The following is a 114,707-nucleotide window of genomic DNA, read 5'->3' on the forward strand; positions in this document are numbered from 1 at the left end:
ATTTTTAAACTGTTTATGTTCATACGATTTAAAAATGAAGAGTATTTGGAATTTTTGATGGTTTTGCGACAGCCCCTAGTATTCTAGTGAAAAATAAATCCGAACTGGTTTCCTCAATATTAATCGGATCTGATATTGGCATATGATAAAAGAATCGTTCTCTCACATGATCCAATAACATAAAAAGCATGACTAATCCTCTTAATATATCAATGGAAGAAATTCTTTTTTTGGACGGAGATAATAACTTATTTGTACTCATTTCTGGTTTTAAAAGTGCGATACTATCGCATTAGTAGATTTTTCAAAAGTAGTGAACGCATTTCTTTTAGAAGATAATGAGAGAGATAATAATTTCTAATAATAAATTCAAATTCTCTCCCTCCAATCTCTTTTCTCAATGGATCTAAAGTTTTCCACATCTTTTATTTTCTTGAGGTATAAAGCTACTTTTTGAAGTTCATTATCTTTTTCTTGTCCTAAATAGGGTGTAGGATAAATTGCATTTCCATAATTTTCCTCAGACTTTCTAAATGTATCATCAAGAATTAATATTCTCTCTAAAGAGTACCCTTTTCGTTTTACTTTTTTGAGTGGTTTCACAAAGTAATAATGACTTTTGGGATCTGTATCATAATAGCCATCTTCATCCATTTGTGGAACATATTTTCTTTTACACTTACTTCTTGCCCACACAAACTCTAATTGATTGTCTAAAATTTTCAATTGACTTACAATCTCATTTACATAATCATCTCCGGCAGAAGACCATACGGCCAATCTATAATCATTTTTGACCTTATTGATAAATTCTTCTAAAAATGGTCTGATGTACACAAAATACTTTTCCATTTTAAAATGGGTAGGGTATTCTAACTCTTCTTTCGTGGCAAAAACTAATGTTCATCAATGTCTAAGATAAGGAGAGGTTTTGTGTTCGTTTGCATAAATAGTTTAATTCTTCTTAAAAGGTTAAGCTTCAAATCAGTCCTTCATTTTTTGATAAAATGAAAAGACCCTACAATATTAAAGTTGTTCAATCTCCTCCCTACTCAAACCTGTAGATTTCATGATTACCCCCACATCTACCCCATTAGATTTCAAAGACTTAGCAATTTGATATTTTTCACCTTTTCGAACCTTATCCTCCGCATCCACTTTCATGGTCCACTCCAAGCTTGCTTGATCACTAAGGTATTCCATGTGCTTCATATAGCTTTTGCGGTCTGCAGAAGATAGCCTATCCACGCGCCAAAGTTCCCTTGCCTCTTTCATTCCTTTAGCAGTAAACTCTTCTCGGATTTCATCATTTTTCAAATAATAAATCCATTGATCTAAAGTGTCTTTTGCTACATTATCAAACTGATTTACTTTTATGACATAATATTCGGGAAAAATATCAGCAGGTTCTTTGATTCCTTTTAGTAATTCTTGTTGTTTAGGTGATAAACTCAATATGTCCTTTTGATGTAAACCTTTGAAATCTGTTTTTCCTAAGTAGACATAATCCTCACCCTGACCTAGGTCAAAATAGACAATATTGATAGAGTAGACCTTCTTTACTTCTTTATATCTTTCTCCTAAGTGAAGGTATTCCGTAATCACTTTAGAAGTTCCATAAAGCATTCTTTGAAAATAATCGTACTCTTTTTGATTTTGAATTTCAATGATCACAAATTCACCTTTAGCGTTTTTCACTAAAATATCTACACGATTGTATTTATCAGTTTCTAATGTCTGATTTCCCTCACTCTCTAAAATGTTCTCAATTTTGATTGATTCTTTCAACAACTCTGTCAAAAAACCTTCTAGTACTGTAAAGTCAGCCTTATTTCTAAGGAGTCTTTTAATAGCCCAGTCGAATCGTATATAATTGTTACTCATTGTTTTTCTTCATCTTTTCACAAAGATATGTTATTAATAAATATCACGCTAATAGATGTCAGTTGAGAACTATGTCTTTTGTTATGAAAAAGACACTACTCACAAAGTGCTACAAAACGGAACACTTTGCAATTAATCGAATCATTCCTAATCTACTCAAAACACCTAAAACACAACTCAAATATCTATTAATCAGCACCTTAATTATTTTTGAACACTTTTTTCATAAGTAATAGTGAACTTTGGTACAGTTCGTTTGAGTTTTCTACTCGTGTCAAATTAAAAACTAAAAGTCTACCATCATGATTGAATTAAAAAATATCAGTAAAGTATTTAAAACGGATGCCGTTGAAACTTGGGCGTTAGAGAATATCTCATTGAAGATTGAGAAAGGTGAATTTATTTCTATCATGGGGCCATCAGGTTGTGGTAAGTCAACACTCTTAAGTATTATGGGATTATTGGATTTACCTTCTGATGGAGTAATTGAAATCAACGGTTATAACCCACTACTTCTTTCAGACAAAAAACTAGCTAAATTCAGAAACGAGCATTTAGGTTTTGTATTTCAATCGTTTCACTTGATCAACGATTTGAGTGTAAGAGAAAATGTAGCAATGCCTTTGTTATATAGAAGTATCTCTTCTAAAGAAACAAAGAAAAGAGTGGAAGAGGCATTAGAGCGTGTGGGATTATCGCACCGTATGGATCACAAGCCTACTCAACTTTCTGGTGGTCAACGTCAAAGAGTGGCAATCGCAAGAGCAATCGTTGGAAATCCTTCTCTCATTTTTGCTGATGAACCTACAGGTAACTTAGACTCTGTAATGGGTGAAGAAGTAATGCAAATGTTGATGAAACTCAATAAAGAAGGGGCTACCATCGTGATGGTTACGCACGACGAACAACAAGCTAAAATGACCGATAGAATTGTAAGAATTTTTGATGGTCGTCAGGTATCTGTTCAAGCTAAAAACTCATTTGAAACTGCATAATTATGGTAACATATATAAAACTCGCTTGGTACTCTTTGAAGAGAAATCCGTTCTTCTCATTTATCATCTTATTCGGAATAAGCATGACAATCATGGTAGTGATGTTTATCGGATCTATTCTTGACACCTCTTACGGAGCAAACGGTACTTATAAAGATATTGATAGAATATTGATCGCTTCGAACTTGAAAGTTATCAGAAGTGGAGAAAATGGTTATTCCAACTCTTCTTTTTCTTACAGTGCTTACAAGGATTACTTCTCGAAGATGAAAACTCCTGAAGTCATCTCAGTCAGCGAGAGCCACTGGTTTGCTAATGTGTATTATAAAGAATTAGGAAAGAAGGTTTCAAGGGAAGATATAGATCACAACTTCACTAAAATCTTTCCATTGGAATTTATAAAAGGTCGTGCTTTTACTTTAGAAGACTTAGAACAAAGAAAACAAGTAGCCATTATAACTGATCAGCTTGCTGGTGAATTATTTGGGGATGAAGATCCATTAGGCAAGAAAATCAAGACTAAATCAAGATACTATGAAGTGATTGGTATAGTCAAAAAAGAGAATAAGCTAAGAAGACGAGCATTTGCTGATATTTATACTCCTTATAACATTCATCAAAAACCTGATCAACAATGGCATGTATTCTTGGGGTCTAGTGTGTTTTACATGAAGTTTAAAAACCAAGAAGACTTGGTAAGAGGACAGAATGAATTCCAAGAAATCGTTGCTTCACTTCCAATTGATGCTTCAAAAAATGAGGTGAAAAATGAGGCTAAAGCTTTGACAGAAAAAGCATTATTATTTTGGAATATGCTTGATGTAGATGATGAACGTATGTTTGGGGTTTACCTGAGTCTTATTGCATTCATTTGTATGTTTATCCCTGCTTTGAGTTTGATTAATCTAAATATCACTCGTATCTCAGAAAGAACATCAGAAATGGGAATTAGAAAAGCTTTTGGTGCATCCTCTTCTGATCTTTTAAAACAGCTATTAGTAGAAAATGTATTTACAACGCTCATTGGTGGAGTGATTGGTATGATCATGACGTTCGGAGTCGTGGCCTTATTCAATCATTACAGTTGGATGGGTGAAGACGAACGACTTGAAATTCACTTTATCTTATTAGGATATGGATTTGCCTGTACATTATTCTTCAGTATCCTATCAGGTTTCTACCCTGCCCTTAAAATTTCCAACTTCGGTATTATTTCTTCACTTAAAAACGATAAGCAATAATGATAAAGCATTCACTTCAGATCCTTTGGACTAGAAAAAAGAAAAACGCACTAATGGTAGTTGAGATTGCTTTTTCTTTCATCATCTTATTTTTACTTTTCTCACTGCTTTACAATAAGTTTCAAAACTATGCTCATCCAGTAGGTTTTAAAACTGAAAATGTGATGATTGTGAAACTAGACTTAAGTCAACTACCCGAAGAAAACACTTCTAAAGAGGGACAACATGTACTTTATGATGCCGTAAAGCAGGTCATAAATCAAAATGAAGAGGTAAAAGAAATTGCAGAGATGGATTATGCTCACCCTTACTCAGGTAGTACAAACACAACACTTTGGAAATTAGACAGTGGTGTCACTTTCTGGCCAATTGAACAAAACTTAAAACCTAGTGCGGTGAAGTTTATGGACTTCAATTATATCAAAGGTGGACCTTTTACTTTTGAAGATGCTCAACATGATTATGAGCCTGTTATTGTGACCAACTATTTCTATCAAAAAATCAAACCTTATCTTAATGAAGAAGATATGTTGATCAGCGAAGATGTGAAGATTAAAATCTTTGGTGTGATCGACTATTATAACCGTGACAGTGACTTCAGCGATCAAGAAGACATTGCTATAAGATGTTATGATCATTATGATTGGTTCAAGGATGGTCACCAAAGTAACCTTTTTGTAAAAACTCAAAATGATCCAAGAAAGATCGAAGCGAGTATTGTCAACTCTTTAGAAAGATTAAACCCTGATTTAAAAATTGGTATTGATTACTTTGAAGATCTTCAAGAGGAAAAAAATCAATGGCAAATCCTTCCCCTTTTCTTAATGTCATTCGTAGCCTTTTTCTTGGTGATTAATATCGCATTAGGACTATATGGTGTTCTTTGGTACAACATCAGTAAAAGAAAAAGTGAAATCGGAATCCGCAGAGCTATGGGAGCATCCAAGCAAGATATTTTCTTACAAATGTTTAGTGAAGTAATATTACTCTTTGTCATTGGAATCGCTCTAGGAAGTGTTTTCGCGATACAATTCCCAATACTAGGTGCATTTAACTATAGTAATACAGAATATTTTATGGGAGCTTTATTTTCTTTAGGCTTTGTATTACTTATCACAGTTGCTTGTGGATATTACCCAAGTAAACTAGCCACTAAGGTTACCCCAAATGAGGCTTTACATGAATTATAATCAATAAAAATCAAACTATGAAAACTAAATTAATCTCTATCATCATTGTGGCAGCACTTACTTCATGTGCTACCACAGCTTCTCTTATATCAGGAGCGAACTATAGAAACGTCAAATTAAATCAAACTGATGAGAACTTTGATATGAAATTTAAATCCTTTTCAGGAAAAGATAATTTCAGAATGAATTGTAGTGAGGGTACAAAAGCATTAATGTTGAAATCTTCTCATTCGAAAGGAGAATTTAATATTGTCATCAAAAATGAAAAGGGTCAGGTGATCGAACAAACCGACAATTCCAAATATGTTGAACATAAAATCAACCTGAATGGAACAAAGCAGTTACAAATAGAAATTCAAGGTAAAGAAAGCAGTGGAAATCTAAACTGTTCTTGTATTTAATTCAGCAAAACTAGTGTCGGTGAGGGAAAAGCGTTTCCTCTCAAAACAAGAACTTCATGATAATCTAATTTTATTAACCTACCATTATTTTCTTATGCTTCATTAGTACAATGATGAGCAAATTGATAATAAAATTAAAAAACGATAAATCACATTCTTAATATAGTATAAAAGAAAGATCTACTCTATCTTTAAAGATTAACAAATTTTCAAAATGACCAATTCCTATATACTAATTATTGACGACGACGAAGCTGTTCGTAAATCCATCGGTTTGTTCCTTAAAATGAATGGTTTCAAACCTATCTTGGCACCTCACCCTAAAGAAGCTTATCCATTACTTTCAGAATTCAAGTTTTCTTGTGTTTTGTTGGATATGAACTTCAAAGTGGAAACTACAGGTGATGAAGGACTCGCTGCTTTAAAAAAAATAAAGAAGACTAACTCGAACCTTCCCGTTATCTTATTTACAGGATGGGGAAGTATGCAATTGGCCATTGAAGGAATGAAATTGGGTGCATCCGATTTTATTAATAAACCATGGGATAATGATCATTTATTGAAATGTATAAAGGATGCCGTTGCGGTTGAGAAGAATAAACTGAAAGCTCAGCCGACAGAGAAATCTCCAACTCGCAAAAAGTTAGAAGATCAGTATAACATCTCCAATATTATAGGGCAAGATCCTAAATTGTTGCAGGTATTGGAGACTGTAGGCAGGGTAGCCAAAACCAATGCTCCTATTTTAATTATGGGAGAAAGTGGAACAGGTAAAGAACTGATTGCTGAAGCGGCACACAATAATAGTCCTAGGAATGATAATGAATTTGTAAAGGTCAACTTAGGAGGTATTTCTCAGTCTTTGTTTGAGTCTGAAATGTTTGGGCACAAAAAAGGGTCATTTACCGGAGCATATACAGATCGTGAAGGTCGTTTTGCGGTAGCGGATCAAGGAAGTATCTTTTTGGATGAAATGGGTGAATTGGACCTTTCCTCTCAGGTGAAATTATTAAGAGTTCTGCAGGAAAGAAAGTTTGAACCTTTAGGATCTTCCAAAACACAAACAGCAGATTTCAGAGTGATCTCGGCTACTAATAAGACCTTACCGGAATTGGTAAAAGAAGGGAAATTCAGAGAAGACCTTTTCTTTAGAATTAACTTAATTACGGTAGTGCTTCCACCTTTAAGGGAACGTAAGGGTGATATTCCATTATTAGCACAGCATTTCTTGGATCAATTGGAAACCTCTTATGGTATCACAGGAAAAACCTTTGCTCCTGACACTTTGAAATGGTTACAAAAACAGCCCCTCAAAGGAAATATTAGAGAGTTGAAAAACTGGGTAGAAAGTTCTGTTTTGATGAGTATGAGTGATGTGCTTCAAGTCAGTGATTTTGAAAACAACCCTACCAACATTCATGCCTTCCAAAATGATGAAATCAAAGAAGAGATTGTCCCTAATGGTATGACATTGGAAGAAATGGAGATTTTAATGATTCGAAAAGCACTGGATGAAAATCGTTATAAAATTGCTCCTTCTGCCAAACAACTAGGAATATCACGTAATGCACTTTACAGAAAAATAGAAAAATACGAAATCACGGATGCTCAAGATTGAATATAGTTTATTATCCCTCCTCACTGTAGGTACACTTTTAGGAGTCACATATACCAACAGACTGGAAAGTCCGTTACTTTTTTTAACTGCTGAGGTGGTATCAGTAATTGTCGTATTATGGTTGATCAGGCTTTATTTATATGTGAGCAAACCCCTAAAAGAACTAAATAATGCTTTAAGGTTATTAACCAACAATGATTTTCAATCAAGATTACTTCCTACACCTCACCCTATTGTCAATAAATTGGTGACAGTGTTTAATAAAATGATTGATAGAATACATCAGGAGAGAGTAGAACAAAGAGAGCAAAGTTATTTTTTAGAGCATCTCATTAAAGCCACTCCCCTTGGGATCATCATTTTAGATTACGATCAAAAAATCATCAAATCCAATCCTACTGCATTGAATATGTTAGAAATGGATTTTAACACAATTCAAAGTAAAACACTAAATGAATTGAATGCTCCTCTGCTTGATGCCATTCATCAATTACCTCTTGAAACGGCTCAAGATATACAGTTTTCTGGTGGCAGAAAATACAGGTGTCATAAATCTTCCTTCATTTTCCAAGGCTTCCAACAGCAATTTATCATTATTCAAGACCTCTACTTGGAGGATATCAAAAAAGAGAAACAAGCTTACAGTAAAGTGATTCGAATGATGAGTCATGAGGTAAATAATTCAGTGGGTGCCATTAATTCATTTGTGGATACACTAAAAATGTTTGCTCCTACTGACGATGAACTCAAAGAAGATTACATTGATGCTCTTTCAATTATTAAAGATAGAAATGGGGCAATGGCTTTGTTTATGAAAAATTTTGCTTCAGTGGTAAAAGTACCAGAACCTGATTTTCAAAATATCGACCTCAAGCTTTTACTTGAAAACCTTACTGACCTCTACAAAGCTGATTTTACAAAGCATCAAATTGATGTTGAATTGAATATAGAACAGGAAGTGATTATTTCTGCAGATAAAAGCCTATTAGAACAGTTGTTTATCAATATCCTCAAAAATGCCAAAGAAGCACTTATGGAGGTTAATGATAAAAAAGTCATTCAAATTGGGTATCATCAAAGCAATAAAAAATTAGAGATCTGGAACTCAGGACCAACAATTTCTAAAGAGGTAGAAGAAAAATTATTTACACCGTTTTATAGCAGTAAACCTACCGGTCAGGGAATTGGACTTATGCTTTGTAGAGACATCTTAATAAAACACGGATGGGATTTTGGACTATTCAGTGATGAAAGAGGTGGAGCTACTTTTGTAATAAATCTAAGAAAATAGTACCAAAACACCTCAAAAGGTACTCTTATTAAGATTTCAATATCATTTATTCATTTTTTTAATAAAACTCATTAAACCTACGTAAGTATTACTTTTCTAATATATTAGTGCATTTTACAAGATTATGGATTTGAAAAGAGGTTATTTTTATTTAGCTTTTTAAAAATAACTTGCTGGGAACACTCCAATTCACATCTATAACCCGAAAACTCTATGCACGATATTGATCAGATTTCAAATTTAAAATCAGAACTTACCCACGTTCAAAATCAGCTAAAACAAAAAGAAACAATCATTGATAGTATACTTGAAGGTACCATGGCGGGATTCTGGGACTGGTATATTCAAGATAACTATGAGTATTTAAGCCCCTCTTTCAAAAAAATGTTTGGCTACGAGGATCATGAGATGGAAAATACTCCTGAAGCTTGGATGAAAATTATGCATCCCGATGATCTTAAAATAGTAAAAGAAAATTTCAATCGCTATATAAATTGTAGAGGTCGAGAGCCCTATGCCAGTGAAGTTCGTTTTTATCATAAAAGCGGAGCTATTATTTGGGTACAATGTGAAGGAAAAGTCATAGAATGGGATGACAATTGGAACCCCATACGCATGGTAGGCTATCACATTGACATCACCAAAAGAAAGCGGCTGGAAGTTGAAAAAGCGTATACACTTCAACTTGAAAAGAAAAACAAAGAGCTTGAAAAGTTTGCTTATGTAGCATCTCACGATTTACAAGAACCCATCAATAGTATAAAAAGCTTTGCGGACTTATTAAGTAGTGATAAAGCCAACCAACTTTCTGAAACCTCTAAACAGATGTTGGGATTCATCTCAGAATCAGCCGACAGAATGGGAAAATTGGTCTTGGGACTCCTCGAACACTCCAATATCGGATTGGATAGAAAAGTGGAAGAGGTGGACTGCAACCGTTTAGTACAGGAAGTTTTGAAGGACCTCGACAAAATAATTCATGACAACAGTGCCACTTTCACGATTGAAAATTTACCTAAAAACCTTATTGGAAATGAAACGGAATTAAGAATTCTATTTCAAAACATCATCAGTAACGGCATTAAGTTTCACTCCAACCTCAACGCTCCTCATATTACGATCGGTTGTAGTTGTTTACCTGAACATTACCTTTTCGAAATCATTGACAACGGTATAGGGATTGAAAAAAAGAACTATGACAAAATCTTTGATATTTTCACAAAACTCAACATTTATAAGAAATACGAAGGTACAGGAATTGGCCTTGCTCACTGTAAAAAAATTGTGGATTTACATCATGGAAAAATATGGTTAGAATCTACCCAAGGTGAAGGAACAACTTTTTACTTTAAACTCCCCAAATAATGAAAGACTTAAAGAAAGTAATGCTTATCGATGATGAAGAGATGTCCATTTTCCTTAATAAGTTAATTCTCGAAAAAATGGATATCATTGATAAAAACCTCATTGTTTTTAATGAAGCTAAAAATGCCCTCTTTTATTTAATGAATATCGACAAAGAAGATCAATTACCCGATTTAATTTTACTGGATATCAATATGCCTGATATGAATGGTTGGGAGTTTACAGAAATTTACGAAGCGATTCAATTCAAATTCAAACAACCACAATTGGCCATATTGACAACATCATTGAACCCTAAAGATAAGGAGAAGGCTGAAAACCTTACCATTGTTGACTTTTTTGTCAATAAACCATTAAATCAGGAGAAAGTAATGTCCTTATTTAACGTGGTGGGGTCATAAAACTTTCAAACAAACTAGGGTCATATTGTATTGGCCCTGTTGTTTTCATTAATTACAGTAAGAATTTTCGAAAAAGTGATCCTAAAAAAGGCTTTCATCTTCGCTATGTTATGAATTAATTTTAAAGTTGATAAACTTCATTAAGTTTTACTGTCAAAAAACAACTTAATAAATTCGCTAGAAAGTCTATATTTGTAGCCAATACAATTATTTAATTCATAATATCAAATATAGATATGAGTTTAAAACTACGTCTAACCATAATGAACTTCTTACAGTTCTTTATTTGGGGAGCATGGTTGATTACTATTGGAGGCTACTGGTTCAAAACTAAACAGTGGTCCGGAACCGAATTTGGAGCGATCTTTTCTACCATGGGTATTGCATCCATATTTATGCCTGCCCTTACTGGTATCATAGCTGACAGATATATAAGTGCTGAAAAACTTTTAGGTATTTTTCATATTATTGGAGCTGGAATTTTATGCTATTTACCACAAGTAAATGATCCTTCAACCTTCTTTGTGGTCATGTTAATCAATATGATTTTTTACATGCCTACAATATCATTGTCGATTACAGTAGCTTATTCGGCACTACAAAAAGCAAACTTAGATATTGTGAAAGTCTACCCTCCTATTAGGGTTTGGGGTACAATCGGATTTATTGTTGCAATGTGGATGGTCAGTTTATTGAAAATCGAAACTTCACCAGCCCAATTTTATGTTGCAGCAGCTGCATCAATTGGTTTAGGACTTTATGCATTCACATTACCAAAATGTGATATCAATAAAGGAGAAAGCAATAAAACTTGGATTGAAGCACTTGGGTTAGATGCTTTCAAACTCTTCAAGCAAAGAAAAATGGCATTGTTCTTTATTTTCTCAATGTTATTAGGTGCAGCATTACAATTAACAAATGCATACGGTGATATCTTCCTACATGAGTTTGATAGCAACCCACTTTTCGCAGATAGTATAGCAGTTCAATACCCTGCCATCATCATGTCAATTTCTCAAGTTTCTGAGACCTTATTTATTCTTGCTATTCCATTCTTCTTAAAACGTTTTGGAATTAAGAACGTAATGTTGATGAGTATGTTTGCTTGGGTGTTACGTTTTGGCTTATTCGGAATCGGTGATCCAGGTTCAGGCTTAGTATGGATTATCATCTCTTGTATCGTTTACGGAATGGCTTTTGATTTCTTCAATATCTCAGGTTCATTATATGTAGAATCACAAACAGATCAGACAATCAGAGCATCAGGACAAGGTTTATTTATGATGATGACCAATGGTTTTGGAGCGGTGTTAGGTTCTTCGGTATCAGGTGTAATGATCGATCAGTTCTTTACTAGTGCTGAAGGCGTTCGTGACTGGCCAAATATCTGGTTCGCATTTGCGGCTTATTCATTAGTCGTTGCACTGTTGTTTGCTGTTTCTTTCAAGCACAAGCACGATCCTAAAGAGGTTGAGAACTTTAGTCACTAGGATTAATAATTAACCCATATGCGCACTTATGGGAAATAAAATATACAACAGCTATTGGATCTTATTCGATCTAATAGCTGTTTTTATTTATATAAAAATATAAGAAAAATACAATTGTTGACTACCGAAATAGCTTATTATTCAACATCAATTATACTAAAGAAGGAGTTTACATATACATCTCATTATGAATAGACAGGTATGTTTTAATGGATAAATTGTACTCTCATAACAATCTGAATAAATATTTTTATTCTTTGTATTAAAATTTAAATTTCATTTTTATCTTGGATTAATATCAAAATGATACTACCAAAAATTTACTTTAATACCCACTTAAATAGAATTATCCTTAAACAATTCGATCAAAATAAATTTTTCAATTAATAATTATAAAAAACAAAATCAGTATTTAATCTATTTGTAAAAATGGTATTTCAATCCAAGGTAGAAGATCTAGAAAAACGCCTTTCTTGTATTAACAATGCTCTTCTGAATAAAGAACTCGTTTATGCATGTTTCAATGAAGATCTGTATCTGTTTAGAACCTCAGAAATGTTTTTATATAAGTATAAAAGAAGCTCAGATGATTATTTATACTTATATGATTTATTTCCGATTGAATTGAATCAAGAGTTAGAAACCGCCATTTCCGAAAGGAAAACAAAAGCAATAATTGACTGTAAAATTCTTGCACCCAATAACAACATATATTCCTCCAAAATAGGAATTTCATTTATTAACAATAGAATTCAAATTGCTATTTATGATGACCCACAACTATGAAATCATTCTGGTAGACGATGATGCTATTACTAATCAGATCACAAGGATCAACCTACAAAGATGTGACAACAACATAAGCATTCAAGAGTTTGATAAGAGTGTAAATTTTCTTCACTTTATCAGACAGAATAGGAATGCTAATAATATTTTATTAGATCTAAATATGCCGCTTGTCAGTGGATGGGATATTTTAGATGAAATAGATATTGTTGGTCTCAGTGATACTTATAATGTAATTGTTTTAAGTAATTCAGACCTCATTCAAGATCGTATACGATCTAAGTCTTACCAATCGGTAAAAGCATATATTTCTAAACCCCTTACAAAAGATAAAACACAAAGAATTTTCCAAATATTTGATAGTTGCGAAAATGAGAAGAAGTTCTCAAATCAGAATGCTTCTTAAGGTCTTTTAAATACTCAACAAGTAATTTTCAATTAAAAAATGGTGTTACTTCTATTAAAATTTACGTGAGCTTTTTCTACCAATTTTTGACCGAATTTTCCAATAGTTTCCATTTAGTAAAATAGATATTTGTAACATATCAAAACACTAAAAAAACACTACAATGGAAACTATTACATTGAAATCTGATCTTAAAAAACCAGTTGCTCTTCGTATCATCATGGTTTCGTTTTTACTGAAAGTATTTATTGCCTTTGGTCTTTTTTATGCTATCAACACCGGAAAACTAGAAATACCGAATGCTAATCCAAAGTTTATACTTTATACCGCTATTGTGTATGTCATCAACCTCATCGGGTTGATCGCTACGGCACTCAACGGTAAACTGCAAATTTATAGAGCTATCATCATTTTTGACTTTATAGTCTCTATTCCAGCTAAAGCAATTATTGGTTTTATCGTTGCAGGATATTCATTCGCATTAAGTTTTCATCCAAAAGTGAAAGCGTTTATTTTATCGAAGTCAAAAAGTTAGGAATAGAATTGAATAATGCTGAAATTTATTGTCAACTCAGAGGTACAACTTCTGAGTTTTCTAATTTCAAAAACCATTATTCAATGAAATCAATTTACTTTTTAAGCTTATGCTTCCTCCTTTTTTTTGCTTGTAAAAAAGATACTAAAAACGAGCAAGAAGATATTTATGTCTCTCATCAATTAGTTATTAGACCACTCACTGAACATGTCATATTACATACTTCGTTCTTAGAAACAGAAAGCTATGGGCGAGTTCCATGTAATGGAATTGTAGTCATGGATGATGGAGAAGCGATCATTATTGATTCTCCAACCAATGAAGAAAGTAGTATAGAGCTTTTGGAGTGGCTAGATAAGCAAAATGTTACCGTAAAGGGAGTTGTACCCACTCATTTTCATATAGATTGTTTAGCCGGACTTGATTATTTTCATACCAAAGGAATTACTTCTTACGGTTCACTACACACTGCACAATTAGCAAAGAAAACGAATCACACTCCTCCTCAAAAAACATTTACTGATACATTGACATTGAATGTTGATGATCATCAAATCCTTTTAAAATTTGAAGGAGCTGGTCATACGCATGACAATATCGTTGCCTATATACCTTCTGACAAAGTTTTATTTGGAGGTTGCTTGGTCAAAGCCACAGGCTGGGGCAAAGGAAACCTTGAAGATGCTGACACCACCGAATGGTCTAATTCTGTAATGAAAACAATGTTAGATTTTCCTGAAGTAGAAGTAGTAGTCCCTGGACATGGTGGTGTGGGGAACATTTCACTTCTAGAGAACACCATCAAAATGTTTAAGAATTGATTTTTGCATCTTGAATTTTCTGTTGAATCTGATCAGCAATTGATTTCAACTCTTCAACAGATAACCTTGCTTCAGGAAATATCTTTTTAGGTTTTTCCTCATTTTTCAAAACCACACATAAATGATAATTGTAGTGTAGGCCTTTTGTATTCATCAATAACGTTTTCAATTTATCGATGACACTTATATTCTCCTGAATAAGAGTTAGAGATTTTAAATGAGAGACTTCAAATTCAAAATCCTCCTTATAACCTAAACTTCGATTTTGTACAACTACCTTTTCATGATCAATGAGAACATCAGAATATCCCTTTTTGGCTTTTAATAGATTCCATACAGAAGAGAAGGTAGCAAAAGCACCTAATATTGTCAATAAACTGTAAGAGAATTTTACGTTGACATCCACCTCACCTGAAGTGATAAAAAGGAAAGCAAAGCCCAATGTAAACAGAAGAGATAAACTGAAATATATTCCAAAAGTGATGATATTTTGAGTACCCCACTTGATTGTCAATTTTGAATTCATAAACTAAAAAATATAAATCCCCAATTGATTATGGTAACCAATTGGGGATTGAAAATATGTAAATTGAAAGCTTACCAAGCTTCGATTAAATCAACTAGTCTAAAGTAAACTTCCTTCGATATTGTAGGGAAGTTGGCAATACGAACTTGAGTCGCTTTATTAGGGCCGTAACCTGTACTTACCTCTAAACCTTGTTCAGAGAGATAGGCCATTAAAGCTTTAGCATCACGTCCTTCTTTTACTTCGATTACAATTACTGTTTTAGAGCGAACTCTTTCTTCTTTTACAGCATAATCCAAGTCTTTATGAGCACCAACAGCGGCATAAAGTAATGAAGATTTATAATCTGCTTCGCTTCTGATAATTTTCATTTCTCTACGAATCATATCTTCACATACTTTACCAAGCGTATAAATGGCAATAGCATTTGGTGTGGCAGGTGTCATGTTCTTCGCTGCATTTTTCAACAACGTAAACATATCATGGTAACCTCCCATCAATCTACCGTCCGCTTTCAGAGATTTAGCTCTTTCAACACATTTTTCGTTGAAAATCCAAACTCCTAATCCTGCTGGGCATCCCATTCCTTTTTGAACTGAGAAGTATAAACTATCGATTTTTGTAAAGTCAATATCCAAATATGGAATTGAAGAAACAGCATCAATTGTAATTAAAGCATCAGGGTTTTCCTCTCTGATTTTATAAATATCTTCTACGGGAAATTGAACACCTGTACTCGTCTCATTTTGAGTGATCGAGATCAAGTCTACATCAGCGTCAATGTTAAAATCTGCTTCTGAAAAACCTTCGCCCAAAGGTTTTTCAATTTTTTGTGTTTGATGTCCCCAAGCTTCCGCAAAAGCATGGAAACGTTCTGAAAAGGAGCCATTTACAAAATGAGCACTTTTTTGAGCAATGCAGTCCTGCGCTAGTCTTTCCCATACTTCTGTCGCCGAACCAGTGAAAACTACATGGTAATCTTCCGGTACGCCCAACATTTCTTTCACCTGCTTTACTGTAAAAGCAAAGATCTCTTGAAATGCACCACTACGGTGGGAGATGACAGCAACATTATCTTTTAATGCTTGTTGGATATGCTGCTCTACAGTAAAATACAGCTCACTTGGTCCTGCTGTTAGATGAAACTTCTTCATATTTGTCTGTTTAGTTAGGTTTTAAGTACAAGGACATGTACTTATGCCTCTTTTATTTTCCAATCGGAAATGAGTAATTCATTTGTATCAATATCCATAGAACACTTAAAGTGGCCTCTTGGACATTTTTTATGACCGTGTATACCACAAGGTCTGCAATCAAGATTTTCTTTTACTTCAACTATTCTAGAGTTGGAGGACAATGGTCCAAAACCAAATTCAGGAATTGTTGAACAGAAAATTGCCGTTACAGGTGCATTCATAGAAGAAGCCATATGTTGAGGTGCTGAATCATTGACATAATTCATCACAGCTCCTTTCATTAGTGCTGCTGACTGCAAGAAAGAAAGCTTCCCTGCCCAATTGCACATATTACCTCTATCTACCTTATCTACAATTTCATCACAAAGGTCTCTATCTCCTGGTCCACCAATTAAAATAACGGCAGTATCTTCGGGAATTTTATTGATAAATTCCACCCATTTATCTTTGTGATGTTGCTTTGTATACCATACTGAACTGGGTCCCATTGTTACATATTTTCCTTCAAACTTGGCTTTTTCGTAGTCAATTTCTCTGGGATATAATTTCGGACCCACAAACTCAGCGTCAGTAATATCTTCAATTAGAGAAAGGTAACGACTCACCTCATGATGCTCTCTTTCTCTTCCTAACCCCACTTCATGTTTTTTCTTAATTGAAAAGAATGAACTCAATGGATTTTTATCAAAACCTGCAGTAGATTTTGCTGAAGATAAGAAGGTCATTAAACCTGTAGAAAAAAAGCGTTGAAGATTGATTACTCTATCATATCTGCGACGTCTGATTTCTGCAGAAACCTTTAAAAGGTTTTTATTTTTCTCTACTTTTTTATTCCAAATAATAACCTCGTTGATATGAGGATTGTTTCTCAATAACCCCTCATTTCCGTTTCTTACCACAAAATCAATAGATGCTTCAGGGTAAAACTTAATCAACTTCTCCACAACGGCAGTTGCCATAATGACATCTCCGATAAATGCCGTCTGGATCACTAAGAATTTTTTCATGCCGTAAAAATCTCATTTCATAATGAATATTGCAATAAATGGAGTCTATATCTACAAAATTTATAGCTCCTACAGGCTCGTTCTTAAATCAATTATCACTCTCAACAAGAATAGATTAATTCATACGAGTACAAAACTTCTTTTTTTATCCTTTTTTACTCCCTATCTTCATATTGGATTTAGGTAAAACGTAGGTACCCATTCATGAAGTCATTCGAAGAATTTAAAAATCATTTTAAAGAAAATATTGCCGGTCAGTTAGATCAGATTGAAGACAAAAGATACTATATGCACAACAAGCGTCTTCAATTTGGTGGCTTAACGATGTTGATGATTTCCTTCTCTTTAATGCTTTTATACCTTGATCAAATCAATGAATACGGGGTATACTTCATGTGTATTTTTGCTCCTCTCACTTCCATGAATTATTTCAATAATAATTTTCAGGATGATACCATTGAAGAAGAATACAAAGAGGTGGTAGTAAGAGAAATGATCCGCTTTATGGACAACAGCTTAAGGTATTCTCCTCAAGATTTTATTCCTCTAAAAAAATGGATTGAAAGTGGAGTAAACCCAACCATTCCCGATGATTACGAAGGAGACGACCTCATTGAAGGGTCAATAGATGGCACTTCTCTTCAGATGTCGGAGGTAATGGTGAGTCATCTACGCCCTCCTAATAATAAATGGTATGTCAATAAGAAAAAGAAACAAAAAGAAAAGTATAAAAAAGAGTTTCATGGTTTCTTTATGATTGTTGAATTAGATGATCCACCATCTACCGAAATTTATATTTTTGAAGACCATATTCAGAAAAACTGGGGGCATGTTGGGCGATTAATTGAACAAAAAGATGACCGCTACGGTACTTATGTTCCCATCAAGGACCCTGAGTTCCGAAAATTCTTTAAGGTGTATGCCACGAATAGAGCCGATGCCGAAAAATCTTTAAAAGATGACTTCATAAAGAGGCTTTATAAAATCAAGAAACACTTCAAGGCCAAAGTCAATTGTGTAATGAAAGAGGGAAAACTTTATGTTTTTCTTGATGTGCGTAAAGAGCTTTTCAAAGTAGATACCACCCATTCATTAAAGAGGTCTTTTATTCTGAAAGATCTTTACAGAGATATGGAAATGATCTTAACCGTTGCACATACTCTCAATGACCCTATTCCTGAAGAAGCGCCTCCAACCCAGATTAATAACAACTTTGGGGATTCTACCAAAGATGATCATGTATACGAAAATGCCCCAGTACAAGAAGAAGCCATCGTTCATGACAGTGAATCTTTCCTAGAAGAAGAAGAACAATTTGGAGAAGATCCTGAAGAAGACGAGTTGGATGAATCCTTTGCGGCGTCACAAGAACAGCTTTTTGGTGCTGATGGCAATGGTAAAAATCCTCATTTTGATTTAGACGACTTTGAAAATGAGGATTATTATGAAGAGGAAGATGACTAAACATCATTTAAAGTATGGCATCTCTTATTTTTTTCCGAAATTTGTAACATACGAAAGTATAATTAAGCCTCTCACCCTACTTTCTTAGAAAATGAGGCTGCAAAAAATATATTAGATCATAAGGAAAATGGACAGTAAAAGACAACATAAATTTTCTCGTTTAATCCAAAAAGATCTAGGCGAAATTTTTCAACAGAATTCAGTTTCTATGTTTGGAGGTGCTTTTATCTCTGTAACGCATGTTGAAATTTCTCCTGACTTAGGTTTAGCGAAAGTGTATTTAAGCTTTTTATTAACAAAAGACCCGGAAGGAAAAATTGTTGAGATTGAAGAGCAAAATAAATCAATCCGTAACCTTCTGGCACAACGTATTCGTCATCAAGCAAGAGTAATTCCTGAATTACGTTTTTACTATGACAATACTGCAGAAGAAGCAGAAAAAATTGACAAGTTATTTGAAAACATCGACATCCCTGACGAAAAAGAAGATGACGATGATGACAATATCTACACACGTTAATTTGAAGAGCATGTTTGAGCGACTTCACTGTTCAGACATGCTTTTTTTGTTGTACTATTCGGTTACAACTCCATCCACTTTTTTGAATTTATAGGATATACTTAGCAGAACATGCTGGCATTTTTTAAAATCAACGATCCCTTACGATTAATCATTCTTTTATTCCTTATGATCATCATTCGCCTTCCAATTTGGATTGGTGATATTCCATTGCTTTCTGATGAGATACATTGGTTTACGCTTGGTGATAAACTGGCGGAAGGAAATAGTATGTATGTGGATGTTTGGGATAATATAGCTCCACTTTCAGCGGGTGTGTATTGGGTCATTGCCTCATGGTTTGGCACCTCACAAGCTGTATTTTTTGGTTTTGCTGCATTTCTTACATTAATACAATCTTATCTATTCAACCTAATGATGAATAGAAGTGAAGCCTATAAACAAAAAACATTTATACCAGGCTTGATGTATCTTCTATTTTCCAACATTAGTTATGATTTCATGACACTTTCTCCAACGCTCATTTCACTGACCTTTTTATTGTTTGGTCTTCGAAATTTACTAAGAATGGAGCGAACAGATGTGGAGCAGAGTATCTTGAATACCGGTATATTCTTCGGATTGGCTTCCTTGGCCTATATGCCTTCTTTCTCTTTCCTTTTGATGGGTATTTTCGCATTAGCAACATTTAGAGTCTCTTCATTCAACAGACTTTTCTTGGCTTTTGTAGGGTTTACAATCGTTTGGGGAGGGTATTTGGTGTACCTCTATTATATAGACGGTTTAGAAGAATTTGCCAACTTATGTATACTAGCAATACCTAATCTTGAACACAATTTCCAATTGACTTGGGAACAAATGCTAATGCTTAGCGTTATTCCTGCCTTTATTCTATTGATGGGAATGTTCAAAACATTCAGCTATAATGCCTTTATCAACTCCCAACAAAACATACAGCAATTAATGCTAATTTGGGTCATCACTGCTACCTTAAGCATTGTGTTCTCCTCTTTTACGATTTCTTATCAATTGATCTTATACGTACCCGCTTTAAGCTTTTTCAGTGCTCACCAGTTATTGATCATTCGAAAAAGGCTGATGGCTGAAATCACGTTATGGTCTTATTCCCTCCTTTTCCTAGCACTTATGATCGGTACAGCATTTGATGTTTTACCAAAGAAAATTGAATCTCCTTATCAAAATGCGTGGGCTATTGAAGTTCCTGACTTGAATGAATATGGTGATAAAATGCTGGTTTTCGGATTGGATTATAAGTACTACAAAGATCACAACCTAGCTACGCCCTATCTCAACTACAATGTAAGTCGTCAATTTTTCAAGAAGATTGATAACTATGACGAAATAAGAACGATCTATAATGCTTTTGAAAAGGATATGCCTGATGTAATTGTAGATACAAATGGTGATGGACAAAAGCTTTTAGATTATATTACTATTATTCAGAAACAATATGAAAAAGTGGTATTAGATAATGGATTAGTCATTTTCTCAAAGAGAAAGTAATAATGAGATCTAAAATATTAGGTGTTTTTTAGTTTTATATACTTTTCATTCTGACATCATTTCCACCCCCTTATTAGTACAAAAATAAAATTTTTCACTTTTTTCTTTGCCTGAAAAATTTCATTTGTATATTTGCACTACCAATAAACGTATTTTTTACATTTATATAATAAACCAAACACAACCAATTTAAACACATGAAAAATATCCTTGAGAAGCTTTGGGATCAGTATGTGGAAATTACCCCTTCTGCTGCTAAGATCCAGTCCATTTTTGAGGACAAAGCCGAAACAATCGAAAATGATCATATTGCTATCCGTACTTTTAATCATCCACTAGTAAATGTTGATCGACTTTCAGAACCATTTATTCGTATTGGTTATGAAAAAAAAGGGGAATATGTTTTTGAAGCAAAGAAATTAAAAGCAGCCCATTTCCAGCATCGCACTGATAAAGATGCTCCAAAAATCTTCATTTCAGAATTAAGATTAGAGCTTTGCAGTGAATTTCTACAGGATGTAGCTGATTCTATCATTGCAACTTCTGGTGCTGAGCATATGGATATTGAGCAATTACTTTTGAGTGGTTGTCTTTGGGAAAAGCCTTCTTATAAAATATATGAGAGACTTGTTGAAGAATCTGAATACGCAGCATGGATGTATGTATTTGGTTTTAGAGCCAATCATTTTACTATTCACTGTAACAAGTTAGATCATTTCAACACCCTTGAAGATGTGAATCAGTTTTTGAAAGACAATGGATTCCAAATGAATACTTCGGGTGGTGAAATCAAAGGAAGTAAGGAACAGCTTTTAGAACAATCAAGTATCCTTGCGGATAAAGTTAAAATTCAATTCCAGGAAGGAGAATACGAAGTCCCTTCATGTTATTATGAATTCGCGAAAAGATATGAAGACAGCACTGGGGAACTTTTCGAAGGTTTTATCGCATCATCGGCTGATAAAATATTTGAAAGTACAGACACTGCTCTTTCGAAATAAAACCTCAATCAAAAAAAATGACCATTTCTAAAGTTATACGTTATAGAATACATCGACGATCGAACACCTTTTTCTAACCAATTCAGGATTATCTAGAACTTAATGTAAAAAAAGAAACCCTACAGTTTGTAGGGTTTCTTTTTGTATAATGCTAGAATTTCGAGATGATCATTTTATATAAAGAACATCCCTAAAATGCCGGCCACCATATAGTATTTTATAAAAGAACTGATTTTTCCGTAATCTTTACTTGAAACAGCTTTGATCAGTTTGTAAATCATCATAAATGCCGGAAGCGATAAAATACAGAAATAGTATTGAATATAAGGCTCTTCCATCTCCATCACAATAACAAATGATATAGCTATAAACAAAGCAAATAAAAGGTAAATCAACTTTTTGGTTTTTTGATCTCCCCATATAATAGGCAATGTTCTACAACCAAATTTCACATCTCCTTCTTTATCCTCCAAGTCTTTGATGATTTCACGAATCAGAGAAACGAAAAATGAGAAAATCCCAAATTCATATACAGCCCTGTTGTGCTCAGCAAAATAAATGTTGATCAAAAAGATAGACAATGCGGTAATCGCCGCTACACTTACATTGCCAATAAAGGCTCTTCTTTTTAATTCATTGGAATAAAGCCAAAGCCAAAAAGAGGCAATAAAACACACTATTCCTACTTCGAGCGATAAAGAAAAGCCAATTACAATTCCTATCAAATTAAATACAGTGTGTGTAAAAATGGCAACCCTTCTTCGCATTAACTTACCAATAACCTGCTTGTTTGGGCGATTGACAGCATCAATTTTTATATCATAATAATCATTGATGATGTAGCCCGAGGCAGCAATCAGTAATGTAGAAAGGGTCAATAACCAAAAAGAAACATCTTGCAGAAGATATCTCCAGTCGGCACTTGGTCCTACCAAGAAAATCCTTCCCATCCATTGTGTATACAATATGATGAGAAGATTATTGGCTCTTATTAGACTCAAAAAGTCTTTTAAGTTGATAAAAAAAGTTTGTTCTGTTTGTGGTTTACTCATTGTATTAATGGGCTTCTAACCAATTTATACCTTTACCGACTTCTACTTCTAAAGGAACTCCAATGTCATATGCATTTTCCATCATTTCTTTTATTTTGGAAGTCATTAATTCTAATTCATCATTATGAACATCAAAAATCAATTCATCATGTACCTGAAGGATCATTTTTGATTTCAAATCTTGTGCATTCATCCATTCCTGAATTTCAATCATCGCTTTCTTGATGATATCCGCTGCAGTACCCTGAATTGGTGCATTGATGGCATTTCGTTCTGCCATTCCTCTCACCGTGAAATTACGTGAATTGATATCTCTTAAATATCTTCTTCTTCCCATCAACGTCTCTACATATTCGTTGTCTCTTGCTTTCGCAATCACATCATCCATGTATTTCTTGATGGCAGGAAACTCTACAAAATAATTATCAATCAACTCCTTCGCCTCACTTCTAGCGATATTCAATTGCTGAGAAAGACCAAATGCTGAAACGCCATAAATAATACCGAAGTTGGCCGTTTTTGCTCTTCTTCTCATTTCCGGCTCAACGTCTTTTTCATCTACTTTGAAGACTTTAGCAGCTGTAGCAGTGTGAATGTCTCTCCCATCCTTGAAAGCATTGAGCATTTCTTCATCTTTACTGAACGCTGCCATAATTCTCAATTCTACCTGAGAATAATCCGCCGCAACAAATGTGTAGTTTTCATCTCTAGCAACAAAAGCCTTTCTGATCTCTCTACCTCTTGAAGTCTTAATCGGAATGTTCTGCAAGTTAGGGTCTGTAGAACTTAAACGACCTGTTGCCGCCACTGCCTGATTGTAAGTAGTATGTACTCTTCCATCTGCCTTGATCAACTTCGGAAGGGCATCTACATACGTACTCTTCAACTTCGCTAACTGTCTAAAATCTAAAATCTTTTCAACGATTTCATGTTGCTTCAAACCTTGAAGAATTTCTTCCCCTGTAGCATATTGACCCGTTTTTGTCTTTTTTGGTTTATCGACCAGCTTCATTTTTTCAAAAAGAATCACACCTAATTGTTTAGGAGATGAAATAGTAAACTCTTCACCTGCCAAGGCATAAATATCTTTTTCTAACTGCTCGACTTCTTTACCAATTTGAATAGAATAGAGTTCTAAAGAAGGCACATCTAAATTCACCCCTTCTTTTTCCATATCTTTCAGCGTTTCCAACAATGGCATTTCAAGATTTTCGAATAACTCTTTCAAGCCTTTTTCTTCCAATATTGGTAAGAACTTCTCTTTCAACTGAAGTGTAACATCAGCATCCTCACACGCATATTCATAAATTTCCGAAGCAGGCAAATCTTTCATATTTTTCTGCTTCTTCCCTTTTTTACCTAATACAGTCTCGATCGAAACCGGAATATAATTTAAATATGTTTCAGAAAGGCTGTCCATACCATGACGTTTGTCTGGCTCTATTAAGTAATGCGCCAACATTGTATCAAAGAATGGTCCTTGCACTTTTACACCAGCAGTATCCATCACCTGAAGGTCATATTTCAAGTTTTGGCCAATTTTTAATATTTCTTTATTCTCAAACAATGGTTGAAAGTGAGCTAAAACTTTATCTGCCTCTTCTTTTTCCAATGGAACAGGAACATAGTAAGCCTCATCTTTTTGAGCAGAAAAAGACATTCCAACAATCTGAGCTTCCAAAGCATCTAAAGAAGATGTTTCAGTATCAAAGGCAAATTCCTTTTGTTTAGAAAGGTAATTGATCAATTCAGCATAACGTTCCTCTGAATCAATCATTCTATAATTCTTGTCCAATGAACCAATGGTATCAGGCCCTTGCAACTCCTCTTCTTCTACAACCTCTTCTACTGTCTCAACTTTTGAAGCAGATGAAGTTGGAGCACCGAACAATGAAGCTTGCTCCCCTGCTTTCACTACTTTTTTAGTAGGAGCAGGTTTTGCATCAGGGAATAACCTTCCTAATAAGGTCTTAAATTCAAGATCATTGAAAATCTTAATGATTTCCTCTTTATTAGGTTCTTGCACTAAAAGTTTATCTTCTTCAAATGCAATCGGCACATCTATTTTAATGGTCGCTAATTCTTTAGAAAGAATTGCTTGTTCTTTATTACCTTCTACTCTTTCCTTCAGTTTTCCTTTTAACTCTGAAGAATGCTCAAGAATACCTTCTACAGTGCTGTATTGCTTCAATAATTTTACAGCAGTTTTAGGACCAACACCCGGAATACCTGGAATATTATCAACAGCATCACCTTGCAAACCTAAAAGGTCAATTACTTGGTCGATTCTATCCAAATCAAACTTTTCTAAAACTTCCTTTTCACCTAAAATCTCAATTCCACCCTTCGTAGAAGGTCTGTATAAGAAAGTATTCTCATCCACCAATTGAGCATAATCTTTATCAGGCGTCATCATAAACGTTTGAAAACCTTGTTTTGAAGCTTCTTTTGCCAAAGTACCAATCACATCATCAGCCTCATAGCCTTCCACTTCTAATCTTGGAATATTAAAAGCATCAACGATTTTCTTAACGATTGGAATTGCAATAGAAATATCTTCAGGCGTTTCTTGTCTATTGGCTTTGTACTCTTTGTACATTTCATGTCTAAAAGTAGGGCCAGATAAATCAAATGAAACACCAATATGTGTAGGATTCTGCTTCTTAAGTATCTCCAATAATGAGTTGACAAAACCCATTGGAGCACTCGTATTCACTCCTTTAGAATTGATACGCGGATTACGTATTAGGGCAAAATGGGCACGGAAAATAAGAGCCATGCCGTCAAGCAGAAATAATTTCTTCATAATTTAGTTGGTCTAAAAGACGCTCTATACAGTTTCTAATTTTAAAATCACGAAATCAATCTCCGATCTTACTAACTATTCGTGATTTTGCAGTTATATCTTAATTTTTGTACGAATATACTAATCGGATTTCGAAGATTTATATTCTTGTTGTACGTTTGCAATAATATTTGCAATTCAATTGACAATTTGAAGCAGATGGCGAATCAAAATCTATTTTTTGATTTTAGAAAAGGGTGATTCAATATCCTTTAGGAAATTCTGATTCATCTGTTCTAGTTTGAACTTAAAAAAGTAAAGAGGTTTGGTAGGAGAAGCGATACAGCACTTACAACAGCAACTATTATATGCTGGAAATTATAAATCATTAATTCAAGAAAAAAGCACTGGATTAATCAAGGTCTTTAAGAAATCTTTCTATCCCACTTTTGAGGTAGAAGACCTTTTGAGATTTATAAGTGAGCATATTGTAAGCAAACATATCGTCTCTATTTTAATCGATACAGAAGGTCAAAAAGGCCTTTTTGAGGATTCAATATTTCAAGCTTTTGAAGGTTTAACTTCACAAACTATTGATGAAGAGTTACTTCAAAAAAGCTATCAAACCGTTGCTGAAAATATTGAACAGCTTTCATTAGAACAAGATAACAAAGATGCCCTCTTTACCACATTGATGGGAAGGGAAGAAGGCGAACCTTTACCCAATTACTTTTTGGGAATGTTCCGATCACTGATGAAAAAGCATTTGAATAATTCAGGAACAAATGCTCAGTACCTCTACCCTTCTTTTACATTGCCTCCATTCTTAGATATTGAAGCAAAATCCAATACCATAGTCTGTTATGATTTACTGGCTTATTATTGGAGTGCTATTATAATCCCAGCAAGTACACGTTCTTTTGGCAACAGTTTGTGTTTTGTCAACATAAAACCTCAAGGACAAAAGCATTTAGACTTCGTTGAAGATGATAGCAACCTCAATAAACTCATCAATTTGAACAGAGATCCAGTTCAAATTGTTTTTGGGACTATTCAACAGATGTCATTGGGTAATAGAACTGCTCATAAAGATTGGGTCAATAAGGTAAAGAAGACTTTCAAAAATGATTCTTTCAGAAACCCCGTATCCTATTGGTTTTTGTGGGCTAAGGAAAGATTAGGCAACAACGGTATATTAGTGATTAGAGGAGATCATTCTCTTGCTGCGGCACCTGAATATAAAAATTGGAGAAATACGGTTTCGAAGATTTGCCAAAGGATCTATATTCAAGCACAGCAGTATTCATCACAAGTAGTATACTGTTTTATTTTCAGTAAAGAAGAAGAGAAAGAAGGTGTTTTTTACGCCCCTAGTTATTTGGAAGATTTCGCTCAAGTTCATGAAGATTCAGATGATTGGATTACACTTTCTTCTGATGAATATAAGAACTTCCTATGTCTAATTTCCGATAAAGAAAAGAGTATTTTCAATCAAACTCTTCCAGCATTAAACCTTAAAAATAAATCTTGGCATACTGATTTTAATAAAAAACAGTTGATTGAGAAAGTCAACCTTTATTATAAAAATCAAAAGAAGAAGGAAACACTTGGCTTGGATGAAGACACTGTAGTTTCTGACGCTCAGTTAAGTCGAATTTATGTCAAACCGTTTTTGAAGAAATGGGCCTATATTTCCAAAAGAGACACCGAGAATTGGAACACATTACAACATCATGGTTTTCAAATCGAGAACCCTACTTTTGCCCTTTCTATGCATAAGGATTTAGGTTTAGAAGTGACGCCAAGTAATCAGGCATTGCTTTCTACCTACTATAGTAGAAATCAATTTGCTACAATATTACCACTGAACATCTATAAAGAAGACCACTCTTATAGTAGTAATATCAGTGACTGGGCATTGGACCGCTTTAAACAGTATTATGTTTCAAGACTTCCAAAAGTAGAACTCAATAATTCTGTTGGCTCTATTCAAGATCTATTGGAGAGTGAAATAAAAAGTATTGAACGATACACCAATAGGCTTCCGGTACTTCATAAATTCACCAAACAACTTTCTGACTTAACACAAGAGAAGGAAAGTAGCTTAGACGATGTCACAAAGCTTTTACATCAATTGACGCAAAAGATGCATCAGCTCTTTAGAGGTTCAACGGAGAAAAAAGTGATGATCCAAGAGATCAATAAATCTTCTCAAAAAATCATTAGTACGATCGGTGAGTTAGAAAAAGGCAAGATTGAAAATGAACAAAAAGTAAAAGCTTTAAAGAAAGAAAATATCTTCTATTATTGCTTTGCCATTCTTAATCATCCTCTTTATCAAAATGACTTTGAAAAAGAATTAAAAGCGTTACCACCTAGAATACCATTATTAAATGATTTTTGGTCATGGGCGAAAATGGGCAAAGAAATATTCCAATCAGGCACTTCTAACATTGACGACATTCACTTTACTTTTGGAGATGTAACAGAAGAAAATGACGAAACAGATATTTTAATTAATAGCAGTCAGAAAATTGCTGGACTTGAAGAAAACCAAAAGATAGGTGAGTGGGATAAACAAAAGGTTTTCCAACTTATACTTCAAGAGTATAGAGAAAGAAAACCTTTGAATAAAGATTTGCAAAAATACTATAGATCTGAAATAGCTGTAATCAATAGATTAGAATTACTTAAAAGTATTCAATTTCAAGCTCAATTTTATTTGAAAGTGAAGAATACTCTCCCGAATCATTTATTTGAGAACTCGGGACAAAAGTTTAGATTAAAACGTAGAAATTAACGGCAGAATGAATTATTTTCAATAGTATCTAGGCGGTCTCTTCGTAATGGTAATTCCAAATTCGAAAGAGCACTTTTTTCTGGTCAGTGGCGGAAGGATCAACTTCTACAAGTTCAGCCTCTATCACTTCTTCACTTTCCAATTTTTCAGCAATTGATTTACTTACCTCTCTAGGAACGTAACCAATCATGGTGTCACCCGCAAAAACGGCTGTTGCAAATTCATCATATTCGTTAGCAGAATTTCGCACCAATTTGATTGGCTGTCGCATAATTCCCCATTCGGTATCTTTATTCGAATAGTATTGGAATCCTGCAACATAACCTTCAAAGAGAAGTGTCTTACTTAGATTAGATAGTAAATCTTTTTCTTCGCTGTGAGTAAAAGGTTTAACCATAGAATCATTATTATATTTTGGTAATTATTAGCAATATACAATATTTTATTGCAATATTCCTATAAAACTAAACTAGGTTTTATTTTTTCTTAAAAAAATCATATATTTAAAATCATTATTTAAGGTCTCAAAATACCATTATGAAACTGTCTCAAATCATTAAAATTGCACTGTTTGCCCTTATAGCCGTGGTCGTTGCTTATACTTATCTGTCTTCCAATTCTAATTTGGATCAAGGGAAATATCTTGAAAAAGTGAATATTGAAAGAGCAGAGAAAAATGAAGAGTTTAAAGACGAAAAGACTTCTCCTTTGAAAAAAGAAGAAATAAAGACTTTCAATTCACTAAATTATTTCACTCCAGACAAACAATACATTGTAAATGCAAAACTAGAATGGGCCGATAAACCAGAGTCTATCAAAATTGCTTCTACAAACGGAGATCCTAGAACTTATAAAAAAGTAGCATGGGCTACGTTTAAAATAGATAATCAAGAACAAAAACTGGTATTACTTCAAAATGCCTTGCCTAATCCGTTGACGAAAGGTTTAACAATGGTGCTTTTCAGAGATCAAACATCCGGGAATACTACCTATGGGGCCGGTCGTTATATTGAGCTACGCGGTTTAAAGAAAGGAGCTATGCAGACTGTTATAGACTTCAATAAAGCATACAACCCCTACTGCGCCTACAATGATAATTACGACTGTCCTTTACCTCCTTTGGAGAATCAAATGACAGTTGAAATTAATGCAGGAGAGAAAAAATACCATCTGTAACAAATTCACGATATACATCATTAATAGTACTTTTAAAAGTTATTCATTTCAATCCCACTTAACTGATTAGGGATAGTTAAAAATTAGTGGTAATTTGGAAGTTGAGTATTACGGCAAAAGTAAATGGAGATGAAAGAACTAGAAGCTTGTAAATAAATATTTCATCAACGCTTCTACTCCTCCTATTCCTTAATTGCTTTTATTCGGTTCTTAACACATTACATTTTTTTATTGCTCGATGTCATTAGATAAAATTATTAATAAACTCGCAACCACTGATAATAAGCGTGCTTATTTGGAGTTGCACTTTTGGATATTGTGTTCAAGTACAATTCCAATTATTAATATCTATATATCGCTTTCTTCAGTAGAAATTGTTTTTTTAAGGACAATGACTGCTTTTGTCATTATCTTTATCTTTCTCTCGATAAAGAAAATACCTTTAAAGGTTAAAACTTCACATGTACTCCTATTAGTATTTACTGGAATGCTCACCTCCATTTATTGGGTGTTATTTGTTATTGCGGCCAAAACCTCAAATACCTCGGTAACATTGGTGGGAATGGCTACTACACCAGTATGGGTAAGCTTTGTATACCCCATATTCTCCAAGAAAAGACCTACGTTTAATGAGTTAATGACCGGATTGTCTGCTTTGTTTGGCGTTTATATGATTTTCAGTTCTAGTTTTGCTTATAGTGAGGGAATGTTTACAGCAATCTTAGCAGCATTCTTTGCGGCATTAGTTACTATACTTACCTCAAAATCCTCTCGTAGGTATCATTATTTAGTCATTACTTTCTATCAGATGCTTGGAGCATTTTTAGCTACAGCAGCAGTACTTCCATACTATCTTAAATTCATTAAGCAAGGTAGTTTTTCAATACCTACTCCTACTGATATCTTGTTAATCATTGTACTGGCCATTGTATTTTCTATTATTGCTTATTCCTCTATTGTAAAAGTGATGAAAAAAATTACCCCTTTTAGTATATCACTAGCCAACAACTTGGCTCCAATATATGGTGGTGTTATTGCCTATTTCTTTTTTGGGGAAAGTGAACTTATGGACCTGTATTTCTATGGAGGGGCATTTATTATAGCTTTTGCTATTTTGGCTATGCCATTGGCCAAATTCATATTTAAATTAGATAAGGTAGAACCTAGTCATTCTTAAGTTCTTACTCTTTTAGATGAACCCAATCAACTAAATAAGTCGTCATTTGAAGTGTTAGAAGAGGTGACCCAAATTATTAAAAAAAACAGAAGTAAATAAAGAGATATAAATACCTTGAAGTTGACTACTTCATTTTACCTAGCAATTCGTGAGAGGTTAGGCTGAGTACTAAAAGAACACTAATTGAAAGCGTACCAAATATCACGGACAGCCACCTACTATAAGACAGCCAATCATCTTTTTCTTTCTTGGCTTCATTGTACATCTTTTGGGAAAGATTGATGATATCTTCTGTATTTTTCTGAAGGTTTAAGGTGAGTCCTTTATCACCTCTAAAGCCAATCGTTAAATCTACATTTACGATTTTCAAAAGTGTAGAATTGTATCGTTTTAAGTTATTCAACAATGTATACCTATGATTTTCTGCCATAGGAATATTTTTGATATCATTTTGCATTTGATGGTTCAACTCTCTGATTTTGTAAAATTCAGAAGTATCCGCAGAAAGCAAATAACTTTTCTCTAAAAGCTTCATTCTTTCTAAAGAAACAATATTAATATAGGGATCAATGGCAAGTGCTTTCGTTCTTTTCTGAAGATCTCCAATCATTCCTGAGTTTTGAGAACCTCTGTACTTAAGCTGTGTTATGATCTTAGAAAAAGTCTTACGGTGGGTTTTAAGTAGTTTAAAAAATGAATCGAGATCAGTTTCATATTCAACTTTCCAAGAAGAGTTTGAAGTAAGAATTGAAGAGATATACAACTCTAAATTTTTATCAATCTTATGGTATTCCTTCATAATTGGAGTCGCTTCCCTCGACTTATGGAAGTCTTCATAGTGTGCTTCATAAGACAAGAACTCTTGTGCTGCAAGTGTCATTCGCATTGATTTCTGACGAATATCAAGTACTTTTTCTAATACAGCGTCATGATCTTCAATTTGCCTAAAGGAACTAAAGTTACCCACTGCAATTAAGAAACAGGCCACAAAGTAGACGTAAAACCAACGAATCACTTTTCTCCATGTATATGCAACAGTAGGATTTTTCACTTCTTCTTCAAAAATTTAATTTAAGTATTAGGATTAGATGCAATAAATATTCCATTCATTTATTATTACAGATAATCTTGGTCATAGTCTTTTCTCAAAATGTAATTATAAAAAAATAGAAGAGTTTTAATACCATAGATTTAAAAAAAAAGGAGACGAACGCCTCCTTTCCATATTATAAGAGAATATTTTCTTAGTGTTGTACTAAAGTTGCATTTTGCTCATCTTGGTTTCTACCAATTTTCTTGAAGTTCTCTAAATACACTTTCGCTTGATCTTGATACTTCAATGAACCATATACAACACTGTATACTTGCTGACCATTTTGCTCAGTAACTTTCACATAAGTTTTCCACATTTTGTAGTGTGCTTCAAACTTTTCTGCGTATCCTTGAGCGTCACATAAATCTGCAGTTGAGTAAACTTGAACACCCCAACCATGAGAGATGATTTGACTGCTTAAATCTACAAAGTAAGTACGGTTGTTTTGTAATTTACCTTGACGACTTGAACATTGTGAAGAGTTTGAAGGCATGTTGTTTCCAGCAGTAGCTACATTTCCACCACTTCCAGATTTTGCATATACTGCCATCTTTTCTTCGTAAGCCTCATTAGATTCAGATAGAGCATTTACCTCACTTTGCAATGCCTCATTTTTTTGTTGAAGTGAATTAATATCAGCTTTTAAACCTTCTACCTCATACTTCATTTGCTCATTCATTGTTTTCAATGAATTCGACTTCTTCTCTAATTCTGTTTTGCTTTTTCTTAATTCAGTATTTTCAGTGGTTAACTGAGCATTCATCTGCTTCAACTTTTTCTTACTTTGAGCAAAAGAATCCGGTGCTAACATGAATGAAAAAATAATAACTGCAATAGGTAAAATTTGATTTTTCATTGTATCCAAGGATCGTTTCAGGAGAATAAAATTGTAATTAAAATTATCTTTCAATTGTATTACAGTATCAATAAAAAAATCAGTCAAAAAGGACTAATCAGAGTCTAATAGTTGTGATACAATTCTAATTCTTATTATAAAGCTAATCAATAGTGCTTAAAATTCCATTTTTAGCCTAAAAAATAATTAGTGAGACATAAAAAAAACTCATCTTACAATACAAAGTATAACTATTTAAAGTAAAACCTGTATTATAAAATGAGTTAGAATATTTGTACTACAAAGATGAAGAAATCAATTTTTATTGATCGTTCTTCAACTGATTTTTGAGTTTATCCAATTCAGACTCCTCTTGAGGAGCAGAAGCTGTACTTGATGTACTATCTGTCGTATTAGAAGCCGATTCTCCAGCACCCAATCTCATTTTTTCTTTCAACTGATCTAATGCTAATGACGAAGTGCCGCTACCTGGACCAATCGCCTTATTTATTTCTTCATCAATTGAAACATTTGCATCTGCAATATCTCCATAAGATTCCGCTAAAGCTTCTTGCTCTTCTACCTTGTTCTTCATTCTCTCCAACATTGCAACAGTACTACCTGAATCAATACTCGCTAACTGTTTGTTGATTTTCGAAGAAGCTTCACTCACTTTTGCTCTCGCTTTTAATGTCTTCGCCTCATTTTCCCATTGAGAAATTTGAGATTTCAAGCGTTGAACATTTTGTTCCATTTTAGTCACTTGAGACTCATTTTGAGTGACCATTTTTTCATGCGTTTGTGCTGCTGCAACTGCTTGTTCTTTTTTACTTAACGCTTCAGTTGCTAAACGGTCTGCTTCAGCTGTATCTAATTGTCCAGCATTAGCCTTTTGTAATAGAAGAACTGCTTTTCTTTCCCAATCAGCTGCCGCTTGCTTATGTTGTTCGTATTCTTTTCTTGTTCTAATAGAGATTGCTTTTACTTGAGCTAATCCTTGTAAACTTTTATCTAAATCTCCTTTTAATTCACGTATCCCCTGATCCGTCATTTTTATAGGATCCTCCAAACTATCTAAAGCAGCATTTGTTTCTGCTGACATCCAACCGAATATTCTCTTAAAGAATGACATATATTTTTGTTTAGTTTTGTGCGTAATTTAATAATAAGTCAAAGTTTTCACTGATCATCATTTTAAATGCATTCAGTGTTCCTTCAATTTCATTTTCATCTAAGTTTTCAAGCTCAAGGGTATCTCTAAATAGTACTCTATTGCCTTCTGAATCAATTACAAAAGCTCCATGAACAGAAGTTCTGTTTTTCTCTAATAAAGTTCTGTAGAATTCTGGATTATCACTAGTAATATCAAAAATGTGCATTTCTACTATCAAGATAGGATCTTCGCAGTCAACGATAACATTGATCAATCCTTCTTCCTCGTCTGAAATGATAAAAAGTTCTTCCTCTAGGTCCTCACTTTTAATATCATATCCGAGGTTTAGCAAATAGCCCTTTACTTTTTCAAAGTAACTCATTGTATAGTAATTTAATTTATTAATATCTGATAATACGAATATAACTAGAAATTGGATACCAAAAGGGACCGAAATAATTAATATTTAATAAAATTTGAGGTATAAAAAGCACGTTATCACTAAAAAAATATTTTTTTGGATATTTTTTATCGAAGAATGAAAAACTTTTAGAAAAAGGTATAGTATATTTGATGCAATCGGTTGAAGCAAATTTCAATGATAAAATAAACTACCAAATTCTATATGCCAAAAAATAATCATCTTAAAGACTCCCCCCTTTTAATTGAAGGAGCTTGGGAAGTGTGTAACCAAGTAGGTGGGATCTATACAGTAATCAAGTCAAAAATATTAAACGTTCTCTCTTCTTTTGGAGATGATAACTATTGTTTGATAGGTCCTTACATCAATAGCAATGTATCCGCGATTTTTGAACCAATTTCTGATGAGGGTAATGACTTAGTTTCTAGAACCGTACGTTCACTAAGAGCTCGTGGATATGAAGTAAATTATGGAAGATGGTTAGTTTCGGGACGCCCAAGAGTGGTACTTTTTAATCCCTATAATGAAGCTTGGAAACTTACTGACATAAAAAAATCAAATTGGGAAAGCCATAATATCCCTTCTTTTGACGGAGATGATCTCTTCGATCAAACAATCATGTTGGCAAGTCAAATTACTGACTTCTTCCAAGAACTACATGACCAAAACCAGCATCAACAAAAGGTGATCGCACACATGCACGAATGGATGGCAGGTATTCCGATTCCAGAAATCAGAAGAAGAAACTTAGACATCAAATGTGTATTCACCACTCACGCTACTTTACTTGGTAGATACTTAGCAATGAACGACCCTGGATTCTATGACAACTTAGAAAAAGGGATCTACGACTGGGAGAAAGAAGCCACTCACTTCAATATTCTTCCTCAAGTTGCCATTGAAAGGGCTGCTGCACATGGTGCACACACTTTCACAACGGTAAGTAGATTGACTGCTATTGAATGTAAATACCTATTAGGTAGAGATACTGATGCTATTGTTCCTAATGGTATCAATGTCAATCGTTTTGAGGCATTACATGAATCTCAAAACCTTCATCAGGTTTATAAAGAAAAGATACATGAGTTTGTGATGGGGCATTTCTTCCAATCTTACTCATTTGATCTTGATAATACTTTATACTTCTTTACTTCAGGTAGATACGAATTTAAAAATAAAGGTTTTGATTTAACACTAGAAGCATTGGCTCGTCTGAACCATAAACTTCGTGTGAACAATATCAATAAAACGGTTGTTACTTTCTTCATTACTAAGAAAGAATACAACTCCATAAACCCTCTAGAGCTAGAGTCAAGAGCAGTATTAGGTGAAATTAGAAAAATCTGTGATGCTATGGAGCGATCTGTAGGGGAAAGATTATTCTATATGGCTTCTAAAGGAGATACTTATTCTACTCCTTCTATTGAGGATCTAATTCCAGAAAGTTTAAGACTTCAATTAAGAAGAACTGTCCAATCATGGAAAACGGATCGTTTACCTTTCCTTACTACTCATAACCTACAAGATGACAGTAAAGATGATATCCTAAACTTTGCACGTTCTTCAGGGTTATTAAACTTTGAGGGAGATAGAGTGAAATTAGTGTACCATCCAGATTTCGTTTCTTCAATGAACCCTCTCTTTGGTATTGATTATGATGACTTCGTAAGAGGATGTCACCTTGGGGTTTTCCCTTCTTACTATGAGCCTTGGGGTTATACTCCAATGGAATGTGTTGCTAGAGGTATTCCTGCTGTTACTTCTGATTTGGCAGGTTTTGGTGATTTCGTCATCAATGATCTTAAGAGAACACGAGTTGAAGGTATTGAGGTAATTCATAGAAAGCATAGTGATTACTCTCACTCTGCTGAAGAATTAGCTAACTTTATGTATGATTTCGTGACGACTGAAAGAAGAGATCGAATCTCTCAAAGAAGTGCAGTAGAGCAAAGTTCTATTCACTTTGACTGGGATGCTTTATATGATTATTATATCAAAGCGTACCAAATCTCACTAGAGCGTTAATACTTACCTCTTAGGGTAATGAAAATATAAAAGCCGGTTAATACTACTATTGACCGGCTTTCTTTTTTAATCTTTCAAGATACTCCTTGAAATTACAATTTTTTGAATCTCAGACGTTCCTTCATAAATCTGAGTAATTTTAGCATCCCGCATTAGTCGTTCTACATGATATTCTTTCACGTAACCGTAACCACCATGTACCTGAACTGCTTCTACCGTTACATCCATTGCAACCTCTGATGCATATAATTTTGCCATGGCAGATGCTTCACTATAATCTTCTCCTTGGTCTTTTAACCATGCGGCTTTATACACTAAATGCCTTGCAGCTTCTATTTTTGTAGCCATATCAGCTAACTTAAAAGCAATAGCTTGGTGCTCGCTAATTGGTTTACCAAATGTTTTCCTTTCTTTAGAATATTTTAGAGCCAACTCATAGGCTCCTGCCGCGATACCTAAAGCTTGTGCAGCAATACCAATTCGACCTCCATTTAATGTTCCCATTGCGAACTTAAAGCCAAACCCATCTTCTCCAACTCGGTTTTCTTTTGGTACTTTTACGTCAGTAAAACTCAACATGTGCGTATCCGAACCTCTGATCCCCAACTTATCTTCCTTCTTCCCCACAACGAATCCTTCCATTCCTTTTTCTACAATAAGGCAATTAATTCCTTTATGCCCTTTTTCACGATCAGTCTGAGCAATCACTAGATAAATCGAGGCTGAATTTCCATTGGTAATCCAGTTTTTGGTACCATTCAAAAGATAATGATCGCCTTGGTCAATGGCTTCTGTCACTTGAGAAGTTGCATCACTCCCCGCCTCAGGTTCAGACAAACAAAAGGCTCCAATAGCCTCTCCAGAGCACAATCTCGGCAAATACTTTTTCTTTTGTTCTTCAGTACCATACTTTTCTAACCCCCAACAAACTAAAGAGTTATTTACTGACATCGATACAGAAGCCGAAGCGTCGATTTTAGAAATTTCTTCCATCGCCAATACATATGAGATGGTATCCATACCTCCTCCTCCATATGCAGGGTCAACCATCATAGACATAAAGCCTAATTCCCCCATTTGACGTACTTGCTGAGCAGGGAATCGTTGTTCAGTGTCTCTTTCGATGACTCCTTCTAATAATTCAGACTGAGCGAAATCGCGAGCAGCATCTTTCACTGCTTGCTGCTCTTCTGTTAGTTTAAAATTCATGTGTAAATTGGTAAATTCTGTGTTGTGTTTATTGTGAATGTTTACTCAAATATACAAAGCTTCGTCTAAAGAAAAAGTTTTTAAGTGTGGAATAAACATTTTTAATTAAATAATTAATGAGAATAGCTATATCAAATTAGAATAATACAATTGAAAATGGTAAAATTTAGAGATTACTATTCCATTTTTAACTTAAAAGCCAAGTAAAGTATGATTTTAAATTTATAATAAATGAATCATTAGTTCTTGATTTAGCCTATAATTATGCATTCTGTTTATCATTTAAGTTCAAAATGAACCATTTATATTTCCTCTAATTTTGAATGCACAAAAAAAGCCTCCCGAATTCGAGAGGCTTCCATCTATAAATAAAATCTTATTATCTAAGTTGCTGTCCAATTGTAAAGTGGAATTGGCTACCACTGATATCTCTCTGACCTGGAGGTGCATCGAAACCATATGCCCAGTCAATACCTAACATACCAAATGCTGGCATGAAGATACGAGCACCGAAACCTGCCGATTTGTATAAATCAAACGGGTTAAATTCATCAAATGAGGCCCAGTTGTTACCGCCTTCCATGAATCCTAATACATAAATTGTAGCAGATGGATTCAATGAAACAGGGTATCTTAATTCCATAACATATTTGTTATAAACAACACCACCTAAACCATTGGTTTCATAAGGTACGATTGAGTTGTTTTGATAACCTCTCAAACCAATTGTCTCTGTTCCTAATAAGGCAAACTGCTGAGTAAGACCATCACCACCCATGATGAAACGTTCAAATGGTCCTAAACCTTTATCTTGATTATATGCATTCAAGAAACCCATGTGCGCTCTTGTTGCTAATACTAAGTCACCAATAATGGCTTGGTACCAAGCATTATCAAACATCCACTTGTTGTACTCCACCCATTTGTATCTTTCTTCATCCGTAATTTCTGTTGAAGAGAAATCTTTGTCTTGGAACAATGAATATGGAGGAGTTAAACTAATACTCAATGAAATCTGAGAACCTCTACGTGGGTAGGTAGGTTGGTCAATACTGTTTCTTGAGATTGTAGTATTAAATGTGAAGTTATATGATTTACCATTATTATAATCACCAAAACCTGTAGCAAACCAGTTATTCAAGTCATATACCATGAATGATAATGAATTGGACATTGTAAACCAGTCATCCGGCCATTTCAAACGACGACCTAATGCTACTGTCGCTGCGTTAATTCCTAAGCTACCAATCTTTGTGTTACCACTATAAGAGTTTTGGTTTGAATAGTTATAACTTACAGTCAATGAGTTCGGTTTTCTACCACCTAACCAAGGTTCTGTGAATGAAATAGAGTAAGTCTGATATTGAATACCAGAAGCTTGCACTCTTAATTGTAGTCTTTGTCCATCACCTGCAGGAAGCGGTCTCCATTTTGAGAAGTCACCTACATTCCTTAACGAGAAGTTGTTAAAAACTAGACCTACTGTACCTACGAAACCGTAGAAACCACCCCAACCACCAGAAAGTTCGATCTGATCATTGGCCTTTTCCGTTAGTCCATACTGAATATCTACAGTACCGTTTGACATATTCGGTTTAGGTTGGATATCAATTGTTTCAGGGTCAAAGTAACCTAAAGTGGAAAGTTCACGTTGCGTTCTGATTAAGTCGGCACGGCTAAATTTCTGACCAGGTAATGTTCTAATTTCACGATACACAACGTGATCGGAAGTTTTAGTATTACCATTTACAATAATCTTAGAAATATACGCTTGCTCACCTTCAAAGACTCTCATTTCAATATCAACAGAGTCACCTGTTACCAATACTTCTACAGGAGTCACATTGAAGAATAAATAACCATCATCCATGTACAAAGCGGAGATATCTGCACCACTTGGGTTAAAAGATAAACGCTTGTTCAATTCTGTTGTATTGTAAACATCTCCTGGAGAAATACCCAATACTCTAGCTAATTGTTCGTCTGTATATTTATAGTTACCTGTCCAATTAATACTTCTATAGTAGTAACGTTTACCTTCATAAAGGTCTAGCTCTACGTTTACTAATTTCTTAGATACATCATAAACAGAATCTCTTACGATTTCAGCATCACGGTAACCTTCTTCGTTGTAGTATTCAATTAATGATTTTTTATCATTTTCGTATTCTTCAGCAATAAACTTAGAAGGAGTAAAAATTCTACCAAAACGTTTTTCTTTCGTCTTCTTCAGTTTTCTTTTTACCTTTTTCTGAGTCAATTCTTCAACGCCTGTCAACTTTAAATCATCGATTTTAACCTTACTATTTTTGTTAACATCAATTCTCAAAATGACAGAGTTGGCTAAAACAGGATCTTTCTCACGTACAATTTTCACCTCCGTATTCTTAAAACCTTTTTCAGCGTAATGTGCTTTGATTAAGTTTTGAGTATTACGAATCATTGATTCCGTTACAATACGGCCTCTCACCAATTGTACCTTGTCTGTTAAAGTTTTTGCTTGACCTTTTTTGACACCTTCAAAGTAGAATTTTGAAAGTTTTGGTCTTTCTTTCAAGGCAATCTGAAGATAAATATCATTACCTTGAATCTCAGTGACATTAATTTGAACATCACCAACGATACCTAGTCTCCAAAGTTTCTTTACCGCCTTACTGATAGCGTCACCTGGAATTTTAATTTTTTCCCCTACTTTAAAGCCGGCGATGTTGATTAATGCATTTTTATCGTTAAAATCTGCACCAACAACGTCAATACCAGCGATTGTATATTCAACCGGGGTACCATAGTCAACTTTGTACTTACCACTCTGTGAACCATAGTTTGTACCAAACTGAGCATAAGTTGTAGTTATTGCGAATGTCCAAATTGAGATGAACGTTAACAGTTTAATAACTGTTTTTTTAGTTGATATCATGCGTTTTGCTTGATCTCTTTTTAATATTGTCCTTGATCTTTATGAAAGTTGTTCACTTGTTTTACCATAACGTCTTTCACGTCCTTGGTAAGAAAAAATTGCTTCGTGTAAGGTGTTCTTCCTAAAGTCAGGCCAAAGTACATTAGTAAAAAATAATTCAGTGTAAGCAATTTCCCATAATAAGAAGTTACTCACTCTATGTTCGCCACTAGTACGAATAAGAAGTTCGGGATCTGGCATATCTGCAGTAGACAAATAATTCTTGATCGTATCTTCATTTACTGCATCAATTTCTCCCGACTTAAATGCTTGACACATTCTTTCTGTAGCTTGAATCAAATCCCATCTACCACTATAGCTAAGTGCCAACACTAATGTTAGACCCGTATTCTCTTTGGTTAGTTGTATTGACTCCTCTAATTCTTTTTGGCAATCTCCAGGCAACTGATCTAAATCTCCAATTGCTTTTAGTCGGACATTGTTTTTCATCAACGTTTTTGTTTCAGATCGAATTGTTGATACTAACAATTTCATTAAACCTAAAACTTCGGCTTTTGGTCTATTCCAATTTTCAGTAGAAAAAGCATAAAGAGTTAAATAATCTACCCCCAATTCAGCACATCCCTCTGTTGCTTCACGTACTGCTTTTATAGCATTATTGTGTCCAAAGATTCGCTTTGCACCTTTCCCTTTAGCCCAACGTCCATTACCATCCATGATGATCGCAATATGATTAGGTACATTTGCCTTATCTAACGTGTAATCCATTCTAAAAATTGTCTAAACAAAACTGAGCTCAGTAATCCAATCCATTTACATTACTTTGCCGAAGGGCGAAATTAAAGATAAATAGAGCAGATAACAACAAAAAACAGTTTTGAAATGAAAACTAATAGTACATATTTATCAGAATAATGTATTTTTACACAAGTTAACATTCTACATTCAATAAACTAATCCATGCTGTGCACACAGTATCAATGAGATACTATTTTTTAACACAGCAATTGCTCTATGAATAGATTTTCTAACAAATTAAGCTTACTGAATAAGAAAATTGGAAGTTTTGTCTCTTATTTCTCTTTGTTGCTCATTATCATCGTTTGCTTTGATGTGTTGATGCGATATTTTTTCAATAGTACATCCGCTTCCATAGCAGAATTAGAATGGCATTTATTTGCTTGTATCTTTCTGTTAAATGCAGGAAATACACTAAGGCAAGATAAACATGTGAGAGTTGACGCTTTCTACTCAAAGTTTTCTCAACGTACTAAGATCTACATTAATACTTTTGGTTTTCTGTTCTTTCTCACTCCTTTTTGCTTGTTAATTATTGATGCTAGTCTCCCCTACATCATCAATTCCTACAAGATTATGGAGCACTCCACTGACCCTAGCGGTCTTCCTTACCGATTTATCATTAAGGCCACAATTCCTGCAAGCATGATCTTGTTACTATTGCAAGGAATAGGTAATACAATCGAGGGACTTTATTCTTTAAAAACTACAAAATAACAACATGCTTCTCGCTCTTCTATTTATCTGCCTATTTGGGGCTTTACTACTAGGGTATCCTGTCGCTTTTACTTTAGCAGGTGTTTCACTCATTTTTGGCTATTACACTTTTGGTGTCGACTTATTTTACTTACTTCCTCTAAGGATTTTTGGTACAATGAGTAATCAAATTCTGATTTCAGTACCCCTTTTTGTCTATATGGGTGTAATGCTTGAAAAATCTGGTATTGCTAGTCGATTACTAAACACAATGGCTATTCTTCTTGGAAAAGTAAAAGGCGGTCTTGCTATTTCGGTGGCAATTGTTGGAGCTATGCTTGCCGCTTCAACTGGTATTGTTGGGGCGACAGTTGTAACGATGGGATTAATGAGTTTACCGAGCATGCTAAAAAGGGGATATTCTGCAGAGTACTCTACAGGAATCATTGCCGCGAGTGGCACCTTAGGTCAAATTATCCCTCCTAGTATTGTCCTTATTTTAATGGGAAGTGTTATGAATATTTCAATAGGAGACTTGTTTATCGCAGCAGTTATTCCGGGAATCTTATTAGTGACTTTATATATTATATACGTATATGTTTATGCCCGTTTCAACCCTGACAAAGTGCCTTCTATTTCTAAAACTGAAATTGATGAATTTAAGAGAGCATTGAGTTTTACCTCATTATTAAAAACTTTCGTTTTACCGTTTGTCTTAATCTTAGCTGTTTTAGGTTCTATTTTTATGGGAATTGCATCTCCCACGGAAGCAGCCGGAGTGGGTGCATTAGCTGCTACTTTGCTCACTGCATTAGAAAAAAAATTAACATGGAGTGCAGTTAAAGAATCTGCACTTGAAAGTGGTTCATTAACGAGCATGGTCTTTATGATTTTGGTAGGGGCAACAGCGTTTGGACTTGTGTTTAGAGGTTTAGGAGGAGATGAAATATTAGTTGAATTTATTCAAAATGCAGATTTATCTCCATATATGTTCCTTGCTTTGGTACTCTTTGGAATTTTCTTAGCCGGTTTCTTTATTGACTTCATAGAAATCATATTTATTTTTATGCCGGTAGTCACTCCTATTTTTGCATTATATGAGCTTGACCTTTTATGGGTTGCAATATTAGTCTCTCTTAATTTACAGACTTCCTTCTTAACTCCACCTTTTGGATTCTCTCTCTTTTATCTTAAAGGTGTAGCTCCCAAAAGCATCAAAACAAGCCAAATTTATAAAGGAATCATTCCTTATATATGCATCCAACTTTTATTAATCATATTAGTGATCAGTTTCCCTAAACTTGTGACTTACCTCCCGAATATCATGGAATAAAAAAAGAGGTGGTTTGCATCTATAAAAGACTGCAAACCACCTCCCTGTTTATATTAAGCTATTACTAAGCTCTTTGCTCATAGTCGGATGAATACAAACGCATATTCCAACCTCTAAAACAAAGTAACATCATTCCTAAAAGATAGATAAAATCTTCTGCTGGAATTGTAAATACTCTAATGTTGGAAAATACTTCACTGTTATACCAAACAATTGGCTCAGGTGTAAATGAACCTGTCAGTATTCCATTAAAAATTAAAAATGGAAAAAGAGTGATTAAATAAGACCACCAAAAAGCTTGATTCAGAAATTTATACACTAATACCAATGCAATGCAAACCACATAAAAGTTGGTCGTTGAATAGGTACCTCCGTGATAAGCTTGAGATATTGCCACACCAATAAAAAAGTAGGCGGGCAAATATGTCTTTTTTAATGTACTTGGAAAATACGCGATCACACATTCATAAATGAACAGGAAGCAGTAAGGAATAATGAAGAAAAACATCCATTCCTCCAAAGGAAGATAAAAAAGACTTACACCTACAAGATAATCAGGATTGAAGCCCCAATACATCATATAGGTGAAAATAATATCCCAAGGAAGGTAAATTACCCCCATTGTAAAAAAAGCGGGAATAAACCTTATCCAACTTTTATAAAAAGCTACTTTTTTGTCGAAGCTTAATAATAAAGGCCCCATCAGAGCCAGTATATTTATGATTAAATAGATATCAGACAGTGCTGGCATTCTTCTTCTTTTGTTTTATACTTTTGGCTTCTTTCCAATATTTAAAAGGCACAATCAACATTCCAAAGCATTCTCCATCTTCTTTTGTCAATCTTTTATGGTGCACTTTATGCGCTTTTCTTATCGCTCTGAAGTATCGATTGTTTGTATTATCAAACCATTTGAATCTTCTATGAATTAAAACATCATGCGTTAGAAAATAACACAATCCATACATCGCTATACCAGCTCCAATCCATACAAAAACATAATGATTGTACATCATACCCAACATAATTCCCAACCATGAAGGAATAGCGAAAATTAAAAAGAACAGATCATTTTTTTCAAAGAATGACTTATGAGGCTCATGATGATCTTGATGTAAGGACCATAAAAATCCGTGCATCACATATTTGTGAGCTGCCCATGCTGTAAATTCCATAAACAGGAAAGTCATCGCTACTATAAAAATATTCAAAATCATAATTAAAGTTGGATAAGCGCTAGGTTTTGAAAGAAAAAATAAGTGAAAAATAATATATAAATATAGACTGAAATCGAATTATTAGACCTTAAAAATTTCAATCGTAAAAAAATAAATATTGTCATAAATATCCACCAACTCATATAATTTTTTAATGGTGGTATTCCTCCGTCCCACTTCCAAAAACCTAGGGGTTCACAAACTCTCTCAATCAATACATCTAGCAGAACGACAAGAGCTGCTGAAATGATTGCCTTAAGATAGACGTTTAATTTTATTTTTCGACTAAATGTAACTCCTGCAACTGCTAATATCAACCAATTTATAGCAATTAATAAAGGAACTCCATCTAATTTATACCCTAAATTATCTAAGTAGACATATTCACCAAATAGAAACCCTTTATGAACACCTACCCACTCTACCAAAAAACTACCTATGAAAACAAAAGTATACCACACCTTTAGTTGGTTGGTCTTTTGATCTTCAAAATAAAGTAAAACCAAAAAAGTAGAGAAAAGTAAAAAAGGTGTAAAAGGAAGGATAAGTTGATTTAATGGAAAAAAGGCAGCGACACAACCCACTGCATAAAATATAAATAAGAATATCTTGATCCACTTTTCGGTTGAAAAGGATTTTGCAGTCGATATCAATAATGTTGCTTTCATTGGTTTGTTATTAGTTCTTCGACAATCTTGGCACTATTTAAACAAAGAGGAATACCTCCACCGGGATGAACACTTCCCCCTACAAAATACAAGTTATTAATATCTTTCGATTTATTCCTTTGTCTGTAAAATGCACTGTTTAGTTTATTACTATTCAATCCATAAAGTGCACCTTTCCAACTTTGAGTATCCTGTTCTATCAACTTAGGAGACCAATAAGATGAATAAGATATCACTTCCTCTAGATTTGTTTCTAATTGCTTCGATAAAATCGCCATTACCCTTTTTTCAATCTTGGCGATTACTTCCTTTGTAAATAACTCTGGTTTTGGCGGAACGTTAATCATTACAAACCAATTTTCAGAACCCTTTGGTGCATCATCTTCATTAATCTTACTACTGATATGTACATAAATAGTAGGGTCAGTAGGGATTTTAAAGTCATCAAAGATTTCTTGAAATTCTTTTTTATAATCTTCAGAAAAGAAAATATTGTGCAAGTGCAGTTGATCAAATGATTTGTTTACCCCCCAATAAAAAACCATTGCCGATGAAGACAATTCTTTCTCCTTGGGTACTCTTATTTTTTTATCCAATATGTTTGGAATAAAAAAGTTCACGTCTACATTCGACACCACTAAATCAGCATCAAAAACACCGTCTGAAGTTTTCACACTTCTAATATTTTTTTGATTGCTAACACTGATACTTTCCACTTTTTTATTGGTAAGGAAAGTCACCCCTTCTTCCTCCGCTAGTTGAACTAAAGAAGTGACAATCGATCGCATTCCCCGTTTTGGAAAAAAGACACCATCTTGATGTTCCAAAGCACTGATCACCCTCATGATAGAAGGAGTTTGATAAGGATTGGAGCCATTGTAAGTGGCATATCGATCAAACAACTGTACGAGTTGAGGGTGTTTAAAATGTTTTTTATTGAATTGATGTAAAGATTCAAAAACACCTATTCTTGTCAAAACAGGCAACGCCACCCAAACTTCTTTAGTAAGAAGATCTGATACCTTTGTCAAACTGTTTTCAATAAAAATAGGTGAAGTCTTATTATAGTCATCAATGATATTTTGAAGTACTTGGGAAACATCTACTCCCCATTTCTTCAAAACTTCTTCTGAAAATTTCTTTGGATCTGAATAGGCTGTAAAAATGGATTTATCAGAAAAAAAGTACTGAGTGGCTATTTCGGATTCCTCATATTGAAAATACTCATTTACATTTTTACCATACAAAGCAAAAAGTTCTTCTACTAAATGAGGTAACGTAAAAAGCGAAGGGCCTTGATCGAATCTAAAACCTTCAACCTCAAATTGTCTCAATTTCCCCCCTAATGTATCTGATGCCTCTAACAGAGTTACCTTGTAGCCTAGTTTATTAAGTCTTAATGAGGATGCAATTCCTGCTATACCTCCTCCTATAATTACAGCTTGTTTCATTCAGTTTTAGTTATGCTATTGCTTGTTTTTTCACGTTTAGATAACACTTTACTTTTTCTAAACACAAACCAAACCAAGCCGTAAAGTCAGATGGTTTTTTCTTCATCCAAGTTTCCAATTCAGCAATATCAATCCATCTGATGCTTTCAACCTCTTCAGGGTTAGGTTTAATAATTCCATCATAATATCCTACAAATACATGATCGTATTCATGTTCAATAAGTCCATTACCGAAAGCCGCCTTGTAAAGCACATGATCCACCCATTCAATTTCAGTATTGAAACCCATTTCTTCAACCAATCTACGGTGTGCACCTTCATGTACCTCTTCCCCTGGCTTGGGGTGACTGCAACATGTATTGGTCCAAAGTCCCCCAGAATGGTATTTTGTCAAAGCACGCTGTTGTAACAAAAGCTTTCCTTCATTATTAAAAATAAAGACGGAAAATGCTCTATGAAGCTTCCCTTCCACATGGGCTTGAAGTTTCTCCATCACCCCTATTTGTTGATCATTTTTGTCAACAAGTATTACATCATTTCTCTCCATAGCTTACAGTATATTTGCTTGATGACGAATATAAGATTGACATAAGATCATGTATTTCTTTGGATCTGGAATTCTCAATCTTTCTTTTAAAATAGTTTCAGCAGGTGCATTTTTCACTTTACTAAACAGCCTAGTATAATATATATACGCTAAATAAACACCGAATCGTGCTTTTTTAGGTAACTGCTTGATACCTTCAAAACCTTGATCAAAGTCTTTTTGAATATCAGCTTCTATTTCTTTTTTCACTTCATCATTGAAGACTGAAATATCAATGTTAGGGAAATAAACTCTGCCTAAATCACGAACATCTGCTTTTAAATCTCTTAGGAAATTTATTTTTTGAAAAGCTGAACCTAGAGACATTGCCAAAGGCTCTAATCTTCTGTATTCTTTTTCGTCGCCTTCCAAGAAAACTCTAAGACACATTAAGCCTACCACTTCTGCTGAACCTAAAATATAGTTTTTATATTCCTCCTCAGAATATTCCGTTTTATTGAGGTCCATACGCATACTTCTGATAAAAAGAGAAATCAGTTCTCTTTCAATACCGTATTGATTTACTACTTCTTGAAAGCAATGTAAAATCGGGTTGGTACTAATTTTATCATCAATTGCCTTATAGCAATCTCTCTCGAAATCGTCTAACAGCTGTTCCTTGTCATACCCGTGAAAGGAATCTACAATTTCATCAGCAACTCTTACAAATCCATAAATAGCATAAATTGCTGGACGAAGTGATGGTGCTAAAAATCGAATTCCAATTGCAAAGGATGTAGTATACTTTAACGTTAGCGATTTCGATAAGTTATAAGACAAGTCGTCATAAATCTTTTTCATTACATTAAGTGTTTCAAGTTATAGTGTAATTGGTGTGTATCAATAAGTTATTATAAATACTTGGAGATGAGTAAATTTAAATATTCCTTTACTTATACATCCAAATGGCATAAGTAAAGGAAATAGAATATTGTATCAAACAACTCTTTCAGGAGCCTTTAAGCCCTTTTTCTTCAATATTTCTCTAGCGACTAGTTCACCGGAAATAATAGAAGGAGGAACACCTGGACCTGGCACTGTTAATTGCCCTGCCATTAGTATATTATCTAGCTTTTTGAAACGAATAGATGGTTTCAGAAAGGCCGTTTGTTTTAAAACATTAGAAAGACCATAAGCATTGCCTTTGAATGCATTATATGCTTCTACAAAATCGTTATGAGCAAAAGTTTCTTTTACTATGATATGATCTCTAATATCAGTACCTGTTGAGGCTTTTAATCGATCACAAATCACATTGAAGTAATGTTCTTTGATCTCTTCTGTGTCTTTCAAGCCAGGAGCAACAGGAATCAAAAGCATTAAATTTTCCGTTCCTTCTGGAGCAATTGTAGTATCGCTCACTGAAGGTGCACACATGTAGAACAATGGTTTTTTAGGCCAAGCTGGATGATCATAAATTTCTTCTGCATGTGGCTCAAATGGTGTATCGAAATACAAATTATGATGATGAATATTGTCAATCTTCGTATTCATTCCTATGTAATACAGCAGGCATGATGGTGCCATTTTTCGATTATCCCAATATTCTTCGGTGTAGTTTCTATATTGCTTTGGCAATAGTTTTTGCTCGAAGAAATTGTAATCACAAGTTCCTACCCACTCATCATGTTTGATCACTTTACCATTGCTTTCCATAGAAGTAATGCTTCTTCCCTCACAATTTACTTTGTCAATGGGAGTAGAAGTATGAAATATTACCCCTTTTTCAATCGCTAAGCTTTCAAAACCTTTAATTACCATTCCCAATCCACCTTTTGGATACCATGTACCCAATTTAAGGTCGGCATAGTTCATCAAACTGTACAATGCGGGAGTTCTTTTTGCAACATCACCCAAAAACAAAACTGGGAATTCTAAGATTTTAAGGATTTTCTCATTCTTAAAATACTTTCTGATGTAACTCGCAAAATCAGAGATAAGATGAAGTCTTGGAATGTTTTTAATGACTTGCCATTCCGCAAATTCCATTATGGAGTAAGAAGGACGATGAACGAAATCATTCATACCAATTTGGTATTTGATCTCTGCTTCATCCATAAATTGCATTAATTTTTCTTTTGCTCCAGCTTCCCATTCTTCAAAAATATCTCCGAGTTGATTTACATCAGCGGGAATATCTGTATAGTCAGTGCTTGACCAATAAATTCTATATGAGGGGTCTAATCGTTCTAGTTCGTAGTAGTCAGATACTTTTTTACCAAATTTAGCGAAGAAGTTTTCGAATACATCTGGCATCCAATACCAAGATGGTCCTAAATCGAAAGTGAAATCGTTAATCGTCTTAGTTCTAGCTCTACCACCAATTTGATCGTTCTTTTCATAAACATGAACTTCATGTCCTTGATCAGCGAGGGTTATTGCTGCTGACAAACCTGAAAACCCTGAACCTACAATACCTATTGATGCCATATTTTTAGTTGAAGTATTTTGTTTAACTATTTAAGACAAGAATATAAACAAAAACGTTGAAGAATTGTTTAAGCTAAGTCAAAAAATTGAGTTTAGTCTCTCTATTTCAAACTATTATAAATAAACATTCTTGGATATTGGTACTTTAATACAAAAAAAGGCTTCAAACACACGTTTTGAAGCCTTTTTTTAATCTACGGGAAAAATTTATTTCGTCTTACCGTAATATATATTTTCAATTAATGCCGTATTTACATCGACATTCATATTCTCATTATGCTCTTTTAAAAGTAGTTGAATTTGATTTTTTCCTGGCTTTAAATTCACTTTCATCCTGTTTGTATTACCAATACTCGACCACTCACCAGTACCTCTTTGAGCCATAACAATAGTTTCAACCTCTTCCCCATTGACTACTAATGCACGAATGGCACATTTGTTATCAGTATTCCATGGACCACTACCATTTGTGTAAGAGAACCAAACAATATACTCTCCCGCTTCTTTCACATTAAGATCAAATTTGACCTTCTTATTTTTTGATTTAGAAACTTCGACAACATTATTTGGAGCACCTTTTATAGTAATTTTTTGATCTACCCTAGCCACTTTTGAAATATTTTTTGACTGATAGTTCTTACTTATTACAGGTTCAGAGATGTAAGACAAATAACCATGTTGATCCACGGCTCTCACTGCAAATTCTTCTAACATCTTATTCGAAGGTGATAGTTTATATTCTGTAGACGTTGGAGAAGCTATTACTTTTCCATTGACCAAAACTTCGTACTTGACAGCACCTTCTATAGCTTTCCACGTTAAAGTGTTCCCTTTTAAATCTGCTTGAGGAGTTTTTAAGTGAAATCTATTTGGCACTTTATTACTTGTTGTTCCCTCCGTAATATCATTATTTGCTAGAAGTATCTCAATTTTATGAGAACCTCCTCCTTCTAACGAAAGTGCCTTGGCTGACACCTCTTTTCCATCTACTTTAAAACTCTTAATCTCGTTACCATAGCCTTCCAAAGAAATAGAAAGGTTGTCGTTCCATAATTTCACATTGTTCAACTGTTTATTACCTCCATAAACCTTTGGTACTGTAGGATTAAATGTTAGCACACCATTCTGGTCAATCGAAATTCCGAAGAACACTTTATAAATCATGGCCATATTACCGGATAAACTCCAAAGCATCTCATCAGAATTCACTTCTGTACCCATATAATCACCATCCTCCGCAACGAAGTTCTCTTTGTTGGTAAGGAAAAGTGCAGCAGGTCTATAAATGGAAGCTAAACCTTGTTCCAAAGCCGTTCCATTGGCTGCTTTTGCTGTCGCAATATTCCAATAGGCCTGTACAAAAGGCCAAATACCGTTGTTATGGTAAGGAGGGATTCCTGGAATTTGAGGATACACACATGCTGCCCCAAAAGGAACGATTGGTGATTTGGCTACAATTTCTTTGCTTCTTTCCGCATCACTCACCCCAAAAATAATCGCCAATGCCTCTCCTAATGCTTCATATTTTGGTGCTAAAACCATCTCATTTCTACCATACATATATTGTGCATAGTACCCTTCTTTATCCAACCAAAGGTGTTTATTAATGGCATTTTTAAGATCTGAAGCCAATGTAGAATAACGTTCTGCATCTTTACCTTTTCCTAAGATATTTGCCATTCTTGATGCAATATTCATTGCTTCGAAATGTACAACGTTAGTCCCTAAATTCAATGAACGGTAAATATCATTATTATCCATCCAACGTGGATAGGTTTGTTTTCTCCAATCCAAGAAGGAAGACTCTCCTCTCATCAAACCCGTCTCATCATCGTAAACCACCAACATATCATCCTCAATGGAATTAGAAATCACTTTGTAAGCTTCTTTCAGCCAAGCCTTATCTCCTGTTACGGTATAAACATTCCAAGCAGCCAAAGCCCAAGTCATCCTATCGGAAGAAACAGGCCATGCTCCACCTGAACCCGTATCTTGTATCACGCGGTTTCTTTTTACCTTTTTTCTTAAAGAAGTAATGGCTCTATCTGGGTCAAGAATTGACAAACTCAATACAATTGAATAACTGATATCCCTTGTCCAAACACCTCCCCATTCTTTACCTGTCCTGAAAGTTCCATCGGCCTCAGAATCTGCCACCAATTCATTTAATGCTAAATTATACAGAGCATTGATCAAAGGAATATCCGATGTAAACGTAGGGTATTTCTCAATATTTTTTGAAGATGTCCATACTGGAGATGTTTGCTTTTCAGGATCTGGTGCGTTCATTACGAAAGTCGCTTCATAGATGCCATCTCCATTTTCGTCTTGTAATTGCTCTCTTTCGCTTAAGTTTTCAAAATCCCATCTTAAAGGGGCACTTCCTCCTGCTATAAAAACACCTTTGAAATCATCTTTATAGATTTTATCCCCATGAAGATCTTCATAATAACCTTTTTCTTTAAAGGCATTTAAAACAGGAGACATATCCAATTTAAAAGTTACTTTGGTGTTTTCTTCCAACCAATCCATCGGGTCTAACTTTTCATCCATTGCCCATGGTTCACCAAACTTGATCGTTTTGGTTGTAAAAGTACCATTTTCAGGTCGTATGACTACTCTATGGTTAATTCCATAAGGAAGCTCATCATCTTTTCCATTAATACTAAACTTAAATTCCACTGCTCTGCTGTAGGCATCTTGCAACGGGCTTTTGTAATTGGAAGTCATTTCCTTATCAGAAACAACTTTGGCTTCGTACTCTCCTTGAACAACATGATCTTTATACACTTGATATGTGTCTGAAGAATATAATAATTCATTTTTCTTCTCTGAACATGCAATAAAACCACATGCTAAAACAAGAAATAAAATACTCTTAATGATGTACTTTTTCATTTCCATTCTTTTGATACTTGATAAATAAAGGTTTCTTATTTAACTATGAGTAGCTAGCTCTTTACAATTTACAAATAGAATGTTTACACATACAATATGATTTTTATTGCAATCGGTTACTATGATTTAACATTTACATTTCTTATGAATTTCCCGATTCATTATATTATAAAATCAAATTGACTCACTTATTCAGCTATAAATTATCATTATTCTAACAGAGACAACCATTTCATTATAAACAATTGATAATAAGTAGTTTTACTAAAAAACTTTCCATATTAACAGTTTTATCATAACTTCACAATCGTAAACTATTTCCTGACATCTTAAAACTAATTATTATGAAAAGAATAAGTGCTATTCTAGCTATTATCTGTATCTCAGTAACTACTTTCAGCTGCGATCCACAAACCAACGAAAATGTGGAACCTACAGAAGTCCAATCGATATCTAATGAAGGTTTGGAAGTGGAGTCGCCTATAGGTCGAATAAGTAGAGAAAAAGACGATTAAATAACTACACTTTAAACGAAAGTTCATACTTCGATCTCAATACTTATTTATTGAAAATTAATTCATCTGACTCATGAATTTTCTTATGCCTATAGAGATAACCTAAAAGTGTTCTCTATAGGCATTATCATTTAAGTGAAATATCCTCTATTCTTATTTCAAATACTACCTCATACTATCCTCTCTTTTTTTGAAGACTAGATAATAAATGCTTTACATTAAAAATACAGTTTCAAAACATTTTGGCATAAAGTCAGTCCAATAGTTAACTTTGAGTATTAAATAATAAACAAGAAGATGCACCTCAACTTAAAAAATACTTTCACTAACCTTCCGGCAGACCCGGAAAAAGAAAATTATAGAAGACAAGTTCTCAAAGCTTGCTACTCTTATGTCACTCCTAAAAAAACAGCAAAACCTTCTATCCTACATGTTTCTGATGAAATGCTTGAATCGCTAGGTATTTCAAAAGCGGAAAGTCAATCAGATGAATTCAGAGACTTGTTTACTGGCAATAGTAACTACCCTGACAGCACTCCCTTTGCAATGTGTTATGGTGGTCATCAGTTTGGGCAATGGGCCGGTCAATTGGGAGATGGCAGAGCCATTAACCTTTTTGAAGTGGAATACAATAATAAATTATGGGCGGTACAATTAAAAGGAGCTGGAGAGACACCTTACTCTAGATCTGCTGATGGTCTTGCTGTATTACGATCTTCCATTAGAGAATACTTATGTAGTGAAGCTATGTTTCACTTAGGAATACCTACCACTAGAGCATTAAGTTTAGGGTTATCAGGTGATGAAGTATTAAGAGATGTCATGTACAATGGGAATTCTGCTTATGAAAAAGGTGCTATTGTCTGTAGAGCGGCAGAGTCATTTGTGAGGTTTGGTAATTTTGAAATCTTAGCTGCAAATCAAGATCATGATACATTAAAAGAACTTACTGACTACGTGATCCAGCAATTCTATCCTCATCTTGGGGCACCTTCAAAAGAAATTTATTTAGCCTTTTTCAAAGAAGTAGCTGAAAGAAGTATGGAGATGGTTTTAGGATGGCAAAGAGTCGGTTTTGTGCACGGTGTAATGAACACTGATAATATGTCGATCTTAGGTTTAACCATTGATTACGGCCCTTATGGCTGGTTAGAGGGTTATGATTTTGGATGGACGCCCAACACAACAGACTCACAATTTAAAAGGTACCGTTATGGCACTCAAGGTGAGATTGTAGGGTGGAATTTATTTAAACTTGCCAATGCGATTTACCCATTAATTGGTGAAGCTGAAGGTCTGCAAGATGCATTAGAAGATTATAAAGACACTTACGTACAGCGATACAATAAGATGATGCTTGAGAAGCTGGGACTCTCTCTTTCATTTGAAGAAGAAAATGCCTTCATTCAACAATTAGAAAAAGTATTACATAAGACGGAAACAGATATGACAATCTTCTTCCGATTACTTTCAAACATACAAAAGGAAAATTTTCAAATTCCTCTTACAGTTGTTAAAGATGCATTCTATGCCTTTGATGACATGAGTGAAGAGGTGAAAAAGCAATGGAACGATTGGTTTGACAAGTACCTTGAAAGGCTTGATTTAGAGCAAGATTCTGATCAAGACAGAAAAGAAAAGATGAAAAAGGTCAATCCTAAATATGTATTGAGAAACTACATGGCTCAGATAGCTATTGATGAAGCTGATAAGGGGAATTATGATATGATCGAAGAATTCTACCAATTATTAAAACGACCTTATGAGGAACAGCCTGAAAATGAAAAGTGGTTTGCCAAAAGACCTGACTGGGCAAGAAACAAAGTAGGTTGTTCTATGCTTTCATGTAGCTCATAATTCGAAAGAAAATTTTAACTGGAATAAAAGGGGCTTTTTCATTGTAATTTATAACTTTGCATAATTTGAGTGCGTTTTGATACTCAGAGAGATCTATTTTATAATGAAGAAGCCTTTTGCTTCTTATTCTAGTAACCGTATATAGCGTCATGACAAAGCAAGAACTTTTTGATGAGATCAAGAAAAAAGAGAGTTTTTTATGTGTAGGATTAGATACAGATCCTAATAAAATTCCGGCTCACTTACAGAAAGAAGAAGATCCCATTTTTGCTTTTAACAAAGAAATTATTGATGCTACAGCTGATTACTGTGTATCATACAAGCCCAACATTGCCTTCTATGAATCTTTAGGACCAAAAGGTTGGGAATCACTCCAAAAAACATTAGAGTACATGCCAAAATCTCACTTCTCTATTGCAGATGCGAAAAGAGGTGATATCGGAAATACTTCCAACATGTACGCCAAAGCATTTTTCGAAAATATGTCATTCGATTCCATTACAGTGGCACCATATATGGGTGAGGATTCTGTAACACCATTTTTAATGGACGGTAAATGGGTGATTGTTTTGGCACACACTTCCAATAAAGGTGGTTTGGACTTTCAAAGAATTGTCAACCAAGAAACAGGCAACTACTTATTCCAAGATGTTATTCTTAAAAACAGAGAATGGGCATCTAGTGATCAATTAATGTTTGTAGTTGGCGCAACAAGAGCAGAAAGCCTTTTGGATGTTAGAAAAGTAGCGCCTGACAATTTCCTTTTAGTACCAGGTGTTGGTGCACAAGGTGGCGACCTTCAGGGTGTTGCAAAGTATGGTATGACAAAAGAATGTGGTCTATTAGTCAACTCATCAAGAGGAATTATTTACGCTTCTAATGGTGAAGACTTTGCAGAAGTAGCAAGACAAGAAGCAAAGAAACTGAGAAATGAAATGTCTCAGTTACTAGACCAATATTTATAAGCTGAAACTAAAGTTGGCCTTCATTCAGCTATGTGTGATGCTGAATGAAGGTACAGCTCATTGATATAGCACAACATATAAACAACAACAGTATGAGTAATACTAAAATTACAGGCTTAGGGTTTTATGTTCCTGAGCAAGTGGTAACCAACGACGACCTTGCACAAAAAATCACAACATCAGACGAGTGGATCCGAGAAAGATCGGGTATTGAAGAACGTAGATATGCCGCTCCTGACGAAACCAACTATCATTTAGCTGCAGAAGCCACAAAAGAGGCGCTCGCCATGGCTGAAATGGAGCCAAAGGACATTGATATGATCATTTACTGTACTTTAAGTGCTGATTATATCTTTCCTGGTTCAGGCGTTCTTTTACAAAGAGAATTGGGCTTTAGAACGATCCCTGCCTTAGACATTCGTCAACAGTGTTCTGGTTTTGTCTACGGAATTTCAATTGCAGATCAATACATCAAATCAGGCATGTACAAGAATGTGCTTGTGGTAGGATCAGAAATTCACTCTCGTGGATTGGATTTTTCAGATGAAGGTCGTGCTGTAACCGTATTATTTGGTGATGGTGCTGGTGCTGCAATTCTTTCAGCTACAGAAGAAGATTGTGGTATTTTATCTACTCATATGCACTCAGAGGGTGAGTTTGCTGAAAAACTTGCCGTGATTGACCCTGGTTTCACAAAGCCAGAAAGAAATAATCCTGATTACTGGAAGCCAGGTGGTTCTGCTTTCCCGTATATGGATGGTCAATTGGTGTTTAAAAATGCTGTTGTTCGTTTTCAAGAAGTCATTGCAGAAGCTTTAGCGGCAAATGATTTGAAACCATCTGATATTGATTTACTTGTTCCGCATCAAGCGAATTTAAGGATCTCCAATTTTGTACAAGCTAAAATGGGATTGCCTGATGAGAAAGTCATCAATACAATTCAGAAATATGGTAATACAACTGCTGCTTCTATTCCAATCAGTTTAGCGACAGCTTTCAAACAAGGAAAAATTAAGAAGGGTGATCTGATCTGTTTGGCTGCCTTTGGTTCAGGATTTACTTGGGCCTCAGCCATTATCAAATGGTAAAAAGCTCCCTTTTCAAAATAAAAAAAGAGATGGCAATTGATTTTACCATCTCTTTTTTTGTATTCAATTTTATATCAAATAATTACTCGTTCCTAATTGTAATTACCATCTCCGTTCCTTTATCTTCTTGTGTATTCATCTCAAAACTAGCACTCTGAGACTCTAATATTTTCTTTGCCATCTCCAAAGCTTTCAAGTCATCAGGGTTTTGACCTTTATACCCCCACCCTTGACCATTGTCAGAAATACTAATTTGTGCCTCACCCATAGAAGCATACAATGACAATGTGACCTTACCATTTCCTTTAATGGTTTTGGCTGAACAACGAATTAAGGCGCCCAGAGATTTCGAAAATAAATTCTGATTCACCTTTACTTTTGGAGCACCACCAATTTGGGTTACAATACTTACATTATCCGGCAATGAATTCTTTACACTTTCAATCGTGCTTTCCAGTAACTCTTTAGGGTGCATTTCTTTCTTTTTACCAATATTATGAGTTGATGCGATGGTTAAATCTTCTAAGTCATCATTATCCTCTACTTCAAGCATCTTATTACTAGACATGGCCTGCAAGCGGGAAGATTGAAACGCAGAAACCTCTTCCTGTACTTCAGTGACCTTGGGTTTGTTGACCTTTGGAGGGTTAATTTTCTGAGCTTCTTTTTCTTTTAATTTCTCTTCTAAATAAGCAATTTTTTCTTTCTGGGCTTGATACGAACGCTTACTTACTTTATGCTGCTTTCTTCGTACTAATTCCAGAATTATTATACCAATAACTAATAATGCTATCACTACCAACCATAAGACTCTTTCTATCGTAGGATCGTTCATTTCAATGTTTATTTTTTAGCTTAACCCCAATATTATCAGCTTTTGAAGAGATCATCCAAAGATCTTAATCCCTTCAGTACAATTTTTACAAATATCTATATTCTCCCTTCCATTCAACAACTGCTTTCTAAAATTAGTATATGAAGGAGCATTCCAAATATCCAAAAATCTAATATAATCATTTTTTAAAGACCCTAATACATGTTCTGCATCTTTATCAAAACAACAAGGTGCTACTTTTCCGTCCCATGTCAGCACTGCCGAATGCCACATTCTCCAACAACTTCTTTCTAAAGATCCCTTGAAAGAAAAAGTACCATCGCCATTTTTTTTATACCTAGAATATTTTTGGATACTGGGAATCAATGGAGACCCGTTTTCATAATTATAAATCTGAGCTGTTTTAAATACTATTTTATCCACACCCAATTCATCAGCCAATTGTTTCGCTTCTTCAATTTGATGCTCGTTAGGTTTCACTACCAAAAACTGAAAAACTATTCTTGGTGTGCTACTTTTTAACTTCTTTTTCCACTCAATTACTTTTTTTGTGCCTTCTAACACTTTATTCAAGTCTCCCCCAATCCTATACTGTTCATACACTTCTTGGGAAGTTCCGTCTAAAGAAATAATCAGTTGGTCCAACCCAGACTCAACCGTTTCTTTGGCCACTTTATCCGAAAAATAATGTGCATTAGTAGAAGTAGAAGTGTAGATACCGGATTGATGTGCCACCTTCACCATCTTTAGAAATTTGGGATGAAGGAAAGGTTCACCTTGAAAGTAAAAGGTTAAATAGATTAATGTATCTTTAAGTTCTTCCATTAATTTTTCGAACATACTTACTGAGAGCATCCCGGTAGGTCTCGTAAAGGAACGTAATCCACTTGGACATTCGGGACACCTTAAATTACAGGAAGTAGTCGGTTCGATAGAAAGACTTATGGGATTACCACGATGAAGCGGCTTTTTTAACCACTTTGATAAATAGAATGTGATCAATACCAAAAAAGCATTCCACAATTTTAGAATAGAAATTTTTTGGATTAATACCTTTGTCTCAACAATCTTTTGATTAAACATTCTAACTTTGTATGTCAAATTAGTTTTCTTTACAAGAAATGATTGGCAATAATACCAAACATACACAATTTTAATTACTCAAAAATGCTTGTTTAAGCGATAAAAAAAAAGTTATTTTAATTAACTTGTCGTTCAGCATTCTTGTTTAAAGCACAAATTTAGTCAATGAAAAGTAGTAAGCTTTCCTTTTTAAGATACCTATTAATAGATAAACTCATTCGTAGTAAGCAATATCCCTTTCCTTCAAAACAAAGGCTACTGGACAAATGTAGTGAAGAGTTTGGGGTCAATTCACCTTCAACTATTGAAAAAGACATTCAAGCACTCAGATATGAATTTGATGCTCCTTTGGCTTACAATAAAAGAGAAGGAGGATATTATTATACAGACTCGTCTTATAAACTCTTGGGTGTGAGTCTTACCGGAGAGCACTTGGAAGCATTGAATTTTGTAGAAACTTTTTTGGAAGAATTCAAAGACCTCCCTGTTTTAGGCAGCTTTTCTACTGCTGTTGATAAAGTATTGGATGGTTTAGAGATCACGAAAAAATTCAAAAACGAGAAGAAAGAGCAATTTGAAAACTATATTCAGATTGAAAAATCACTCTACACTAAAGGCACTTCCATTTTCTCCGAGTTAATCTCTGCGACAAAAGATCATAAAGTGATTAACATCGCTTACAAAAAATTTGGTGCATTGTATGAAGACAATTACACATTTCATCCGTATCTTTTGAAGGAGTTTAAGGGACTTTGGTATATCACGGGTTACGCTGAAAACAGGCAAGGAATTAGAACCTTAGCAATTGACAGAGTACAAGGTATAGAATTGCAATCTCAATTGGTCTTTTTCGAACCTCATCAGGTTGATTTCAACAGAGATGTCTATTTTAAAAACTGTCTAGGAGTAACATTAAAAGGAAATCCACAAGAAATCCGTCTTCTATTTAATGGAGAATATGCTGCTAACTTTATTAAAAATACACCTATACATGAAACGCAGGAAGTCATTGCTGAAAATCATAATGGATTGGAGGTAAAACTACGTTTGGTGGATAATATGGAGTTAAGATCACTTATTTTGAGTTGGGGCAATCAAGTAGAAGTGCTTTCTCCTTTTGCTCTACGAAAAGGGATTGCCAATGAAATTAAAAAATTAGCTCAGAGGTACTAAATTGATTAGCATCTGATTATTAAATAAAAGAATTTGAATTATCTCGCACACCTTTATTTATCCTATACAGACTCGGAAGAGATGTTTGGTAATTTTATTGGAGATTTTGTAAAAGGAAAAAACCTTTCCTCTTATCCACAAAAAATCCAACAGGGTATAAAACTACACCGGTTTATTGACGATTTCACGGATCAACATCCTATCACAAAAGAAATGTCCAATAAACTAAAGCCTCATGCGGGAAGGTTTTCGATGGTAGTCACCGATATCTATCATGATCATTTTCTTGCTAAGAATTGGAATAATTGTCATCAACAAAGTTTGAGAGCTTTTGCAGATTCATTTTATCATCACAAAATGTGGGATGAAAGCTGGGTACCTGAAAAAGCTACAAATATGCATCCTTACCTGAAATTGTATGATTGGCTCAATGCCTACCAATATTTCGAAGGGTTAGAACAGGTTTTTCATGGAATGGAAAGAAGAATAAAAAACTTAGCTCCTATTTCAAAATCTGTAGAATGGCTTCAAAATGATTACAATTTTTTCTTAGATTGCCATGAGGCTTTTTTCCCTCAATTAGAACAAAAAGTAGAAGAATTCAGACAAAATGCCTTTGATTAGCCAAAAACTTAAAGATGGACTCTACGATAAGAAATATGTTATCTTATTGATTTCATTGGTGTCAGTACTCTGGGCACCCATTATATTCCAAGCTTTTATTTATTCAGACGAAATTTCAGACATCACTTTGATTGTTCTGATGGTTGCTATCATCAACTTTACAAGAGAACGAAAGTTGTATCGACGGGTAACTGTAGTATTCTTTGTTTTCGTTAGTGTCAGTAAAAGTGCTTCCTTAAGTTTACATATTGACAATATCGACTTTGTAACTTGGAGTGCAATGTTGGTCTATTTTACCATGTTTCTTTTTGTCTTATTACAAGAAGTATGGCACTCAAAGAAAGTTGATGTCAATACGATTTTAGGAGCAATTGCGGGATATATTCAGATAGGTGTAATTGCATTTATCTTATTTAAAATATGTGATTTATTATATAATGGAACCGCATTCAATAGAATTGTGGACATTTCTGATATAATTTATTTTAGTTTTGTTACTTTGACAACTGTTGGCTACGGAGATATTTCTCCCACCACTGATGAAACTAAAGCCTTTACCGTAATCTTTGCAATGGTAGGTCAGTTTTATATGGCTATTTTGATGGCGTTACTTGTTGGAAAGTACCAGCAGGAACACCAAAAATAAAAAGTCCGTTTTTTATGTAAACCGGTTATAAAAGTATATATTGTTAAAAAATAACTAAACAGCGCGTGGAAAAATTATTTATTAAGAAGAAGGAATTTGTCCCGGAGGTAAACTTCGATCCTGCAAAAGGCCTATTAGAGGTTTCTGGTCAATCATACCACGAATATACTGCTGAGTTTTTTGAACCTTTATTCGTTTGGGTATCAAAGTACTTAGAAGAAAGTGGTCTGAATATCACATTGAATTACAAGATGACCTACTTCAACACAGCATCATCCAAAAGTTTTTTCAAAATCATTGAAATGCTTCAAGAATATCAAGAAAAAGGAAAAGGTGAGGCTGTTGTGAACTGGTATTACAAAAAGGATGATGAAGACATGCTAGAAACTGGAGAAGACTTTATTAGTGACTCTGGTTGGAAAAATATCAACCTTATTGCCTACTAAGCAATAAGTTAATACCAAAGCACTATTACATGTTTTTAGGGTTCAAAAAACCTTAGATGCATTTTATAAAAAAAAGCTTACGTAAGATCTTTCTTAAAGAAAGATCTTTTTTTATATACTAAATTTATTAATCCTTACGTTTATTTAGTATAATTGTATTTAAGACAGAAGTTTATGGATTGTTTCAGTATTTTGGAACAATAATTTCTATAAATTAAACGTATTTCTTACAAAGAATTTCAACTACATAATAACATAATTTTTAAGCTTGCGTAAGTAGTCTTAAATGAAAGTTAATATGAAACAACTTACGTTACTATACTAAATATATTATGGTTTTTTTATTTAATACTATCTTGTTAATTTATTTGGTAATTTCAAACATTGCTATCTTATTTAAATTGTATAAGGCCTTTTTACAATATTTCTCTCCTTTGAAAGGTTACGCTTCTATCGCTCTTATTGTAATGACCCTTGGTGCTATTGATTTTTATGTTTATGATGTAACAAGCAGTAAATTTGTTACAGCAGAAGAAAACAAAGAAGTTTTTCAACAAATTAAAGCAAGAAATTTAGACTTAAATTTATTATCTCAAGAAGATTAATATTTTGAGTCACCAAATAGAAAAGGTTGCTACTTTTAAAAAGTAGCAACCTTTTTTTTATTATTTCAGATCTATACTGTGTTTGATTTCCAAATCAATATTCCTGACTTGTTCTTTAAACCCCTAAGTACATTGTAAACTAAGTTTTCATCAACTTCCAATCTACCTTTCTACAAGTATTTATAGGATCTACTCTCAAGCATCCTTCTTCTTCATTTTTAACTTAAAACAAAAACGAACCAAAAAAGTCAAGACTTTGAACGCAAAAGCTAAATTACAGTTCAAAAGACAAATGAAATTGCTTTAATTAATGAAAACTAAGTCTAAAATAATTGAGAATTAAAAATGGTTGAGATTCCATTAATCGAATCCCAACCATTTTCAAGATTTATATTTCCGAATTACTTAGTCAAGTATTTTGAAATGAATAGCTGTACCACCACCTGCATTCATCTGAATCAACATTGCTTCACTTGAAGTAACATTCTTTTCAGTGATCACGTATTTTGTTGGCTCGTTGAGATGTGTTGAGCCAGGTGCATCTGCATAGATAGTTGCTTTATAAAGTTTATTAGGTTCTAGGAAATCAAGACTCACGCTTACAGCTCTACCTGTTGCATCTGTTGCGGCTCCTAAAAACCATTCTTTATCAGTTCTTCTTGCTGTAATCGCAAACTCTCCAATTTCACCCGCTAACATTTTACTTTCATCCCAATCTGCAGTAGAAGAAGATAAAAATTGAAAGGCTTTCATTTCTTTTTCATAATTCTCTACTAAATCCGCAGCCATTTGTAAAGGACTATACAAAATAATAGACAATGCCAATTGCTTCACTAAAGTAGTATGTACTCTCGCTTCATTCATGATCTCAGCAGTAGTATTCCAAGCCACACGATTAGGGTTATTTTCATACTTCACATCAAAAATGCCTGGAGTATAATCTACTGGACCACCTAACATCCTTGTAAATGGAATCGTAACAGTATGATTTGGAGGGTTTCCATCACTCCAACCGTTCCATTCCATACCTCTTACACCTTCTCTAGTCATCATGTTTGGCCATGTTCTTCGAATACCTGTGGGTTTGATGGGTTCATGGGCATCTAACATGATTTTATGTTGAGCTGCCTTTTCAACGACTTTTCTATAATGGTTCACCATAAACTGACCATGATGATGTTCTCCTCTAGGATAAATTCCTCCAGCATACCCTGTTTTCAAAGCATGAATCCCTAGTTTTTCATACAGTTTGAACGCCTCATCCATGTATTTTTCATAAGCAGGAATATCGCCACCTGTTTCATTGTGCATGATCAAGTAAACTCCTTTATCCTGAGCATAGTTGGCAACTTCTTCTAAGTCATAACCTTTTGCGGGAGTGATATGATCAAAGGCGTCTTTTTGTCCCCATTTATCCCAACCAGAGTTCCAGCCTTCTACTACTACACCCCCAATATTATTTTCAGAAGCAAAATCAATGTATTTTTTTGCAGATGCTGTCGTGGCACCTTGTCTTGGTCCTTCTTTCCACTCTTTGGTACCGATGTGGAATTCCCACCAGATCCCTAAATATTGCATTGGCTGAATCCAAGAAGGATCTTTGATTTTAGAAGGTTCGTTAAGGTTTACTATAATGTTAGAGTTGACTAAATCTGCAGCCTTTTGCCCTACTTGTATCGTTCTCCAAGGTGTTTTCATAGGAGCTGTCGCTCTCACTTTATCACCATTTGACCAAGGTACTAATGCAGCATTATAAGTATATTTCTTATTGTCATCTAATTTCAATGTCATGCCTGCATAATTCGTTAATGCAGCCTCATGCAAAGAAATATAAAGGTTGTCTTTTGTCTTAAAAGTTACTGGAGTCGCTACCCAAGTAGCAGAATCTACATCTGTTTGGTTGTATAACTTTTCATAGGTATTATAATCAGCCCAAATCCACCATGCATCATGATTATCGTTAAGCACAAACTGAGTGTTTTCGTTCATAATCACAAAATCCTTTAAGTTAGGTTGTTCGGGGATTTCGTAACGGAAGCCAATACCATCATTGAAAAGTCTGAAAATAATATTCATTTTTCTTTTCGCACCATCCTTCTCCTCTAAAAATACAGTCAACTCATTGTGATGATCTAATACTTTTTTATTCTCTCCCCAAGGCTGTTCCCATGTTTGATTTAAAGTATTTCGTAACTCCCCTACCACTTTAAAGTTTCCTTTTAAAGGTGCTTGGTCTTTGAGATCAAAACCTAGGTAAGATTGTTTTACGATGGGAGTTCCATTCCATGTCACTTGGTACCACGGCTTTCCCTCATCATCTAAATCAAATTCTAAAATCAAAGTTTCATCAGGAGAGGTAGAAGTAAGGTAAGTTGGTGTACACGAACTCATGAACAAACTTACGAAGAAGACATAAAGTACTATTTTTAATTTATTCATTGATTGATAATTATTGGATTTCTACAAAAACTGGTAAATGGTCTGAAGGGAATTTATGATCTCTTGCCTCAGCAATATGAGCATATCTTAATACTTTAAAATAACCATAAGTCATTATAAAGTCAATCTGATCTTTTAAAGCTGCATTATAATCAAATGCTTGGAAAGTACCTGTAGGACCTAGTGGAGTTGTTAGGCTTAATGTTTTCGTATCTTGAAATACATTTTGTAATTCCATGACTGCCGTTGAATTAGGAGTACTGTTTAAATCACCCATTAACACGACTGATATTTTCCCTTTATTCGAAAATTCTTGTGCCTTTTGAGCTATTAACTTTGAAGACTCTACTCTGGCTTCGTCTCCCATATGATCATAATGTGTATTCATCACAATCATAGTTCTCTTGGAATGTTTATGTTTTAATTTGGCCCAGGTACAAATTCTAGGAAGAGCGGCATCCCAACCTTTGCTTGGTTCTTCTGGTGTTGTAGACAACCAAAATGTTCCTGATTCAATGAGTTTAAATTCTTTTGTATCATAAAAAATCGGAGAAAACTCTCCACCTTCTTTTCCATCATCTCTGCCTACACCGACATAAGACATATGGGGCAATTCATTTTCTAAATCATGTAATTGATCTACCAAAACCTCTTGGCATCCCAAAATAGCTACGTTATTGAATTTTATGACATCACCCACCCATTGTTTACGGTGCGGCCATGCATTATCACCGTCATTAGGAGTATTCATTCTAATGTTGAAACTCATGACGTTAATGGATTTATTTTGAGCAAACAGCCCTATCACAAAACATGTTTGCAAGAGTGATAAGAATAGTATTTTTTTCATTTCCTGTTCATCTGAAGTTTTCTTCAATTTTGTATAGAAAAAGCGTAATACAGTGATTCATTTAGCATTGATAACAAAATTAAGCTATTTTATCAGTCTAAAAGATGATATTTCACTATACCACATTTTAAGAGCGTTTACCTTGTTATATACACAACAAAAACCCCAATCTCCAACACAAAGTCGGAAATCGGGATAAAGCTATATATATAAATCAGAAGGAGTTATTTCACATTCTTCAGGGCTTTCCAATGAGGTTCTTGCATTCCAGCAAGGTCGAAGATCGCAAAACCTTTAGCTCCACCTTTTTTGGCCAATTTAATGGCCTCTTCCATATCCTCTTGTTTTGGTAAAGCAGGCGTATAAAGTCCTGTAATCAATGGCTCTTTGAATTTCCCTTTTACATCTGAAACGCCTTGTTCTGTCGCAAATTTGATCCAGTCAATTGGTTCCTCATAGAAATTATTATAAATCATTGGAAACACTATGTCCAACTTGTAATCATCCCATGATTGACGGCAGATTTTTCTGGCTAAGTCCGGGTAAGGGAAAACAGCGGCTGAAAGCACACTTCCTTCTTTGTGGACCGCATCATAAATTTTGTTCACCAATCGTGTAACGGAATCGTATCGATACTGACGCCATTCTTCAGATGCAGTGGGGTCTTTCAGTTCTTTGATATCGATACCTGACTCTTCTTTGAATTTCTGACGGCAAGTTTCACAATAACAGAAATCCCATTCAGGATATTCTTTGTCTTGCACAATTCCATAAAGTGGCTGTAATGAAGACGCCAAAATAACATCTGAATAACGCACGTAATCCAAATGAACTCCTTGCACACCTTCAATTTTAGCTAATGAAACAGCTTGCTTGATGATATGTTCTTGAACTTCTTCTTTAGAAGGACAAACCCATTGGTAGTAATCTACATAAGGATGGTACTCATAGCATGAACGTCCATCGCCACTTACTGCGTACCAATCTGGATTTTGCTTGGCTATTTTATCTCCATTTCTGTTGAGTGTCCACATCCAAGCGTGCATTTCAATGTTTCTTGCTTTCAGTAATGGATACATTCTTTTGTAAGAAGCTTCATTTCCTCCTAAAAGAACACCTTCAATGTTGCAGTCTTTGAGTACATCCAATTTCTCTCCCCATTGAGTGTCAGTCCAGTCATCGTGTGCATGAAGCCACATCCAACGTGTTGGAAGCTTTTTTCCTTTTGCTAGTACGGGAAGCCCTAATACGGCCCCTGCTGTTGCTAGTCCTGCGATTTTAAGAAATTCTCTTTTCTCCATTTTATGTGTAGTAGTATTTACGAGTATTTATAAGATTTCTTTTTGGCTTATAAATATACTCTAATTCATTTCAATTATATCAGTAGAACTGTCTTCTCTGATCACGTAAATCTTCTTTTCCTGAGGCACTTCCAATACCAATTGAAAACCGGTCAGTGTAAGTTCCATTTTTGGGGTCACTTCTTCTCCGTCAAAGTACATTTTGTCGACTCCTCCCAATTCTTCGTAGGTTTTAGCATACACTCTATTTGTTATAAAGTATTTCTTTTGTTTATAATAAATATCATATAAATGACGGTGTAGTCTTTCCCCTTCCGTTTCTTTGATTTCTTTACTGACTTTCTCTCCTACTTTACTTTCTGTAAAATGAAGGTAACCCCATTGTTCCGGCATGTGCATGGCTATCTCTCCTTGTGGTGACCACACCCAATTGTGTTCCGGGTAAGGTCTTCCTGTATCAGGATTGATTTTTTTGGTGTACTCCCCTTCTTTTGCTTCCAAGTCCCAGTTTACTCTTGAGAAATTGATTCTCCAACGTGTATCTTCTTTTGGGAAAATGGCTAAAGGGTGTTCCTGAGCAATTACATTCCATGGAAAGGCAATTTCCAATGTCCACTTTTCATCTTTGTCTGATGGATCATTCAAAGTGCCATACATTTTTACTGCTGACTTTAAGCCTTCAATCTGCCATGAATTCATAAACTTCCCTCCGTCTCTGTACGGTTTAGTCATCATCAAATCCCAAACGGTATTGAGCAAGTTCATTTCAAACTCGTAATATTGAGAAGACGTAGGAACAGGATTAAGAAAAACTTCGAAATCGTTGTCAAAATAAATCACTGCGTCTCTTTCGGTAATCGTACTCCAAAGGTGAGGTTCTTCCAACTCAGCAGCGATATACAAGTAATCTTTATCCCACAACATTTTCAATCTTGTTTGAAATGGCGGATTGGGTTGTTTGTCTCCTTCAATATCAACAAAGTCCTGCGTCCATTCAGCATTTGCCCAATCTTCTTCGTCCAAAACACCATCAATTTTGATAGGGGTTGTAGATTGATAACACAAATAACTTTCAGGTGTTGGGTACTTCTGAGCCAAAGTTGAAGTGGCTACAAAAAGAGTGATAACACTGAGGATAGAGATTAGTCTTAAAATCATTTTTAATTAGGTATCATAGCCTCAAGACCAATTGAAATCGACCTTGAGACTCGTTTGTATTATTTCAGTAATTCAGGGTGAGTTTGATATATTTTATACACTAATTCACCAAATAAAGTATTGGTCCATGCAAACCATGAACGTGTAAATTTCTCAGGATTGTCTTTATGGAAAGATTCATGCATAAAACCAGTATCAGCGTGCGTTGCTTTCAATTGTTCCAAGCACCATTTTAATTCTTGTGGATCTTCTGAAGTGAGTCCTTTTTGAATAATTGACATTGGCCATACATAATCCAAACCTACGTGAGGGCCGCCAATTCCTTCGTATTTTCCTTTAAAGAAATAAGGGTTATTCTCTGACCATACAAAGTTTCTAGTTCTTTGATATAAAGGGTCATCAGCATCCATGCAATCCAAATAAGGCATTGAAAGTAAACTTGGCACATTGGCATCATCCATAAAGTACTGGTTACCAAAACCATCGACCTCAAAGGCTAAAATTTCACCAAAGTCTAAGTGGTCTTTTGTGCCATATTTTTTAATGGCATTATCTACTTCTTCAGCTAAAGCCAGACATTCATCAGCAAATGCGTTGTCTTTGACTACATTGGTATAAATATCAGCCAACTGTTTTAATGACGCTACCGCAAATAAATTGGATGGAATAAGAAATGGTAATAAAGTAGAATCATCTGAGGGACGGAATGAAGAGACGATCAATCCACATGGTTTCATAGAGGCTCCAGCTCCCCAGTTGGCCATGGTATCTTCGTATTTTTGAGTTACCCTTGAAAAAGTATATGGCCCTACTCCGTCTTTACGCTGTTGCTCTTTGAAAGTCTGGACAATCAGTTTTGCTGATTGTTGCCAAGTAGCATCAAAAATGGAAGCATCTCCTGTTTTCTTCCAATAACCATTCGCTAATCTCACAGCATAACATAATGAATCAATCTCCCATTTTCTTTCATGAGTTCCAGGCTTCATATCCGTAATGTCCGTTTCAGCCCATTTTGATTTTACTGTAGGATCTTTCTCAAAAGCATTGGCATAAGGGTCCAACAAAACACATTCAGCTTGTCGGTTCACCAAACCTTTAATCATGGTTTTCAACTTATCATCCTCATTGGCTAAAGGAAGGTAAGGCCAAACTTGTGCTGTTGAATCTCTCAGCCACATGGCAGGAATATCTCCGGTGATCACAAAAGTATCCGGTCGGTCTCCCTTCATGGTGAATTCAACAGTGGTATCTATAGTATTAGGGTAGCAGTTGGTAAACATCCATCGGAGTTCATCATCTCCAATTTTCTTGGCTACCTTTTTGATAATTTTTTCGACTGCATCGGAAGTGAATTTTCTTTCAGCAACTATAGGTCTATGGGATGGGTATTTTTCTTCAAACATTGCTGAGGCCATAGTGGTACCCCCTGCCATGGTTAAGCCTGTTGTAAATAATCCTGTTGTTTTGATAAAATCTCTACGTTTCATTTCAATCTACTTGGTTTGTTATAGTTAAATTAGTTTTGTTGATAGTTACTTTTTACAGCCATTTTTGGTACGATGTAAATGAACCAACATCATTTCAAGAACCTTATTAGCCCAAGACTACTGTCATGGGGCTAATATTTATTTGGTTCAAGGGGTAAATCTTATAGGTTATTCAAGCATTTAACTTCTAATGCTTGTTTCAATTCTTCAGCTGTAATTGTTGTTCTTTCTACTGTAATTACTTTCTCTTGATTTGCTTCTAAGTGGAAATAATTATCCGAGAAATGCGCGGTTGCTTCCCCCTCTAAACTCAATGCTACACTTTCTGCAAAAGCATTTGATTGCAGCTTGATTTTTAATTCATTTCCGTTTTCAATAACTGTTGTCGTGATGTTTGCTTTTGGCAAAATCTGATCTTTTGGTTTGACGAAGAAAGCATAGTTTTTCGTTATCACTTTTCCTTTAGCATCAACAGCTTCTAAGGTTAAGTACATTGATTTTCTTTCTTGTAATGTTGATTTTCTACCTAAAAGCTCTTCCAAAGTAATTTCTAAAACTACCTTAGAGGTGTTACCATCTACTTTGATCGGTAAAGACTTTTTCGCTATTTCTTTTCCTTCAAATGTATTCCACTTTACATTCAAGGTTGCTCCAAAGTCTTTCCACTCATCATTGACTAACCATACCGCCAATAATTCATCTTCAATATCAGTAGAAATCAACTGTTGTTGGAATGCTCTTTCCGCCGCATAGTGTAATGCTTTCCACTCTCCATAGTAATCAATTGACGACCAAGAAGCAGCAGGCCAACAATCATCCAGTTGCCAGTACAACGTACCCATACAGTAAGGCATTCTTCTACGGTGGATCTCAAAACCCTGACGCATACCATCCGCTTGAAGCAATTGGCCCACGTAAACAAAGTCTTCAAAGTCAGTGGGTACATTAAAATCTCTTTCCATATAGACTTTAATCAAACCATTACCTGTATAGCTTTTCTGATGCGTATTCATCACATCCGTTTCCAAGCCCCAATCCTCTTCGATTGTGAATTTCTTGATGGCTTTGAAAGATGGAAAAGACTGGAAACCATATTCACTCATAAAGCGAGGAACATATTCTTTGAAGCTTTCAAATGGATATTTTCCATGCCAAACGCCCCAGAAGTGGTTATCTCCAATGGTGAAGTCTTCTAAATTACCCCAGTTTGAAATTGGTGATGAAGGATAATAGAAACGGCCTTCATCATATGTTTTCACCATATCTGGCAATACTTCTTTAAATAATCTATTGTAATCTTCTTTCAGTTTTGTTTGTACTTCTTCAGACCAGCCATAAGAATCTTGCCAGCCCCAGTTATCCCAAGCTACACCAACCTCATTATTACCACACCATAAAGCCAATGATGGTCTATTTCTTAAACGCTTAATATTGTAAGCCGCTTCTTCTTTTACTTTTCTGATAAAGTCTTTATCCCCCGGATACATTGTACAAGCAAACATAAAGTCCTGCCATACTAAAAGTCCTTTTTCATCACATTGATCATAGAAGTAATCACTTTCGTAAATTCCTCCACCCCACATACGCACCATGTTCATGTGTGCTCTTACCATACTTTCGATCATCCAATCGTAACGATCTTTTGTCACTGATGGCAAGAAACTGTCTTGTGGAATGTAGTTAGCACCCTTCATAAATACGGGCTGTCCATTGACTTTCACAAAGAAACTTTCACCAATACTGTCCGGTTCGTTGATCACTTCCACAGTTCTAAAACCAATTTTATGTGATTCTTGATCCACAAAATCACCGTCTACATTCAATTGTGTGATGATCTCGTATCTTGTTTGCTCACCCAAACCATTTGGCCACCATAATTCTGGGTTCTCAACTTCCGCTTCCAATTCGATCACATTCAAGCCTTTATTCAACATCACTTTTTTCTCTTCAGATGAGAAAGTAGATGAACTGTTAGTCAAGCGGATATTGGCGTCTCCCACTACACTTGATTTTACTTCAACCGTAGCTTTCAACTTTGCTTTTTCTTCTGTCAAGCTCACTTGCTGTAAGTGAACGTCATTAATTTGGGCACTGTTCCAAACCACTAATTCTACAGGTCTCCAAATCCCTGAAGTCACAAAACGCGGACCCCAGTCCCAACCAAACGAATAAGGTGCTTTACGAGAGTAAATACTGTATTTTTCCTCTCTTGCATCATTGTCGGCAGGATATTCAAAGCCTGCTTGCTCTCTAAGTGGTTTTGTTATTTTGATAGGTGAATGAAAATAGACTTCCAGTACATTTCCTTTCTCCTTTAATAGTGAGGTTACTTCTTTGTTGTACCCCACAAACATGTTGTCGGAAGAGATCACCTTTTTGCCATTCAATGTTACATCAGCATAGGTGTCTAGACCTTCGAAATTTAAGGCAAAATGTTGATTTTCTTTGAAAGAAGTCGGTAAGTCAAAAGTTGTTTTGTAAACCCAATCTTCTTCTTCAATCCATTGTAAATCTTTTTCATTTTGACGGTAAAATGGATCTTCAATTAGTTTATTTTGAAATAAGTCAGTGTGCACTACTCCCGGAACGGTCGCAGGGTACCATTGCTCCTTATTGGCTTGTTTGAATTCCCAATCGGAATGTAAAGGATAAGATTTTTTCAATTGCTCTGGGCTTTCCCAATCTGTTGAACAACTCAAAATTAGTAGTGATAGAAATGCGTAAGTTAGGTAAGTAATGTTCTTCATCTTATTTCATTTATGCTAAAATAGCCCAAGGCGATCGTGCCTTGAGCTAGTCTTATATTTCTTGGTATTAATTTAATTCACCAAACAAGTAAGCAGAAACAAACCAGAAGTTTTGTTCTCCTTCCTTCAGTTTTTGTGCTGTTGGCATACTCACCGTAATCTCATGTTGCCCCGAAATTTTATCCATCGGAATGATCATAGGTGGTACATCTGAACCTGGGCACCAGTTAGATCTTGACAAATCCGATGATGCTTCCGGCTCTTCAATTTCTTTCGTTCTGTAGCCTTTTGCTTCCCAGTCAATGTAATCTACATTTCTCTTCTTCAACCAAACTCCTGATGTAGGATTAAATCTACGGAAAGAGGCACAATCGGTTCTCCAAGGTGTGAACTTGAAGAATTCTTCTCCATCTAATTTAATGATGTTTTCTGTAGGGACAAACTCATCTCCTCCAGAATGTCCACCATGCCCCGTAGTGATATACGCCAACTGAACATCTTTAGCATTCTCAGGAATTTCTACAGAAGTACCCATATCTGCTCTTTGGAATTTATCACAACCTCTTTGAGGCGGAATATATCTTACAGAGTTTAATACTGGAGCTACCCAACGTTTCTTGGCAGGTGCATAGGCATTTTCAGATTCATCAAATCGTAATTTCACATCTACATTATACCCCTCTTTGGTCCAAGTGTCAATGTGAACACCGATATACACCTCTCCTTCCAATAAAGGTAAAAGCTGAGTGATATCCTGTTTCCACATCGCCTTTTCTGCCCATCCATCAATATAAACCGGCATTCTGTTAGGGTATTTTGAAGTATCTTGCTTTGAATAATGCCCCACTCCAAACGGTGTCATAAAACGCATCAATTCCACAGCAGGTTTGTATTCTCCTTCTGCAATCATACCCGGATAATTATCCGTTTGTTCGGCATCATCGCTATGCTTCAACTTGTATTGCTTTTGAGCTACCGTCAACATATTCACTCCATTGGCATCCATTACAAACACGGACCCTGCCTTATCCCAACGATCACCTGCTGAAGTTTCCTCTACTATAATAGAGACTTTGGTTTCACGTTCGAATTTTGGAATATTTAGTTTACGAAGCATGATACGTCCTGATTCAATATAGAAGGGTTCCGTATCACTTACTCTAATGCCGTCTTTTGTCAATTCAGGATCAAAGTAAAGGTGCTCTTGATCAAATACATGATAAACTTTGTCACCTATAGATGGAATTTCTTTAGGTCCACAGCTTACCATTAATACAGTTAAAGCGAGTAGTTGAAGAATTTGCTGTTTCATTTGCTGTCGTCTATTTATTTATTTCATTTTTGAGCGACTCTACTGTTTTATCACATGTTACCGCTCTTAAATATTCTGAGCCAGTACTTTCTTTACTCATTGCTACTCCATTGTTCTTAAAAGTCATCTGACTATCTACCAATTTTGAAGCGGAAGAATGCACTGCAGTTACCCCAGTTTTTTCTATAATTTCCTTTACATTTTTTGGTAAAACACCGCTCCCTGCCATAATCTCAATACGGCTATCGGCTTGTTTTACTAAACCTTTCAATACCTCAACTCCCTCAGGAGCCGTCATCATCTGACCTGACGTCAATACTCTATCCACACCAAGACCAATTAAATCTTCTAATGCTTTGTGAGAATCTCTTGCCATGTCAAAAGCTCTATGAAAAGTGACACCCAAAGGTTTGGCTTCTTCTACCAGTACTCTACACCTATCTACATCTATTTCAGCATTTGCAGTAAGTGCCCCAATCACCACTCCATTCATACCTAATCTTTTAGCGGTTTTGATGTCTTCCAACATCTCTTCAAACTCTAGATCGGTAAAATAGAAGTCGCCACCTCTGGGTCTAATAATCGGGTAAACATCAATATCTACACTTTTTCTTACCAATTTCATCATACCTTCACTCGGTGTCGTACCTCCTTCAAGCCTTCCTCCACACAACTCAATTCTGTCTGCCCCTCCTTTTTGGGCATTGATGGCGGAGTCCACCGTGTATGAGCAAATTTCTAATGTTACGTTCATAATCTTTTGTAAAAGAGAAATGAGTTAGTCCTTATGAAAAGTATGCTTTAGTACTCTTCAATCTCACTCTCTTTCTTTGGTTTTATTAGCTTTGTTAAGCTATATATGGTTAATATTTTGATTTATCGTCAATGAAAAATAGCGTCATAAAACGTGTTCTTTATGATTCTATTTTTCATTGAATTGAAAACATGATTGGGACCTACTTTTATCCAAACATGTTTTTAGGTTTTTAATTATAATGCATTCATCGGAATAGAGCTCGACACACCTAATTGTTTATTCGGCGTGTTTGTCATTTCAAACTCTACTACTCCTCCACTCATGATCTCTTGATGAGTGATATATAAACGATCTATCGATTGACCGTTTAATATGATTTTATTGATATACTTATTTTCTTTTGATACGTTTTTAGCAATTACTTTAAATTCATTTCCACTCGAAGTTTTCATGACTGCTTCTTCAAAAATTGGAGTACCAATCACATATATTCCTTGAGCAGGGTTTACGGGGTAAAAACCTAGGCTACTGAATACATACCATGCTGAAATCTGACCACAATCCTCATTACCACTGATTCCCTCAGGAGTATTATCATATTGTGTAAACAGAATTTCGTGTATTTTTTCTTGTGTTTTCCATGCTTCACCCGCATAGTTGTATAGATAGGCAATATGGTGCGATGGCTCGTTACCATGAGCATACTGACCAATTAATCCTGTAATATCAGGAGATATATTATCGCCCGTTAGTTCTGATGAAACTGTAAACAATTCATCTAATTTAGATACAAACGCTTCTTTAGAAGGGAACAAATCAATCAAACCTTGAACATCTTGTAATACAAACCAACTATGTTGGTATGCATTACCCTCAGTGTAATCGGTATTTTCTCTATGGTTTGCTTCTGCCGGATCAAATGGAGTTCTGAAAGTACCATTCGTCAAGCGCCCTCTCATAAATTCTGTTTCAGGATCGAAAAGTGGTTTATAACCTTCCGAACGTTTCATGTATTCTGCATACCCTGCATCATCACCTACGTGTTTTGCCACCTGAGCAATACACCAGTCATCGTAAGCATATTCTAATGTTTTTGTCACTGACTCACCACCTTTATCAGATGGAATAAAACCATATTTCTTATACGCTTTCAAATCACGCTCATCTTGCATTGAAGTCACTTTCATCGCTTCATATACACGCTTTGGATCGATTCCTTCAATTCCTTTTAAAACCGCATCAGCCAAAACAGGCATTGCATGATATCCTGTCATACAATTGGTTTCATTACCTGCCAATGCCCATACAGGCAGAAGTCCAGTTTCATCGAAGTGAGCCAACATTGAATTGATAAAATCAGCATTTCTCTTCTCAGACTCAATAATGGTCGATAGAGGATGAACCGCTCTGAAAGTATCCCAAAGAGAAAATGTACTGTAGTATCTGAATCCATCTGCATGATGCAGTTTATGGTCCGCTCCTTTATAATTCCCTTGTGCATCAGAATGCGTTACAGGGGCTATTTTTGAATGGTATAATGCTGTATAAAAAATCTCTCTTGATTTTTCGTCCTTCGTTGTAATTTTGATTTGACTTAACGCCTCTTCCCAAACATCACTTGCCTCTTGTTTCTTCAAATCGAAATCGTAACCCTTTGCTTCTTGCTCTAAAGCAACATGAGCTCCTTCTAAAGTAGCAGAAGAAACACCTACCGCCGCTGTTACTTGACGTTGATTATCAACATTTTTGAAGAAAATTTGAGCTACTAACCTCTCTCCTTCTTTTTCAATATTAATTTTATCGATGGGTTGAGAAAATTTCATTTCAAAATATACTCTTTGATCCTCAGCCCAACCTTTAGAAAATCTTTCTCCTTTTACACTATAATCATCAATTTGAGTTAATGATGATTTAGTCACTCCATCCCAGTTGACCGCAAAACCAAGATTAACAATCATCGATGGCTTTTTGGCCGATTGAGGGTAAGTCCAACGGTGAAAACCTACTCTTGTTCCTGTCGTCATCTCGGCTTGAATACCGCTATTTTCTAAAAGAACTGAATAATAACCCGGTACAGCTACTTCATTATCATGAGAGTAACGCTGTGTATAAGGTAATTTCTCACGATTTTGTTCCATTGGATCCAACTGATGTTCTTTTTCAGTAGGTAAAACAATTAAATCATTTAAATCTCCAATACCTGTACCGCTCAAGTGCAAATGACCAAAACCAATGAGCAATGAATCTGAGATATGATAACCACTTACCCAATCCCAGCCGCTTACACCATTGATGGGACTACACTGTACTCCACCGTAAGGCAAAGTTGCACCAGGGAAAGTATGTCCATGCTCACCTGTGCCGATCAAAGGATCTACAAAATCTACTAGTTTTTGATGGGATGCCTGTTTCGGCACTTCAGAAGTACATGCACTCATCACAACCAACGGCGTGAAAACAATGACTTTTAAGCTATTTTTGATGTATTTTAAGATCGACACGGTAATTAATTTAAAGTATGATTAATAAAGGTTCGGTTATCATAAAGTGTTCTTTATACAGCAAAAATAAAAAAAAACAGAGACATTCATGCATTAAAACATGCAAAAACATGCATTCATTTCTTAACCTTTGCAAACAAGTCGACAATATCTAAATGTAATAGAGCATACACTTTAGAAACCAGATAAAATACAAGTAAAATACGTATCAACTCACAAAACAACACAAGTAAAAGTTAGAATACTAAGCAATACCTAATTGATGATCAATTGATAAAAGAAGAGCTAACCAACCCAACCTGAAAAAAAGAGGTTCAATATAGTATATTGAACCTCATAATTATGCGTTTACTTATTAGCTTATTCGTATTCCTGATAATTCAGGGTTTCGAATTTTTTCACTACTTCTTACTGTACCATTGTGGTACTGCAATAAAGTGAGTTGCTTCTGATATTGAGCCTCTCTGTCTTTGCATTGCGGCACTCACATTTTCACCATTCGCGTTTAACTCTTTGTTAGGATAAGGGAAACGTGATGGTCTAGTATAATCAGTTACACCACCTCTATGTAATACTACTTCAAATGTTCCATCTAAAGTTGCGTCTGTATTTTCAATTGGATCTTTATCAAATGAAGGGAGATCATAATCTCTTTCCTCTACAGGAACAACTTTGTTCAAGAATGAAGGACCACCAGTACGGTTGACTAAAGTAAATGAAGTATATCCATTACCGATTTGTGATAACCAGTGTTCTGTCACTACAATATCACGTTTGTCTGCTGCCGCATTATATCTTGCTACTGCATCATTCACATATTGAGTTTTGTTCTCATTTTGATTGTAATCTGGATTAGTTTGTTCTTTGTAAAGATTTGAGAAATTGTTCTCATAATCTCCACCACCAAAACCAAGAGCGTCATATTTTGAAATCGCTAATTCTACACCTCTTCTAAAAGCACCATCATCATTGATACCGTAAGCTGGAATAGTGGAAGCCTCAGCAATTAAGAATGCAATTTCATCCGCACCTACAATAATCGAAGGCATTGTTCTGTTGAAAGTTGCCGGGTTCATACCTGCAAGCGTGATAAACTGTCCTTCATTTTGGAAAGTATAAGCTGATCTTTCACCCGCATTTTGATCTCTCCAGAATGCAGCTTGTTGTGTTGCATCCGTATCTTTTCTATAGAATAGGCCTCTATTGCCATCTCCGTTGTCACCGAAACGAACACCTCTGAAGTGTACTTTCTTGAACTCACCTTCTTCTCCTGCTTGTGCAAATGGATCAAAGTTGTGGTATAGTGAAGGGTTATCTACTGCTTTACTCACACCTTCTACATAGTCACAGTGTGCTACAACTCTGAAGATACGAGGATCATGGTGAGATTGCATGTATTTCAATGCTGCTTCTGAAAGGAAGGCATGTGAGAAACCACCTACTTGTCCTTCTACAGCGATACCAATACCGTTTACGTGCTGTCCCCAAGGGCCACCTGCCTCAACATGTCTTACATAAGAAGCGTCAGCCCATGATGAAATGTAACCTCCATCATCATTGTAACCCATTTTGAAGATCTCAGCACCTCTAGCAGGATTAGCTTCTGACATCAACATACCAATCTTGATCAATAAAGAATTGGCTAATTTAGTGTACTGATCTTTCTTATCTGTTGAAGCATCATACGCATCGTGAGAAGTAAATTGTTCAGCTGAAGAAGCTTTTATTGCAGTTCTTGCATTCAATAAGTCTATCACCATCATTTCCAATACTTCCTCTTGAGATTCGTATACTGGGTAATAGATGCCTTCTGTGAAGCCTTTACCTGCAGTTGAGTAAGGAATATCACCATACAGTTCAGTAGCACGAAGCATATTCACCACCTTGATGATATCAAACTGAGCAATGTAATGATCCACTCCTTCTTCTTGCTCAAGTCTTACTTTTGAATCCTCAATGTTCTTGATGATATCTTTAAACAATAATGAGAAGGTAGGTTCAGTATAACCATCATTGGTAGTGAATCCCATACCAGTTGAGTAAAGACAAGCTGTATTTTGAGCGTAAGCTCCACCCATAATGATAGATGATCTCCAAGCCTCGTGACCTGAAGCGTACATTTTTGCTTGAGTAAAGGCCATGACATGTTTTACATCGATGTCGTTTGATGTCCAAGGGTTGTCATTTATCTCTTCAAATCTATGAGTACAACCCATTAGTGATGATGCAGCAACAGTTGCCGCTAGTAATATATTTCTTAATTTCATTTTTTCAACTTTTAGAAGTTAGCATTTAACTTGAAGTTCAATGTTCTTGGAAGTGCTAAAGTCGCTGACTCAACACCCGATACATTTCTTGAACTGAAACTTGCTTCAGGGTCAACATTTGGAGTACTTTTCCATAAGTAACCTACGTTAAATGCTGAAGCAGTTAGGCTTAAGTTTTTGATTGGAGTTTTTTGCATCCATTGCTTAGGGAACATGTACGAAACTGAAACCTCTCTAAGCTTGATGAAAGATGCATCGTATAAGTTAAACTCTGCAATTCCTCCATAACGCCCCCAATACTGTTGTGGATCTACGTTACCTTCAAATTTCTCATAAGTAACATCTCCATTGTCTCCTTCTACAGCTGAGTAAAGGTTGCCAGGATTCCAAGCACCTCCATTGTAGAATTCTTCTCTTCCTGCCACTGTGTTTTCATGCTTACCAGAAATGTACATTGAAGCATTTGTTGAAGAGTAGATATCGCCACCAAACTTACCGTCAATAAGGATTGATAAGCTTAAGTTTTTATAGTTGAATGTGTTTCTCCAACCTGCCATCCAAGGCTGTACACCGTTACCGATGATTGAAGGCTCATCTTCTTGCATGATACGACCTTCACCGTCGACTACAAATCCTCCTTCAGGAGTTCTTAATGCTTTCTTCGCAACTAATGCTCCGTAAGCTTGACCAGGATTGGCTTGGATAGAAATACCACCTGCTGAAGCAATTTCATAGAAATCTACGCCTTCTGTTAATGAAACTACTTCGTTATAGTTATATGCTGCATTTAAAGCTGTAGTCCACTTGAAGTTTCCTTTATCAATTGCTTTGAAATCCATTGCAAATTCCCAACCTCTATTCACAATCTCACCTGCGTTGATGATTGCTCTGTCATATCCTGATACATCCGAGATAGATACAGGGATAATTTGGTTTACAGAAGATGATGAATAACGTGCAACATCAATTCCTAATTTATCATTGAATAATCTTAAGTCCATACCAAATTCATAAGAAGTTTGGATTGCTGGCTTTAAGTTGGCGTTTGGAATATCATTGCCTTTGATGTTACCGAAATTTAAGCCGTTGTGATCCCAGTTGTCAATATCATATTGTAAATACAAACTATAAGGATCTGTATGAGAACCTACTTGAGCCCATGAAGCTCTCAACTTACCAAATGACAACCATTCAGGAACACTCCAATCCATGTCTGAGAATACCCATGTACCCGAAATAGAAGGATATAAGAATGAATTATTATTAATAGGTAATGTTGAAGCCCAGTCATTACGAACAGAAGCATCTAAGTATAAATAACCATTATAGCCTACTGAAGCTGTTGCATACAATGAAGTCATCATCATTTCATAAGTAGAGAAGTCTTGAAATACATCACTACCTGCTCCAGGATTTTGGAAGTCAGATGAAGAGAATTTTGATGATCCTACATCTGTAAAGTTTCTGATTTGATGTAAATAAGCACCACCTGCGTTCACATTGACATCAAATTTACCTACTTTCTTGTTATATGAAATTAAGAAATCTGAATTTGATTCCATTTCAAGGCTTGTTCTTTCAAAAGCTCTACCTTGTGGTTGCCAAGGAGAATATAATGGATCTAAAACATTCAATCTCATCGCACCGTAGTCAATACCTGTACGGGCTAAGATTTTCAAGTCTTCCGTGACATTGTAAGTAACTGAAGTCATACCAACCACACGGTTTAACTCATCCTCATTTTTACGCTCGTGAATATACCAATAAGGGTTTTGATCGTTATTGGTATAACCGATTGGTCTACCTAAATCATCTTTATAATCTTTCAACCAGTGGTGTGAAATTGTAGAAGGCATACCGATTAACATTGACATGTATGAGTTTACTGAACTACCCATAACCAATCTGTTATTAGCTTTCTGATTGGTGTAGTTAAGACGAGCATCAACTTTAATTTTCTCACTCAATTTCACATCACCTTTAATTGAGAAAGTGTTTCGTTTGTAAGTCGAGTTTTGAACCATACCTCGGTTATCCATATTCGAGTAAGAGAAACGGATAGATCCTTTTTCAGTTGATCCATAAGCACTTACCGATGTATTACTCGTTAAACCTGTACGGAAGAAATCATCGTAATTATTGTAATGCGTAAGTGCTCTTTCCTTACCGTCATAATAAGCTGTGTTTAATTGTCCTTCGATTTTAGGGCCCCACATCCCTAACTGATCTCTATCTGAAGCTAGACGACCATCTGAACCGTTACCGTATACGCTTTGCTCATTTGGAGTAATTCCAATAAAGTCCATTGAGAATCCTTGTGAGAAATCAACACCTGACGATCCTTTTTTACCTGATTTTGTAGTGATTAAGATTACACCATTGATGGCTCTTGAACCGTAAAGTGCTGTTGCTGAACCACCTTTCAATACTGACATTTCAGCAATATCATCTGGGTTTAATGATGAAAGACCGTCACCTGTAGAGATATCTGACTCATCTCCATCACTACCATCTGCTAAGATGTTATTTGAAATCGGAACTCCGTCAATTACATATAATGGTTGGTTATTACTACCTAACATAGCATTACCACGGATAATCACTTTTGAAGCAGAACCTGCACCATTTGAAGGAGTGATTTGTACACCAGCCACTTTACCAGACAATGAGTTCATCATGTTACCAGTAGCGGCACCATTACCCATATCTTCAGCTTTTACACCCTGAACAGCATAACCCAGAGATCTTTCTTCTCTTTCAATACCCAAAGCGGTAACTACAACCTCTTCAAGCTGTTCAGCATCAACTTGTAAATTAATATCGATTTTTGATTGTGAATTCACAACAACCTCTTGTGATTGATAACCAACGAAAGAAAATACTAATGTATTCTGTCCCTCAGAGAGTTGGAGGATGTACTTACCATCAAAGTCAGTAACAGATCCTATATTAGTTCCTTTTATTAAGACGTTAACGCCAGGAAGAGGCGAATTATCAGAGGAGTCTTTAACTATACCGGTTACAGCTCGATCTTGAGCATAGGCGTTACTCAACACCAAAAAAGTGCTCAATAACAGTAGTAAACATTTTCTCATGTTTCTCGAATAAATAGATTAGATACGAAAATAAAGTTTGTAACAGAAAGCGTAGAGCGTCCTCCTCACTTAATGTCTAGTTCTTAACTTGAGGCTGAATACGTTTTCAAACAGCACATAACGAACAGTGATCATTGAATAAGATTCAACCTCAAGTGATTGTTTTTTTAGTAAATTTTCTATTGATTAATGCATAAGCATAAAGTGTACGGCAATGCTCAATAAATGAAATTGAAAGGCTTCAATTCACAAAGAACAAGGTCTTGGAGATTGTTATCCCCATCACTACTCCATAAACTCCATTGATAAAATTATTTGAAATCAGTTTAACGAATAGAAAATTGATACTCAGATTTTATTTAATTACGAATAGATAAAAATTTGTAAATTTTATAAACTTAGTGTTATAATTTATGATTAGATTATAATGTTGTTGTCGTGTTTATTAATAGTCTGTCATTTCATTTAGTAGCTATCATTTGATAATAAATGAATGAAGAACATTAATTTAAGGATGTAGATTGATAAAAGACTGTTATGTTAGTATAATTCATTTCATTTCACGCTTCAAGTTGATTCCGTATCAAATCACCTCTACCCCTTCATGAACGAAAGGTTTTAAAATTTCCGAGGTTGGATTTAATTCCGTAATAATCGTATTGACGTGTTTTAGCTTCACTCCTAAGAAAGGTTGTGCAGTCATCAACTTATCAGAAGTTGCCACTGAAATCACCTTTCTTGAAGCATTCGCCATTGCGCCTTTCACTTCTACTTCTTCTCTGTCAATATCAGTAATACCACGATTAATGTCGATACTTCTTGTACCCATAAAACACAAATCTGCTTTTATGTCGGATAACTCATTGATTACAGAGTAACCAACAGTGACCAAAGCATTTGGAAGTAATTTACCTCCCAAGAAATAAACATCAAGAAAACGATAAGGAGCCAGACTTGTAGCAATAGGCAAACAGTTTGTGATAATGGTCGCTTTCAAGTCTTTTGGTAACTTTTTCGTGATTTCCAGGTTTGTAGTACCACCGTCAATCAAGATCACTAAATCATCTTTAATCAATGAAATAGCCTTATCAGCAATTACTTCTTTTTTAGCCTTAGAATAGACTTCTCTATCTTCATAACTAAATGGAATGTAAGATGAAACATCAGAGTGCTCATCAGTGCTATCCGCATTTTTAACGGCCCCACCATGTACTCTTCTGATTTTTCCAGAATCAGACAACTCTCTTAAGTCTCTTCTAATTGTATCTTCCGATACGTTCAAAGAGATACTCAATTCAGATGATAAAACTTTATTGTTTTTTCTGATTTCATCTAAAATAAATTGTTGTCTTTCTTCTTTTAGCATTTTTAATTGTGGCTAGATGAATAAAGTGTTTTGACTACACCACAAACATATAAAAACACGCACAAACACGCAAATTCAATTTGGATTATATTTATTAATAAATGTAAATAATTACAACTTTTTAATATAAATACTTACATAAAGGGTAAAAACGCATAGTTAACGACATCTAATAAAGAATGAAAAACATGCAGTTACTGCATCATAAAGCTGAAAACAAGCGGTTTACAAAATCCTTAACATCGTCAACAACAAGCAAAAACATGCAGGCATAAAAAAAAGAAAAGCAGAGATGCTTTTCTTCTTGATATATTTTAACAGCTTAAGATTAACTTAAAACTGCGAACTTTTCATGGGCTTCTAAATATGCCTTTACTTGCTCCATCAACCACATTGGTGTCGAAGTAGCGCCAGAGATCCCTACCTTATCTCCCACATTGATCCAAGATAAATCAATCTCGTTTTCGTTTTCAACAAAATAGCTTCTCGAATTATTTTTCAAGCAAACATTATAAAGTGCTTTACCATTAGAGGATTTCTTTCCGCTTACGAAGATAATCACATCCATTTCACCTGAGAATTTCACCATTTGAGGCTCTCTGTTAGAAACTTGTCGGCAGATACTATCATTCGCATTAAATAAAGTCTCATGAGCTCCTTCGCCATGTACTTCATCAATTCGTCTTTCAATCTCTGCTTTCAATTCATAAAATCCTTTTGTGGATTTTGTTGTTTGACTGAATAAAGTCACGGGCTGATTAAAATCTACCAATTCCAAATCCTCGATACCTGTTACAATGATGCAGTTATCGCCTGTTTGCCCTGTTAAACCAATCACTTCTGCATGACCCGGCTTACCGTAAATCACTAATTGTCCTTCTTGACTTGAAGTTTTATCATAAGCATTCTTCACACGGTTTTGTAGTTTTAATACAACCGGACAAGATGCGTCAATCAATTCAATATTGTTTTCAATGGCTGTTTTGTAAGTAGCAGGAGGTTCACCGTGTGCTCTAATCAATACTTTGCAATCACTCAGATCTTTTAATTGATCACGATCAATCACTACTAAGCCTTTTTCACGAAGTCGTTTTACCTCCATATCATTATGAACAATATCTCCTAAGCAGTACAATTTTCCAGAGTCATCCATTTCTTCCTCTGCCATTTGTATTGCAAATTCAACGCCGAAGCAATAGCCTGATTTATGATCTATAGTAACTTCCATTAGTGTATTTTTAATTTGAGAACATTGCAAATTTAAGAACTTTAATTGAGTCAGTAAAAAAATTACTCCTCATGAATGAATTTTTCAATTTTATTTAATTCCCCTCTTTTTACTTCCTTCAAATCATATTTTGAAGGAGATAGCACCTCTATCAAATGTTCCATTGCTTTTTCAGGAAATGCTGTTTCACCACAAGTGTAAAAATCTACTGAAACAAAGTGATGTTCAGGCCATGTATGCACCGCAAAATGACTTTCTTGTATGACCACAACACCAGAAACTCCATAAGGTGAAAAATGATGAAAAACAGACTGTACAATAGTCGCATTGGCCGCCACTGCAGCCGCTTCCATGATCTTTTTCATTGCTTCAGGACTATTGAGTGCTTCATGTTTACATGCATACAATTCTCCTAAAAGTTGCTTCCCTAAAAAAATTTCCTCTCCTTTATAAAAACTCATTTAATATATTTCCTAAAGTTTTAAAACTTATGTTCGACAAATTTGTTTGTATTTTTTTCCTTTTTCTCTTGACAAACTGTACTTCGAAAAAACAAGAAACTGACACTTTATTATATACGATACCTTTTGAAATTGAGACAGAAAATGATGAAAATATTCTTTCTATTATCAAAAAAAAGGTAGCACAAGACAAATACTGGCGATCTATTGGCACCCTATCCGACTCCTCTTTTGTGGAAATGATCAAACTTGACAGCATGTTTGTTTTGGATATACGTTATGCCACCAATAATAATTTCACAAAAAAAGTGCTCTACCCCTGCCCCAAGGCTTTGCTTCGTAAAAAAGTAGCCTTACAACTTATAAAGGTACAACATGAACTTCTTAAAAAGGGTTATAGAATAAAATTATTTGATTGTTATCGCCCATTAAGCGTACAGTGGAAAATGTGGGAGGCTTATCCCGACCGTCGTTATGTTGCTGACCCCAAAAAAGGGTCTTGGCACAACAAGGGGTCTGCCGTAGATTTAACACTTTGCACCATGGACGGCAAACAGGTAGACATGGGGACTACTTATGATTATTTTGGGAAAGAAGCTTGGCCTGCTTATCAAGATTTACCTCAGAATGTATTAGCTAACAGACGTTTATTGGCTGAAACAATGTGGAAATATGGTTTTGGCCCCACCTCTACAGAATGGTGGCATTATTCTTACAGGTTGATGAGCTTTCCGATATCAGATCACCCTCTGAATTGCGAATAAATATAAAAACGCAAAAAAAATACTTAATAAGACACTGACCTATAATATTTTACAAAATAATTTCATACATTGTTAAAACAAAAGATGAAGACTTTTAGTCGCTATCTTTTCTATAATTTATTATACCATTAATCATGAACAATCGCTTCCAACATGATTGTATTTAAAAATGAATCAGCATTTGTGGAATGGAATACCACCACAGATACTTTAATTTGTAACTGGAAAACTGTTACCAACTCGACGAAAATGGAAGAAGTCATTGAATCCATTGTAGAAATTCGTAACATAAATGAGATTAAACACTATGTATCCAATCGAAGTCATTTAAATTACTCCTGGTCAGGGCTTCCTGAGTGGCATATATTTTTTGACACGGACTCCAAATCCTTGTTAAACTTTGATGATGTTTATATCATTGACCCACACCAAAGTAGTAATGAACACCTAAAAGATTCACTAGAAACGATATCCGATAATATCAGTCCACAATTTGAATACAAAACCTTCAGGAATTACAAAGTCTACAAAAGTATAACTGAAGGATACCTTATAAAATAACAAAAGGCCTACTCTAAACAGTAGGCCTTTTGTTTTTTTAAAACTAGAATACTAACTCGTTTTTACTTTTCAAATAATAATACGTTCGTTCTTGAGAACCTTCTTGATGAGATGAAAGATCCAAATAAGTATTATTCTGCTCTTGGTCAATGACTCTGCCTTTCACTCCATCTTCCCATTGCATCATCATAATGTCTTTAATAATCTGATAATTTTGTTCTTCTAAAACAGGAGTAATGACCTCAATACGGTGATCAATATTTCTGGTCATCCAATCTGCCGAACCAATGTACATTTTCTCATCTTCTCCAGATCCAAAAATATAGACTCTTGAATGCTCCAAGAAACGATCAATAATACTTATCACTTCAATATTTTCACTTTGCCCTTCTACACCTGGCACCAAACAACAAATACCTCTTACGATCAATTGAATCTTCACACCTGCATTACTTGCCTTGTACAGATGTTTTATCATTTTTCGATCTTCAATACTATTCAATTTCAAAAAAATACGTCCTTCTCCACCACTTTTCACCTTCTTTATTTCTCTATCAATCAAGTTGGTAAATGTATCTCGTGATGTAAAAGGAGAAACCAATAGGTTCTTAATTTTCGGAACAATTAAATCTCCCTCCAATACTCCAAATACTTGATGCACTTCCTTTGTTAGGTTTGGATTTGCAGTCAATAACCCAAAATCTGTATAAATCGTGGCCGTTTTTTCGTTAAAGTTACCAGTGCCGATATAGGCAAAAGTTTCATTGATTGCGCCTTTTTCAATGTAGAGTATTTTTGAATGTACTTTTATTCCAGGGTAGCTGTACCTTACATTAGCTCCGGCATCCTCTAACCTTTTACCCCATTTTATATTATTTTCTTCATCAAAACGAGCTTTTGTTTCAATAAAAGCAAATACCTTTTTACCATTTTGGACGGCTCTCAATAAGGCTTTTGCAATTTTGGAATCCGAAGACACTCTATACAACGTTATTTTGATGGTTGTTACTTCCTCATCTTCAGCCGCTTCTTCAATCCATTTTAAAATTCCATCATACGACTCAAAAGGGAAATGTAAAATTCTCTCCTTTTCTTTAATTACTGAAAAAATGGATTGATCTGTTTTGATATAACTCGGAGCTATAGGAGGTAATTTTTTATTTTCCAATTGATCTCCAAGTGGATTCGGGAAACCAAAGAAATCTTTCATCTTATGATATTCTCCGCCGTATACGATATCAGTATCATTGATATCCAAGACCGCCTGAAGTTGTTGATTCGTTTCTTCATCAACCTTCGCGTCAATTAATGCTCTTGTAATTTGACCTACATTACGATTAGAAAGGGAATTTTTAATCTTCTCTAATAAGTCTCCTGAATATTCATCCTCGATATATAACTCAGCATCTCTTGAAACTTTAAGTTCAAAAAAAGACTGCTCATAACGTTCTTTGAGATATACCTTTAAAATATCATCTATATAGGCAATATTATGTCCATGATCAGAAGGTAGCTCAATGAACCTTACCTCTTCGGGTACTTTCACACATAGGATACCCCCTTCTGCTTTTGCAGTGATCAAGTATAACTTTTCATTTTCAATAAATAGACATTTCTCTTCAGAAGAAAAATCATCCTTTATCTCCAAAGGTTCTAGCAGTTTAGTATTAATGAAATCTTTCGCAAAATCTTTATACTCCTTTTCAATCTCATTTAAAGAAAGGATATGAATTCCAAGTTTATTGAGTTCAGGGGTGATTTCATTTCTAAAGATATGCCCAAGCACTTCACCTTGTCTATCTACTTCTTGTTTAATCTCTCTTAATAATCTATTAGGCTTTGTAATTAGCTTCTTCCTTAATTCCTTATCTAAACTTTTAATTTGACGTATATCAGATACTCTTACCTTAAAAAACTCATCCAAGTTCGAAGAATAAATCGCTAAAAATTTAATTCTTTCATATAATGGGTTGCTCTTGTCTTTTGCTTCTTGCAAAACTCTCTCATTAAAACGAAGCCATGATAAATCACGATTAAAAAAAGTATATTTCATAGTTTATAGATCTCTCTGTGTAAGTACTTAAGTTCAATAACAATAATAGTTCATATACGGGTAATGTCCTCATTTTAGTTATTACTAAAGAGTTAAAAATATTCAAGTTTAAGGTGTTATAAACTACAACAACATTGTAAACTAAATTATCGTCAACTTCTAATCTGGCTTTCTACTAGCTTTTATAGGAGCTACTTTCAAACTTCCTTCTTCTTCATTTTTGTCTTAACACAAAAACGAAGCAAAAAAGTCAAGGCTTTGAAGTCAAAAGCTAAATTTCATTCCTCTCGTCTAAATGATTTTAAACTCGCTGCGCTCAAACAGCAAAATCATTTTTAACGACTCATTCCATGAAATTCTGAACACTTTTCCCTTCAAGGCCAAAGGAAATACTACTAAATGATTATCTAATTACAAGTCAAAAGACAAGAGGTTTATAATTATCTCCTAAAATGCGGTTCTTTAGGAATATTGCATTGTAACGTCCTTGCGAACCACAATACTCTACCATTTATACTTAATAAAAAGAAACTGAATTAACATTAACTTCTAATCTGGCTTTCTACTAGCTTTTATAAGGTCTAATTTCCTTAAAAGAAAAAGGTTTCAATATCACAAAAATGACATTGAAACCTTTCGTACTGTTAGGCGATAGTTTTACCTATACACCCAACATTAAGTTTTTCAACTTTTTATCAGCAGGCTTATTTCCTAACCAGATACCAAAAAGTGCTCTTTGGAACTCTTCTCCTTTAACCGTCGTTAGTAATTTCCCGTTTTTATATGCTTTTAACTCTTTACCTGAAGTGACAAACTTGAAGATATCTCCTACTTCAACCTCTTCTCCAAATACAGCAATAAAGCTATCAATTTCAGATTGTAAGCTAGAAGTATCTCCTCCTAATGAGTTTTTAAACCCAGCTCTTACAGTTTCCTCCATTTTTTCAGCCGTAATCAAACTTGAAATAATATCAAGTTGAATCATCTTCATATCATTACTGTATAGAATCTTGTTTGCATCAGAAGATTTCCCAGGTAAATAAAGACTTCCTACATACAATGACAAGAAGTATTTAGATCTTACACCTGCTCCATTTAATTGGAGTTTCGTTCCTGATTCCTCTACCGAGTTTTGAAGAACTACATCTGAAATCTCTGTTGTTTGTGCACTGACAGTTACCACTGACATTACAGTCAGTAGAAATGCGATAAATGCTCTTTTCATCTTATTTAATTCTAAAAAGTGTGTTTAAAGGTTTCGAAGGTGCGCTTTTTTTGAGCCACCACAAAGTTTTGTTCTTGAAAGATAACAAAAATTTATTTATGAATAAACATTCACGATTAAACTCTTATCGTATCTTTATTTGCTAGTTTAATTTCGATCCATTTTACAAAGCGAGCCAACAGCTTGTAATACAATGCAATGAAAAGCAAAATATACATTCCCCAAAGAATAACAATGTTAAACCAGAAGGTTTTGTGAAGCTGTCCCATAAAATGCTTTTGAGGAGCGAAGAAGTGCGTTCTGAAATCAAAAGGCCCTCTTGCTTCATTTGGAGCATGGTAAATAGGATAAATCCTTTGTATTAGTTTTGAACCGTATTCTACAATTCGTTTTTCTGCAATTGTGTTTTTTACAAATTCTGATATGTTATCGTTTGTATAAGTATCTTTTAAATCAAGGTATTTTTCCTTTCCGTATTGATCTAATAACTCTTGAACTTTCTCTTCTTTTTTCTTTTTCCAATAAATATAGGCCATGTTTACATGTTCTCTTGCATCCAAGAAAAACTGATGAAGCTTATTCGCATCTGCTAAAGTGAATTTACTGGGATTGAAGTCAATTTTAAAATCCATCTCAGCACCATACTCATCTTCGTTTTCAAAGTTTTTACATTCATGCTCCAGCAAGACCAAGTTATCCTCAAACTTAGAACGGGTAATTTTATCTTCCTCTTTATTATGAAGGTATAATTTACAGTCTTCAAGTTTACTAATCAAAGTAGGAATATAATACGTTCTTAAGTAGTCTGCAGAATGTATTTCTGTATCTAGCGTAAAGAAATGCTTTTCAAATAAATTATCAGAAAACTGCTCTACCATCAATCCCTCAAATGCCCATCTTGAAGCCATCAATTCTCCTACAAATGGAACTTTTCCTTCTTGATTTTTAAATACAGGATTAATATTAGCGTACTGTACCACTACACCACCCAATAATAACTGAGGAATCAGAATAATAGGAATAAGTATATAAACGGTTGCTACTGACTTGAAGGCACTTGACACGTTCAAACCGATCATATTAGCGACACAAGCAGTCGAAAAAAGCATTAAAAAATACTCCAGATACATTGACCCAATACCCATGATTGTATTTCCTATCAATACAAACACTAATACTTGAACGGCAGACATTCCAGAAAGAATTGCCATTTTTGAACATAAATAAGAGATCCTACTTAGTGATAGATAAACCTCCCGCTTCCGAATTTTACGGTCTTTAATAAGTTCCTCTGCACTGATCATCAACCCAAGAAAGAGGGCTACAATGACTGCCATAAAAATATATGATGGCATATTCATATTCTCTCTAAAGACATAATCAACTCGATTCCCTAATTCATCTAAATGATAAAAATAGACAATCAACGATAACATTAGTGCCAATAAAGGTGCTTGTAAGAGGTTGACTACTAAGTACTGTTTATTATTGAGTTTTGTATTGAGATCTCTTAAGACAAATATTCTAAACTGCTTTAATTTAGATGGAAGGTCCAATACACTTTTAGGTGGTTCTTTCACCGTTTCAATCTTTGGGACCTTTACATATTCTTTATAACGTTCGAACCAGTGTTCTGGCTTCCACTTCCTTTTCCTTGTCCTACGACCATACTCATCCAGAACTTTTGATTCAATGATCTCAAATACCTCTTCAGAATCTACATTCCCACAGCGTGTACACTCACTTTCTACATCCGCATACATCGCTTCTTCCTTGAAATAACTTACCGCCGTAATCGGGTTACCGTAATACACTGGATAACCTCCAACATCCAATACTAATAATTTATCAAACATCTTATAGATATCAGAAGAAGGTTGGTGAATCACCACAAAGATTAACTTCCCTCGGTTTGTTAATTGGCGAAGCAAATCAATCACATTTTCTGAATCTTGAGAAGACAATCCAGAAGTAGGTTCATCAACGAATAGCACACTCGGTTCCCTTAGTAATTCCAAACCAATGTTCAACCTTTTACGCTGCCCTCCACTGATCGTTTTTTCTAATGGATTCCCAACTTTTAAATCTTTCACAGCAAAAAGACCCAAGTTTTCGATGGTTCTCATGATGATTTTTTCAACTTCTTCATGATCCGAATGGGCGAAACTTAGCTTTGCTGCGTAATATAAATTCTCATAAACGGTTAATTCTTCGATTAAAAGGTCATCTTGAGGAACGTACCCCAATACCCCTTTTATCTCTTCCGGATTTTGATGAATATCGATACCATTAATCAATACTTCTCCATATTTAGGCTTGTGTGTTCCATTCAGTACATTGAGTAATGTAGATTTACCAGAACCACTTGCCCCCATCAGGGCAACCATATTTCCACCTTCTTCAATGAGATCGACATCATGCAAACCATGTTTTTTCCCAAAGTAATAGTTGATTTTTTTGGCTTCGAAGGAAATAGGATCTGTTGACTCACTTCCAATAAAAACACCTGCTATTTCTGAATGGTAAAGATTAAACGAACCTCCGTTTGAAGTATTGATTCGGATCACGCCACCTACATCCAGTGGATATGCTCTACCCATTTGCATTCGTTCTCCGTTAATCACGAAAATCTGTCCTTTTCGAGTGGTTTTTACAAAGTACATTCTAGCCAAAGGCATATAAAGCACTGCTAAAGGCACTCCTATTTCTTTTCGGTAAAGATGCTTACCCTCTGTTTCAAAATCTTCTTGATTGGTAATTGCCAAACAACCTTCAATTTCAGATAGTTTTTGAATATCATTTGTATTCATAAACTTCTGCATCCTGTCTAACCTATTAAAGTCAAGATTGAAAGCATCGCAAATCACTCTCATGATTGCCTGTTCATCTTCAGAAAACACACCATTAGAATAAGCCAATTCCAACAAGTCAATCACCATCACAATACGTTGCCTCAGTGTCAGATCTCTTGCCGCTGAAAGTGCAATATTTCTGATCAATTCTTCATCAACATTTTGTCTTGCTTGAAGCTCAAAAATTTCAACGTATGTATTAGTATTACTCTCGTGTAGTGTATTTTTTAAGTATTCTTCTAAAATCTCCAGTGCCTCATCAATTGATCCATCAGCACAGGCCATAATAGCAAAAAGTTTAGTAAGAGATTTTAATACTTTCTCATTCATAAGTAAGATTGTTTCGTAAAGCTGAAATAGGATGCTTATGTCGTCATTCAGTTGTTGTAATAGTCCTATAAAGAAACAAAAAAAGTCCTGTGTTTTCAAACACAGGACTCTTAAATCTATTGGATAATAAAAAACTATTCTGAAACAGTCATAGTTCTTAATTTTTCTACGATTGTAGAAATACCTTTAAGGTCATCCGCTTTTAATTGATAACCACCTTTGTTATCTTTTAATTTTTCATCAAAGTTAAGCTTATCGTACTCCGCTTGTAATGATTTGAATGATTTAGCGTACTCAACTGCTTTATCACTTCCGTTTTGTAAAGGAGCTAAGATCTCAACAATTGCATCAATTGATGAACGTTGTTTTGCGATAGAAGACATTAAGTCCACTAATAACGCATCTCTTGCTGCTTCTGGAAGATCTGCTGGAGCATTGTTTACTAAACCTAAAGAGATATGTAAAGCTTCCAAAGTAGTACCTGTTACGATCAAAGCGGCAACATCGTACTGAGAATTTGTGTTTAAGAATTGCTTTACTTTACCCTCTGAAGCTGAAATTACTTTCAACATTGCTTCTTTATCAGACAATGATTTCTCTAACTTATCGCTTAGGTCTTCACCCATTGCTTGAGAAATACCTAGTTTGTCAGATAACGTTTTGGCTGTTGTGAAATAATCAATTGCTTCTTGTGCTTTACCAAATGCTGATAAATAAGCAATATCAGAGATATAAACACCAAAGTTCAATGCCGAAGAAGCTTCTGTTAACGTGTAAGAAGTTGCGTTATCTCTTTTATTCAAAAGAGTAGCATCAAACTCAGCACCACTTCTTTCTAATAATACAGGGATTGCAGTAGGCTCAGGAGCATTGTTAAGAATAAGGTTAAAATCTGCTTTTGTTGCTTTTTGAGCTGCGATTTCCTTCTTTGCTGTTTCTTTATTCTGTGCAGTTTCAGATGAACCACCACACGCTACAAGAGAAGTTGCTAAACCACATGCTAAAGCTACTTTCCCTAATTGCTTGAATTGTGAGCTGAATGTCATAATTTATAAAGTCCGATCAGTTTTACCTAAAAAATTTTATGCTCAAAAATAATTGTAAATATTATATATCAAAAAAAATCAACATAATTCATTGAGAAAAAAATTATTTTAAATCAAATGATCTTATCTTTGCTTTATGGAAAATGAACTAGGTTTTATCTCCCAAATGTTTGATACTTTATATCTATTTCCTGAGGAACTAGAAGATATAGAGATCCCTGAAGAAGAACTTGAACAGGAAGAAGAAAAGGTAGTTGAAAAAGCAGATGCAACAGAGAAAACACCTGCTATTACACCCAAAAAGGTGATTAGAAAGCAACTTCCTACAGACTACTATGGTGAGAATAAAAGACATATCGTCATCTTTATTGAACATAGTGGCGTAGATATATTTAGAAGTAAAGAATTTCAGTTATTATTGAAGATATTGGGGGCGTTACAACTTACATTACAGGAAGTTGCAGTCATCAATGTATTAGAACAAAAAGACAATTTAGAGGCATTGATTAAAAAATTAGAGCCTGAATATTATTTGTATTTTGTCAATCAAAATGAAAGTCCGCTTTCTAACGAAAAAATTGCAAAGTACATTCCTACTGAAATTGATGGACATCAAGCTGTAGCCGCAGATGGCCTTACAAAGTTACTTTTAGATGTCGATAAGAAAAGAGAGTTATGGATGGCTCTAAAAATATTATTTGAGTTATAAAACACCTATAACACAATACAAAAAATCCTATTTACAAGTTATTGCAAATAGGATTTTTTGTTTTATATGACTTGGCATTAGAAGAGTTCAAATCATGAAACTTCCTTGCCATGATAACTTCTTATATCATCAGTAATCTCCAAATACCTGTAATGAAAACGAGTACCAAACCAGCAGGTGTAAGGTATTTCCAACACAGCGTCATCAATTGATCCACTCTCAATCGAGGGTATGTCCATCGAATCCACATTTGGATAAATACTAAAGTCAACGCTTTACTCATCAACCAAACAACGCCCCATGCATAGGCTGAGAACTCCCCAACTGTACCGGATGTCCAATCTGCCAAACGAACAGGACCAATATTGATAAATGGTGTATTCCAAGAACCTAAGAACAATACTGCAGCAAACACTGACCCTAAAAGCATCACTCCATATTCTGACAGCATCATGAAGGCAAATCTCATCCCTGAATATTCAATATGATAACCAGCGATAATTTCAGACTCCGCCTCTGGTATATCAAAAGGTGCTCTATTGGCTTCTGCTAAAGAAGAAATAAAGAAGATCAAAAAGGCAATCAATAAAAATGGATTTCTAAAGATATTCCAGTTTAAAAAACCTCCTAATTGCGTCACTTCAATGCCGAGACCTTTCAGACCAAATAAGTAATTTTGATCTACGGTGAAAATACCTTGCTGTAAAGAAATGATCTCCGTATTTAAAGATTGTGCTGTCATTACAGCACATAATACCGAAAGGCCAAGTGGTACTTCGTAAGACACCATTTGTGCTGCAGATCTCATAGCCCCATATAATGAATATTTATTATTAGAACTCCATCCTGCGGCCAAAATCCCCAAAACTTCTAATGATAAAATGGCAAGGATATAGAAAACACCTACATCAGTACCCGATCCATAAAGGCCATTTGTGAATGGCAATACTGCAAATCCTGCAAATACAGGCATAAAAATTAATATTGGAGCTACCTTAAATATAGGTTTATCCGCTGCTTTAGGAATTATATCTTCTTTTAATAAAAGCTTGGCGATATCTGCTAAGGTTTGTAAAAGACCATAAGGACCCAAATTTACAGGTCCCATTCTATCCTGAATCCATGCAGAAATTTTTCGTTCGGCGTAAACCCCAAATAGTGCAAATGTCAATAAGAAAGGAAGATAAAATAAAAGTGCTAGCATAGTTCTTCTTTTTCCAAAAAAGTAAATTGAGCGGCAAGTTAATCAAACAAAATACGAGGTCAAAAGTAATCCCTATATTTTAAGTTATTCTATTGCTTCTGAAAAGAAATCTTACCGATTTTCAAAAAAATTAAACTCAAAGTGTATTCTGTTAAAAATTAATCAACAATAATTTAAATATTCCGCAACATTCATTTTATATAGTGTTACATAATTTACGTTAAAAATCTCTATCTGTCCACCTTTTAAAATTGTTTGACGACTTAAGAATTAGTTTGTAAATATTTGCTGAGCTTAACTAAATTTAATACTTTTACGAACTGCCATTTTATTAAATAGATCACTTTTTACCATCATAGATAGAGTAATCTAATTTTTTTCGTGATTCTATGTATTTAGATGATTAAATTTTAAAGTTTTGACTAGATATATCTCAGTAATATTTTTTATACTGATCTCTATTAATACTTATTGCCAAAATAGTATTAAAGTAACTGGGCAAATTATTGATGAACAAACCAACGAATCCATTCCTTATGCAAGTGTATATATTGAGGGGACTACAATAGGAACACTTTCAGATTTGGATGGAAAATTTTCGGTCAATGTTCCTTTACCCCTAAATAATAAAGTCCTCATTGCCTCATTTATGGGCTATTCTACTCGGAAAGAAAAACTGTCCGGTAAGAATGCCAAAGAGGAACTTGTTATTAAGTTAAAGACTTCTTCTAAACAATTGGAAGAGGTAGTAGTTCGCACCAAAAAATGGGAAAATCCTGCTTGGCCTATTTTGCGATCAGTACAAAAAAACAAATCACTCAACGACAGAGAAAAGCTAAAAGCCTACGAGTATGAAAGCTACACCAAAACAAATATTTGGGTAGGAAATGTAAATGAAAACTTCAAAAAGAAAAAAGTTGTAAGCGATATCCTTGATACTTTTGAGAATTTTGAAAAAGTGGAAGACGCCAACGGACAACCAATTATTCCAATTTTTGCTTCTGAGGTACTTTCTAATATGTTTTTCATTAAAAATCCTGATGCTAAAACGGAACAGATTGTCAAATCAAGAATTAGAAGTGTAGGTCCCGATGATGATGAAATGATTACTCAAGTAGTCGGATCTTCATTTGTAGATTTCAACCTCTACAACAACAACTTCTTATTTATTGGAAAAACATTTATTTCTCCAATCACTTCAGAATGGAGGAACTTTTACGACTATACTTTAGACCCTAAAAAAGTAGACGTAAACGGAATTCAGTGTCATAAGATTGCTTTTGAACCCCGACGTGAGGAGGACTTAGCTTTTAAAGGAACTTTATATGTGGCTGATTCAGCACATCATTATGCACTCGTAAAAATTGATGGAACGCTTGGACAAGGAGCAAATATAAATTTCATCGACAGTGTACATATTGATCAGACATACACTCCAATGGTACAAGAGGATGGCAAACCTGCTTGGATGCCTTTGAATCAGAATTTTGTACTATCTGTAGGAAAAATCGCTGATAAATGGGCGAAGGTTAAAATAAAAATCAAAATTAATAATAAAGATTTTGCCATCAACAAACCGAAGTCACGTAACTTTTATGAACAGCCTGTATTAGTGGCAACTGATGCTTATCTGGATGGTAATAATGAAGAGTTTTGGCAAGCACATCGACACGAGAAACTTTCACCGGTTGACGCCCAAGTCTTCTCCATGATCGACTCAGCTGAAGAAACTCCTAGAGTGAAACTTCTTGCTAGTATCGGTGACATGATTATCAGTGGTCATAAAAAAGTTGGACCGATAGAACTTGGCCCTATCCCTTTTGTGTACGCGAACAACAGTGTAGAAAAACACCGTTTTCAGGTTGGTATTAGAACTAATAACGAGTTTAGTAATAAATTTTCATTCAGTGGGTTTGGTGCATATGGTGTAGAAGATGAAAAATGGAAATATGGTGTAATGGCTAGAGCTATACTTAATAAGGAAAAATGGAGTATTATCGGTATACAGCATTCAAATGATTTAAGTAGAGTAAGTGTAAACCAAGCCAATTTCAATAGTAGACCTATCTTCTTAGCTTCTATGCGTTGGGGTGACATGCGTTATCCATTTATGGAACAAAATACCAATATATGGTATGAAACGGATATTGTCAGAGGGTTAAATATTCAAGCAAAATTCTCAAAAAGAATTATTGATCCTTTATTCCCTTACAAAATGAATGGTGAATTTATAGATAACAAGCCCGTTTACGACCGTCTGAATGGATCAGAATTTTTCTTTAAACTGACCTACGGCCTTGGCTACAAATATGTAGCAACTCGTACGCACAACCGTAAAAAAATAGCACAAGACAACCGACCTCGACTTACAATTGATTACACGATCGGTTTATCTGATTTATTTGGTAGTAATTATGATTTCCAGCAAATCAGAGTAGGACTTGACCAAAAAGCCAGGTTAGGTAAGATCGGTACTTCGACTTATACCTTGACTGCAGGCTATATTCCAACTAAAACACCTTTCCCTTTATTATCGATGCCATTTGGTAATAATGTACCTCTATTTTACAATCAATTCGCTTTCAATATGATTGACCTTGGTGAATTTGTAGGAGATCGATGGGCATCGTTACAGCTATTGCACCGCTTTGAAGGAAATATTCTAAATAGAATTCCTTTAATCAAAAAGCTAGGATGGAGAACAGTAGGAATTTGTAATATCGTTTATGGTGACTTGAGTGAGAAAAACGCCAACCAAAGTGTTCTCCCTCAATTACTTCCTGGCGAAGAATATGACCCTGAACGAGAAGCCATAGCATTGGATCCTTCAATGCCTTATGTTGAATTAGGAACAGGCGTAGAAAATATTTTTAAGTTCTTAAGAGTCTATACTATTTGGAGAACGACCAACCATAGACCTTCCTCAAGAAACTTTGGCGTATACTTAACAGCGGGAATTAGCTTCTAATTGAATGGTTAATTTGAAGGCTGTACTTATATTTGTAAAAAAATAAAATTATGAAAATAAGAGTAGGACAAGGTTACGATGTTCACAAGCTTGGTGAAGGAGAAGAATTATGGTTGGGGGGAATTCAACTAGATCATACGCATGGTTTAATTGGTCATTCTGATGCTGATGTTCTTATTCATGCAATTTGTGATGCCGTTTTAGGAGCAGCCAATATGAGAGACATTGGCTATCATTTTGCTGATACCGACCCACAATATAAAGGCATTGACAGTAAGATATTATTGAAAGATGTAATGAAAATTATCCGTGCAGAAGGTTGGGAGTTTGGGAATGTAGATTGCACAATTGTGGCACAACGTCCAAAAATCAATCCTCATATACCTGCCATGAAAAAATGCATGGCAGAGGTGATGAATGTGGATGAAGAAGATATTTCCATTAAGGCTACAACCTCTGAAAAAATGGGGTTTGTAGGAAGAGAAGAGGGAATGGCAGTACATGCTGTTGCCTTGATTACAAAAGCATAAAAAAATAGGACGTTGTTATCGAAACAACGTCCTGTTTTTTTTATCTCTATTCTGTCTCTAAACCTAATTCACTAAGTAAAAGAGATGCATTGAATTTCTCACATACTCCATTTTTAAGTTTATAATCGAAATCAAATTCATTATTCGTATAATCAAAGTCAAAATGGTAGTTCTTTGTGATATCCGGTTTCTTTTCTTCAAATTCAGAAAGCTGAAGATCATGAGTAGCAACTAAGATATGGGCTTCTGATGATTGCTGTAACTTTTGAAGTAAGGCGAACGAGCCCTTCAATTTATCTACTGAGTTGGTTCCTCTCAACATTTCATCCACCAAGAATAAATCACATCCCCCTTGGCCCACCGCTTCAATAATCAAACGGATTCTCTCTAATTCCGCTTTAAAGGTGGACTCACTTAATCTTAATGAATCCGCTATACGCATTGAGGTAATCAACCTTGGCTTCTTACCCATTTTAAATGAAGAGGCACAAACGACTGTACCCGCATAGGCTAATAGTAAATTGACTCCAACAACCCTCAGAAAGGTACTTTTACCTGACATATTTGAGCCTGTCACAATACTTATTCTATTCGCATTATTCAAACTATAAGTATTACGAACACCCCCACTCTGAATACCGTTTGTCCCTTCGAAAATAAGTGGATGTCCCATCTCTGTACCTTCAAATACAAAATCAGAACTATTCTCAAAGGTTGGCATTGCCCAATGTTCATGATTTCTCTTATGAGTTCCTAAACTATTGTAAGCTTCTAAAACACCAATTACATCGAATAGTTTATCAAATAAATCAGGATATTTATTAAACCATTTACGGATTTTAAAAACTACCAAAATATCAAACGGAATGAAGACATATAAAACTACCAAACCCAACATGTTTTTTCGGATATATAATTGCTCAATATCGTTGGAGAGTTTGAGTAATGGTGTATAAAAATCACCACCTTCCAATTCTTTGATCTTTTGAACGAGTAATTCACTTTGAAACTTTTCTTCGCTGATCAGCTTAATAGCGTTAGCCAAACGGGATAAAGACTCAGAAGTACTATCAAGGTAAGCAATAAATGCAGCAATGTCTTTCCCCACTCTGCCCATTACCCAAAAATTGGCTAATACCAAAACTGTAGCTGCTTCTTTGGAATATTCAAATGAAGTATTCACACTCACCAGTATTAATAGCCACGCTATCGGTACAAATGCCAAGTAGGCTTTATAGAATAGTTCTTTCTTAAACTTGAAATTCTTTAAAGCAATAGCGTTAATGTTCAGCACTTTATTCTGTTTCACATTATCAAAAAGAAATAGCTTCAACTGATCTGAAAAAGACTCTTTTGTTGATAATTCCTTTACAGCTTCTTGTCGTTGAATGATCTCTTCCGTTGGAGTGGCATGACTATCCTGTGCAAAAAATGATGCTAATAAGCTTTTCCCCCACTGCGTTGAGCAACGGTTGATAAAATGATATAAAGAATGCGCTCCAAAAACGTCTAAATCGTGACCATAATTATGTACAGAGGTGTGATAATCTTCACCATCATCATAAATATTAGCTTCGCCATTTTTGATGTTTACTTCATTTTGCGTCAACAGTTTTAACAACTCTAAGTCATTAATTTTTTTTGACACTTCAGTATGTCTCCTCACGATAAAAATGAAAAGCATAAAAATTGAAATAAAACTTAAAAAAAGTCCCCCCTCTTCAAAAAATTGATAAGCAAAATAAGATACAAATAAACCCGCAACAACAGTAGACAATCTCATCATCGAGTACTTTTGAGATTGAGCATTTAATTGCTGTAATTGTTGAGAAATTTGATTTAGCTTTCCTTGATAATTCGGCATTGAATGTAATTTTGACGATCGTTTATCTTGTTAAGAATAATGTTGAAATCGTATTTTAATAAAATGCAAAACTTCAACCTTACCCTACATGTGTATTCAGCAAATGTAAAAGAAAAACATTAATAATTTACATTACGTGATCCATGTTCAATGATAAGTTAAAGGACCTTTTTCACAACACTGGTGTTAAAAAACATCAAAACATTCGTTCGCAAACAATTACAAACTGTTTAAAACTAACTAAGCAACTATAATTTAAGGGGATTTATAGCAGGTCACTCCAATTAAAAAAAGTAAAAGGCTTCAGTTAATTCCAACTTTTCTACGTTACATTTGCATATAGAAATACTACTATCTTTAACGTTTTGAGAAATACTAAAACATATAAGCATTTATTCAGACACCTATTTACTATTTGGGTGGCACTCCACACATTGAATTACAGTGTGGACATTGATGCTGTATTGTTTTCTCAAGCCAACTACTCTACTGAAGAATATACTCTTCATGACAACAAGGTAGAGTCTTTCTTTGAGATTTTTGTCAACCTATTTTGGGATGGTCACCTAGATGACCTAAAAGACAACCCCTTCTCACAAAACGAATCCAAAAGTTTTATCCCCAAGGTTTTTACATTCCTAAAAACCTGTCAGATTATCCATGAAGTAGCGGTGAAAGAATTGATCTTTAAAGAACATTTGAGCTTCTTTTATTTAGATCAAAGTTACCCTACTCCCACTTCTGACATCATTCCTCCCCCTCCACGAGTGGCTTAAGGGTATGTACTAATACTTCTTCAAGTTTGTAAAGAAAATGCCTATTAAACGACATTGTAGATGAAATTCAGAATTACTGTTGTATTCATCCTTTACATATCGTTGTGAAATAAGCCGTTTTCATCTCTTGTATTAAGTAGTATGCATCTCCTCTAAATTATTCGATGTGACCTATCGTGTCACCTATTCAATAATTTATAATTACTTCTATGCTATAGAAGCAAACCACTCCACCATGAAAAAAATATTATTCTTACTAGGATTGGCACTAAGCCTTTTCACTAGTACTATACATGCTCAAGAAACTTCACAAGAAAATGAAGAAGTAGAGCCTGAAACTAAATTCAAACAACAACCTGGCCTTGCTAAAGCTGCTTCAAAGATTTTTTACTCCGAAAAACCATGGAGTATTTCTGGTTTTGGAGAAATCTCACATGTCAACAGAAATGATATTCCTTTAGGAATGGAAGATGACATTGAGTTGTCTTACAATAACCTTTACCGTTTTTCAACTTTCTTCGGGTACCGATTTACAGACAAGATCATCTGGAATTCAGAAGTGATGATTGAGTATTTACAGGACCCTGCAGGCAATAGTCATTTTGAATTGATCTTAGAGGCATTCCTAGATTTTTCTATCCATAAATCGTTCAACGTAAGAGCAGGTTTATACCCATTAAACATCGGTTATATCAATAATAATGACGAACCCGTAATGTTTGGATCGGTCAACAGATCTGATGTTGAAAGAATCATTGTTCCTTCCACTTGGATGGGCATGGGAGTTAGTGCTTACGGTGTGATTTCGCCAAGTTTTAATTACGCTACAGGAATCACTCAAGGTTTAGATGGTGCTCACTTCTTAAGTGGTAGCTTTATCCGTCAAGGTAGAGAGCCTAGATTTGATAGCGAGGCATTTTCTACTTATTCATACAATGGTCAAATCAACTATGTGGGTCTTAAAAACTGGACTTTAAGTGCCTCGATGTATGTTGGTCAAACAGGAAACAATCAAACCATTCAAACGTCTTCAGGAGACTTTAAAACAGCAGATGCTGTAGCTCAACTTTACACGGCTTACGCAAAATACACTCAGAAAAATTGGGAATTTATGGCGTTGGCTACCCACGGTTATATGTCAGGAACTGATGACCTTTTTGAATTAACAAAAATGGGTAACGGTGGAGTTGGTCAAGTGATGGCCAACCAAAATGTAGGCTATTTAGTAGAAGGTAGCTATGACCTTTTATCACTGTTTGGTAAACGATCATTTCTAAGAAAAAAGAATGTGATCATTGATCCACACCACGTAAAAATACCATTCTTTGTTCGATACGAATACATCAATTCTCACAAAGATTACAATAAAAACCTCTTAGCTGAAAACAATGTCAACATGGTCCATTTTAATTCAGACATTATCACAGTGGGTTTGAACTTCAAACCAAGAGAGGAGATTGCTTTCAAGATAGATTACCAATTCAGAAACAATCGAGCAACTGGACCATACGCCGCCAAAGAAGATAATTTACTCGAGCTAGGTATCGGGTTTATTTTCTAACCTTTAGCAACTTAACTAAAACTAAATCACCAATTTTTCCCTTTAAGGTATTTTACTTTAAAGGGATTTTTATTTTAAATCACTATTTGTATTGCTCAGATCTGTTATATTTAATAGAAATTAAAATACCTATTCATGAAACTATTTCTCTCTCTATTGATTACATTTTTGTTATTTACTGGAAGCAATACCACTTATTCTCAAAGTTTCGGTACTGGTGGTGGAGGCGGTGATACAAGAACAGACAAAAAAATTGATTTCATGCCAATACCCTATATCAATTACGATCGTTCTTTGGGTTTTTCAATTGGTGCCCTACCCATGGCCATGTATAATTTAAGTCAAAAAGATACTATCTCTCCCTCTTCCGTAACAGGTTTATTGGGAATGTGGACCACGAATGATTCTTGGTTCGGAATAGTATTTTCTAAATTTTATTTTAATGAAGATCGCTACAGAGTGACGTTTGCCGCTGGTTTAGGAAGTATCAATTTCCAGACTTTTGTTCCTTTTCCCTTTGGAGGTGATTTTGTCGATTACAATACAGGTGTCAACTTCATCAAAGTGGAAGTACAGAGAAGAGTAGTAAAGCACCTCTTTTTGGGCATCAATTACATGAATACGGATTTCAACACCTCTTTTGATGTTGTTAAAGACACCACCCTCGAATCTAATTTACAAACCTTAGGACTTGTGATTTCTTACGATCAAAGAGACAATGTGTACTACCCTTATAAAGGACATATTGGGAATGTTAATTTAGATATGAATCCAGAGTTTTTAGGAAATGAAACCCAAAACACAAAAGTCTCCATTGATTTTAATAAATTCTTTGCATTTCGAAGAGGAAAAGATGTGTTGGCTGCAAGAATGTTTATTGGCTTTGGAATCGGTGATTTAATCTTCAATCAACAATTTATTGTTGGAGAGAGTGATATACGAGGTTATACACAAGGGAAATATAGAGGTAATGCAATGTATAATATACAAGCGGAATATCGATGGAATTTTCATAAACGAATGGCAATTAATGCCTTTGGAGGTTTAGCCACTGTCTCGGGAGCAAATGATGAGAGTCAAAATGGAACAATTATACCTGGTATTGGTGTGGGGTATCGATACAATGTATTCCCCAAAAACCATATGAATGTTGGTTTAGATGCAGCCGTTGGGAATGATGACTGGGGCATTTACTTTAGAATTGGAGAGGCATTCTAACTTGTGGAGGGTAATTTTCTGCTTTTAGTGAAAAATCAACAAGTGAATAATGTTGTATGATTATATAAATCTTAAAAGAAGGATTTATATTCTAAACATTTACACCAGAACTTCGTAAATTATGGTTACGAAAATGAACCTTAAATTCAAACCCTTCATTTTCATCACTTTTGAGATAAAAATACTATGTGGGAAACATTTGATATTCAATCCGTATTGATAGGCCTTGGAATTGGTCTGGCTGTCGCTGCACTCGTTCAAGTGAAAGATTGGATAAAGCAATCAGGATTAAAAAGTGAAATTAAGAGATTGAAAAATCACCTGCACGATAAATTAGAAATTGATGCAGAAGCGATTTCAGGAAAGAAATCTGAAATCGAAAGATTGAAAAGAGAAAACGAAAATCTTAGAGTCACCAATAAAGCACTAATCAACAAACCCGGAAGACAAGAAATTCTAACTTATCATGCTTATCAAACAGCTATCGACAAGTTAAATAGCAACATGATGGGATTTGGACCTGCTTGGCAAGATGCCTTGAAAGAAGCGAATCATGAGATCAAAGAAATTGAAGAAGGACAAAGGTCTTTCGTCAAAAAAGTTTTTCCAAAAGGCTTGTTCGGTGGGAGTACCACCTATGAACTTGGTGAGGGAGAATAAGCAGAATAAATACAATTTAAATAACACCTTGATGAAAGAATTTACTTTTATCAAGGTTTTTTTATGCGTTCCCTATCCAATAGATTATTATTTGTATATTCAATGAACACTCAACCAAAACTCATAAAAGCAACTAACATGACCATCAGAGAAGATCATCAAAAGTATGATGCCATCATTATTGGAAGCGGAATTGGTGCACTGACCACTGCTTCACTCCTTTCTCAAATCAAAAAGAAAAAAATACTAATTCTAGAAAAGCACTGGGTTATTGGTGGGCAAACACATGTCTTCAAAAGAAAGAAATATCATTTTGATGTTGGAGTCCATTACATTGGAAATATGGACCAAAGGTGTATGCCTCGTCAGATTTTCAATTTCATTACTGAAAATAAATTGAAGTGGAACAAGATGCCTCATATTTTTGAGAAGTTTGTCTACCCTGACTTTACATTTGATGTTCCTTCTCATCCAGAAGAATATAAAGAAAAACTAATCGCCCAATTTCCTGAAGAAGAAGAAGCGATTGAAAAATATTTCATAGATGTAAAAATTGCATCAAAATGGATGGAAGGTAATTATGCTTCTTCTTTTCAAACACCAATTCTAAAAGCTTTAAGTAACCTTTACAAGCCCAAAAAAGGTAAGATCCTAGCACTGTCAATTACGAAAGATTATATGGATCTGAATTTCAACAATCCAAAACTAAAAGCTGTATTGTGCTCACAATGGGGAGACTTTGGTTTACCTCCTTCTAAAAGTGCTTTTGGAATGCATTCTCTTATTGTTACCCATTATTTTTATGGAGGGTATTACCCCGAAGGTGGTTCTAAAAACATCGCGAAGTACATTCAACCGACAATTGAAAAAAGTGGTGGCAAACTGATGGTGAACCAAGAGGTTGATGAAATAATCATAAAGAATAATAGAGCTGTAGGAGTGAAAGTAAAAGAAAAGCATGGGAAAACATTTACTGAAAAAGAATACTTCTCACCCGTCATTATTTCTTCCGTCGGTTTTCATGGAACTTTTAATCATTTGGTAAAAGAAAAGGTAAACTTCTTACCTCAGCTTCAAAAATTATCAGGTGGGATGAGTGCTATTTCACTTTACATTGGGTTAAAAGAAAATCCATCTAAGTTAGGTGTAAAAGGTGAAAACTATTGGATTTCTGGCTCTTATGATCATGATGCAACTTACAAAAGTAGAAATGAAATAATCAATGGTGAAATCGAAAGTTGTTACCTTTCTTTTCCTTCCTTAAAAGAACAAAACCCTCAGCAACATACTGCTGAAATTGTAACATTCGCTGATTTTGAAGCTTTCGAACAATGGAAAGATAAACCTTGGAAAAAAAGAGGGGAAGATTATGAAACATTAAAAAGTAAAATTGCGGAGGGATTAATCGCTTGTGTCGAAAAGCAACACCCTGGTTTTACGGCATTAATTGACTATTGTGAGCTCTCCACTCCTCTGACTATGGAAAACTTCACCTCTAAATTGGCTGGTCGAATGTATGGTTTAGCACATACTCCTCAACGTTTTTCTAGTGAATGGATCAAACCTCAAACACCTTTTAAAGGACTTTACATCACTGGGGGTGATATCTGTACCACTGGAGTGGTTGGAGCAATGATGGGAGGAGTAGCCACAGCTTCTGTTCTAGATGGTACATTTGGTTTTGGTAAACATCTTTATAAAATTAGAAAGTACAATAAAAAAGAAGTTGAAGCTTAATTATTTAAGGTCAAGTCATAGTACTTGGCTTTTCGCAAGCAAAATATTATTCTTTTAAAGAGCTAAAAAACAAAATAATTACATTAAGATGACAGAAATCACCAAAAACCAAATCCAAGTAAAAACTCATTAACAGTATATTTTTGTAAAGCACACCACCCTCGGATATTTTTGTATGTATCATGTTAAAATTAGACCTAAGCAACTTACAACAACAAATCATTATGAATATTTACAGATGGACCCTAGTTATTATTGCAAGTTTTATAGGAATCGGAAACATTTGGTTTTTAGATTTTAGTGATCTGAGCTTTATGAATAACATTTATGAGTATTGTGGAATGATTACAATGTTCATAATCACGTATTTACTAGCCACTCAATCACGAGTAAAAAAGAGTGATAAGAACTCTATCTAATAAGATAGATGATTTAAATTATTTAACTTTTCCTAAAAAACTGACATATCTTACCGAACTAAACTAAAACCTTCCTTACTTTGCAAATGAATTAAAAGTTAATTTTGCAATGGTATTTTTCAAGAGATGGTCACGTAAAAACTATGCAATTTTTAATTCTCTAAAAAGGGAAATTAAAATTTGCACGCTGAACGTGTGCCTACATTTGAATGCTCCAACTTTAATTCGTGAATTTGTAATCCAACAAAACTTCGCTTCTGAAGACCCTCCTGAAGAGGATGATTTCTTGCTGAGTGAATTGGAAATTTCACAATTAACGCTGTTGAGCAACCCACAGAGTATTTCTGAAAGTAGTCGATCTGCCAGTCTATACAAAAACTTGCTAGATTCTACTAAAACTACTTTTTCTCGAATACCCTCCCTCCAACACGTATTAAGTTTTAATCTAATAAATCGTTTTCTTTTTGACGAGTCCAATACTCGTAAGGGAATTCTATTATCAAATTTTTCATAACCAAGAAGTCGTTTAACCGTCGGTTAAGCTATAGGCTTCTATATCCAAAATTTTAAGGATAGGTTGGTGATGAGATAATAGAAAAAGAAGATTTATCTTAGAACTTAATAGAAGAATATAGTTTGACATGGCGTATGTACATGGAAAAAATAACCGGGTGTTTCGTGCACTATAGTTAAAACTATGGGCAGGTAATACAACAACCTAACCAAGACTAAAGTCTTGTAGGTTGATTACGGAGGCAACACTTTAGTGTTGTTGGAGTCAATATCAACAGCCCATGACTTCAGTCATGGTGCACGATATTTTGCCCCTTTTTTCTTTCCTAGTACTTAGACTTCACAAAATTAAGTATGACATGCAAGCAAGTATTAGACATGATTGGACTAGACAAGAGGTAGCTGAAATTTATCACTTACCTTTAATGGAATTAATGTACAGAGCTTCAACTATTCACCGTGAATATCAGCAAACTGGAGAGGTACAGGTATGTACTCTACTTTCTGTAAAAACAGGTGGTTGTAAAGAAGACTGTAGCTACTGTTCTCAATCTGCACGCTATAATACACATGTTGCTCCTCACAAATTAATGACCACTGAGTCGGTAGTCAACAAAGCGAAACAAGCTAAAGAAAATGGTTCTACTCGTTTTTGTATGGGTGCGGCTTGGAGAGAAGCGAGATCTAACAAAGACTTCGAAAGAGTATTGGACATGGTAGGTCAAATCAATGAGATGGGCCTTGAGGTTTGTGCTACTTTAGGCATGTTGGACGAAGAACAAGCGGAAGCATTAAAAGAAGCAGGGCTTTACGCATACAACCACAACTTAGACACAAGTAGAGAATATTACGAACAAGTAATTACGACAAGAACATTTGACGACCGTTTAGAGACGATCAAAAACGTTCAAAAAGCAAAGATTTCAGTATGTTCAGGTGGTATCATCGGGTTAGGTGAAACAGACGAAGACAGAATCGGAATGTTAACTACTTTAGCATGTCTTCCTACTCACCCTGAATCAGTTCCTGTAAACGCATTGGTTCCTGTAGAAGGTACGCCAATGGAAGGCAACAAAATGGTTTCTACTTGGGAAATGATTCGTATGATTGCTACTGCAAGAATCATCATGCCTCAAGCAATGGTACGTCTTTCTGCAGGTAGAACTGAAATGAGTACTGAAGCTCAATCACTTTGCTTTATGGCTGGCGCTAACTCCATCTTCGCCGGTGATCAATTGCTTACTACTCCAAACCCTGAGGAAGATGTAGACATGATCATGTTCAAAACTTTAGGATTAACACCAAGAGCATCTTTTAAAGAAGAAACAAAGAAAACAAAGCTAGAAAAAGACGCTGTAATATATTAAGAATGAAGAATGAACAATTAAGAATTATAGTTCACAGCTAGAGCAAGTGGTAAAGACGTATTAACTGGTTCAAGTCTTAAGTTGAAAGCGTGACTTGGACCCAAATAGGTAAAAAGTCTGTAGACTTTTAGTGTTTCTATAAGTCTACAGACTTATTCGAAATATAAGCACAAGTGACGCTATCGCTTAACACTTGCGCTAGTTACCTTAATCAGTTATTCACTGAATTATAATTTTTAATTGTTCATTCCATCCTCAAATCAAGATGGAGCTATCACAACAATTATCGGCATTTAAAGAAACCCATCAATACAGGTCTTTGAAAGAGATTGACCGTAAAGATGGAGGTCATGTGCAATTCCAAGGAAAAGACTTTATCAGTTTTACTTCCAATGATTATTTGGGAATTGCGTCTGACAAAGGACTTCAAGAAGCGTTTTTAAAAGAAAACCAAGCTGATTTTTTCAGCTTTGGAAGTGCATCCTCACGCCTTTTGGAAGGGCATTCTAGTATTTGTACCCAATTGGAAAATACGATTGCTTCTTCTTATGGAAAAGAAGCGTGTTTATGGATGAATAGTGGTTATCACGCCAATATTGGTTTGATGTCAAGTCTTCCTCAAAAAGGAGATTTGATATTATCAGATAAACTGAATCATGCAAGTATAGTTGACGGATTGAAGTTGGCTAAAGCACAATTTGAGCGATTCAGACATTTGGATTATGATCACTTAGAACGACTTCTAAAAAAGCATAGAGAAAACTTCAATAAGGTATTTATTGTCTCTGAAGCCCTTTTCAGCATGGATGGCGATTGTTGTGATGTAAAGAAATTGGTAGCGTTAAAGCAAAAGTATAGCTGTCATTTGATCATTGATGAAGCGCACAGTGTTGGTGCTTTTGGTGAAAATGGACTGGGTTTATGTGAAGCGGAAGGGAAAATAGAAGACATTGATGTAATTGTTGCCCCTTGTGGAAAAGCATTAGGTGCAGTGGGTGCATTTGTGGTTTTATCAGCTGAATGGAAGGAGTATTTAATCAATACTTGCCGTTCTTTTATCTACACTACTGCCCTGCCTCCAATAAATACAGCTTGGCTGTTATTTACTTGGAAGAAAATCCAAAAAGCAGGAACTCTTCGCTCACAATTAGAGAACAACACCAATTACTTTATTCAAAAAGCAAAGGAATCAGGAATAGACACTGTTTCTACCACCTACATTCAACCTATCATTATTGGAGACAATAAAGATTGTTTGGCTTTAACCGAGGCTCTTAATCAAGAGGAAATTATTGTGAGTGCTATCCGTTATCCAACAGTCCCAAAAGGGACCGCGAGATTGAGACTTTCTATCACTTCTAATCATACCAAAGAAGAGATAGATAAGGTATTGGACATGATTAATCACTACAAAAAATCAGAAACACATGCAGACACATTGGTTAAATAAAAAGGATTCTGATAGCGTCATTATCTTTTTTGCAGGTTGGGGACAAAGCAGGCATTATTTCGAGCAAAACTTAACTTCTGAGAAGGATGTTTTGATGGTCTGTCAATATACACACCTTGATTTCAACAGTATCATTGAAGCAATTTCAGATTATAAAGAGAAAACGGTAATTGGGTGGTCTTTTGGCGTTCTTGTAGCTTCAAAATTTATGGAGACTTACTCTGATTACAATCATTCTATCGCCATCAACGGTTCATTAAAACCAGTGGATGATACAGAAGGAATTCCAACCGCTATTTTTAATGGAACCCTTCAGCTTTTATCTCAAAAATCTTGGGAGAAGTTTGCGTTTAGGATGATTGGTGATCGTTTGGTGTATACCTCATTTATTGAAAATAACGATAGAGAAATCGATTCATTAAAAGATGAACTCGCTTTCTTGGGACAATGTGAATCCCCATCGAAAACCATCACTTTTGATCAAGTTTTAGTAAGTCAAAAAGATAGAATTTTCCCCTCTGACAATTTGATGAATTCATGGATTGCCAAGGGAATCGCACCGCAACTTATCGATACACATCACTTTCCATTCCATCATTATCACACATGGGAAAGCATTGGTCAACTCAATCAAACATTAAGCTTATGATTACTGTAGACAAACAAAAAGTGGCATCTCGTTTTGGTAAAAATGTAGGCACTTATGACAAAGAGGCTTTTATTCAAAAAGAAATTACCAACGAGCTTTACAAAGAAATAATTAATCGTGAAACACATTTTCATAAGGCCTTTGAGATTGGGTGTGGCTCTGGTTTTTTAACGAAACAAATAGAAAAGAATATCAGTGGTGATTATATCGTCAATGATCTTGATCCGCTTTGTACACATCAACTTTTGAGGGAGTTTCCAAGGTTGGATTTTAAAGTAGGTGATATCGAGAATATTCCCCTGCCTCAAAGTTTAGACTTAGTCATTTCTACCTCTGTATTACAATGGATGGAAGATATTGATGCACTTTTAAAAAGAATTTATAATGCATTAGAACCGAACGGATACTTTGCTTTTTCCACATTCGGACCTTCCAATTTTATAGAAATTAAAGCCTTACTTAACCAAGGGCTAGAGTATTTATCCATTGAGGAATGGAAATTATTACTTCAAAAAAATGGATTTGAGTTATTGAATACATGGGAGTGGAAAGAAGAATGTCTTTTTGATTCAGGAACAGCTGTATTGAAACACATGAAAAACACTGGGGTAAACGGTACAGCCAAAAATCAAAAAGTATGGAATGCTAGAATTTTACAACAGTTTAATACAGAGTACCAAGATCATTTTTCTAAAAATGACAAAGTAACACTTACTTATCACCCTTTGTTTTTCATCCTAAAAAAATAAAATCATGAACCTATTTATATCAGCCATCAGTACAGACAGCGGGAAATCAGTAATCTCAGCTATTTTTACTGAAGCATTACAAGCTTCTTACTGGAAACCTGTTCAAGCGGGATTCCCAACAGATACAGAAACGGTACACGCACTTCTTCCAACGAAGATTGATAAAATACCTGAAGCCTACCTTTTAAAGCATCCAATGTCTCCTCACGCTTCTGCTAGAAGAGAAAATATAAAAGTAGCATTGGACAACATCACATTACCTGAGCATTCAAAAGAACACATGATCATAGAAGGTGCAGGTGGTTTGATGGTACCTTTGAATGATGATGAAATGGTAATTGATATTGCAGAAAAGCACAATTTACCTATCGTTTTAGTTTCTAATACTTACTTAGGAAGTATCAACCACTCTTTATTGTCTATTCGTGAGATTCAAAGAAGGGAACTTGATTTAGTAGGTATTGTTTTCAATGGAGAGAAAAATGAAGATACGGAAAGTGTAATTTTAAAACACGCCCAAGTACCTTGTCTGCTTAGACTTCCTCAATTGGAAGACCTTGAAGCTGAAACCATCAGTAAGTACGCTTCTATCGTCAAAGAAAACTTAATTGACAACAACATCATAACCATTTCAGAACATGCATAAGAGTTTAGTAGAAAGAGATCAGAGTTGTATTTGGCATCCTTTTACAGCACAGACATTGGCTCCTCCTCCCCTTCCAGTAAAAAGAGCGAAAGGTACTAAAATCATTTTAGAAGATGGTACTGAGATCATAGATGCCGTTTCTTCATGGTGGGTCAACATTCATGGGCATGGTAATGAGGCCTTGGCGGAGACATTAAAACAACAAGCATTAGATCTGGATCATATCATCTTTGCGGGCTTCACACATGAACCTGCGGTGAAATTAGCGGAGCAATTAATTCCGCAATTGAGAGGTGATCTTTCTCGTGTTTTCTTTTCGGATAACGGAAGTACAGCCAATGAGATCGCCATCAAGATGATCATTCAGTATTTCTACAATAAGGGAATACACACAAGAAAGAAAGTCATTGCTTTTGAAGGGGCTTATCACGGTGATACTTTTGGAGCATTGTCTATGGCAGATCGCTCACCTTTTTCTAAGCCATTTGAAGATTATCTTTTTGATGTGGATTTCCTTCCTTTCCCTACAGAAGAGAATTGGGAAGAAGTGAGAACACGAATGGAAACGCTTTGTCAAACGGAAGAGTATTGTGCATTTATCTTTGAGCCTCTTGTACAAGGTGCCTCGGGTATGAGAATGTACAAAAGTGAGTGGTTAGATGAGTTGATGGGTATTGCTCATGATCATGGTACATTATGTATTGCTGACGAGGTAATGACCGGCTTTTACAGAACCGGCGAACTCTTCGCAACGCATCACCTTAAAAATAACACTCCAGATATCATCACAATGTCCAAAGCATTGACAGGAGGAATTATGCCATTGAGCCTTACAATCTGTACAAATGAGATTTATGATGCTTACCTAACGGATGATGTTTTGAAGACGTTCTTTCATGGTCACTCTTTCACCGGAAACCCATTGGCTTGTGCAGTCGCTTCAAAAAGCTTGGAGATGTTGCTGAGTGAGGAAAGACAAGCACAGATTAAAAATATTGTTGCCTCTCATAAAACATTCAAATCAAAGATCTCTTCCACACCTTTCTGTAAATCAGTAAGACAAACGGGAACGATCCTAGCCATTGAATACGATACTGAAAAAGAGACTTCTTATTTCAATTCGATCAAGGATGAATTATATAAATATTTCTTGTCGGAAAATGTACTATTACGTCCTTTAGGTAATGTAGTATACATCAATACGACATATACAATTACGCAAGTTGAATTAGAAAAAGTATATAACGTCATTGAAAATGTTTTTACAAATGGTATAAGTAAAATTCAAAGTAACGAAATGAGTTTAACTTAAATTGTACTGTACATCCTGTTAATGGTGTATTTTTATAAATATTTATAGATAAAAGCATTTAAATTATATTATTTCTTGCTTAAGTGAAATAAAAATTGTTATTTAGTACACGAAAACAGCAATAAGAAATAGTTTTTGGGTTATTAAAGGAATTAAAAAGATCACCATTTTGTGGTGATCTTTTTTTATTTAATTGAATTATTTTATAATCTGTGGTTTTCTGGGTCACTAACAAAAAGTGGGCATAGGTTACCCGAATACCTTTGAAATTCTGAATAAGAAAAACTTTAAATCTGTTACACCTCTGAATTCCCTTCTAAAGTCTTTTATCCTCGAATTAAATGATTCAGCATAAG

Annotated in this window: 94 protein-coding genes; 48 read left to right on the forward strand and 46 right to left on the reverse strand. The window is 35.0% G+C overall.

Annotated elements, in window-relative coordinates; all coding sequences use genetic code 11:
• Positions 1-28 precede the first annotated feature (28 nt).
• The 3 genes from IC221_RS14635 to IC221_RS14645 form a co-directional block, all read right to left on the reverse strand.
• Entirely contained in the window at positions 29-262 is a 234-nt protein-coding gene (locus IC221_RS14635; protein ID WP_223241392.1) for a hypothetical protein, read from the reverse strand.
• Positions 263-369: 107 nt separating this feature from the next.
• Complete coding sequence (locus IC221_RS14640) at positions 370-852, reverse strand: HAD family hydrolase (RefSeq protein WP_223241393.1); 483 nt, start codon at positions 850-852, stop codon at positions 370-372.
• A gap of 174 nt (positions 853-1,026) precedes the next feature.
• Entirely contained in the window at positions 1,027-1,884 is an 858-nt protein-coding gene (locus tag IC221_RS14645; protein ID WP_188169683.1) for an Rpn family recombination-promoting nuclease/putative transposase, read from the reverse strand.
• A gap of 302 nt (positions 1,885-2,186) precedes the next feature.
• On the opposite strand from IC221_RS14645, the gene IC221_RS14650 reads away from it, so the two are divergent.
• The 13 genes from IC221_RS14650 (at position 2,187) to bla (ending at position 14,424) form a co-directional block, all read left to right on the forward strand.
• Positions 2,187-2,879: an ABC transporter ATP-binding protein gene (locus IC221_RS14650; RefSeq protein ID WP_188169684.1), complete on the forward strand. Its 693-nt coding sequence runs from the start codon at positions 2,187-2,189 to the stop codon at positions 2,877-2,879.
• Between the two features lie 2 nt (positions 2,880-2,881).
• Positions 2,882-4,120, forward strand: coding sequence for an ABC transporter permease (locus IC221_RS14655; RefSeq protein WP_188169685.1), 1,239 nt, complete (start codon positions 2,882-2,884; stop codon positions 4,118-4,120).
• Positions 4,120-5,310, forward strand: coding sequence for an ABC transporter permease (locus IC221_RS14660; protein WP_188169686.1), 1,191 nt, complete (start codon positions 4,120-4,122; stop codon positions 5,308-5,310). The genes IC221_RS14655 and IC221_RS14660 overlap by 1 nt, the downstream gene beginning before the upstream one ends.
• 17 nt (positions 5,311-5,327) lie before the next feature.
• Positions 5,328-5,711: a hypothetical protein gene (locus IC221_RS14665; protein ID WP_188169687.1), complete on the forward strand. Its 384-nt coding sequence runs from the start codon at positions 5,328-5,330 to the stop codon at positions 5,709-5,711.
• A 214-nt stretch (positions 5,712-5,925) separates the two neighbouring features.
• On the forward strand, positions 5,926-7,329 hold the full coding sequence (locus tag IC221_RS14670; RefSeq protein ID WP_188169688.1) for a sigma-54 dependent transcriptional regulator: 1,404 nt from the start codon (positions 5,926-5,928) through the stop codon (positions 7,327-7,329).
• Positions 7,316-8,620, forward strand: a complete 1,305-nt coding sequence (locus IC221_RS14675; RefSeq protein WP_188169689.1) for a PAS domain-containing sensor histidine kinase — start codon at positions 7,316-7,318, stop codon at positions 8,618-8,620. Before IC221_RS14670 ends, IC221_RS14675 begins: the two co-directional genes overlap by 14 nt.
• Positions 8,621-8,833: 213 nt before the next feature.
• Positions 8,834-9,985, forward strand: coding sequence for an ATP-binding protein (locus IC221_RS14680; RefSeq protein WP_188169690.1), 1,152 nt, complete (start codon positions 8,834-8,836; stop codon positions 9,983-9,985).
• On the forward strand, positions 9,985-10,386 hold the full coding sequence (locus IC221_RS14685; protein WP_188169691.1) for a two-component system response regulator: 402 nt from the start codon (positions 9,985-9,987) through the stop codon (positions 10,384-10,386). Before IC221_RS14680 ends, IC221_RS14685 begins: the two co-directional genes overlap by 1 nt.
• Positions 10,387-10,622: 236 nt before the next feature.
• Positions 10,623-11,876, forward strand: coding sequence for a nucleoside permease (locus IC221_RS14690; protein ID WP_188169692.1), 1,254 nt, complete (start codon positions 10,623-10,625; stop codon positions 11,874-11,876).
• Between the two features lie 429 nt (positions 11,877-12,305).
• Positions 12,306-12,662: a hypothetical protein gene (locus IC221_RS14695; protein ID WP_188169693.1), complete on the forward strand. Its 357-nt coding sequence runs from the start codon at positions 12,306-12,308 to the stop codon at positions 12,660-12,662.
• Positions 12,643-13,068 (forward strand): response regulator, encoded by a 426-nt coding sequence (locus tag IC221_RS14700; RefSeq protein WP_188169694.1) that lies wholly within the window; start codon positions 12,643-12,645, stop codon positions 13,066-13,068. The genes IC221_RS14695 and IC221_RS14700 overlap by 20 nt, the downstream gene beginning before the upstream one ends.
• Positions 13,069-13,231: 163 nt before the next feature.
• Entirely contained in the window at positions 13,232-13,603 is a 372-nt protein-coding gene (locus tag IC221_RS14705) for a hypothetical protein (RefSeq protein WP_188169695.1), read from the forward strand.
• A gap of 83 nt (positions 13,604-13,686) precedes the next feature.
• Positions 13,687-14,424, forward strand: a complete 738-nt coding sequence (bla, locus tag IC221_RS14710) for a subclass B1 metallo-beta-lactamase (protein ID WP_188169696.1) — start codon at positions 13,687-13,689, stop codon at positions 14,422-14,424.
• Here bla and IC221_RS14715 read toward each other — a convergent pair.
• The 3 genes from IC221_RS14715 to IC221_RS14725 form a co-directional block, all read right to left on the reverse strand.
• A complete protein-coding gene (locus IC221_RS14715) occupies positions 14,414-14,950 on the reverse strand; it encodes a hypothetical protein (protein ID WP_188169697.1) in 537 nt (178 codons plus the stop codon). The two genes, bla and IC221_RS14715, sit on opposite strands and share 11 nt — an antisense overlap.
• A gap of 71 nt (positions 14,951-15,021) precedes the next feature.
• Positions 15,022-16,104 (reverse strand): aminotransferase class V-fold PLP-dependent enzyme, encoded by a 1,083-nt coding sequence (locus IC221_RS14720; RefSeq protein ID WP_188169698.1) that lies wholly within the window; start codon positions 16,102-16,104, stop codon positions 15,022-15,024.
• A 41-nt stretch (positions 16,105-16,145) separates the two neighbouring features.
• The gene (locus IC221_RS14725) at positions 16,146-17,153 is read right to left on the reverse strand and encodes a glycosyltransferase family 9 protein (RefSeq protein WP_188169699.1); all 1,008 of its coding nucleotides are present in this window, start codon (positions 17,151-17,153) and stop codon (positions 16,146-16,148) included.
• Positions 17,154-17,357: 204 nt separating this feature from the next.
• Here IC221_RS14725 and IC221_RS14730 point away from each other — a divergent pair, with 204 nt between their 5' ends.
• The 4 genes from IC221_RS14730 (at position 17,358) to IC221_RS14745 (ending at position 21,662) form a co-directional block, all read left to right on the forward strand.
• Positions 17,358-18,617 carry a DUF3137 domain-containing protein gene (locus IC221_RS14730; RefSeq protein WP_188169700.1) on the forward strand — a complete coding sequence of 420 codons (1,260 nt, stop codon included), beginning with the start codon at positions 17,358-17,360 and terminating at the stop codon, positions 18,615-18,617.
• A 127-nt stretch (positions 18,618-18,744) separates the two neighbouring features.
• Entirely contained in the window at positions 18,745-19,137 is a 393-nt protein-coding gene (gene rbfA / locus IC221_RS14735; protein WP_044202000.1) for a 30S ribosome-binding factor RbfA, read from the forward strand.
• A 111-nt stretch (positions 19,138-19,248) separates the two neighbouring features.
• Positions 19,249-20,661 carry a hypothetical protein gene (locus IC221_RS14740; RefSeq protein WP_188169701.1) on the forward strand — a complete coding sequence of 471 codons (1,413 nt, stop codon included), beginning with the start codon at positions 19,249-19,251 and terminating at the stop codon, positions 20,659-20,661.
• A 197-nt stretch (positions 20,662-20,858) separates the two neighbouring features.
• The gene (locus tag IC221_RS14745; protein ID WP_188169702.1) at positions 20,859-21,662 is read left to right on the forward strand and encodes a DUF1338 domain-containing protein; all 804 of its coding nucleotides are present in this window, start codon (positions 20,859-20,861) and stop codon (positions 21,660-21,662) included.
• 173 nt (positions 21,663-21,835) lie between these two features.
• Here IC221_RS14745 and IC221_RS14750 read toward each other — a convergent pair whose 3' ends face one another.
• On the reverse strand, positions 21,836-22,714 hold the full coding sequence (locus tag IC221_RS14750; RefSeq protein WP_188169703.1) for a geranylgeranylglycerol-phosphate geranylgeranyltransferase: 879 nt from the start codon (positions 22,712-22,714) through the stop codon (positions 21,836-21,838).
• Between the two features lie 4 nt (positions 22,715-22,718).
• The gene (gene polA / locus IC221_RS14755) at positions 22,719-25,520 is read right to left on the reverse strand and encodes a DNA polymerase I (protein WP_188169704.1); all 2,802 of its coding nucleotides are present in this window, start codon (positions 25,518-25,520) and stop codon (positions 22,719-22,721) included.
• A gap of 304 nt (positions 25,521-25,824) precedes the next feature.
• Between polA and IC221_RS14760 the strand changes: the two genes are divergently transcribed.
• The gene (locus IC221_RS14760; protein ID WP_188169705.1) at positions 25,825-28,299 is read left to right on the forward strand and encodes a type ISP restriction/modification enzyme; all 2,475 of its coding nucleotides are present in this window, start codon (positions 25,825-25,827) and stop codon (positions 28,297-28,299) included.
• A gap of 28 nt (positions 28,300-28,327) precedes the next feature.
• On the opposite strand, the gene IC221_RS14765 is transcribed toward IC221_RS14760, so the two are convergent.
• A complete protein-coding gene (locus tag IC221_RS14765) occupies positions 28,328-28,696 on the reverse strand; it encodes an HIRAN domain-containing protein (protein ID WP_188169706.1) in 369 nt (122 codons plus the stop codon).
• Between the two features lie 140 nt (positions 28,697-28,836).
• Between IC221_RS14765 and IC221_RS14770 the strand changes: the two genes are divergently transcribed.
• The gene (locus tag IC221_RS14770; protein ID WP_188169707.1) at positions 28,837-29,475 is read left to right on the forward strand and encodes a DUF1684 domain-containing protein; all 639 of its coding nucleotides are present in this window, start codon (positions 28,837-28,839) and stop codon (positions 29,473-29,475) included.
• Positions 29,476-29,713: 238 nt separating this feature from the next.
• Entirely contained in the window at positions 29,714-30,652 is a 939-nt protein-coding gene (locus tag IC221_RS14775) for a DMT family transporter (RefSeq protein ID WP_188169708.1), read from the forward strand.
• Positions 30,653-30,776: 124 nt separating this feature from the next.
• On the opposite strand, the gene IC221_RS14780 is transcribed toward IC221_RS14775, so the two are convergent.
• The 4 genes from IC221_RS14780 to IC221_RS14795 all read right to left on the reverse strand — a co-directional run bounded on the left by IC221_RS14780 (position 30,777) and on the right by IC221_RS14795 (position 34,115).
• The gene (locus IC221_RS14780; protein ID WP_188169709.1) at positions 30,777-31,703 is read right to left on the reverse strand and encodes a hypothetical protein; all 927 of its coding nucleotides are present in this window, start codon (positions 31,701-31,703) and stop codon (positions 30,777-30,779) included.
• Between the two features lie 193 nt (positions 31,704-31,896).
• Entirely contained in the window at positions 31,897-32,601 is a 705-nt protein-coding gene (locus IC221_RS14785; RefSeq protein ID WP_188169710.1) for an SPOR domain-containing protein, read from the reverse strand.
• A 301-nt stretch (positions 32,602-32,902) separates the two neighbouring features.
• Positions 32,903-33,712, reverse strand: a complete 810-nt coding sequence (locus IC221_RS14790; RefSeq protein ID WP_188169711.1) for a PspA/IM30 family protein — start codon at positions 33,710-33,712, stop codon at positions 32,903-32,905.
• 10 nt (positions 33,713-33,722) lie between these two features.
• The gene (locus IC221_RS14795; RefSeq protein ID WP_188169712.1) at positions 33,723-34,115 is read right to left on the reverse strand and encodes a YbjN domain-containing protein; all 393 of its coding nucleotides are present in this window, start codon (positions 34,113-34,115) and stop codon (positions 33,723-33,725) included.
• 243 nt (positions 34,116-34,358) lie between these two features.
• On the opposite strand from IC221_RS14795, the gene IC221_RS14800 reads away from it, so the two are divergent.
• On the forward strand, positions 34,359-36,179 hold the full coding sequence (locus tag IC221_RS14800; protein WP_188169713.1) for a glycosyltransferase: 1,821 nt from the start codon (positions 34,359-34,361) through the stop codon (positions 36,177-36,179).
• 66 nt (positions 36,180-36,245) lie between these two features.
• On the opposite strand, the gene IC221_RS14805 is transcribed toward IC221_RS14800, so the two are convergent.
• The 3 genes from IC221_RS14805 to IC221_RS14815 all read right to left on the reverse strand — a co-directional run bounded on the left by IC221_RS14805 (position 36,246) and on the right by IC221_RS14815 (position 41,073).
• Positions 36,246-37,388, reverse strand: coding sequence for an acyl-CoA dehydrogenase (locus IC221_RS14805; RefSeq protein WP_188169714.1), 1,143 nt, complete (start codon positions 37,386-37,388; stop codon positions 36,246-36,248).
• Between the two features lie 379 nt (positions 37,389-37,767).
• Positions 37,768-40,305 carry an outer membrane protein assembly factor BamA gene (gene bamA / locus IC221_RS14810; protein ID WP_188169715.1) on the reverse strand — a complete coding sequence of 846 codons (2,538 nt, stop codon included), beginning with the start codon at positions 40,303-40,305 and terminating at the stop codon, positions 37,768-37,770.
• Between the two features lie 39 nt (positions 40,306-40,344).
• Positions 40,345-41,073 (reverse strand): isoprenyl transferase, encoded by a 729-nt coding sequence (locus IC221_RS14815; RefSeq protein WP_044202039.1) that lies wholly within the window; start codon positions 41,071-41,073, stop codon positions 40,345-40,347.
• 246 nt (positions 41,074-41,319) lie between these two features.
• On the opposite strand from IC221_RS14815, the gene IC221_RS14820 reads away from it, so the two are divergent.
• Both IC221_RS14820 and IC221_RS14825 read left to right on the forward strand, forming a co-directional pair.
• The gene (locus IC221_RS14820; protein ID WP_188169716.1) at positions 41,320-41,820 is read left to right on the forward strand and encodes a TRAP transporter small permease subunit; all 501 of its coding nucleotides are present in this window, start codon (positions 41,320-41,322) and stop codon (positions 41,818-41,820) included.
• Positions 41,821-41,824: 4 nt separating this feature from the next.
• Entirely contained in the window at positions 41,825-43,132 is a 1,308-nt protein-coding gene (locus IC221_RS14825) for a TRAP transporter large permease subunit (RefSeq protein WP_188169717.1), read from the forward strand.
• 64 nt (positions 43,133-43,196) lie between these two features.
• Here the strand turns inward: IC221_RS14825 and IC221_RS14830 are convergent, their stop codons facing one another.
• From IC221_RS14830 to IC221_RS14865, 8 genes are all read right to left on the reverse strand, one after another.
• Complete coding sequence (locus IC221_RS14830; RefSeq protein WP_044202048.1) at positions 43,197-43,883, reverse strand: lycopene cyclase domain-containing protein; 687 nt, start codon at positions 43,881-43,883, stop codon at positions 43,197-43,199.
• Positions 43,867-44,349 (reverse strand): sterol desaturase family protein, encoded by a 483-nt coding sequence (locus IC221_RS14835; RefSeq protein WP_044202051.1) that lies wholly within the window; start codon positions 44,347-44,349, stop codon positions 43,867-43,869. Before IC221_RS14835 ends, IC221_RS14830 begins: the two co-directional genes overlap by 17 nt.
• Positions 44,350-44,351: 2 nt before the next feature.
• Positions 44,352-45,017, reverse strand: coding sequence for a carotenoid biosynthesis protein (locus IC221_RS14840; protein ID WP_188169718.1), 666 nt, complete (start codon positions 45,015-45,017; stop codon positions 44,352-44,354).
• The gene (locus IC221_RS14845; protein ID WP_188169719.1) at positions 45,014-46,468 is read right to left on the reverse strand and encodes an NAD(P)/FAD-dependent oxidoreductase; all 1,455 of its coding nucleotides are present in this window, start codon (positions 46,466-46,468) and stop codon (positions 45,014-45,016) included. The genes IC221_RS14840 and IC221_RS14845 overlap by 4 nt, the downstream gene beginning before the upstream one ends.
• Positions 46,469-46,478: 10 nt before the next feature.
• Complete coding sequence (idi, locus tag IC221_RS14850; RefSeq protein WP_188169720.1) at positions 46,479-47,015, reverse strand: isopentenyl-diphosphate Delta-isomerase; 537 nt, start codon at positions 47,013-47,015, stop codon at positions 46,479-46,481.
• A gap of 3 nt (positions 47,016-47,018) precedes the next feature.
• A complete protein-coding gene (locus tag IC221_RS14855) occupies positions 47,019-47,855 on the reverse strand; it encodes a phytoene/squalene synthase family protein (protein ID WP_044202058.1) in 837 nt (278 codons plus the stop codon).
• A gap of 135 nt (positions 47,856-47,990) precedes the next feature.
• Positions 47,991-49,484, reverse strand: coding sequence for an NAD(P)/FAD-dependent oxidoreductase (locus IC221_RS14860; protein ID WP_188169721.1), 1,494 nt, complete (start codon positions 49,482-49,484; stop codon positions 47,991-47,993).
• A gap of 207 nt (positions 49,485-49,691) precedes the next feature.
• Positions 49,692-52,382, reverse strand: a complete 2,691-nt coding sequence (locus IC221_RS14865) for a glycogen debranching protein (RefSeq protein ID WP_188169722.1) — start codon at positions 52,380-52,382, stop codon at positions 49,692-49,694.
• A gap of 344 nt (positions 52,383-52,726) precedes the next feature.
• Here IC221_RS14865 and IC221_RS14870 point away from each other — a divergent pair, with 344 nt between their 5' ends.
• The 4 genes from IC221_RS14870 (at position 52,727) to IC221_RS14885 (ending at position 56,807) form a co-directional block, all read left to right on the forward strand.
• Positions 52,727-52,897 carry a hypothetical protein gene (locus IC221_RS14870; RefSeq protein ID WP_188169723.1) on the forward strand — a complete coding sequence of 57 codons (171 nt, stop codon included), beginning with the start codon at positions 52,727-52,729 and terminating at the stop codon, positions 52,895-52,897.
• 297 nt (positions 52,898-53,194) lie between these two features.
• A complete protein-coding gene (locus IC221_RS14875; protein WP_188169724.1) occupies positions 53,195-54,754 on the forward strand; it encodes a YdiU family protein in 1,560 nt (519 codons plus the stop codon).
• 149 nt (positions 54,755-54,903) lie between these two features.
• Positions 54,904-55,719: an orotidine-5'-phosphate decarboxylase gene (pyrF, locus tag IC221_RS14880; RefSeq protein ID WP_188169725.1), complete on the forward strand. Its 816-nt coding sequence runs from the start codon at positions 54,904-54,906 to the stop codon at positions 55,717-55,719.
• A gap of 92 nt (positions 55,720-55,811) precedes the next feature.
• The gene (locus IC221_RS14885; protein WP_044202067.1) at positions 55,812-56,807 is read left to right on the forward strand and encodes a 3-oxoacyl-ACP synthase III family protein; all 996 of its coding nucleotides are present in this window, start codon (positions 55,812-55,814) and stop codon (positions 56,805-56,807) included.
• Between the two features lie 82 nt (positions 56,808-56,889).
• Here IC221_RS14885 and IC221_RS14890 read toward each other — a convergent pair whose 3' ends face one another.
• Positions 56,890-57,642 carry a hypothetical protein gene (locus IC221_RS14890; protein WP_188169726.1) on the reverse strand — a complete coding sequence of 251 codons (753 nt, stop codon included), beginning with the start codon at positions 57,640-57,642 and terminating at the stop codon, positions 56,890-56,892.
• Between the two features lie 51 nt (positions 57,643-57,693).
• A complete protein-coding gene (locus tag IC221_RS14895; protein WP_188169727.1) occupies positions 57,694-58,725 on the reverse strand; it encodes a radical SAM/SPASM domain-containing protein in 1,032 nt (343 codons plus the stop codon).
• A 165-nt stretch (positions 58,726-58,890) separates the two neighbouring features.
• On the opposite strand from IC221_RS14895, the gene IC221_RS14900 reads away from it, so the two are divergent.
• From IC221_RS14900 to IC221_RS14920, 5 genes are all read left to right on the forward strand, one after another.
• The gene (locus IC221_RS14900; protein WP_188169728.1) at positions 58,891-59,898 is read left to right on the forward strand and encodes a YafY family protein; all 1,008 of its coding nucleotides are present in this window, start codon (positions 58,891-58,893) and stop codon (positions 59,896-59,898) included.
• A gap of 33 nt (positions 59,899-59,931) precedes the next feature.
• Positions 59,932-60,522 (forward strand): ACP phosphodiesterase, encoded by a 591-nt coding sequence (locus IC221_RS14905; protein WP_188169729.1) that lies wholly within the window; start codon positions 59,932-59,934, stop codon positions 60,520-60,522.
• Entirely contained in the window at positions 60,509-61,168 is a 660-nt protein-coding gene (locus IC221_RS14910) for a potassium channel family protein (protein ID WP_188169730.1), read from the forward strand. Before IC221_RS14905 ends, IC221_RS14910 begins: the two co-directional genes overlap by 14 nt.
• A gap of 65 nt (positions 61,169-61,233) precedes the next feature.
• A complete protein-coding gene (locus tag IC221_RS14915) occupies positions 61,234-61,614 on the forward strand; it encodes a DUF1987 domain-containing protein (RefSeq protein ID WP_188169731.1) in 381 nt (126 codons plus the stop codon).
• 332 nt (positions 61,615-61,946) lie between these two features.
• Complete coding sequence (locus IC221_RS14920; protein WP_044202076.1) at positions 61,947-62,219, forward strand: hypothetical protein; 273 nt, start codon at positions 61,947-61,949, stop codon at positions 62,217-62,219.
• A 405-nt stretch (positions 62,220-62,624) separates the two neighbouring features.
• On the opposite strand, the gene IC221_RS14925 is transcribed toward IC221_RS14920, so the two are convergent.
• The 14 genes from IC221_RS14925 to speD all read right to left on the reverse strand — a co-directional run bounded on the left by IC221_RS14925 (position 62,625) and on the right by speD (position 85,188).
• Positions 62,625-64,658 carry a glycoside hydrolase family 97 protein gene (locus IC221_RS14925; protein ID WP_188169732.1) on the reverse strand — a complete coding sequence of 678 codons (2,034 nt, stop codon included), beginning with the start codon at positions 64,656-64,658 and terminating at the stop codon, positions 62,625-62,627.
• 10 nt (positions 64,659-64,668) lie between these two features.
• Entirely contained in the window at positions 64,669-65,427 is a 759-nt protein-coding gene (locus IC221_RS14930) for an endonuclease/exonuclease/phosphatase family protein (RefSeq protein WP_223241394.1), read from the reverse strand.
• Positions 65,428-65,732: 305 nt separating this feature from the next.
• On the reverse strand, positions 65,733-66,809 hold the full coding sequence (locus IC221_RS14935; protein ID WP_188169733.1) for a putative glycoside hydrolase: 1,077 nt from the start codon (positions 66,807-66,809) through the stop codon (positions 65,733-65,735).
• A gap of 60 nt (positions 66,810-66,869) precedes the next feature.
• The gene (locus tag IC221_RS14940) at positions 66,870-67,967 is read right to left on the reverse strand and encodes a carbohydrate-binding family 9-like protein (protein WP_188169734.1); all 1,098 of its coding nucleotides are present in this window, start codon (positions 67,965-67,967) and stop codon (positions 66,870-66,872) included.
• 59 nt (positions 67,968-68,026) lie between these two features.
• The gene (locus tag IC221_RS14945; protein ID WP_188169735.1) at positions 68,027-69,454 is read right to left on the reverse strand and encodes a glycoside hydrolase family 125 protein; all 1,428 of its coding nucleotides are present in this window, start codon (positions 69,452-69,454) and stop codon (positions 68,027-68,029) included.
• Between the two features lie 161 nt (positions 69,455-69,615).
• The gene (locus IC221_RS14950; protein WP_188169736.1) at positions 69,616-72,201 is read right to left on the reverse strand and encodes a glycoside hydrolase family 2 protein; all 2,586 of its coding nucleotides are present in this window, start codon (positions 72,199-72,201) and stop codon (positions 69,616-69,618) included.
• 67 nt (positions 72,202-72,268) lie between these two features.
• On the reverse strand, positions 72,269-73,513 hold the full coding sequence (locus IC221_RS14955) for a PNGase F N-terminal domain-containing protein (RefSeq protein ID WP_188169737.1): 1,245 nt from the start codon (positions 73,511-73,513) through the stop codon (positions 72,269-72,271).
• Between the two features lie 10 nt (positions 73,514-73,523).
• On the reverse strand, positions 73,524-74,267 hold the full coding sequence (locus tag IC221_RS14960) for a copper homeostasis protein CutC (protein WP_188169738.1): 744 nt from the start codon (positions 74,265-74,267) through the stop codon (positions 73,524-73,526).
• Positions 74,268-74,503: 236 nt separating this feature from the next.
• Positions 74,504-76,771: a GH92 family glycosyl hydrolase gene (locus IC221_RS14965; RefSeq protein ID WP_367397770.1), complete on the reverse strand. Its 2,268-nt coding sequence runs from the start codon at positions 76,769-76,771 to the stop codon at positions 74,504-74,506.
• A 401-nt stretch (positions 76,772-77,172) separates the two neighbouring features.
• Positions 77,173-79,038, reverse strand: a complete 1,866-nt coding sequence (locus tag IC221_RS14970) for a SusD/RagB family nutrient-binding outer membrane lipoprotein (protein WP_188169739.1) — start codon at positions 79,036-79,038, stop codon at positions 77,173-77,175.
• 11 nt (positions 79,039-79,049) lie between these two features.
• Positions 79,050-82,133: a SusC/RagA family TonB-linked outer membrane protein gene (locus IC221_RS14975; RefSeq protein WP_188169740.1), complete on the reverse strand. Its 3,084-nt coding sequence runs from the start codon at positions 82,131-82,133 to the stop codon at positions 79,050-79,052.
• Between the two features lie 583 nt (positions 82,134-82,716).
• Positions 82,717-83,499: a DeoR/GlpR family DNA-binding transcription regulator gene (locus tag IC221_RS14980; protein ID WP_044202092.1), complete on the reverse strand. Its 783-nt coding sequence runs from the start codon at positions 83,497-83,499 to the stop codon at positions 82,717-82,719.
• A 328-nt stretch (positions 83,500-83,827) separates the two neighbouring features.
• Entirely contained in the window at positions 83,828-84,727 is a 900-nt protein-coding gene (locus IC221_RS14985) for a 4-hydroxy-3-methylbut-2-enyl diphosphate reductase (RefSeq protein ID WP_188169741.1), read from the reverse strand.
• 62 nt (positions 84,728-84,789) lie between these two features.
• Positions 84,790-85,188, reverse strand: a complete 399-nt coding sequence (gene speD, locus IC221_RS14990) for an adenosylmethionine decarboxylase (RefSeq protein WP_044202096.1) — start codon at positions 85,186-85,188, stop codon at positions 84,790-84,792.
• Positions 85,189-85,217: 29 nt separating this feature from the next.
• On the opposite strand from speD, the gene IC221_RS14995 reads away from it, so the two are divergent.
• Together IC221_RS14995 and IC221_RS15000 are read left to right on the forward strand one after the other, a co-directional pair.
• Entirely contained in the window at positions 85,218-85,952 is a 735-nt protein-coding gene (locus IC221_RS14995; RefSeq protein ID WP_188169742.1) for a M15 family metallopeptidase, read from the forward strand.
• A 153-nt stretch (positions 85,953-86,105) separates the two neighbouring features.
• Positions 86,106-86,513 carry a hypothetical protein gene (locus IC221_RS15000; RefSeq protein WP_188169743.1) on the forward strand — a complete coding sequence of 136 codons (408 nt, stop codon included), beginning with the start codon at positions 86,106-86,108 and terminating at the stop codon, positions 86,511-86,513.
• Positions 86,514-86,556: 43 nt separating this feature from the next.
• On the opposite strand, the gene ppk1 is transcribed toward IC221_RS15000, so the two are convergent.
• From ppk1 to IC221_RS15020, 4 genes are all read right to left on the reverse strand, one after another.
• Entirely contained in the window at positions 86,557-88,566 is a 2,010-nt protein-coding gene (ppk1, locus tag IC221_RS15005) for a polyphosphate kinase 1 (RefSeq protein WP_188169744.1), read from the reverse strand.
• A 661-nt stretch (positions 88,567-89,227) separates the two neighbouring features.
• Positions 89,228-89,791 (reverse strand): chalcone isomerase family protein, encoded by a 564-nt coding sequence (locus IC221_RS15010; protein WP_223241395.1) that lies wholly within the window; start codon positions 89,789-89,791, stop codon positions 89,228-89,230.
• 116 nt (positions 89,792-89,907) lie between these two features.
• The gene (locus tag IC221_RS15015; RefSeq protein ID WP_188169745.1) at positions 89,908-92,973 is read right to left on the reverse strand and encodes an ATP-binding cassette domain-containing protein; all 3,066 of its coding nucleotides are present in this window, start codon (positions 92,971-92,973) and stop codon (positions 89,908-89,910) included.
• A 134-nt stretch (positions 92,974-93,107) separates the two neighbouring features.
• The gene (locus IC221_RS15020; RefSeq protein WP_188169746.1) at positions 93,108-94,019 is read right to left on the reverse strand and encodes a hypothetical protein; all 912 of its coding nucleotides are present in this window, start codon (positions 94,017-94,019) and stop codon (positions 93,108-93,110) included.
• Positions 94,020-94,155: 136 nt separating this feature from the next.
• On the opposite strand from IC221_RS15020, the gene IC221_RS15025 reads away from it, so the two are divergent.
• On the forward strand, positions 94,156-94,728 hold the full coding sequence (locus IC221_RS15025) for a hypothetical protein (RefSeq protein ID WP_188169747.1): 573 nt from the start codon (positions 94,156-94,158) through the stop codon (positions 94,726-94,728).
• Positions 94,729-94,849: 121 nt separating this feature from the next.
• Here the strand turns inward: IC221_RS15025 and IC221_RS15030 are convergent, their stop codons facing one another.
• Positions 94,850-95,959 (reverse strand): NADH-quinone oxidoreductase subunit H, encoded by a 1,110-nt coding sequence (locus tag IC221_RS15030; RefSeq protein ID WP_367397771.1) that lies wholly within the window; start codon positions 95,957-95,959, stop codon positions 94,850-94,852.
• 391 nt (positions 95,960-96,350) lie between these two features.
• Between IC221_RS15030 and IC221_RS15035 the strand changes: the two genes are divergently transcribed.
• The gene (locus tag IC221_RS15035) at positions 96,351-98,900 is read left to right on the forward strand and encodes a DUF5686 and carboxypeptidase-like regulatory domain-containing protein (protein WP_188169749.1); all 2,550 of its coding nucleotides are present in this window, start codon (positions 96,351-96,353) and stop codon (positions 98,898-98,900) included.
• Between the two features lie 50 nt (positions 98,901-98,950).
• On the forward strand, positions 98,951-99,430 hold the full coding sequence (gene ispF, locus IC221_RS15040; RefSeq protein ID WP_188169750.1) for a 2-C-methyl-D-erythritol 2,4-cyclodiphosphate synthase: 480 nt from the start codon (positions 98,951-98,953) through the stop codon (positions 99,428-99,430).
• Between the two features lie 46 nt (positions 99,431-99,476).
• On the opposite strand, the gene IC221_RS15045 is transcribed toward ispF, so the two are convergent.
• Positions 99,477-101,294, reverse strand: coding sequence for a hypothetical protein (locus IC221_RS15045; RefSeq protein WP_188169751.1), 1,818 nt, complete (start codon positions 101,292-101,294; stop codon positions 99,477-99,479).
• Positions 101,295-101,659: 365 nt separating this feature from the next.
• On the opposite strand from IC221_RS15045, the gene IC221_RS15050 reads away from it, so the two are divergent.
• The 11 genes from IC221_RS15050 (at position 101,660) to bioA (ending at position 114,351) form a co-directional block, all read left to right on the forward strand.
• On the forward strand, positions 101,660-102,070 hold the full coding sequence (locus IC221_RS15050; RefSeq protein ID WP_188169752.1) for a hypothetical protein: 411 nt from the start codon (positions 101,660-101,662) through the stop codon (positions 102,068-102,070).
• 235 nt (positions 102,071-102,305) lie between these two features.
• Positions 102,306-103,631 carry a porin gene (locus tag IC221_RS15055; RefSeq protein WP_188169753.1) on the forward strand — a complete coding sequence of 442 codons (1,326 nt, stop codon included), beginning with the start codon at positions 102,306-102,308 and terminating at the stop codon, positions 103,629-103,631.
• A gap of 135 nt (positions 103,632-103,766) precedes the next feature.
• On the forward strand, positions 103,767-104,849 hold the full coding sequence (locus IC221_RS15060) for a BamA/TamA family outer membrane protein (RefSeq protein WP_188169754.1): 1,083 nt from the start codon (positions 103,767-103,769) through the stop codon (positions 104,847-104,849).
• A 186-nt stretch (positions 104,850-105,035) separates the two neighbouring features.
• On the forward strand, positions 105,036-105,509 hold the full coding sequence (locus IC221_RS15065; protein WP_188169755.1) for a hypothetical protein: 474 nt from the start codon (positions 105,036-105,038) through the stop codon (positions 105,507-105,509).
• Between the two features lie 138 nt (positions 105,510-105,647).
• Positions 105,648-107,246, forward strand: coding sequence for an NAD(P)/FAD-dependent oxidoreductase (locus tag IC221_RS15070; RefSeq protein WP_188169756.1), 1,599 nt, complete (start codon positions 105,648-105,650; stop codon positions 107,244-107,246).
• Positions 107,247-108,537: 1,291 nt separating this feature from the next.
• Entirely contained in the window at positions 108,538-109,545 is a 1,008-nt protein-coding gene (bioB, locus tag IC221_RS15075; protein ID WP_188169757.1) for a biotin synthase BioB, read from the forward strand.
• Between the two features lie 265 nt (positions 109,546-109,810).
• Positions 109,811-110,995, forward strand: coding sequence for a pyridoxal phosphate-dependent aminotransferase family protein (locus IC221_RS15080; protein WP_188169758.1), 1,185 nt, complete (start codon positions 109,811-109,813; stop codon positions 110,993-110,995).
• Complete coding sequence (locus IC221_RS15085; RefSeq protein ID WP_188169759.1) at positions 110,973-111,644, forward strand: pimeloyl-ACP methyl esterase BioG family protein; 672 nt, start codon at positions 110,973-110,975, stop codon at positions 111,642-111,644. Before IC221_RS15080 ends, IC221_RS15085 begins: the two co-directional genes overlap by 23 nt.
• On the forward strand, positions 111,641-112,393 hold the full coding sequence (bioC, locus tag IC221_RS15090; RefSeq protein WP_188169760.1) for a malonyl-ACP O-methyltransferase BioC: 753 nt from the start codon (positions 111,641-111,643) through the stop codon (positions 112,391-112,393). The genes IC221_RS15085 and bioC overlap by 4 nt, the downstream gene beginning before the upstream one ends.
• A gap of 4 nt (positions 112,394-112,397) precedes the next feature.
• Positions 112,398-113,039, forward strand: a complete 642-nt coding sequence (gene bioD, locus IC221_RS15095) for a dethiobiotin synthase (protein WP_188169761.1) — start codon at positions 112,398-112,400, stop codon at positions 113,037-113,039.
• The gene (gene bioA / locus IC221_RS15100; protein WP_188169762.1) at positions 113,032-114,351 is read left to right on the forward strand and encodes an adenosylmethionine--8-amino-7-oxononanoate transaminase; all 1,320 of its coding nucleotides are present in this window, start codon (positions 113,032-113,034) and stop codon (positions 114,349-114,351) included. Before bioD ends, bioA begins: the two co-directional genes overlap by 8 nt.
• Positions 114,352-114,707 lie beyond the last annotated feature (356 nt).

It is taken from the genome of Flammeovirga sp. EKP202, from assembly GCF_014534745.1.
In the GTDB taxonomy this organism is placed as follows: Bacteria; Bacteroidota; Bacteroidia; order Cytophagales; family Flammeovirgaceae; genus Flammeovirga.

What these genes read in the sequence shown, in the direction of transcription:
- IC221_RS14635 (WP_223241392.1), bottom strand. Translation starts at nt 262, where the DNA reads ATGAGTACAAATAAGTTATTATCTCCGTCCAAAAAAAGAATTTCTTCC.
- IC221_RS14640 (WP_223241393.1), bottom strand. Translation starts at nt 852, where the DNA reads ATGGAAAAGTATTTTGTGTACATCAGACCATTTTTAGAAGAATTTATC.
- IC221_RS14645 (WP_188169683.1), bottom strand. Translation starts at nt 1,884, where the DNA reads ATGAGTAACAATTATATACGATTCGACTGGGCTATTAAAAGACTCCTT.
- IC221_RS14650 (WP_188169684.1), top strand. Translation starts at nt 2,187, where the DNA reads ATGATTGAATTAAAAAATATCAGTAAAGTATTTAAAACGGATGCCGTT.
- IC221_RS14655 (WP_188169685.1), top strand. Translation starts at nt 2,882, where the DNA reads ATGGTAACATATATAAAACTCGCTTGGTACTCTTTGAAGAGAAATCCG.
- IC221_RS14660 (WP_188169686.1), top strand. Translation starts at nt 4,120, where the DNA reads ATGATAAAGCATTCACTTCAGATCCTTTGGACTAGAAAAAAGAAAAAC.
- IC221_RS14665 (WP_188169687.1), top strand. Translation starts at nt 5,328, where the DNA reads ATGAAAACTAAATTAATCTCTATCATCATTGTGGCAGCACTTACTTCA.
- IC221_RS14670 (WP_188169688.1), top strand. Translation starts at nt 5,926, where the DNA reads ATGACCAATTCCTATATACTAATTATTGACGACGACGAAGCTGTTCGT.
- IC221_RS14675 (WP_188169689.1), top strand. Translation starts at nt 7,316, where the DNA reads ATGCTCAAGATTGAATATAGTTTATTATCCCTCCTCACTGTAGGTACA.
- IC221_RS14680 (WP_188169690.1), top strand. Translation starts at nt 8,834, where the DNA reads ATGCACGATATTGATCAGATTTCAAATTTAAAATCAGAACTTACCCAC.
- IC221_RS14685 (WP_188169691.1), top strand. Translation starts at nt 9,985, where the DNA reads ATGAAAGACTTAAAGAAAGTAATGCTTATCGATGATGAAGAGATGTCC.
- IC221_RS14690 (WP_188169692.1), top strand. Translation starts at nt 10,623, where the DNA reads ATGAGTTTAAAACTACGTCTAACCATAATGAACTTCTTACAGTTCTTT.
- IC221_RS14695 (WP_188169693.1), top strand. Translation starts at nt 12,306, where the DNA reads ATGGTATTTCAATCCAAGGTAGAAGATCTAGAAAAACGCCTTTCTTGT.
- IC221_RS14700 (WP_188169694.1), top strand. Translation starts at nt 12,643, where the DNA reads ATGATGACCCACAACTATGAAATCATTCTGGTAGACGATGATGCTATT.
- IC221_RS14705 (WP_188169695.1), top strand. Translation starts at nt 13,232, where the DNA reads ATGGAAACTATTACATTGAAATCTGATCTTAAAAAACCAGTTGCTCTT.
- bla (WP_188169696.1), top strand. Translation starts at nt 13,687, where the DNA reads ATGAAATCAATTTACTTTTTAAGCTTATGCTTCCTCCTTTTTTTTGCT.
- IC221_RS14715 (WP_188169697.1), bottom strand. Translation starts at nt 14,950, where the DNA reads ATGAATTCAAAATTGACAATCAAGTGGGGTACTCAAAATATCATCACT.
- IC221_RS14720 (WP_188169698.1), bottom strand. Translation starts at nt 16,104, where the DNA reads ATGAAGAAGTTTCATCTAACAGCAGGACCAAGTGAGCTGTATTTTACT.
- IC221_RS14725 (WP_188169699.1), bottom strand. Translation starts at nt 17,153, where the DNA reads ATGAAAAAATTCTTAGTGATCCAGACGGCATTTATCGGAGATGTCATT.
- IC221_RS14730 (WP_188169700.1), top strand. Translation starts at nt 17,358, where the DNA reads ATGAAGTCATTCGAAGAATTTAAAAATCATTTTAAAGAAAATATTGCC.
- rbfA (WP_044202000.1), top strand. Translation starts at nt 18,745, where the DNA reads ATGGACAGTAAAAGACAACATAAATTTTCTCGTTTAATCCAAAAAGAT.
- IC221_RS14740 (WP_188169701.1), top strand. Translation starts at nt 19,249, where the DNA reads ATGCTGGCATTTTTTAAAATCAACGATCCCTTACGATTAATCATTCTT.
- IC221_RS14745 (WP_188169702.1), top strand. Translation starts at nt 20,859, where the DNA reads ATGAAAAATATCCTTGAGAAGCTTTGGGATCAGTATGTGGAAATTACC.
- IC221_RS14750 (WP_188169703.1), bottom strand. Translation starts at nt 22,714, where the DNA reads ATGAGTAAACCACAAACAGAACAAACTTTTTTTATCAACTTAAAAGAC.
- polA (WP_188169704.1), bottom strand. Translation starts at nt 25,520, where the DNA reads ATGAAGAAATTATTTCTGCTTGACGGCATGGCTCTTATTTTCCGTGCC.
- IC221_RS14765 (WP_188169706.1), bottom strand. Translation starts at nt 28,696, where the DNA reads ATGGTTAAACCTTTTACTCACAGCGAAGAAAAAGATTTACTATCTAAT.
- IC221_RS14770 (WP_188169707.1), top strand. Translation starts at nt 28,837, where the DNA reads ATGAAACTGTCTCAAATCATTAAAATTGCACTGTTTGCCCTTATAGCC.
- IC221_RS14775 (WP_188169708.1), top strand. Translation starts at nt 29,714, where the DNA reads ATGTCATTAGATAAAATTATTAATAAACTCGCAACCACTGATAATAAG.
- IC221_RS14785 (WP_188169710.1), bottom strand. Translation starts at nt 32,601, where the DNA reads ATGAAAAATCAAATTTTACCTATTGCAGTTATTATTTTTTCATTCATG.
- IC221_RS14790 (WP_188169711.1), bottom strand. Translation starts at nt 33,712, where the DNA reads ATGTCATTCTTTAAGAGAATATTCGGTTGGATGTCAGCAGAAACAAAT.
- IC221_RS14795 (WP_188169712.1), bottom strand. Translation starts at nt 34,115, where the DNA reads ATGAGTTACTTTGAAAAAGTAAAGGGCTATTTGCTAAACCTCGGATAT.
- IC221_RS14800 (WP_188169713.1), top strand. Translation starts at nt 34,359, where the DNA reads ATGCCAAAAAATAATCATCTTAAAGACTCCCCCCTTTTAATTGAAGGA.
- IC221_RS14805 (WP_188169714.1), bottom strand. Translation starts at nt 37,388, where the DNA reads ATGAATTTTAAACTAACAGAAGAGCAGCAAGCAGTGAAAGATGCTGCT.
- bamA (WP_188169715.1), bottom strand. Translation starts at nt 40,305, where the DNA reads ATGATATCAACTAAAAAAACAGTTATTAAACTGTTAACGTTCATCTCA.
- IC221_RS14815 (WP_044202039.1), bottom strand. Translation starts at nt 41,073, where the DNA reads ATGGATTACACGTTAGATAAGGCAAATGTACCTAATCATATTGCGATC.
- IC221_RS14820 (WP_188169716.1), top strand. Translation starts at nt 41,320, where the DNA reads ATGAATAGATTTTCTAACAAATTAAGCTTACTGAATAAGAAAATTGGA.
- IC221_RS14825 (WP_188169717.1), top strand. Translation starts at nt 41,825, where the DNA reads ATGCTTCTCGCTCTTCTATTTATCTGCCTATTTGGGGCTTTACTACTA.
- IC221_RS14830 (WP_044202048.1), bottom strand. Translation starts at nt 43,883, where the DNA reads ATGCCAGCACTGTCTGATATCTATTTAATCATAAATATACTGGCTCTG.
- IC221_RS14835 (WP_044202051.1), bottom strand. Translation starts at nt 44,349, where the DNA reads ATGATTTTGAATATTTTTATAGTAGCGATGACTTTCCTGTTTATGGAA.
- IC221_RS14840 (WP_188169718.1), bottom strand. Translation starts at nt 45,017, where the DNA reads ATGAAAGCAACATTATTGATATCGACTGCAAAATCCTTTTCAACCGAA.
- IC221_RS14845 (WP_188169719.1), bottom strand. Translation starts at nt 46,468, where the DNA reads ATGAAACAAGCTGTAATTATAGGAGGAGGTATAGCAGGAATTGCATCC.
- idi (WP_188169720.1), bottom strand. Translation starts at nt 47,015, where the DNA reads ATGGAGAGAAATGATGTAATACTTGTTGACAAAAATGATCAACAAATA.
- IC221_RS14855 (WP_044202058.1), bottom strand. Translation starts at nt 47,855, where the DNA reads ATGAAAAAGATTTATGACGACTTGTCTTATAACTTATCGAAATCGCTA.
- IC221_RS14860 (WP_188169721.1), bottom strand. Translation starts at nt 49,484, where the DNA reads ATGGCATCAATAGGTATTGTAGGTTCAGGGTTTTCAGGTTTGTCAGCA.
- IC221_RS14865 (WP_188169722.1), bottom strand. Translation starts at nt 52,382, where the DNA reads ATGAAAAAGTACATCATTAAGAGTATTTTATTTCTTGTTTTAGCATGT.
- IC221_RS14870 (WP_188169723.1), top strand. Translation starts at nt 52,727, where the DNA reads ATGAAAAGAATAAGTGCTATTCTAGCTATTATCTGTATCTCAGTAACT.
- IC221_RS14875 (WP_188169724.1), top strand. Translation starts at nt 53,195, where the DNA reads ATGCACCTCAACTTAAAAAATACTTTCACTAACCTTCCGGCAGACCCG.
- pyrF (WP_188169725.1), top strand. Translation starts at nt 54,904, where the DNA reads ATGACAAAGCAAGAACTTTTTGATGAGATCAAGAAAAAAGAGAGTTTT.
- IC221_RS14885 (WP_044202067.1), top strand. Translation starts at nt 55,812, where the DNA reads ATGAGTAATACTAAAATTACAGGCTTAGGGTTTTATGTTCCTGAGCAA.
- IC221_RS14890 (WP_188169726.1), bottom strand. Translation starts at nt 57,642, where the DNA reads ATGAACGATCCTACGATAGAAAGAGTCTTATGGTTGGTAGTGATAGCA.
- IC221_RS14895 (WP_188169727.1), bottom strand. Translation starts at nt 58,725, where the DNA reads ATGTTTAATCAAAAGATTGTTGAGACAAAGGTATTAATCCAAAAAATT.
- IC221_RS14900 (WP_188169728.1), top strand. Translation starts at nt 58,891, where the DNA reads ATGAAAAGTAGTAAGCTTTCCTTTTTAAGATACCTATTAATAGATAAA.
- IC221_RS14910 (WP_188169730.1), top strand. Translation starts at nt 60,509, where the DNA reads ATGCCTTTGATTAGCCAAAAACTTAAAGATGGACTCTACGATAAGAAA.
- IC221_RS14920 (WP_044202076.1), top strand. Translation starts at nt 61,947, where the DNA reads ATGGTTTTTTTATTTAATACTATCTTGTTAATTTATTTGGTAATTTCA.
- IC221_RS14925 (WP_188169732.1), bottom strand. Translation starts at nt 64,658, where the DNA reads ATGAATAAATTAAAAATAGTACTTTATGTCTTCTTCGTAAGTTTGTTC.
- IC221_RS14930 (WP_223241394.1), bottom strand. Translation starts at nt 65,427, where the DNA reads ATGAGTTTCAACATTAGAATGAATACTCCTAATGACGGTGATAATGCA.
- IC221_RS14935 (WP_188169733.1), bottom strand. Translation starts at nt 66,809, where the DNA reads ATGGAGAAAAGAGAATTTCTTAAAATCGCAGGACTAGCAACAGCAGGG.
- IC221_RS14940 (WP_188169734.1), bottom strand. Translation starts at nt 67,967, where the DNA reads ATGATTTTAAGACTAATCTCTATCCTCAGTGTTATCACTCTTTTTGTA.
- IC221_RS14945 (WP_188169735.1), bottom strand. Translation starts at nt 69,454, where the DNA reads ATGAAACGTAGAGATTTTATCAAAACAACAGGATTATTTACAACAGGC.
- IC221_RS14950 (WP_188169736.1), bottom strand. Translation starts at nt 72,201, where the DNA reads ATGAAGAACATTACTTACCTAACTTACGCATTTCTATCACTACTAATT.
- IC221_RS14955 (WP_188169737.1), bottom strand. Translation starts at nt 73,513, where the DNA reads ATGAAACAGCAAATTCTTCAACTACTCGCTTTAACTGTATTAATGGTA.
- IC221_RS14960 (WP_188169738.1), bottom strand. Translation starts at nt 74,267, where the DNA reads ATGAACGTAACATTAGAAATTTGCTCATACACGGTGGACTCCGCCATC.
- IC221_RS14970 (WP_188169739.1), bottom strand. Translation starts at nt 79,038, where the DNA reads ATGAAATTAAGAAATATATTACTAGCGGCAACTGTTGCTGCATCATCA.
- IC221_RS14975 (WP_188169740.1), bottom strand. Translation starts at nt 82,133, where the DNA reads ATGAGAAAATGTTTACTACTGTTATTGAGCACTTTTTTGGTGTTGAGT.
- IC221_RS14980 (WP_044202092.1), bottom strand. Translation starts at nt 83,499, where the DNA reads ATGCTAAAAGAAGAAAGACAACAATTTATTTTAGATGAAATCAGAAAA.
- IC221_RS14985 (WP_188169741.1), bottom strand. Translation starts at nt 84,727, where the DNA reads ATGGAAGTTACTATAGATCATAAATCAGGCTATTGCTTCGGCGTTGAA.
- speD (WP_044202096.1), bottom strand. Translation starts at nt 85,188, where the DNA reads ATGAGTTTTTATAAAGGAGAGGAAATTTTTTTAGGGAAGCAACTTTTA.
- IC221_RS14995 (WP_188169742.1), top strand. Translation starts at nt 85,218, where the DNA reads ATGTTCGACAAATTTGTTTGTATTTTTTTCCTTTTTCTCTTGACAAAC.
- IC221_RS15000 (WP_188169743.1), top strand. Translation starts at nt 86,106, where the DNA reads ATGATTGTATTTAAAAATGAATCAGCATTTGTGGAATGGAATACCACC.
- ppk1 (WP_188169744.1), bottom strand. Translation starts at nt 88,566, where the DNA reads ATGAAATATACTTTTTTTAATCGTGATTTATCATGGCTTCGTTTTAAT.
- IC221_RS15010 (WP_223241395.1), bottom strand. Translation starts at nt 89,791, where the DNA reads ATGAAAAGAGCATTTATCGCATTTCTACTGACTGTAATGTCAGTGGTA.
- IC221_RS15015 (WP_188169745.1), bottom strand. Translation starts at nt 92,973, where the DNA reads ATGAATGAGAAAGTATTAAAATCTCTTACTAAACTTTTTGCTATTATG.
- IC221_RS15020 (WP_188169746.1), bottom strand. Translation starts at nt 94,019, where the DNA reads ATGACATTCAGCTCACAATTCAAGCAATTAGGGAAAGTAGCTTTAGCA.
- IC221_RS15025 (WP_188169747.1), top strand. Translation starts at nt 94,156, where the DNA reads ATGGAAAATGAACTAGGTTTTATCTCCCAAATGTTTGATACTTTATAT.
- ispF (WP_188169750.1), top strand. Translation starts at nt 98,951, where the DNA reads ATGAAAATAAGAGTAGGACAAGGTTACGATGTTCACAAGCTTGGTGAA.
- IC221_RS15045 (WP_188169751.1), bottom strand. Translation starts at nt 101,294, where the DNA reads ATGCCGAATTATCAAGGAAAGCTAAATCAAATTTCTCAACAATTACAG.
- IC221_RS15055 (WP_188169753.1), top strand. Translation starts at nt 102,306, where the DNA reads ATGAAAAAAATATTATTCTTACTAGGATTGGCACTAAGCCTTTTCACT.
- IC221_RS15060 (WP_188169754.1), top strand. Translation starts at nt 103,767, where the DNA reads ATGAAACTATTTCTCTCTCTATTGATTACATTTTTGTTATTTACTGGA.
- IC221_RS15065 (WP_188169755.1), top strand. Translation starts at nt 105,036, where the DNA reads ATGTGGGAAACATTTGATATTCAATCCGTATTGATAGGCCTTGGAATT.
- IC221_RS15070 (WP_188169756.1), top strand. Translation starts at nt 105,648, where the DNA reads ATGACCATCAGAGAAGATCATCAAAAGTATGATGCCATCATTATTGGA.
- bioB (WP_188169757.1), top strand. Translation starts at nt 108,538, where the DNA reads ATGCAAGCAAGTATTAGACATGATTGGACTAGACAAGAGGTAGCTGAA.
- IC221_RS15080 (WP_188169758.1), top strand. Translation starts at nt 109,811, where the DNA reads ATGGAGCTATCACAACAATTATCGGCATTTAAAGAAACCCATCAATAC.
- IC221_RS15085 (WP_188169759.1), top strand. Translation starts at nt 110,973, where the DNA reads ATGCAGACACATTGGTTAAATAAAAAGGATTCTGATAGCGTCATTATC.
- bioC (WP_188169760.1), top strand. Translation starts at nt 111,641, where the DNA reads ATGATTACTGTAGACAAACAAAAAGTGGCATCTCGTTTTGGTAAAAAT.
- bioD (WP_188169761.1), top strand. Translation starts at nt 112,398, where the DNA reads ATGAACCTATTTATATCAGCCATCAGTACAGACAGCGGGAAATCAGTA.
- bioA (WP_188169762.1), top strand. Translation starts at nt 113,032, where the DNA reads ATGCATAAGAGTTTAGTAGAAAGAGATCAGAGTTGTATTTGGCATCCT.